The sequence below is a fragment of the Bordetella genomosp. 11 genome (assembly GCF_002261215.1).
Taxonomy (GTDB): domain Bacteria; phylum Pseudomonadota; class Gammaproteobacteria; order Burkholderiales; family Burkholderiaceae_B; genus Bordetella_C.
In genome coordinates this window covers 3,196,238-3,310,713 of sequence record NZ_NEVS01000004.1, presented here as the reverse complement: position 1 = coordinate 3,310,713, position 114,476 = coordinate 3,196,238, and the positions used below count along the sequence as shown (strand labels likewise).

Here is a 114,476-nt window from a genome sequence, read left to right as displayed (position 1 = left end):
TGGTTGGCCAAGGTCATGCGGTCGTCGATTTCCATGGCCGATACGGCCGAGCCGACGTACTCGATGGCCAGGTAGTTCAGGCCTTCGGCGCCGAAGCGGCCCAGCATGTGCAGGGTGATGTCCTTGGCCCAGACGCCCGGCTGCAGCCGGCCGGAAAGCTCGATGCGGGCGGATTCCGGCACGCGCAGCCACACCTTGCCCGTCTTCATCACCGCCGTGACGTCGCTGCCCTCGACACCGGTGCCGAAGGCGTTGAACGCGCCGTAGGTGACCGAGTGCGTATCCGTTCCCACGACGAGGTCGCCGCAGGTCAGGTGGCCGCCCTCGGGCAGTACCTGGTGGCAGATGCCGTCGCCGATGTCGTACAGCGGGCTGCCGTGCGTATCGGCGAAGTTGCGCATGGCGGTGTGGGTTTGCGCGGCCGCCAGATTAGGGGGCGGCGAATAGTGGTCCAGCACCCAGGCCGTGCGCGGCGCGAAGGGCAGCTTCTCGGCGCCCATCTTGTCCACCATGCGTATGGCATTGGGCGCGCGCGCATCGTGGACCATGGCGAAGTCCACGTCGGCGATGACGATATCGCCGGGTTGGACCGCGTCGACGCCGGCGTGCCGGGCGAGGATTTTCTCTGCGATGGTGAAAGGCATGATGTGGCTGCCAGATAGGAGTTTCAGACGGCGTTGATATTGATCTTTTTGACCAGGTCGCCCCACTTCCTGCTTTCGCTGCGGATATAGCGGTCGGTCTCGGCCGGCGTGGACGGCGCGGGGTCCAGGCCCAGCTTCTTCAGCTTGGCATCGACCTCGGGATCCTTCAATGTCGCCACGATGGCCCGGTTCAGGGTGTCGATAGTGGCCTTGGGCGTATGGGCCGGCGCGGTGAAGGCGTACCAGTTGTTGGCCTCGAAGCCGGGATAGCCCGATTCGGCGATGGTCGGGACGTCGGGCAGGACATCCAGGCGATGCAGGCCGGTGGTGGCGATCGGCCGCAGCTTGCCGGCGGCGATGAATTGCACCGCGTCGGTGGGGCTGGCGAAGATGGAGGCCAGCGTGCCGCCCAACAGGTCGTTCATGGCGGGCGCGCCGCCGCGATAGGCCACGTGCTGGTTCTGCAGCCCGGCCACGGACTTCAGCAGTTCGCCGGCCAGATGGCCGCTGCTGCCGATGCCGGACGAGCCGAAGGACATGTCGGAATGCTGGGCGCGCGCGGCTTTCACATAGTCGGCGAAGGTCTTGATCTTGCTGTTGGCGTTCACCACCAGGACATTGGAAAACGATACCGCCAGCGAAATCGGCTCCATGTCCTTGATCGGGTCATATGCCAGCTTGCTCAGGTGCTGGTTGACCGCCAGCGAGCCTATCGTGCCCAGCATGATGGTGTAGCCGTCGGGAGCGGCCTTGACCAGCGCGTCGGAGGCGATATTGCCGCCGGCCCCGGGGCGGTTGTCGATGATGATGTTCTGCTTCAGGTTTTTCGACAGCACCGGCGCCATGATGCGCGCGACCGTGTCGGAACTGCCGCCGGCCGCGAAGCCGACGAGCAGGCGGATCGGCCGGCTGGGGAAATCGTCGGCGGCCTGCGCGTTGCCGGTGGCCAGGGATGCGGCGCATAGGGCGGCGAGGGCGGCGGCCGCGCGTCGAAGGGAGGAAAGCCTCACGAGTTGTCTCCTGTTTTGTGTCGTCCTGGTCTGGATGCCAGAGGTAAACCATCAAAGCAAAACCGGTGCCAATTCGAGCGGAGGGCGCTTTCCCCGGGGAAATGGCCTGCGGGTAAGTGCGGAAGCGCGCGAGTGTTTCATAAGTGAAAATACGATGTTTCATGAAAGCATCGCCGTATTGCAACAATGCCCGCCTCGTCCGACACCGCCTTGCCTCCCGCCGCTTCCGCCCCCGTCCCGGCCGATACCGTGCTTCCCGTCATCCATGCGGTGACCGGCTACGGCCTGTTCGAGAGCCTGCGGCAGATCGCGCCGGAGTACGCCGGGCGCGCCCGCGTCGAGCTGCTGCGGGAAGCGTTCGAACCCGCGCTGGCCACCCTGACGCACGCGATCGCCCGCGGGCGCTGCGATGTGGTGGTGGCTTCCGGCAGCAACGGGACCTTCCTGCGCGCCCGCCTGCCCGTGCCGGTGGTGCTGGTGCAAGTGGGTGGCTATGACCTCATGACGGCGCTGGCGCGCGCGCGGGAGCTGTCCCAGCGCGTCGCCGTGGTCTTGCATCACGAGGTATCGGCCTCGCTGCGCCGCTTCATGCGGGTCTTCGACATGCAGGTCGAGTTGCGCGCGTATGACACGCCGGGGGATGCCGCCCGCTGTATCGGCGAACTGGCCGGGCAAGGCATCGAAGTGGTGGTGGGCGCCGGCATGGTGACCGACTACGCCGAAAAAGCCGGGCTGACGGCCGTGCTGCTGTATTCGCTGGATTCCGTGCGCGCCGCCATGGATACGGCTTTGGCCATCGCCCGCGCGCAGTACGAAGAGCGCGCGCGGCGCGACCGGCTCGACCTGGTGCTGCGCCACCTGAACGACGGCGTGGTCGCCGTCGACATGCAGGGGCATATCACGACGATGAACCCGGCCGCGGCGCGCATCCTCGGAGCGACCGCCTCGCGGGCGATGGGGCGGCCGCTGGCCGAGGCCGCGCCGGGCCTCGGCCTCGGTACCGCGCTGGCGCGCGGCGCGCCCGAGCTGGGACGGGTCGAGGATGTGCGCGGCCAGGCCGTCGTGGTGGACGCCGTTCCCCTGTACGAAGCCGGCGGGCAGGCCGGGGCGGTGTTGACGCTGCATCCCTCGCAGCCGCTGGAACACGCCGTGGGACGCCTGCGTGCGCACAGCCATCGGCGATCGCGCTCGGCCCGCTACACCTTGAACGGCCTGGTCGCGGTATCGGCACCGATGCGCGAACTGGTGCACCGCTGCGAGGTGCTGGCACGCAGCAGCGATGCGTCGGTGCTGATCCAGGGCGAGAGCGGGTCGGGCAAGGAGGTCGTGGCGCAAGGCATACACCGCGCCAGCCGTCGCCATGCGCGTCCCTTCGTGGCGATCAATTGCGGCGCCTTCCCCGAGCAGTTGCTGGAAAGCGAACTGTTCGGCTACGAGGAGGGCGCCTTCACCGGGGCGCGCAGGCAGGGCAAGGCGGGGCTGTTCGAGGCCGCGGACGGCGGCACGCTACTGCTGGACGAGGTAGGCGAAATGCCGCTGCCCTTGCAGACGCGCCTGTTGCGCGCGCTGCAGGAAAAAGAGATCACGCGCGTGGGCGGCATCGACGCGATACCGGTCGATGTCAGGATCATCGCGGCCACGCACCGCGATCTGGCGGCGATGGCGCGCCAGGGCCTGTTCCGGCACGACCTGTTCTACCGGCTGCATATCCTGCAGGTCCGCGTGCCGCCCTTGCGCGAGCGCCCCGAGGATATCGCGGCGCTCGCCGCCGGCCTGCTGCCCGCCGCGCTGGAACGCATCGGCGCGCGCGGACTCGCGCCGGACGTGCTGAGCGTCGCGCTGCCGATGCTGATGGACCACGATTGGCCGGGCAATGTGCGCGAACTGGAGAATGTCATCGAGCGGATCGCGCTGGAGTGCCTGCTGGCGGACGCGGTGCCGCCGTTGACGACACTGCGTGGCGTACTGGATCCGTCCGGCCCCGCCGTGTCCCGCCCGGCAGTGGCCGGCGAGCCGGCAGACCCTGCCGAGCCGGACGGCGACGGCCGCCTGGGCCCGCTGCAACGGGCCGCCGGGATCCGCCACATCCGCGAAACGCTGCGCGCGCACGGCGGCAATCAGACCGCCGCCGCGCGCGCGCTGGGCATCAGCCGGACCACCTTGTGGCGCAAGCTGCGCGCCGCCGGCGACGCGTAGGCCGGACGGGCATCCACCCCGGCTGCGCCTCACTTCACCGGCGGGAAATCCACATCGGTATCGTTGATGCGGTTGAAGGTGTTGGTGAAGGTGATCAAAGAGATGGCCAGGGCGATATCGGCCAGTTGCGCTTCGGTATAGCCGGCGGCGCGAATGGCATCGAATTCCGCGGCGGGCAGGGTGCCGCTGGTCTGCTTGATCAGTCGGACGAAACGCAGCAGCGCGTCGCGCTTGGCGTCGCCGGTGGGCTCACCCGCGCGGATCTGGCGCAGCGTCTCCGGTGCGAAACCGGCCAGCTTGCCCAGCATCGAGTGCGCCGCGACACAGTAATCGCAACCGGTCAGTTCGCTCATCAGCAGCTTGATGGTTTCCAGGTCCTTGCGGTTCAGGCTGCCGCCGCTCAACGCGCCTTCGGCGTTCAGGTAGGCCGACAGCGAACGCGGCGCCAGGTAGCCCAACGTCGCGAACAGGTTGGGGATGCTGCCGCCGGCGGCTTTCTTGACTTGGGCATAGACCTCGGCGGTGGCGCCGGTTGCGGACTCGATGGCGGGGATGGCGATGCGGCTCATGGTGTAACTCCTTGGGAAGACGTTGTGTGGTTAGGAGTCCTCACTTTAGGCGCATGCATTGATCTTGCCGAGTCTATGAATGCTCAATAAAATGCTCATTAGGATCACGATGACGATAACGGGGTTTCCATGTCCGGTTCGCTCGACTGGCTTAGCAGGTTGCTTGAAATGATCGAGGTCACCGGCCAGCTGGAGATCCGCTGTGCCTACGGCGAGCCCTGGCGCATCGCATTCGGGCATGCCGCCGCCCGCGAGATCCCGTATCACGTGGTGTTGCATGGCGTGGCCATCCTGGAGGATCCGGAAGACGAAACGGTGCGCGAGCTTGGCGCTGGCGACATCATCATGCTGCCTCACGGGTCGGCGCATATCCTGCACGACGGCAGCGGCCGCGCACCCATTGCGTCCTACCAGAAGCACGCCGGCAGCCTGACCCTCAGCGAAAATGGCCGCGACGCCGGCATGCTGGATATGCTGTGCGGCCGCTTTTTCATCGCGCCGCCTCACGATCGCCTGATCCAGGGCTACCTGCCGACCAAAGTGGTGGTGCGCGCCACCGATATGGATGGAACCGCCGGCGCGGACCAGCCCTCCGCGCAACTGGCGGCACTCGTTCGCCTGATGCGCGGGGAGACCGCCGGCGATACCCTGGGCGGGCGGGCCATGTTGAATGCCCTGTCCTCCGCCTTGTTCACGCTTACGCTGCGGGTGGCGAGCCATTCGGAGGAAGCGCCGAAAGGCTTGCTGGCGCTGGCCGGCCATCCCCGCCTCGCGCCCGCCTTATCGGCGATCTTCAACGACCCGGCCCGGCAGTGGACGCTGCCGGAACTGGCCGAAAAGTGCAGCATGTCACGCGCGACGTTCATGCGGCACTTCCAGGAGCGGCTGGGGCGTTCCGCCTACGATCTGTTGACCGACGTCCGCATGAGCCTGGCGTCCAATGAACTGAAGCGGCCATCGGCCACCACGGAATCGGTGGCGGAAGCCGTGGGGTATCAGTCCGTGGCGGCTTTCCGGCGCGGATTCACGCAGTGGATGGGGATGACGCCCGGCGAATGGCGCCGCCTGTCGCGCGCGCGCACGACCGCGGAAGAATCCGCCGCGCCGGAGGACTGAACCTCAGGCTTCGGCGGGCCCGAGCGACGCGACGGCGGCGCGGACCATGCCATGCAGCAGCGCGGGCTCCGGACGCGATCGCGCCAGCACGCGCAAGCCCAGTTGCACGCCCAGCAGCATGCGGGCCAGGTCTGCCGCGGGCTGCGCCCGCGTGATCGTGCCATCGTCCTGCCCGGCCCGCACGCAGTGGAGAAAAAACGCTTCTATGCGTCGCAGCACCGTCGCCACCAGCGTGCGCAATTCGGGGTCGCGCGGGGCCATCTCCAGCGCGGCGTTCACCAGCATGCAGCCCTTGTGGCCGGGGTCCTTCAGCGAGCGTTCGATCAGTTCGGCGAAAAAGCCGGAGATCGCCGCCAGCGGCTTGCGGGATTCCAGGCGGCCGATACGGTCGGCGATGCTGATTTCGACGTAGCGCTCCAGCGCGCGCCGGTACAGGGCGCGCTTGTCGCCGAAGGCGTTGTACAGGCTGGCACCGGTCAGGTTCATGTTTTCGGCGAGATCGCGCACCGATGTCGCCTCGTAGCCATGCTGCCAGAAGCACAGCAGCGCCTGGTCCAGCGCCTGCTGTTCGTCGAATTCCCGTGGGCGGCCCATGGATCGCATCCCCGCGCCGGCGTGGCGCTTTTATTGTCGTTGACGATTTTAGAACGATTGATTTAAAACACAAACCCGCCCCGTCGATACAGAAGGACCTTCGTCCCATGATCCGCTTCTATTTCCATCCCACGCCCAACCCGGCCAAGGTTGCCCTTATGCTCGAAGAAACCGGGCTGCGCTATGAGGTCGTCCCGGTCGATACGGCCAAAGGGCAGCAGCACGATGCGGCATTCCGCGCCATCAACCCGAACGGCAAGGTCCCGGCGATCGTCGACCCGGACGGACCGGCAGGCAAGCCGGCGACGGTATTCGATTCGAGCGCGATCCTGCTGTATCTCGCGGAAAAGACGGGAATGCTGCTCGGACAGCCCCAGGACCGGGCCGACATGCTGTCCTGGCTGTTCTTCATCGGCACAGGACTGGGGCCGTTTTCCGGGCAGGCCGTGCATTTCCAGCATGCCGCGCCCGCCGGCCTGGACTACGCGGTCAACCGCTACCGGCGCGAAGCCGAGCGGCACTATCGCGTGCTGGACGACAGGCTGGCGGGCAGGGACTTCATCGTCGGCGGCGAATACACGATCGTCGATATCTCTGCCTGGGGGTGGGTGGATCGCGCCTCTCGCGTGCTCAAGGGCGCGCAGGAGCCGCTGGCGGCCTATCCCAATATCGCGCGCTGGTTCCAGGCCATCGATGCGCGGCCCGCGGTGGCGCGGGCGCGCAAGGTGGGGGCCGAAGTGCCCTTCAAGATGGAGCGGGATGAAGAAGCCCAGCGCGCGCTGTTTCCCTCCAACTATCCCGCGCAGGCCTGACGGCCCGCCGCGCGGCCGCGTGCGGGACGGATGCGCTTTCGCGTGATCAAGTGTCCGGCGCGCCGCCAGCGCGTCGGCGCCGCGCGGCGGGGTCCATCCGCTTTACGGCCGGGCCGTCCAGGCTTGCGGCAGGCCCTCGGTCAGCGTCGCGACGAACTGGCGGGTGCGCGGGTCCGCCGCCCGGGTGAATACGCTTTCGGCGGAGGCGGCTTCGACCACGACGCCGTTCTCCAGGAAAACGACCTGCTGGGCGATGCTGGCGGCCAGGCGCAGGTCGTGCGTGGCCATCAGCATGGTCATGCCTTCGGCCGCCAGGCGGCGCAGCACGTCCACCACTTCCTTGGCCAGGCCGGGGTCCAGGGCGGATGTGGGCTCGTCGCACAGCAACACCCGTGGCGACGGCGCCAGGGCGCGGGCGATGGCGACGCGCTGTTGCTGGCCGCCGGACAGGGTAGCGGGCCAGGCATCGGCCTTGTCCCGCATCCCCACTTTTTCCAGCAGTTCGAGCGCGCGCGCGGCCGCGCGTTCGCGCGGCCAGCCTTGAACGGTGACCAGGCCTTCCATGACGTTTTCCAGCACATTGCGATGCGGGAACAGCTGGAAGTTCTGGAACACCATGCCGGTTTGCCGCCGCACCTTCTGTATCGCATCGAAGGGCGTGCGCACGCCGGGCCGGAAAGCAATATGGGCGTCGCCCAGTTCCAGTTCCCCCGATTCGGGGACTTCCAGCAGGTTCACGCAGCGCAGCAGCGTGCTCTTGCCGCTGCCCGAAGGCCCGATCAATGCCGTGACACTGCCTTCCGGCACTTCGATGCCGACGTCCTTCAGGACGTGCAGGCGGCCCAGGTGCTTGTGGATATGCGACAGGCGGATCACTGCGATGTCTCCGCGAAGACCGCGTGCCGGCCGAAACGCTTTTCCAGGCGCGCCTGGGCGGACGACAGCACGGTGCTGAAAACCAGGTAGATCAGCGCGGCTTCGGTATAGAGAATCAGCGGCTCGTATGTGACCGCGGCGATGCGCTGCGCGGCCTGGAAGATCTCCGGCACGGTCAGCACGGCAGCCAGCGAGGTGTCCTTGACCAGCGCGATGAACGAGTTGGACAAGGGCGGCACGGAGACACGCGCGGCCTGCGGCAGGATGGTCCGCCGGATCGCCTGCCAGCGCGTCATGCTGAGCGAATAGGCGGCTTCCCACTGCCCCTTGGGTATGGACTCGATCACCGCGCGGATGACCTCGGAGTTATAGGCGCCCACGTTCAGCGTGAAGCCGATCAGCGCGGCGGGCAGCGGGTCCAGCACGATGCCGACGCTGGGCAGTCCATAGAAAATGACGAACAGCTGGACCAGCAGCGGCGTGCCGCGGATCAGCCAGACATAGAAGCGCACCACCGCCACGGCGGGTGCCGGACCGAACAGGCGCACCAGCGCCACCGCGAAGGCCAGCAGCAGCCCCGCGAAAAACGAAATCAGGGTCAATGGGACCGTGAATTCCAGCCCTGCCTTGAGCAAGGGCCAGAACGAATCCGCCATCAACTGCAGCCAGGCCGGCACGATGCGTCCTTACTTTGCCGAGAGGTCCGTGCCGAAGTATTTGATGGATATCTTCTTGTAGGTGCCGTCCGCCTTGATGTCGGCCAGCGCCTTGTTGACGGCGGCGACCAGGTCGGGATTGCCCTTGCGCAGCAGCACGCCGGATTCGCTGAATTCCGCCGATTTGTCGCTGGCGACGATTTTCACCTTGGCATCGGGCCGGTGCTTCTTGAAGTCGAGGAAGGACAGGTTGTCGTTGATGGTGGCGTCCACCCGGCCCGACAGCAGCAGTTCGATGGATTCGTTGAAGCCCTGTACGGGGACCACCTCGGCGCCGTACTTCTGGGCCAGCTTGCCGAAGTTGCTGGTCAGCGTATTGGCCGACCGCTTGCCCTTCAGGTCGTCGAAGGACTTGATCGCGGTGTTGTTGTCGCGCACGATCAGCACCGCTTGCGACGCGATGTACGGGTCGGAGAAGTCGTACTTCTGCTTGCGCGCGTCGGTGATGCCGACCTGGTTGATGACCGCGTCATAGCGCTTGACGTCCAGGCCCGCGATCAGGCCGTCCCACTTGCCTTCGACGAAGTCCGCCTTCACGCCCAGGCGCTGGGCGATGGCGCGTCCGATCTCCACATCGAAGCCGGTCAGGCCCGAGGCGTCGTGATAGCTGAAAGGGGCGTAAGTGCCTTCGGTACCGATTTTGATGACGCCGGCCGATTTGATTCGTGCCAGGTCATCCTGGGCATGGGCGAGCGTCACCCCGGCAGCACTGAGCAGGCCGGCGAGCAGGACGGAAAAAATTCGCTTCATCTCGATCTCCATACACGAATCTGAAAGAGGGACGGTTAAGATTACGTCCGAGACTCTAACAGGCTGGCTATTTTTTCACAAAAAATTAAGGGACGTATCAATACGCGCCGTGGAAATGAGGCGGCGCTTCTCCGTGCATTCCACTTTGGCACGCATTCCTCGCGAGGGCCCATCATGCGCTTCCTGACTTCGTCACTGGCGGCGATCGCCGCCGTCCTGCTGCCGGTCGCCACTTTGGCCGAACCGGTGACCTACCAACTGGACCCGGATCATACGTATCCCAGCTTCGAGGCGGATCATTTCGGCGGCGCATCCATCTGGCGCGGCAAGTTCGATAAGACCGCCGGCACCGTGGTGCTGGATGCGAAGGCGGGGACCGGCACGGTGGAGGTGACCATCGACATGGCTTCCATCAACACCGGCAACGCCAAACTGGACGAACATCTGCGCGCGGAAGATTTCTTCGATGTCGCGCGCTTTCCCACCGCCACCTACAAAGGAAATCGCGTTCGCTTCGAGGCAGGCAAGCCGGTGGAAGTGGACGGGATCTTCACCCTGCATGGCGTGTCGCGGCCGCTCACGTTGAAATTGCTCTCGTTCAAGTGCTACCAGAACCCCATCCTGAAGAAGGAAGTGTGCGGGACGGAGGCGACGGCGGCGTTCGACCGTAGCGACTACGGCGTGTCGTCCGGCAAGGACTATGGCTTCTTCATGAAAACGACCTTGCATATCCAGGCCGAAGGCATCCGCCAATAGCGGCCAGGAACGCGCGGCGAACCGCCGCCGTCGCGGGGCGGCCGTCGCGTCACGCCTGCAGCGGCGCGACCCCGGCATCACGCCTGGAACTGCCGTCCGACGAATTCGATATGTTGGCGCATGGCCAGCGCGGCGTCGTCGGGCGCTTGCCGCAGGATCGCCTCGCAGATGGCTTCGTGCTGGCGCAGGCGCTCCAGCGCGCGGCGCGCGGCCAGCGCGGCATCGCGTCCGGCATCGTAGGTGTTGCGCGTGATGTGCTCGCGCAACGAGGCGATGGCGTTGGCGTAGAAGCGGCCCAGCATCATGTTGTGGGAGGCGCCGGCCAACTGGGCGTGGAAGGCGGTGTCCGCGGCTGCCTCGGCGGCCACATCGCCGTCGCGCACCGCCTTGCGCATGTTGCCGACGGTGCCGGCCAGTTCGCGGCGCTCGCGCGCGTCGGCCCGCTGCGCCGCGAAGCGCGCGGCAGCGCATTCGAACACCATGCGGAATTCCAGCGTATCGGCGCGCAGCGCGGGCTGCGCGTCCACCAGGCCCAGCCAGGGCGCGGGCGGCCAGGGTGCCGCGGCGGCGGCGGGCCTGTCGCTGGCGATGAAGACGCCGCTGCCCTGGCGGGTCTGCAGCATGCCGCGCGAGACCAGCCGCTGGATGGCCGCGCGGACGGTCGTGCGGGACACGCCGAAGCGTTGCGCCAGTTCGCGTTCCGGGGGCAGCCGTGGGCGTCCGTCCAGGCCATGTTCCAGGACGAGGCGTTCCAGCGATTGCATTGCGTGCTGCAGGGCGCTCGATGCGGGCGTGATGCGGGGCATGCCGGGATTCCTGGGGTTCGCGCGCGAGCTGAAGGCGCGTGGCGCGCCGCGGCGATTGGTCCGACCAATTTGCGCTGCTTGTGGCGATTATCCCATGATGGCTCGGCCCGCGGCGATCCGCGGCCGCTGACCAAATATCGAGGAGACCGCCTTGGATGCCCTGTCCCCCATCATTCTGCTGCATGAGCGCGACGACGTCGCGATCGCCCGCCGCGCCCTTTCGGCCGGCACCGAGCTGCCGCAGGCCGGCGGCGTGACGGTGCGCGCCGATGTGCCCCCCGCGCACAAGGTGGCGCTGCGGGCGGTGCGCGCCGGCGATCCGGTACACCGCTATGGGCAGATCATCGGCTTCGCGACGCGCGATATCGCGCCAGGCGACCACGTCCATACGCACAATGTCTCCATCGGCGAATTCGAGCGCGACTATGCCTTCGGCGAGGACGTCAGGCCCGTCGCCCCGGCCGACGCGCCGCTGACGTTCCAGGGCATACGCCGGGCCGATGGCCGCGTGGCCACCCGCAACTATATCGGCGTCATCAGTACCGTGAACTGCTCGGCGACCGTCAGCAAGCGCGTCGCGCAGCACTTCGCCGCGCCGGGCAGGCTGGATGCGTACCCGAACGTCGATGGCGTGGTGCCGCTGACGCACAGCTTCGGCTGTTGCATCGACCACAACGGCGAAGGCATACAGCAGCTGCGGCGCACCATCGGCGGTTTTGCCAAGCATGCCAATTTCGCCGGCGTGCTGGTGATCGGACTGGGCTGCGAGGCGAACCAGATGGGCGCCATGTTCATGACCGGCGGCATCGAGCCGGGCCCGATGATGGTCCCGCTGGTCATGCAGGAACTGGGCGGCACGCAGAAGACCGTGGACGCCGCCATCGCCGCCATCGAGGGCATGCTGCCCGCCGCCAACGCCGTCCGGCGCGAACCCTTGCCGCTGTCGCACCTGGTGGTGGCCTTGCAGTGCGGCGGCTCGGACGGCTATTCGGGCATCACCGCCAATCCCGCGCTGGGCGCCGCCGTGGATTTGCTGGTCCGGCATGGCGGCACGGCGATTCTTTCCGAGACACCGGAGATCTACGGCGCCGAACACCTGTTGACCCGCCGGGCGATTTCACCGGAGGTAGGGGAAAAGATCGTCGAGCGTATCCACTGGTGGGAGTCGTATGCCGAACGCGAGAAAGGCAGCATCGACAACAATCCGACCCCCGGCAACAAGGCGGGCGGCCTGACCACCATCCTGGAGAAGTCGCTGGGCGCGGTTGCCAAGAGCGGTTCGACCCCGCTGATGGGCGTATACCGCTATGCGGAACCCGTCGATACGCACGGATTGGTGTTCATGGACGCGCCCGGCTACGACCCCATGGGCGCGACCGGCCAGATCGCCAGCGGCGCGAACCTGGTGGTATTCACCACCGGCAGGGGATCCTGCTTCGGCGCCAAGCCGGCCCCGTCCATCAAGGTGGCGACCAACACCCAGATGTACCGCCGCATGATCGACGATATGGACATCAATTGCGGCGACATCATGGAAGGGGAGACCACCGTCGCGCGCAAGGGCGAGGAAATCCTCCGCGCCATCGTCGATGTGGCGTCGGGCACCCGCAGCAAAAGCGAGGCGCTGGGCGTGGGCGACGAGGAGTTCGTGCCGTGGATGATAGGCGCCCAGATGTGATCGGAATGGTCGCGGCGGGGCGCGGCGCCCGGCCTTGCCGGCTGGCGGGCGGCGCCGGACGGCCCGCCCGGTCCCGGGAGACGACGCGCCGGGTGTGAAATAATGCCGGCGCCCCATCCGCCGGGGCGCATTTCACGCCGATGACTCCGCGACTGCGCATTTCTCCCCATTCCTTTGCCTTCATCCTGTTCTGCGGCGTGCTGACGGCCTTCGCGTCGCTGTCCATCGACGTGGGGCTGCCCGCCTTCGGCGCGGTGGCCCGCGACCTGAACACGGACGCCGCCCGGGTCGCGATGAGCCTGAGCATTTTTTTCGTGGGTTTCGCCGCCGCGCCGCTGGTGTATGGGCCGCTCTCCGACCGGCTGGGCCGGCGTCCCCTGCTGCTGTTCGGCCTGGCGCTGTACGCGCTGGGTGCCGCCGGTTGCACCCTGTCCGGCTCGATCTCCACCTTCCTGGGGTGGCGGCTGGTGCAAGGCGCCGGGGCCGGCGCGGCGGGCGTCCTGGCGATCAGCCTGGTGCGCGACCACTTCGAGGGCACGCGGGTGCGCGAACTTCTCTCGCACATCGCCATCATCCGGGTCATCGCCCCCATGGTCGCGCCCTCGGTGGGCGCGGTGCTGCTGAATATCGGCAACTGGCGCTGGATCTACGCCATGATGACGATCGCCGGGTTTGCCATGCTGGCGGTGGTCTGGCTAAGCCTGGAAGAATCCGCCCCGCGCCTGCGCCATCCCAAGGCGCAGCGGCCGCCCGCCGCGCCTGTGGCCGGCGCCTATCTGGCGCTGCTGCGCAAGCCCGCGGCCCTGGGCTATATGATGATCTGCGCGCTGAAGTTCGGCAGCCATTTCGCCTATGTGACCGGCGCGTCCCTGGTACTGATGGAAGCGCTGGGCGTATCCCCGCAGGTATTCGGTCTGTTGTTCGCCATGACGGCCGCCGGCATCATGCTGGCCTCTTTCCTGAGCGGCCGCCTGGCGGGGCACGTCGCGGGCGACCGTCTTATCCGGATCGGGCTGTCGGTGGCCCTGTGTTCGGCGCTGATCATGCTCGCGATGACGCTGGCGCATGTGATCACGCCATGGAACCTGATGCCGTTCTTCATCGTGAATACCTTCTGCTATGGCCTGATCACGCCCAGCACGCAGCAAGGCGCGTTGCAGCCGCTGCGCGAAATCGCGGGCGCCGCGTCGGCCATGATGAACGCCCTCATGATGGGGATCGGTGCCTTCGCCAGCGCCATGGTCAGCCGCTTTTTCCCCAGCCTCGGGGTCGTGGCGGTGACCGGCAGCATGGCCGTCTTCTGCGCCTTGTCCCTGATGGTTTTCCTGGCGATGCGGCGCTGGGGCGCTACCTCGCTGCAACACTGACCGGCGGAGGCCCCATGCGTATCAAGCTGCGGCAGGTGGAAGGATTCCTGGCGGCGGCCGATTCACTGTCGTTTTCCCGCGCGGCGGAACGGATAGGCATGACCCAGCCGGCGTTTTCGCAGCTGATCCGCGATCTGGAGACCGCGCTGGACGTCAAGCTGTTCGATCGCAGCACCCGTCGCGTGCGCATTACCGACATCGGCATGCAGCTGCGCGAGCAGATGCGGCGCGGCCTGCTGGAAATCGACAATGCCTGCAACAATGCGCGCGCCATCACGCGCCTGAAGCAGGGGCAGCTCTCGCTGGCGGTGTTGCCGTCGCTGGCGCTGGGCCTGGTCAACCAGGCCTTGGCCCGTTTCCACGGCAGCTATCCGGAGGTCCGGCTGCGCCTGCGGGAGGCCCGCACGCCGCACATCGCCGATCTGCTGCTGAACTACGAGGTGGACCTGGCGGTCTGTTCGCGCCTGGATGCCCATGAATCGCTGGTGATGGAACACCTTTTCGACGACGAGCTGGTGGCGGTGCTGCCGCGCGGCCACGCGCTGTCGCGGCGCCGCGGGCTGCAATGGCGCGAGCTCGCCGACGAATCCCTGATCGGCCTGCAGGCGCAGGCCGACCTGATCCGCGGAGGCTTCGCGCACAACGGCATCGACAAACAGGCCGAGCACGAAGTCCTGAACACCGTGACCGCGCTAAGCATGGCGCGGGCAGGTTTCGGCGTCACCATCGTGCCTGAAATCGCCTTGCCGGAGCTGAACCTGCGCGGACTGGTGCATCGCCCCTTGCGAGGGCCACGCCCGACGCGGGAAATCTGCCTGTGCCGCCATGTGGACCATGCCTTGTCGCCAGCCGCGCAGCGCTTCCGCCAGATGCTGCGGGACACGGCGTGGCACGAGGTGCCGCCGCGCGATTCATAAGCTGTACCTATGAGTTCAAACGAAGTTGCCCGTTGCCCGGGCGGCCGGCCGCTGCTGTAATCCTTCGATCGACGCCTCGCCCAGGGGCGCGCGAGGAGACGCTTTCATGAATACCCGTATCGCCGCCCTGTTGCGCGCGGCATTGTGCATGGTCTTCCTGGCCTGCGGTGCCGCCGCGCAGGCCGCCGGCTATCCCGATCAGCCCATACACGTCATCGTGCCTTTCCCGCCCGGCGCCGGCGTGGATATCGTCACCCGGCTGGTCGCCGCCAGGCTCTCCACGTCCCTGGGACAGCAGCTGATCGTCGAAAACCGCTCCGGCGCGGGCGGCAACGTGGGGGCGGCCACGGTGGCGCGCGCCGCGCCGGACGGCTACACCCTGCTGGCCGCGCCATCGTCCATCGCCGTCAGCCAGTCGCTGTACACCAATCTGCCTTTCCGGGTGGAGAAGGATTTCCGCGCGATCGGGATGATGGCGTCCGTGCCCTTCCTGCTGGTCGTCAATACCAAGGTGCCCGTCACCACCGTGGCCCAGCTGACCGCGCTGGCCAAGAGCAAGCCCAACAGCCTGACCTTTGCATCCACGGGCAACGGCAGCTCGCCGCACCTGACCGCCGAGATGTATGCGCACGAAGCCGGGGTCGAGCTGCGTCACGTGCCTTACCGCGGCACCGCGCCGGCGATGACCGACCTGATGTCGGGCGAGGTGGACATGATGTTCGCCAATGCCCTCTCGGTGCTGCCGCAGGTCAAGACCGGCCGCCTGCGCGCGCTGGCGATCACCAGCGCGCGGCCCGACCCCGATCTGCCCGGCGTGCCGACGATGCAGGCGGCCGGCGTCGCGGGATTCGATACCGGGACGTGGTTCTCGCTGCTGGCGCCTGCCGGTACGCCCGACGACGTGGTCGTCAAGCTGAACGGCGCGCTTAACGCGGTGCTGGCATCGCCGGAGGTACGGCAGGCGCTGCGCCAGCAGGGGGCCGCCGTGCAGTCCGGCACGCCGGCGCAGGCGGATGCTTTCATTCACGCCGAGACCGGCAAGTTCGCCAAAATCATCCAGGCGGCGAACATCCACATCGATTGACCATGACCACTTCTCCGCTTTCTCCCAGCCAACAGGAAGTCACGCGCATCCTCGCCCGCTATCTGGCTGCCTCGCGCTACGAGGACCTGCCCGCCGAGGTGGTGCACGAGGCCTCGCGTGGCCTGCTCAACTGGTACGGCTGCGCGCTGGGCGCGGCGCGTCACGCCACCGTGCAGGCAGCGCTGGACGCGTATCGCCCGTTTTTCGGCGCGCCCCAGGCGCAGGTCGTGGGCCGGCCGGACCGCGCCGATATCCTGCATGCGGCGCTGCTGAACGGCATCAGCTCGCATGTGCTGGACTTCGACGATACGCACTATCGCGCGGTGCATCCCAGCGCGCCGGTGCTGCCGGCCGTGCTGGCGCTGTGCGAATGGCGAAAGTTCAGCGGCCGCGACCTGGTGCATGCCTATGCGCTGGGCGTGGAGGCGGAAATCCGCATCGGCCTGTCGGTGTTTCCTGAACACTACGACCGCGGCTGGCATATCACCGGCACGGCGGGCGTGTTCGGTGCGGCGGCGGCGGCAGGCAAGCTGCTGGATCTGGACGAGGAGCGCATGGCATGGGCGCTGGGCATTGCCGCCACGCAATCCGCCGGCCTGCGCGAGATGTTCGGCAGCATGTGCAAAAGCCTGCATCCGGGCAAGGCGGCGCAGAACGGACTGGGCGCGGCGCTGCTGGCCCGCCAGGGCTATACCAGCTCGACGCGCGCGCTGGAGGCCAGGCGCGGTTTCGGCCATGTCATGTCCGACCGCTTCGACCCCGACGTCATCACCGGCAACCTGGGCGGGCAGTACGAGTTGATGCGCAATATGTACAAGCCGTTCGCCTGCGGCCTGGTCCAGCATGCGGTCATCGATGCCTGCCTGCAACTGCGCAAGGAATATGCGCTGCAGCCGTCGCAGATCGAAGCCGTGCATGCCACCGTGGGGCCCCTGGTACTGGAGCTGACCGCCAAGACCGAGCCGGCCACCGGGCTGGAAGGCAAGTTCAGCGTGTACCACGCCCTGGCGGCAGCGCTGGTGTACGGCGCCGCCGGCGAAGCGCAGTTCAGTACGCAATCCGTGCTGGATCCGCGGGTAATCGCTTTGCGCAAGCGGGTGACGACGACGCTGGATCCCCATATGCGCAAGCTGGAAGGCCGCGTGCGCATCGTGCTGAAGGACGGGCGCGAGCTGGACCGGCACGTGCCCGAAGCGCTGGGCACGCTGGCGCGGCCCATGACCGACGCCGATCTCGAGGACAAGTTCCACGGCCTGGCCGCGGAGGTGATGCAACGCGAACAGGCGCAACGCCTGGCGGATGCGTGCTGGCAAGTGGCCGGGCTGGCCGATGCCGGCGAGCTCGCGCGCCTGGGCGCGACTGCCTGACCCGGCACGTGCCTTAGCCTGCTTTCAACTCCAGGGTATCGATCAGGGTGTCGATGCGGCGTTCCAGTTCGGGTGTCGCGGGGACCATGGGCAGGCGGTGCTCGTTGCGTTCCAGCAGGCCCAGCCGCTTCATCAGGTATTTCAGCGGGATCGGGTTAGTGTCCCAGAAGATCATTTTCATCAGCTCGAACAACTTGTAGTGCAGTTCGCGCGCGGCTTCCAGACGTCCGGCGCGGACCAGATCGCACAGCTGGGCGACCTCGCGTGGGGCCACGTTGGCCACGGCATTCATGGTGCCGCCCGCGCCCAGGCACATCATCGGAAAGGTAAATTCCTCCAGCCCGACAAAGACGCGGAACTCCGGGCCGAAGCGGTGCAGCATTTCCGTCACGAAGGAGTGATCGTCCACGGCGTGCTTGATACCGACGAAATGCGGCAGCGCCTGCGCGATGTCTTCCAGCGTCCGCAGGTCGGTCTTGAAGGCCGTGCGTCCGGGGATGTGATACATCATCAGCGGGATGTCGACGCGCTGGCCGATATCGATGAAATAGGCCGCCACGCCGCGTTGCGGCGGCCGCACATAGTAGGGCGTCACCAGCAATAGCGCGTCCGCGCCGGCCCTGGCGGCATGTTCGCTCAGGGCCACGCTTTCCGCATGCGACTGCGACCCGGTGGCGGCGACCACCTGCAGGCGTCCGCGCGCCGCTTCCACCGCGACGCTGACCGCCTGGTTGCGTTCCTGCACCGTCAGCGTCGAGGGCTCGGATGTCGTGCCGTTGATGAGGACGCCGTGCGTCCCGTTCCTGGCCTGGAAATCGATCAGGGCGGCCAGCCGGTCGTAATCCACCTTGCCATCCCGGAAAGGCGTCACGATGGGGGGAATGGACCCGCGCAGGGTGTCCTTCTGCAGATTGATCATTCGGTGCTCCGGGCGCGTCAGGCCGCCTTGCGGTTGGTCATGAATCCTTCCTGCTTGCCCAGTACCACGGCGGGGTGGTGCAGGTCTTCCTGCCACAGCAGGGATTCCATATAGATATTCAGCGGCTGGTCCTGCACCGTCAGTTCGTACACGTAGTCATCGTACGAAGCATGGTTGTGCACCGCCCAGCCGGGCGCCGACAGCATCAGGTCGCCGGCCTTCCATTCATAGCGGTTGCCGGCCACGCTGCTGTAGCCGCTGCCCGAGAAGTAGTAATTGATGGCGGCCGACACGTGACGATGCGGACGATCGATGATCTTGGGCGGACGGATCGTCATGGTGGCGAAGAAATTCGGTGTGATGCCGTTGAAGCGTCCGGTCGCCGGGTTGTAGTACATGTACAGGCGGCGTCCGATGTATTCCTTGCCCAGTGCTTCCAGCTTGTCCAGCTGCGGCTTCACCTTGTCCCAGGCAAAGTGCAGGGGGCGCGACTCCACGGCGGTAGGGTTGATCAGCGTTTCATAGGGCATCAGCAGGCCGCCGTCGTCCGTGATGGGGAACATGCCGTAGGGGTTGCGGCGGCGCGGGTCGTCCTCGGCCGCCCTGGCCGGCGTTGCCGTTGTGCCGGCGGGCTGGGGCGCCGCCGCATCGGCGACGTAGATATCCATGAACTGCAGCAGGGGCACGTTGGAGTACGTCAGCCGCACTTGCAGGTCCTTGCCATCGTTGTAATGGCTGTAGTGCGTGTAGCTGGGGTGGTTCCACACGTCGTACTGCCTGAAGGCGATGCGCTGGCCGCCCACCTCGGTCACGCCCTGGCCTCCGATGCAGAAGTTGACTTCGGTGGCGTTGTGCCGGAACGGTTCGGTGCGTTCGCCCGGCTTGAGCACCGACAGCCGCACCTGGATTCCGGGCGCCATGCCGGGCGCGAAATCCCGCGCCGAGGGATGCACGATCAGGGATTCGCGACGGCCCGACGGCGGCATCGGCAAGGACGCCAGGCGCTGGACCTCGGCGTCGATTTCCTCTTTGGTCACGACGATGGGCGCCCATTGCGTATTGCGCGAGGCCGGGGGTTGCCCGCCACAGTCGATGAAGCTGCCGTTGACGCGGGCAAAGTCGCGATGGTATTCGCTCATGATGCGGTCTCCGTGGATATCGGTATGCGTAAAAGGGGAAGGGAAGTCAGCTCGCCCGCGGGGCCGGCGCGGCCGCGAAGAACCTGGGCTTGCTCCGTACCGGGGCCGGCATGGGGCGGCCCATGCCCTGCTGCCGCGCGCGGCGCAGCACTTCCGCGCCGAGGGCGACATCGGAAATACCCATGCCCATGGCCTTGAATACGGTCGTGTCGGCGTCGCCGGGGCGGCGCTCGCCGCGCAGAATGCGGTCGGAGAGTGTCTGCACGCCGCTCCAGTTCTCGCCGTAGCGCGTGCGAAATTCACGCGACAGCGTGCGCGCGCTGGAGGGATCGTCCACCGCCACCACGGTGGCGCGGTCGAAGACATCCTGGTGGAATTCTTCGCGGTCCGGCGCGATGGCGCCGATGGCATTCAGGTGGCTTCCGGCCGCCAGCATGCCCGCCGCCAGGAACGGTTCGCGCGCGCGCGTGGCCAGCGTGACGATGTCGGCGCCGTCGCAGGCCGCGGCCATGCTGGCGCAAGCCCGCGCGCCTACCGCGCGATCGGCGAATTCCTTTTCGATGCGGGCGGCGAATTCCTCGCGTCTGGCGGGGGTGGGGCTGTAGACACGCACCTCGTGGATATCGCGCACCGCCAGCACCGCGGCCACTTGCGACAGCGCCTGCTTGCCGGTGCCGGCCATGGCCAGCACCCGCGCGCCGGGGCGCGCCAGCCAGTCGGTAGCCAGGCCGGTCGTGCCGCCGGTACGCAGATTGCCCAGCGCGAAGGCTTCGATCACGGCGGCCAATTGGCCGTCCGCCGCATGCCACAGCAACAGCAGCGGGCAAGTGCCGCCCTCGGTATGCGCCCACGTCTTGGTGCCGACATAGTCGCCCAGGCGGGCGCCCAGCGCATGCAGATTGTTGTGGCCGAACTGGAGCATGGTCTTCGGCATGCTGGCCGCCTCGCCGCGCGCGTGCAGGCACAGGCCGCCCTCGAGCGCGGGAATGGCTTCGGCCAGCGTCAGCAGCGAGGTAACCTGCGATTCGGTGATCCAGACGGGTTCTGCGTTCATCGTCGTTCCTGTTATTGCGAAAGCGTGCCGGGTATGGCGTCCTGCGCGGGCAGGCCGAAGCCATCCTCCCAGATGGACGGCACGGGCGGCATAAGGCCGAAGGTGTTCACGATCAGGGCATGCGTGACGTAGCGGCCGACCAGCATGGCTACCGCCACGGCCTGGGCGGGCGGCAGCAGCGCGGCCAGGCGGTCGAACTCGGCCTGTGCCCGCAGGCCGCGCGTGGCGAGCGCGGCCATGACGTAGGCCTGTACCGCGCGCTCGGCTTCCGACATATGGCCGGCGAGGGCCGGCTCCAGCCGTTCGACCTGGCCTATCCATTCCCGCCCGAAACCCAGGCGCACGCATAGCCGTTCGTGCTGGTTGCGCTCGTAGGTGTTTTCCATCAGCGTGGCCGTCGTCAGGACGGCGGTTTCCGCCAATCTGTCGGGCAAGGCGTTCTTCAGCGCCTCGGTGAATTGCATGAAGGTCAACAGCACGTCGGGCGCATGGGCGCCGACCTGGAACAGTTCGCCCAGGTAGCCCAGCCGGCGCACGCGCGGCGCCAGGTAGTCGGCCAGGTCCGGCGGCATATCGTCGAGTTGCAGGCGGGGGATCGATGCGCTCATCGATGTGCTCGATAGGGTTGGATACAGCATGGCAAGGGCCGGCCGCGCCGGTGTGCGGCCGTGGACCGGCCCGGTAACGTCAATCGATGGTGATGTGGTATTCGTCCGCGAGCTTCTTCCATTTCACCAGCTCCTGGGCGATCTGCTGCTTCAATTGCGGGCCGTCCATATCCATGGGCACGAACAGGCGCTGGGCCAGGGCATCGCGGGTTTCCTTGCCGCGCGCCAGCGCCAGGATCTCGGTGCGCAGCTTGTCGACGATGGGTTGAGGCGTCTTGGCGGTGACGAAGAAGCCCAGCCACACGGCGAAGTCGTAATCCTGGAAACCCGGCATTTCGGCGATGGCCGGTACGTCGGGATGGAAGGGAACGCGATTGCGCGTCGCCACGGCAAGCAGGCGGATCTTGCCGCTCTTGAGCTGCGGATCGATGTTCGAGATGGCGTTGAACATCACGGGCACCTGTCCGCCCAGGCCGTCGGTAAGCGCCGGCGCGCAGCCCTTGTAGGGGACGTGGACCATGTCGATGCCGGCGCGATGCGCGAATTCGACACCCGCGAAATGCTGCGCGGTGCCGGTGCCGCAGGATGAAAAGCTGAGTGTGCCGGGATGCGCCTTGCCGTAGGCGATCAGCTCCTGCACGCTATGGACCGGCAGTTTGCTATTGACCGCCAGGGCCACGGGCGTTTCGGCGATCGCGGCGATGGGGGTCAGGTCCTTCAGCAAGTCGAAGTTCTGCTTGACGCCCAGTGCCGCGTTGACGGTCATGGTGTTGTTGCCGATCAGGATGACCTCGCCGGTGGGCGCGGATCGCACGACATATTCGCTGGCGATGTTGCCGGACGCGCCGGCCCGGTTTTCGACGATGAAGGTCTGCTTGAAGATCTCGCCCAGCTTGGGCGACAGCATGCGACCGATCACGTCCGTGCTGCCGCCGGGGGGAAAGGCGGATACCAGCGTGACGGGATGCTCGGGATAAGCGGCGTGGCAGGTGCCGGCCAGGGCCACCATCAAGGCCAGCGCGGCGCTCCAGCGGCCGGGCTTCGACGCGAGGGCGTGGCGGTTGAACATGCTTGTCTCCAGGGGTTATTGATTTTCTGATACTGCGCCGTCATCGTAGAATTCAAATCAATGTATGTATAGATTGATTTACAATCAATCAACTTCAACCGGCAGCCTCTGCCTTCTCGTACATACCGGAGCCGCCGCATGGCAAAAACCCGCAGCAAGGCTGCCGCATCCGGCCCCCAGGACCACGCGCCCGGCCAGGCCGGTACGCTGGTCGACGCCCGTACGGCAATCGAACGCCTGGGCATCAAGATGCAGACCCTCTACGCCTACGTCAGCCGTGGCTGGATACGCGTCGTTCCGGCCGTGGGCGGCAGGGGCAACCTGTACTACGTGGAAGACCTGGACGCCCTGGGCGCGCGCGGCCGGGGAAGATCGACGGCGGGCGCCAGCGGCGAACGCATGATCCGCTGGGGCGGCAACGCCGTGATGCAGACATCGATCACCGCCATCGGCCCGGATGGCCCGCGCTATCGGGGCAAGTCGGCGGCCGACCTGGTGCATGGCCATCGTTCGTTCGAGGAATGCACCGAGCTGTTGTGGAATGGGGTGCTGCCCGATGCGCCGGTCGTGTGGCAGCCGGCGCGTCCGGGAGCGGGCTTCCAGGCCCTGGCCGACGGTATTGCGCAGGTCGCGGCGCGCAATCACTCGCGCCGCCTGCTGTCGGTCGCGGTGGAGGCCTACGCGGCCAGCCTGGGCCGCAATCCCGAGCTGACGCTGGGCGCGCCGACGCTGGCGGCACGCCAGCTGACGCAGGCCATGGCGGCGGCGACGGGGTTGCTGGCCGCGAAACCCGCTTATGTGCTGAACGACGCGCCGCAGTCCATTGCCGCGGTGCTGGCGGACAAGCTGGGCATCAAGACGGCGCCCGCGCATCTGCGCATCTTGGATGCGGCGCTGATCCTCAGCGCCGATAACGAACTGGCGCCGGCCACCTTCGCGGCCCGCATCGCGGCCTCCGCCGGGGCCGATTTATTCTCTTGCGTGACCACGGCGCTGGGGGCATTCGAGGGCATGCTGACGGGCTTGGGATGCGAGCAGGCGGAGGCGGCCTTGGCGCAATCGAAGACGCCGGAGGCTTACCTGGACCATCTGAAGGGGTTGCTGGCGCGCAAAAGCCCGGTGCCGGGCTACGGGCATCCGCTCTATCCCGATGGCGATCCCCGTGCCACGCTGCTGCTGGAACTCGCGCGCGAGATCAACCCGGTGGCGGCGCGCGGCAAGACGGCGCTCCGCTGCGTGGATCGGGCGCAGGAGGAACTCGGATTGAGAGCCAACTTGCCCATGGCCCTGGCGGTCCTGTGCGCCGTGCTGGCGGCGCCGCCGGGCGCGCCCGGGGCGCTGATGTCCGTCGGCCGCGCGGCAGGGTGGGTGGCGCATGCGCTGGAGCAGCGATTGGCGGGATTTCTTGTGCGGCCGCGGGCCCGTTATATCGGGCCTTCGTGATCACGCCGCGCGGCGGGAAAGGGCGCCATGCCTCGCTTTTCCCGGATGAAGGCGGCGCGTCCGCAAGCCGCGCCCCATCCTAATCGCCACGGGTCAACGCCTTCGCCATCGCCGGCGCATATTCGCGTCCGACCCGTACATCCAGGACGGCGACCTTGCCGGCCCGCACCGCCGCAATCGCTTCAGCCAGGGCCTGTTCGAGTTCGTCCCGGGTGCGCACGGCTCCCCGGGCCCAGGCGCCCTGCGCGCGCGCCATGGCCGCGATATCGATTTCCGGGGTTTCAAGCCGCTGTCCGACCGATTTGTTCTCTACCGGTCGTCCCCGAACCACGGCGACTTTCTCCTGGTGGACTTCGTCATTGAAGAAGGACCGGTTGTTCGCCACCACCACCAGCAAGGGGATGTCATAGCGCACCGCTGTCCAGAACGCCGTAACCCCCATCAGGAAATCGCCGTCACCCAGCACGGCGACCGGCAGGCGGGGGCCGCCCTTCAGCGCCAACGCCGCGCCGACGGACATGCCCGGACCCGAGCCGACGCCGGCACCGCCGTCATAGCCCAGATAATCCAGCGGATGGGAAAACGGATGCGCATCGCCCGGCCAGCCCAGGTTGGTGCGGATCAGGCACGCGGGCGCATGGCGTTCCAGATGCCGGCTGATGGTCCTGGCGAATACCGTCATGGGAATACTGTCGTTCGCGCCGTCATTCGAAGCGGCATCGTCCGCACCGCCGGGATCGCCGGCGCCGTCGCGCGGCATGGTATGCGGTGCCGTCGACGTCGGCGGCGCCATGCGCGGACGGCCCAGCGCCCGCATCGCATCCAGGAGCTGCCCGCTGAACTCGTCCGGATCGCACATCAGATAGGTATCGGTTCCGGCCAGCCCTTGATGTTCGCCGCCATAGCCGTTGTGCAATGTCTGGTCCAGCGATACCTGGATGACGTGCGCCGGTACGGCATCGGCGCCCCATGCCGAGCGCAGCGTGCCGGCCAGGTCGACCCAATCCAGGCTGAGGATGACGTCCGCTTCGCGCAGTGCCGCCAGGCCGGCCTCGGCCATGAAGTAGCCCGGCGCCGCGCGATGCAGCGGATGGCATGTCGGAAAGGCCGCGCCTACCTTGAAGTCCGTCAGGACCGCGGCGCCGCAGTGCTCCGCCAGCGCCACGCGGCGGTGCCAGTCCCCTTCGTCGCGCGATACGCGCCCGGCCAGGATCAGCGGCCGCCGCGCTTCGTACAACCGGGCGGCGACGGTCTTCGCCGCGCGGTCGGATACGCCGGGGCGTACCGGCGCCTCGTAGCGCCGCAGCGGTGGCAAGGGCGGCGTGTCGGCGCAGGCGGCTTCCTGCAAGGCGCTGTCGAAGCACACGTATGTCGGGCCTTGCGGCAGCGTGGTCGCTATCTGGCGCGCCCGCAGCACCGCGTCGCGCGCCGCCTCCAGCGATGCCGGCTCGGCATCCCATTTGACGAAGGAGCGCACCAGCGCCCCTTGGTCCTTGGAGGTGTGCAGCCAATCGATCCAGGGACGCCGCCGCGCCGTATCGATGGGCCCGGTGGCGCCGAAGACCAGTACCGGCACGCGGTCGCAATAGGCGTCGAAGATGGCCATGGAGCCATGCATCAGGCCGACATTCGCATGCAGGATGGCGCCCATGGGGCGGCCGGCGGCTTTCGCGTAGCCGTGCGCGATGGCCACCGCGTGCTCCTCGTGCAGCACTGTCAGCATGCGCGGCGCGTCATCGCCCAGGTAATTCACCAGGCTGTCGTGCAGGCCACGGAAGCTGGCGCCCGGGTTCAGGGCGACGTATTCCAGGCCGATGTGGCGCATCAGGACGGCCAGGTAGTCGCTGCCCCAGCGTGGGGTGGCGTGATCGTTTTTCGTGGGCATGGGCGGTGCGGACCTCAGTCCAGGGTGACGTTGACGTTCTTGATCTGCGTGAATTCCAGCAGTTCTTCCTTGCACTCCTCGCGGCCGATGCCGGATAGCTTGTAGCCGCCGAAAGGCGCGCCGATGAAATGGCTGGACGATCCGTTGATCCATACATAGCCGGCCTGCACGCGTGCCGCCGCGCGATGCGCCGTGGCCAGGTCGCGGGTCCAGATGGACGCGGTAAGTCCGTATTCGACACCGTTGACCGCATCGAGCAGGGCATCTTCATCCGACCACTTGAACACCGATAGGACCGGGCCGAAGATTTCCTCGCGTGCCACGCGCATTGCCGGCGTCACATCGGCCAGGATGGTGGGCTCGACGAAATATCCGGCGCGCAGGGCCGGGTCGTCGCAGCGGCGCCCGCCATGCGCGACGCGGGCGCCTTCCGTGGTGGCCGAGGCGATATAGGACAGGGTTTTGTCCATCTGTTCGCGCGAGACCAGCGCGCCCATGGTCGTGCGCGTATCGGTGGGCAGGCCGGGGCGATGCAGCTCGGCGGTCAACGCGACGATGCGGTCCAGTATGCGGTCATGCACCGAATCGTGCAGGAAGAGGCGGCTAGTGGATCCGCACGATTGGCCGCACCAGGTGAAGTTCATGCCGCGCACGGCGCCCTGGGCGGCTTTTTCGGGGTCGGCGTCGGGATAGACCGCCATGGCATTCTTGCCGCCCAGTTCCAATAGGACCTTCTTCAGGCCGTCGGCCGCGGTGCGCATCACGGCCTTGCCGGCATTCACGCTGCCGATCAGCGCAACGGCCGCGACGCCCTCGTGCGCGGCCAGCGCGGCGCCGGTTTCGCGGTCGCCCGTCAGGCAATTCAGTACACCGGGAGGGAAGACCGGCCCGATCAATTCGAACAGGCGCAGGCTGGAAAGCGGGGCCTGCTCCGGCGGCTTGACGATCACCGGGTTGCCGGCGGCCAGTGGCGCGGCGATCTTGCCCGCGGCGAACATGAAGGGATGGTTGAACGGAATGATGCGCGCCACGACGCCCAGCGGCTCGCGCAGCGTGTAGTCCAGCGAGCCGTTCAAGGTGGGGATGGTTTCGCCTTTCAGTTCCAGTACCAGGCCGGCGAAGTACTCCAGCTGGGTCGCGGCGATCACGGCATCGTCGCGCATCTGCCGTACCGGATTGCCGCAATCGGCGGCATCGATCAGCGCCAGCTCCCATGCATGTTCGCGCACGATGGCGGCGGCGCGGCGCAGCAGTGCGCCTCGCTCCAGCGGCGAGGTGGCGCGCCAGCCTGCCGCCGCCGCGGCAGCCGCGCGGACCGCCGCGTCGACGTCCTCCGCTCCCGCGACCGCGTAGGAGCCCAGGTCCTCCTGCGTGGCGGGATTCACGCTGCGCGCCTGACGCCCGGACATGGCCTCGTGCCATCCACCGCCGTAGTACAGGCCGCGCCGCCCGGGCAGGGCGGCCGCCACGCGATTCGATAGGTCGGGGGAGTCTTCGATGGCGTTCATGGTTGGCGCTCGGCGGCTGGTGGATCGGAACCGGCGTTACATGCCGCCGTGCACGCAGCCTATCGCCGTGGATATATGTGGGTCAATCTTGATTTCAAATCAATGTTAGAGGTGCATGCCAACGCGTGGCGCGCGCCGGCGCGATGCCAAGGCCGCTCCGTATCCCTGGGAACAGGCACGCGATCGGACGATGGCTGGCACGCGCGGCCATGAAAAAAGCCTTCGAAGGCGATGCCTTCGAAGGCTTGGCGGGGATGCCCGGTGTGCGGCGCCGGCGATGCCGCTCGCCGGCCGCGCCGTGTCTTACGGCGCCGGATTGGGGTGCCGGCGATGTATCGCCTCGATGGCCGCGAGCACGCCTTCATCGAGCGTGATATCCACGCTTTCGATGTTTTCCTTGAGTTGCTCCAGCGTCGTCGCGCCGATCAGGTTGCTGGTGACGAAAGGCTGCTGGTTGATGAAGGCCAGCGCGAGCTGGGTGGGGGGCAGGCCATGCTGCCTGGCCAGGGCCACGTATTCGCTGGTTGCCGCTTCCGCCTGCGGGCTGTTGTAGCGCGTGAAGCGCGTGAACAGCGCCAGGCGCGAACCCTGCGGCCGCACGCCGTTTTCGTACTTGCCCGTCAGCATGCCCATGGCCAGCGGCGAATAGGCCAGCAGGCCGACATCGTCATGGTGGCTGAATTCGGACAGGCCCTGCTCATAGATCCGATTGAGCAGGTTGTAGGGGTTCTGGATGGACGCGATGCGCGGCAGGCCGTCGACCTCGGCGTGGCGGATGAATTGCGCCACACCCCATGGGGTCTCGTTGGACACGCCGATATGGCGCACCTTGCCTTGCTTGACGAAGTCCTGCAGCACCGACAGCGTTTCCGCGATCGGTACGGTGTGTTCGTCCTTGAACCAGGGGTAGGCGTGCTGGCCGAAGGTCATGGTGGTGCGGTCGGGCCAATGCAGCTGGTACAGGTCCAGGTAGTCCGTCTGCAGGCGCTTCAGGCTGGCATCGAGGGCCGCCGTCAGGTTCTTGCGGTCGTGGAAGGTCTTGCCTTCGCGGATATGTCCGGGGCGCTTGGGATCGCGCACCGGACCGGCGATCTTGCTGGCCAGCACGATATCGTGGCGGCGGCGTGTTTTGGCGATCCAGGTGCCGATATAGGCCTCGGTACGCCCCTGGGTTTCCGCCTTTGGCGGCACGGGATACATCTCGGCGGTATCGACCAGGTTGATGCCGCGCTCCAATGCGTAGTCCAGTTGCTGATGGGCATCGGCTTCGGAATTCTGCTCGCCGAAGGTCATGGTGCCCAGCCCGATCAGGCTGACATCGAGGTCGGTACGGCCGAGTTTGCGGTATTTCAAGGCATTCGCTCCGGATAGAAGATGGGGGAGCCCCCAGCGCCGCGATGTTACACCCGGGCCCGGCGGCGCGATGTCATGCTGCTTCGCGCCGTAGGGATTTAAGGCATCCGACAGAAGCGGGCGCGACGGGCGGGCCGGCGGCCATCGATATGCCGGTGACTATCAAGAGGCTCGCCATTGCCGCGCCGATCGCCTATCGTGCCATGGCAAGGGCGGATATCGCGCCGAACATCCAGATTATGGAAGCCTTGTCGAATTTCAAACTAATGTCAGGGACCGGCGCTACAGTCCGCCCCACCGCCGTTTTTGCATTGCAGAGGTTCGGATGAAAGGTAGATCCATCGCGGCAGGTGTGCTCGCGATCGTGGTGCTGGGAGGCGTCGCCGCCTGTTCGCTCGCATACCGCGGCGCCATCGATCCGATCGACCCGCCCGCGGCCGCGTCGTTCGACGCCGGCTCGATCGGGCGCGGGGCGCAATTGGCGGCAGTGGGCGACTGTATATCCTGTCACACGTCGGCCACGGGCAAGTCCTATGCGGGCGGGGCGCCGCTGGAGACGCCTTTCGGCACGCTTTACAGCACCAACATCACGCCTGATCCGGACACCGGCATCGGCCGCTGGTCGCTGGCGGCTTTCACGCGAGCGATGCGCGAGGGCGTGTCGCGCGACGGGCATCTGTTGTACCCGGCCTTTCCCTATCCGCACTTCACGCGGATGTCGGACGCGGACATCAAGGACCTGTACGCCTATATGATGACGCGCACGCCGGTCAAGGCGGTCGCCCATGACAACGATCTGGCCTTCCCGCTGGGCTTCCGGCCGCTGATCGCGGGATGGAACCTGCTGTACCTGCATCCGGGTCCGCAGACGGACGACGCCTCGCACAGCGCCGAATGGCTGCGCGGGCGTTACCTGGTCGAAGGGCCGGGACACTGCGCGGCCTGCCACACGCCCATGACGACGCTGGGCGCCGAGGACAGCGGCAAGCCATTCGCCGGCGGCAGCATCGAAGGCTGGGATGTGCCGCCCCTGAACGCGCTGGGCCACAAGCAGCCGCCCTGGACCGTCGACCAGTTGACGGCCTATCTGCGCACCGGCCTGGCCAGCCAGCACGGCGCGGCCGCCGGCCCGATGGAGCCGGTGACCCGCCAGCTCGGCCTGGTCGCCGAAAGCGATGTGCGCGCCATGGCGGTCTATCTGCTGTCGCTGGATGGCCAGACGGCCGCTGCCGCCCCGGCGGGCACGCCGCCGGCCGCATCGGCCACGCCGGCGGTCGTGCCGGCCCGGGCGACGAACCAGGCCGAAGTGCAACGCCTGCAACGCGGCAGCGCGCTGTTCGCGTCCACCTGCGCCGCCTGCCACGCGGCCTCCGCGCCCATGACATTGATCGGCGACCGCCCCTCGCTGGCCGCCAGCTCGGTCGTCAATGCCGACAGCCCGCGCAATGCCATCAATCTGGTCCTGCAGGGCATACCGCTGCGGGGCTCGGCCGCTTCCCACTACATGCCTTCCTTCGCGCACACCTTGAACGATCAGCAGGTCGCCGACATCCTGGCCTACACGCGCGTGCACATTGCGCAGCGCCCGGCCTGGGCCGACCTGGACGATACGGTGGCGAAGATCCGCAAGGAGAACACGTCCAAATGATTACCCTCAACGTCAATGGCGTTGCGCACGAGCTGGATATCGATCCGTCGATGCCCCTGCTGTATGCGCTGCGCAACCATCTTGAACTCAACGGCGCCAAGTTCGGCTGCGGCATGGGCCAGTGCGGCGCGTGCACGGTCATCGTCGGCGGCGAACCGGTGTTTTCCTGTCAGTTTCCGGCCTCGTCGGTCCAGGGCAGGCCGGTCCGCACCATCGAAGGCCTGGGCACCGCCGAACATCCCGGCCCGCTGCAAAAGGCCTTTATCGACAAGCAGGCGGCGCAATGCGGCTATTGCATCGCCGGCATGGTGATGCGCGCGCAGGCGCTGCTGGACCGCAACAGCTCGCCGACCGACGCGGAGATCCGCGCGCATATGCAGCCCAATCTGTGCCGCTGCGGTACGCATATGCGTATCCTCGCCGCCATCTCGCAGGCGGCGGAATCCATGCGCGCCGCCGGTACCTCCGGTGGCCAGGCCGCCGCTGCCGCGGGAGCCGCCAAATGAACGCGCCGCGCGATCTTCCCCACGATCCCACGCGCCGCCGTTTTCTGGCGGCCGGTGCCATCACGGTGGGCTTTTCACTGCTGCCGCATATGCCCGTCATGGCGCAGGAGGTGGCCCGCAAGGGCCCCAAGCTGCCGGGCAACCTGAACACGACACCCATGCTGGACGCTTGGATCCGGCTGGACGAGACGGGCAAGCTGACCGTCTTCACCGGCAAGGCCGAATTGGGTACCGGCGTGCGCACGGCGTTCATCCAGATCGCCGCGGAGGAGCTGGACGTCGCGCCGGAGGCGGTGCACCTGATCACCGCGGATACCGCGCGCACGCCCAACGAAGGCTACACCGCGGGCAGCCATTCCCTGGCCGACAGCGGCACTGCCATCCTGAACGCGGCGGCGCAGGTGCGCGGGCTGCTGGTGCAGGCGGCGGCGACGCGGCTGCAGGCCAGCGCCGACACGCTGACGGTCGCCAACGGCGTCATCCAGGCCACGGACGGGCGGCGCCTGACCTACGGCGAGGCCGTGTCCGGCCTGGACCTGCATCGCGCGGCGCAACCGGATTCGCCGCTGAAGGATCCCCGCACCCATACCGTGCTGGGCCAGTCGATGCCGCGCGTCGATATCCCGGGCAAGGTTACCGGCGGCGCCAGCTACGTGCAGGACATGCGCCTGCCCGGCATGGTGCACGCGCGGGTGGTGCGGCAACCCTCCTACGGCGCGCGCCTGCTCAAGGCCGATATCGACGGGGTGCAAGCCATGCCCGGCGTCGTCAAGGTGGTGCGCGACGGCAATTACCTGGCCGTGGTCGCCCAGGACGAGTGGCAGGCGATTGTCGCCATGCGCGCGCTGGCGCAGTCCGCGCAATGGGAAGAGACCTACGTCCTGCCGGACGAGGCCGGCATCCACGATTACCTGAAGACGCTGCCGTCCCGCGAAATCGATGTCGCCGACCAGAAGGGGCCCGCCGCCCCGGCGGCCCAGACCTTGAAAGCACGCTTCTCCAAGCCTTACCTGACGCACGGATCCATCGGACCGTCCTGCGCGGTGGCGCAGTACGACAACGATTCGATGACGGTGTGGACGCATACGCAAGGGGTCTTTCCGCTGCGCAAGGGCCTGGCCGAGATGCTGTCGCTGCCGCAGGAAAAAGTACGCTGCGTGCACGTCGAAGGTTCGGGCTGCTACGGTCATAACGGCGCCGACGACGTGGCGGCCGATGCGGCGCTGATTGCCCGCGCGGTGCCCGGGCGCCCGGTGCGCGTGCAGTGGATGCGGGATCAGGAGCACACCTGGGAGCCGGCCGGTCCGGCCATGGTGACGGAAGTGCAGGCATCGCTGGATGCCAAGGGCAATATCGTCGACTGGCAGTACGAGATCTGGAGCAATGGCCACAACCAGCGCATCGACAATGCCGGCCGCATGATCCCGACGTGGGCCCTGGCCAAGCCCTTCACGCCGGCGCCGCCGGTGCCGATCCCCATGCCCGAAGGGGGCGGCGACCGCAACAGTATCCCGCTGTACGCCTTCCCCAACACCAAGGTGCTGCACCACTTCATTCCCGAGATGCCCCTGCGCGTATCGGCGATGCGGTCGCTGGGCGCCTATATGAATATCTTCGCCATCGAAAGCTTCATGGATGAACTCGCCACGGCGGCCAAGGCCGACCCGGTCGAGTTCCGCCTGCGACATTTGAAGGACCCTCGCGCCCGCGACGTGGTCCAGCTGGCGGCGCAACGCTTCGGCTGGGATCCCAAACGCAAGCGCGAACCGGGGCGCGGCTTCGGCTTTTCCTTCGCCATGTACAAGAACCTGATGGCCTACCTGGCCATCGGCATGGAGTTGACGGTGGACCGCGACTCGGGCGAGGTGCGCATCCATCGCGCCGTCGCCGCCATCGACACCGGGCAGATCGTCAACCCGGATGGCGTGCGCAACCAGGTGGAGGGCGGCATCATCCAGTCCACCAGCTGGACGCTGTACGAACAGCTGCATTTCGACAAGAGGCGTGTCACGACGTTCGACTGGAGCACCTATCCGATCCTGCGCTTCTCCAATGTGCCCGAGCATATCGAAGTGCATCTGATCGACCGTCCCGGCACGCCCTTCCTGGGCGCGGGCGAGGCGTCCCAGGGGCCGGCATCGGCCTGCGTGGCGAACGCGATCGCGGACGCCACGGGCTTGCGACTGCGCGATACGCCGCTGGCTCCGGGCGCGCGCGTGCGGAACCTGCCCGCGGCTTGAGCTCGCGAGCGGTATCGCGGCGCTTCGGGCCGTATGCCGCGGCCGGCGGGCGCGGCAGGTCGCCGCCGGCGCGGCTCCTGCCGCTTACTTCTTCGCCTTGCTGAAGTCCCCGGCCACCGCCGTGCTGAAGTCTTCCGGCTTCAGGTACTTGCGCAGGACGTCGTTGACCGCCGCCGGGGTCAGGGCGGCGATCTGCTTGTCCATGTCGGCCGACCAGGCGAAGGTGCGGCCACGGCGGATGTAGTCGATCCAGGTGCTGGCCAGCACGTCGTCCTGGGCGCGCGCCAGGCGCCGGTAGTTCAGCAGCGAGGCGATGCCGTCGCGGATTTCCGCTTCGGTGAAACCGTCCTTGCGGGCGCGCGCCAGTTCTTCCGTGATGGCCTGTTCCAGGCGCTGGCGGTTTTCCGGCGCGTAGATCGCGTAGACCGTCCAGCTGGCGCGCGGTTCGTAGGACGATACCGACAGGCTGCTGCGTACGTTGTACGACAAACCGTCTTTTTCCCGGACGCGGTTCCACAGCCGCGAGGTTTCCGAAGTGCCCAGCAGGTAGTTCGCCATGTAAAGGGCGGCGAAATCCGCCGACGTGTCCTGCAAGGGCAGGGGCAGGCGGCTGGCGTAAAAGGCGTTCGCCTTGTCGGGCGTGGGGATGTCGAAGGTCTGCGCCGGGATCGCGCGGTAGGGTTCGGGGACCCGGGTATACGGCGCGCCGCGCTTCCAGCCCGCCAGGCCTTTCTTCAGCGTGGCCTCGGCGGCCTCGGCATCGAAGTCGCCGACCGCGGAAAACGCGATGGTGCCGGCGCCGTAGAAGCGGCTGTGGAAGCGGGCCAGCACGTCATGCGACAGGGCGCGGACGCTGGCCAGGGATTCTTCGAAGGTCGGCACGTAGCGGATATCGTCCTTGGGCCACGGGTTGTCCTCGCGCGCCAGCGCGCGCAGCGCCAGGGCGGAGGGTTCGTTCATGGCATTCTGGATGGCGGTGACGGCCTGGGCCTTGTATTCGTCCACCTGTGCCTGCGGGAAATTGGCGTTGCGCAGGATGTCCAGCACCGCGGCCACGACGGCGGGCAGATTGTCGCGCGTGGTCGAAATCGACACCGACAGATTGGTGCCGGATCCGCTGAAGTTGACGTCCGCCTTCAACTGGTCGAAGCGGTCCTGGATGGCCTGGCGCGACAGCTTGGAGGTGCCGCGATCCAGCATGTCGGCCACTGCATCGGACACGGCGCGCTGGCCTTTCAGGGTGTCGACATTGCCGAATTGCAGCAGCAGCCTGGCCCGCACGCGGTGCCCGCGCGTGGGCTTGGGCAGCAGCGCGACGTCGACCTTGCCATTGGGCAGGGACAGGGTGCGCCGGATCGTCTGCTTGTCGATATTGGCGGGTGCCGGATCGAAGGCAGCGGCCTGGGTGTAGCCGGGATCCCCCTTGTAGTTCTTCAGCGTGTCGCTCAGGTCTACCCGCGTGTTGGCCGGCGCGCGCAGGGGTTTGGCGGTCGGGATATAGCGGCCCGCGGTGCGATTGCTGGCTACGAGATATTCCGTGGCCACGCGCTGCACGTCAGCCAGCTTGGCGTCGCGGATGCGGTCGCGCTGCAGGAAGAACAGGCGCCAGTCGCCGCTGGCGATGGCTTCGGACAGGGCGACCCCGATTTTCTGCGGATCGCTATAGGTCTGCTCCCAGTCGCGCAGCCATTTGCTGCGCGCGCGATCCAGTTCTTCCTGGGTGAAGGGCGTACGTGCCACGGATTCCAGGGCGCCGGTCAGCGCTTTCAGCGAGGCGTCCTGGTTCATGCCCGGCTCCAGCTGGGCGCCGAACAGCGCCACGCCGGGGTCGCGCTGTTCCATGGTGAAACCGAAGACGTCCGACGCCAGCTTGCGCTGCACCAGGTCGCGGTACAGCCGTCCGGAAGGCGTATCCGAAAGCATGGTCGTTGCCAGGTCCAGCGGCGCGAAATCCGGGCTGCCGGCGGCGGGGATGTGGTACATGGCAGCGACCAGCGGCGTGCCGCCGGCGCGGCGCAGCGTGACTTCGCGTTCGCCGTCCTGCACCGGCTCGACCGTGTATTCGCGGGGCAGGGTGCGGGTCGGCTTGGGCAGCTTGCCCAGCGTCTTGCTGATCGTGTCCAGGGTGTCCTGGGGATTGAACTTGCCGGCGACGATCAGCACGGCGTTATCCGGCTGGTAGTACTCGCGGTAGAACGCCTGCAACTGCGCGATGTCGACGTTTTCGACGTCCGACCGCGCGCCTATGGTGTCCTTGCCGTAGTTGTGCCACTGGTAGGCCGTCGCTTCCATTTTCTGCATGAGGATACGGAAGGGGCTGTTTTCGCCGCTTTCCATCTCGTTGCGCACGACGGTCATTTCCGAGTCCAGGTCTTCGCGCGAGATCAGCGAATTGACCATGGCGTCGGCCTGCCAGCCCAGGTACCAGTCCAGGGTCTCGGGGTTGGCGGCGAAGCTGGCGAAGTAGTTGGTGCGGTCGCCCGATGTGGACCCATTGGCGGCCAGCCCGCGGCGCGAGAATTCGCCCATCGCGTTGCGGGTGGTGGGTGTACCCTTGAACATCATGTGCTCGAGCAGGTGCGCCATGCCGGTCTGGCCGTAGTTCTCGTTGCGCGATCCCACCAGATACGTCATGTTGACGGTGGTGGTCGGCTTGGAGTCGTCCGGGGCCAGCAGCACGCGCAGCCCGTTGCTCAGGCGGAATTCCGTGATGCCCTCCACCGAGGCGACTTCCGTCGTGCCCTCCGGCAGCGTTGCAGCGCCGGCCTGGAACGCCAGGAAGGACGAGAAAATCAATGTCTTCAGATGGCGCGACAATGCGGGGGTGGATATGGGCATGGACCGGTTTCCCTGCAGATGAATGAATTTGTTGGAGTGTATACGGCGCGATAGGTTCCGGCCCGCCCGGGCGGGTTCCGTGGCGGATTTCACGTCGGCCGGGCGCGGGCCGGTTTGGGGCCGGCATACTGCCAAGGTATATTCCTACCCGCGCGCGGGTACGCATCACGCAGCGCACAACGAGGACTGAATTCGAGATGAAGCTTTTCCAGAAAATCCTTTTCCTGCTGGCCGCCTGGAGCCTGTGCGCCGCCGCCGCCGCGCGCTCGCCCGTGGTCGTCGATACCTTTCCCCCGGCCAAGGGCGCGAAAACGCCGCAATACACGGTGGACGCGGACGCGCGCCGGCTGGACAGCAAACAACTGGGCATGGCGCTGGCGGCCGTGGCGAAGGACAAGAAGCGCGGGCCCGCCACGCCGGTCGCGGTGCTGGTGGATCCGGCGCTCAGCCTGAACGACATCGACGCCCTGGCGCGCGCGGTACGCCTGTCGGGCATGAAGAACGCGCGCTATTTCGTCTACCAGCACGAGCGGGCCATGGTCGTGGAATTCGTCCCGGGCAATCCGGACAACGCCTTCCCGCGCTCGCGGCTGGATTCGGAAGTGATGGCCGCGCCCAAATAATCCAATCCGGTGCCGATGACTACGCCATGATCCTGGTCGATTGCAGCCACGAGCGCCATGCCGGCGCCATCCTGGAAATTTTCAACGACGCCATCCTGACGTCGACGGCCCTGTACGAATACCAGCCGCGTACCGCGGCAACGATGCAGGCGTGGTTCGAAACCAAGCGCAAGGGCGGTTTTCCGGTGATCGGCATGGAAAACGACGAGGGCGCGTTGATGGGCTTTGCCAGCTATGGCACCTTTCGCGCCTTTCCCGCCTTCAAGTACACCGTGGAACATTCCGTCTACGTGAACCGGGACTATCGCGGCCGCGGCCTGGGCGAGGCCTTGATGCGCGCCCTGGTCGAACGGGCCCGCTCGCAGCAGTTGCACGTGATGGTCGGGGCGGTCGATTCGTCCAATCAGGCCAGTTGCGCGCTGCACGAAAAACTGGGCTTCGTGCATGCCGGTACCGTGCGGCAGGCGGGATTCAAGTTCGGCCGCTGGCTGGACGTGGCGTTTTACCAGTTAATGCTGGACACGCCGAACCATCCGGTGGACGGCTAGCCGAGGCTTGCGGTGGACGGCGGGCTTCGCCCGCGGGACGGCGCCGGACATGCCGCGCCCGCCGCTTATTTGGACAGCAGATGCATGGCCTGCTCCAGTCCCGCCACGGTGACCGGATACATGCGGTCGTGCATGATTTCCCGCAGGATCGCAATGGATTGGCGATAGGGCCAGGAGGCGGTCGGCTCGGGATTCAGCCAGGCGGCCTTGGGCCAGGCGTCCAGCAGGCGCTGCATCCATACCGCGCCCGCTTCCTTGTTCATGTGCTCCACGGAACCCCCGGGCTGCAGGATTTCGTAGGGGCTCATGGTGGCATCGCCCACGATGATCAGGCGCCAGTCGGCGTTGTACTTGCGCAGGATGTCCCAGGTATCGAAGCCGTCGCTCTGGCGGCGCCGGTTGCTTTGCCACAACCGCTCGTAGGGGCAGTTGTGGAAGTAATAGACGTCCAGATGCCGGAATTCGCTGCGTGCCGCGGAGAACAGTTCCTCGACGCGGGCGATATGGTCGTCCATGCTGCCACCGACGTCCAGCAGCATCAGTACCTTCACGGCATTGCGCCGCTCCGGCACCAGGCGCAGGTCCAGATGGCCGGCGTTGCGCGCCGTGCTGGCGATGGTGTCGTCCAGGTCCAGCTCCAGGTCCGCGCCCTGCCTGGCGAAGCGGCGCAGCCGCCGCAACGCCACCTTGAAATTGCGGGTGCCGAGCTCCAGCGTGTCGTCGTAGTCGCGGAATTGGCGCATGTCCCACACCTTGACGGCGCTGCGGTTGCCGGCGGAATCGCCGCCCACGCGCATGCCTTCGGGGTGGTAGCCGCCATTGCCGAACGGCGAGGTGCCGCCGGTGCCTATCCACTTGCTGCCGCCGGCATGGCGTTCGGTCTGTTCCTGCAGCCGTTCCTTGAACAGCTGCATCAGCTTGTCCCATCCGTGGGTTTGGATGGCGGCTTTTTCTTCCGGCGTCAGCGTGCGCTCGAACTGCTTGATAAGCCAGTCCAGGGGTATCTGCTTGTCCGGGGGCAGGGTGGCCGCGACGCCGCGGTAATAGGCGGCGAAAGCCTGGTCGTAGCGATCGAACAGGGTTTCGTCCTTGACCAGCGCCATGCGCGACAAGTGGTAGAACTCGTCCAGCGTGGGCGGCATCAGGGGCTGGCGCAGCGCTTCCAGCAGGGTCAGGTATTCCTGCACCGACACGGGAAGCCGGTGCGCGCGCAGGTGATAGAAGAAGTCGATCAGCATGGCGGTACCCGAGGCCCGGCGGTGCCGCGCTACCGGCGCTGGCCCGAGCGGGTCATCGCGGCCAGGCGTTCCAGCAGGTGCATGTCCTGCTCGTTCTTCAGCAGCGCGCCCGCCATCAAGGGCACCGCGGTGGCGGCGTGGGCTTCGATCTGTCCGGCCGGGATGTCGCCGGCCAGCAGCAGGTGCAGCCAGTCCAGCAGTTCCGACGTCGACGGCTTTTTCTTCAGGCCCGGCGCGTCGCGCAAGGCAAAAAAGGTGTCCAGCGCGGCGCGCAGGACGTCCGCCCGCAGCTGCGGGAAATGCACGCCGACGATGTCGCGCATGGTGTCGCGGTCCGGGAAGCGGATGTAATGGAAGAAGCAGCGGCGCAGGAAGGCGTCCGGCAGGTCTTTTTCGTTATTCGACGTGATGATGACCAGGGGGCGGTGACGGGCCGCGATCGTCTGGCGGGTTTCGTACACATGGAATTCCATGCGGTCGAGCTCGCGCAGCAGATCGTTGGGGAATTCGATGTCGGCCTTGTCGATCTCGTCGATCAGCAGCACGACGGGCTCCGGCGCCTCGAACGCCTGCCACAGCACGCCTTGTACGATGTAGTTGCGGATGTCGCGGACTTTTTCGTCGCCCAGCTGCGAGTCGCGCAGGCGCGACACCGCATCGTATTCGTACAGGCCCTGGTGTGCCTTGGTGGTGGATTTGATATGCCACTGCAGCAGCGGCCGGCCCAGGGCCCTGGCCACTTCTTCCGCGAGCATGGTCTTGCCCGTGCCCGGTTCCCCCTTGATCAACAGCGGCCGCTGCAATGTCAGGGCGGCGTTCACCGCCAGTTTCAGGTCTTCGGTCGCGACGTAGCGGTCCGTGCCTTCGAAGCGCGGCGTGGCCGGGGAGGAAGCTGCGGGCATGAAGATAAGGCCTCGTGTTGTCCGGTAGGGGGCAATGGCGGGCCGACCCCGCCATTGGCAATGGAGTAATTATCGTACAATCGACCGGTTTGCGGCCCGGGGGAGGCCGGTCCGCGGGCAGTTCAGCAAGGCAGTTCCAGAAGTTCCAGCAACCAAAGTCGCCATATCAAGAGCCAATTCATGAAGTTGCGAACCCCTGTATTGCGTACGGCTTGCCTGCTTGCCGTCTGGATTTCCTGTGCGGGCGCCGGCGTGGCGCACGCCGCGGATGCCGCCAAGGGCGGCAACGCCCAGGCCGGTCGGGACAAAGTCTCGATGTGCATCGGCTGTCACGGCATCGCCGACTACAAGACCGCATTTCCCGAGGTCTATCGCGTACCGATGATCGCCGGGCAGAATGCCAAATACATAGAAAACGCGCTCAACGCATACAAGAAGGGCGAGCGCAGCCATCCCACCATGGATGCCGTCGCGGGCAGCCTGTCCGATCAGGACATCGCCGATATCGCCGCGTATTACGCCAATCTCAAATGACGGGGGCATCCATGAAACGCACGATCCTCACCCTCGCCGGGGTGCTTCTTGGCCTGTCCGCATCGGCATCGCACGGCGAAGACCTGGCCGCCGGCAAGGCGGTATTTGAAAAATTCAACTGCGCGTCCTGCCATGGCGCGGACGCCAAGTCGCCGACGGATCCGCAGTATCCGATCCTGGCCGGCCAGCACGAAGACTATCTCGCGCATGCGCTGAAGGCCTACCGGCGCGGGCAGTCCGGCGCGCCGGCCACGGCGAATATCCGCAAGAATCCCATCATGGGCGCGTTCGCCGTGCAGCTCAGCGATGCCGATATCGGCAACGTGGCGGCATGGTTGTCCAGCCTGCCCAGCGATCTGGGTACCCGCAAGTAAAGATGCGCCGGCGGTGGGGCGGTGGGCATGCCCGCCGCCATCCGCGACGCGCTCCGTTGCGCCGATGGCTCGCGCCACGCGTTTCAGCGTTCCGCGCGTTGCCGGATCAGGTCGATATACGTGTCGGTGTCCATCGGCGTGCCCAGCCGCTGGGCTTCCCAGACGACCTGGCCCAGGCATTCCATGATTTCATGTACCGCCTGGTGCGCGTCGCCCCGCGCGGCCAGCCGCTGGTAGGCGGCCCGGATTCCGGGGGGGTGGTCGATGGACAATTGTTCGGCGATCGCCAGGTGCATGGAAAGGTGCAGGAACGGATTCGTGCGGCCTTTTTCGACGGGGTACTCGGCGGTCATCGCGTCCGGGCTTTCGAGATCGCCGTGGTATTCGGGATGCTGCACCATCCAGTCCACCGCCATGGATTCCAGCGGGGTCTGGACCTCCGCCGCCTTGTGCTTGCGCCAGGCTTCGATGAAAAATTCGCGGACTTGGTCGCGTGACGGATTGAACATGGCGGTACCGGAACAGCAGCGGGAAACGGGGCGAGCGCCCCGCGATGGCCCATTTTACCTACTCCCGGGATAGTCATTGCCATGCGCGCCCCCGCGTGGATATAGAATGGCGGGCACATGCCAGCAGGCTTCGGAGCGTCCATGTCGTACCAGCATATCCAGCCTCCCGAAGGGGGCCAGAAAATCACCGTCAATGCGGATTTCACGCTGAAGGTGCCGGATCAGCCCATCGTCCCGTACATACAGGGCGATGGCGTGGGTGTGGACATTACGCCGGTCATGATGGCGGTGGTGGACGCGGCGGTCGCGAAGGCCTACGGCGAACGTCGCCGTATCCACTGGATGGAGGTCTACGCGGGCGAGAAGGCGACGCAGCTGTATGGGCCGGACGCATGGCTGCCGGAGGAAACCCTGCAGGCGGTGCGCGATTACGTCGTCTCCATCAAGGGGCCGCTGGCGGCGGCCCGTACCGACGGCAGCGTGAAGTCCCTCAATGTCGCGCTGCGGCAGGAGCTGGACCTGTACGTCTGCCTGCGGCCCGTGCGCTATTTCCGCGGTGTGCCCGCGCCCTTGCGCGAGCCCGAGAAGACGGACATGGTCATCTTCCGCGAGAACTCCGAAGATATCTACGCGGGCATCGAGTTTCCCGCGGGTTCGCCGCAGGCCCGCGAACTGGTGGACTTCCTGCAGAACCACGTGCATTGCCGCCACCTGCGCTTCCCGGACAGCTCCGCCATCGGCATCAAGCCGGTTTCGCGCGAGGGAACGCGCCGCCTGGTGCGCAAGGCCGCACAGTACGCGATCGACCATGACCGGGCGACGCTGACGCTGGTGCACAAGGGCAACATCATGACGTATACCGAAGGCGGTTTCCGCGATTGGGGATACGAGCTGTTGCGTGACGAGTTCGCGGCCGAACAGATCGATGGCGGTCCCTGGTGCCGCTTCAAGAACCCCAGGACGGGACGCGAGATCGTCGCCAAGGACATCATGGCCGACGCATTCCTCCAGCAGTCCATGCTGCGTCCGGGGGAATTCGACGTCATCGCCACGCTGAACCTGAACGGCGACTACATTTCGGCCGCCGTGGCCGCGCAGGTGGGCGGCATCGGGATCACGCCGGGCGCCAATATGTCGGATTCCGTCGCCATGTTCGAAGCCACGCACGGGACGGCGCCCAAGTACGCGGGCAAGGACTATGTCAATCCCGGTTCGGAAATCCTGGCTGCCGCCATGATGCTGCGCCACCTGGGCTGGGTGGAGGCCGCGGAGCTGATCATCGCCAGCATGGAAAAAGCCATTCTGGCCAAGAAGGTTACTTACGACTTCGCTCGTCTGATGCAGGGGGCCGAGCAGGTATCCTGTTCCGGTTTTGGCCGGGTGATGATCGAGAATATGTAGTCGAGTCGGGCGGGGTGTCCGCCGCGCGGTGGGCTTCGGCATCCGCCCGGGTGCCTTGCGGGCGGCCATCCGTGCCGCCGTCCTGTCCATTCGAGTCGCCGGCCGCCCCCGCGCCGTCCGATCCCGCGCCCGGAACCGGGCCATGCGCGGCGCGGTCCTGGGCCTGGCCTTGCTCGCCATCGGTCGCATCCGCTTCTTTCTTGTCCCTGCGTGCCAGGTCGCGCAGGTACGACAACGCCTCTTCCTTGAGTTCGGGCGACAAGTCGTTATAGGCGAGCAGCAGCTCGGCCATGTCGTCGTCCCGGGTGTAGAACCAGGGGGTCGGCATGCGCAGCGCCTGTGCCAGGCGCTCGATCAGGAAGAATCCAGGGGTGTGCTTGCCGCGCTCGTATTGGTTCATTCGCGAGCTGGCAGACATCTCATCCAGCCCCGCAAGCGTCCCCAGCCTTTCTTGGGAAAGGCCCGCGCGGAGCCGCGCCTCTTTGAGCCTGCTTGTAAGCATGGGTCGGAGTCCTGTCTGATGCGGCGATGGTCTTCGATTTTTACTGCCAGCTCCCTAAGAGTTTCATAGTGCCACGCCTGCCAGATATTTGTAATAATGTATCTGGGTGATACACAACGTCTCTATACACAGACATTTTGTGCCGTACGAGGACCCCGCAATGGGGGTGCTACCCACGTCCAGGCTGAAAAACGATCGTGAACGCGATTTCCCTTCCCAAGCGCGAGCTGCAAGCCACGCTGATCCAGCTCGAGGCCGACCTGCGCAGGCTGACGGCCACCGTGCAGGATCTGTCGGCTTGCCTCACGCACGCCCGCGACCCGGACCAAACCCCGCGCGATTTGCCCTCCGTGCATAACGGCGCATCCCGTCCCGTCGCCGATCATGCGGCGCCGTCCTGGCGACTGCGGGAAGGCGGCTGGACCCTGCTTTCGCCGCAGGGGCAACGGCTGGGGCTGACGACGCTGGAGCGGCTCTTCATGCTGGCCTTGTTCAATGCCCCGAACCACAGCCTGGCGCGCAACGAGTTGGGCGAGCTGGCGGCCGCGCGCGGAGAGCCCGGCGATAGGTCCGCGACTTCGCCGCGCGGCGTCGATGTCATGGTCAGCCGCCTGCGCCGCAAGGCGCAAGCCATGGGCATGCCGCTGCCGCTGCGTTCCGTGCGCCGCTGGGGTTATATGTTCACGGAAGAAGCGGCGTTGGAATAGCATTCCGGGTCGTTACGGCTTCGCCGGAATCGCCACATGCCGCCTGCGGGCGATGGACGTCCATGGCCGGCAGGCGGCCTATTGCACGCCGCAGGCGGGCGCCCAGTTCGCGGCTGGCGGGCATCAGCGGCATGCGCAGTTCATCGTTGATCAGGCCCTGCAGGGCCTGGGCTTTTTTCACGGGTGCCGGGTTGGGCTCGGCGAACAGCAGGCGGATCACCGGCAACAGGGCGCCGAACAGCGACCGCGCGGCCTCGACCTGCCCGTCGCGCGCCAACTGCATCATGGCGACGAAAAGGTCCGGGCGCACGTGCGCCGCCGCGGGGATGGCGCCACTGCCGCCGGCGCTGAAATGTGCCAGCAGCGCCCTGTCTTCTCCGCACAGGGCGGCGATGCTGCCCCGCTGCCGGAGTGCCTGCAGTACGTGGGGATCGCACTCTTTGACCGCGACGATGGTGGGGCAGCCGGCCAGTGTTTCCATGGTTTCCACGGTCAGCGATACGCCGGTGCGCTTGGGGATGTCGTAAAGCACCAGCGGCCGGTCCGTCGCCCAGGCGATCTGTCGATAATGCCAGATGATCCCGGCCTGCGAGGGGCACAGATAGTAGGGCGGAGGTACCAGGTAGCCGGCGGGACCGGTCGCGTCCAGGCGCCGGATGGCGGCAGCCACGCCGCCGGTGTCCACGCCACCCACGCCTAACATGATGGGCAGGGCGTGCGCATCGTCGCGGATAGCCTGGATCATTTCGATCTTCTCCGTCAACGTGAGCAGATTGCCCTCGCCCGTCGAGCCGAACAGGACCAGGCCGGAGACGCCGGCGTCGCGGTAATGGCGCGCCAGGCGCCGCGCGGCGGGCAGGTCCACGCGCCCTTGGCGCAGGGGCGTCACCATGGGAAGCCAAAGGCCGTCGAAGCGCGCGTCGCCAGGGCGCCGTGGGGCATCGGCCAACCGGCCGTCGACCGCGTTCAATGGACGGCGGCCAGGCCGGCCGGCAGGAGTGGCCCGAGTTCCGCGCCAGGGAGTTCGACCATGATCAGATGGAGCATGGCATCGACGGCGTGGCGCGGCGCGAGCAGCGCCAGGGTGGCCGTGCCGCGATGCTGGCTGACCGTCATGATGCGCAGCCCGGGAATACCGCGCAGCAACCGTTCAATGCAGGTGCGCGCCGGCGCATCGGCGCAATCGCGTACGCGCAGCGTCAGGCTGATGGGCGCGTCGGCCAGGGAGCGTGGCCGGCCGGTATTGCCGGCATGGCGCGCGCTGGCGCCGTGGGGTAAGGGGACCGGTTGTTCGGACATGATGTGGTCGGTGGTTGATAACGTCTTCACTATAGGGATGCCCGCATAAAACCCGTCAAAAAAACCGGCCCCGCCATATAAAGTTCGTGTCAACGAGACCGGTGCGTCGGCGCGTGCGTCAAAACGTCTTGGCGAGAGAAACCAGCACGGTGCCCCGCCCCATGAAACGTCCCTGCGAGTTTGTATAAACGTCGCGATCCGCATTGGTATCGATATAGGCAAGCGATACGGCCAGGCCCTGTCCCATGTCCTTGGTCAGGCCGAGCTTCCAGTCGTAGTAGGAAGCGTTGTCGACGTTGCGCACGTACTGATAGCCGACGTGCGTGTTCAGTGTCAGGCCCCACGTGCCCAGGTCGTAGTTGCCGCTCAGGTCGAAGTATTGGCTGCCTTTGCTTTTGGCGAAGCCGAACAGATTGGAGACGGCGTAGGAGTACTTGAACGTCGTGGTCTTGTAGCCGATGCTGCCGTAGAACTCGGTGGTATCGGGGTTGGTAAAGCCGCTGGGGTAGTCGCCGGGGTAGTAATACTTCAGCGCGCCGAGATCGAAGGGCACGTCGCGCGCGGCATTGCCGCGATAGCCGCCATAGAAATCCATCTCCACGGGCGCGGAGACGGCGGGATTGCTGTCCGACAGCCAGCTGATATTGGAATTCCAGTTGCCGAGGTAGAAACCGCTCTGGTGGGTGAAATCGAAGCCGCCCTGGATGGCGGGCTTGTTATCGGTTTGCATCAGGCCGCGATAGCGGTATTGGGATGCCAGCGCGATGTTGGCCGTCACGGTATAGGGCGGCGCGGCCGACGCGTCGGCCGGCGCGATGTCCGCCCGCGCGGCGGTCGTTATCGTTGCGCCGCCGCACAGCGCGGCGCCGGCCAGCAGCACGATGCAAGCGTGGCGCGCCGTGCCATGGGATGCCTGCCGGCCGCGAGCGATGACGCCGCTGGCGGACTGCCGGAAGAACGGTAGGGGACGAGCGTGGCGCATGCGGTTTCTCCTGTGTTGCGCGTGTTGCGGAAGAAGCGCAACGATAGGGAGAAACGCATAAACGGCAGATCAAAAGACGCTCCGCGCGCGTAAGCGGAATATAAAGACCGCCGGGCATCAACCCGCGAAGCGGTATCCCACCCCGACTTCGGTCAGCAGAAAGACCGGTTGCGCCGGATCCGCTTCCAGCTTCTGCCGCAGGTGTCCCATATAGATGCGCAGGTAGTGATTGCTTTCCACATGCGAGGGGCCCCATACCTCGCGCAACAGTTCGCGGTGGGTCATGACCTTGCCGCGATGGGCGATCAGCGCGGCAAGCAGGCGGTATTCCATGCCGGTCAGGTGGACGTGCTGGCCGCCGCGCTGGACGATACGCCGCGAGAAGTCCACGTGGACGTCGCCGAAGGCGATCTCCGCCTGGTTTCCGGCGCCGCCGCGCGCGTGCCGGCGCAGCAGGACGCGCAGGCGCGCCAGCAGCTCGCCCACGCCGAAGGGTTTGACGAGGTAATCGTCCGCGCCCGCATCCAGCGCGCCGATCTTGTCGGTTTCGGCGGTGCGCGCGGACAGCACCAGCACCGGCACTTCGGTCCAGGTGCGCAGTTCTCGCATCAGCGTCATGCCGTCGCCATCGGGCAGTCCCAGGTCCAGGATGACCAGGTCCGGTTGCCGCGTCCCGGCTTCGATCAGCCCGCGTTGCACGGTCTCGGCTTCGAAGACCGTGCATCCCTCGTCCTGCAGTGCGGTGCGCACGAAGCGGCGGATGTTGGAATCGTCTTCGATCAGCAGGATGGTGGGATGAAAGTCGAACATGCAAGTCCTGTTATCCGGTATGGACGTCCGGCGCCCGGCTGCCCGCGGCGTGGCCGGTGCATGCGTGCAGGGTGCCGGCGCTGCCGGTGTCTTCCGGGGCAGCGGCGGCGGCGCGCGCCGCGACAGGCGCGTCGGCACGATCGGGCGCGCTTTCCTCGGCGATCGCGGGCGCCTGGGCCAACGGCAGCAGTATGACGAAGCGCGCGCCGCCATAAGGGGGATCGCCGGCTTCCACCCAGATGCGGCCCTGGTGCGCCTGCATGATGGCGTGGCAGACGGCAAGGCCCAGCCCGGCGCCAGGGGTGGCGGATTCGCGTTCGCCGCGCACGAATTTCTCGAAGATGGCCGCTTCCTGGCCGGCGGGAACGCCCGGGCCGTCGTCGGCGACGCGGACGCGGATTTCGCTTTCCCGCGCGATTGCGTCGATATGCACGTGGCTGCCGGCGGGCGTGTACTTGCTGGCGTTTTCGAGCAGATTGCACAATACGCGCTGTATCAGTACGCCGTCGCATTCGACCAGGGGAAGGTCCGACAGCGGCGCCACCGTGACCTTGTGCTGGCGCAGCGGTTCGCGCATTTCGGCGATGGCGGCGCCGACCAGTTCTTCCACGGACTGCCATTCCTTGCGCAGCGCCACCTCGCGGTTCTGCAGCCGCGCCATGTCCAGCAGATTGACCACCATGGCGTGCATGCGGCGCGCCTGCTCCCGCATGGCCAATGCGATCTCGCGCTGCGCGGGTGCCAGCGCGGCCGGGTCCCGCATCAGCGTGTCGGTCATGCCGACCAGGCTGGTCAGCGGGGTGCGCAGGTCGTGCGAGATGGCCGATAGCAGCGAGCTGCGCAATTTTTCCGAGGCCATGTTGACCAGTGCCTGCTGCGCGACTTCCACGTAGTGCACCCGCTCGATGGCGATGGCGATAAGGGTGGCGTAGGCATCCAGATGGGGGCGGTCCTCCGACGTCATGAATGCCGCCCCGCCGGGGGGTTCGAGCACCAGCACGCCCCGGGTGCGCATGGGGGCCTTCAGCGGCAGGTAGAGCAGGGCGCTGCTGGACAAGGTGTTGGTGCCGCAGCCGGCCGGCTGCCCGTGGTCGGATACCCATTGCGCCAGGGCCATTTCGACTTGCAGCGGCGTTTCGCCGTTGGCCAGGCCCAGCCGGTCGTCGCCGCCGGGAAGAAGCAGCGCGCACGGTGTGCCGAAAGCGGCGTTGATGTAGGAGGATGCCGCCGAAACGATCTGTTCGGCCAGCAGCGCCGAAGAGAGCTCGCGCGCGAATTCGTACAGGCCACGCGCCACGCTTTCGCGCCGTGCCGAAGACAGCGCCAGCAGGCGCAGCCCCGCCGTCAGCTGGCCGATCAGCAGGCCCACGGACAGCAGCACGAAGAAGGTCACCAGGTACTGGACGTCGGACACCGCGAACGAGCGCGTCGGCTGCACGAAAAAGAAATCGAACGCGGCCACGCTGACGACCGAGGCCAGCGCGGCCGGGCCGCGGCCGTGGCGCAGTGCCACCGCCATGACGGCCAATAGGTAGAACATGGCGATATTGGTCTGGTGCAGGGCGGGAAAGGCCGCCAGCGATATCGCCGTGGCGATGGCACAGTACGCCAGCGACCAGGCATAGCCGCGCAGGCGCGCGCCAGGCGCCGCGGCTGCCGGCGCGAGCTGCGGTGTCCCGGGCTGCGGCGCGCCCAGGCGCATCGCCGTGGCCCGCGGCGCGGCGGGCTGCGAGGGCGCGGCCAGGCGGATGACGTCCAGTTCCGGGCAGCCGGCGGCCAGCAGGTCGGCGAAGCTGCGGCGCCGCCACAGGCCCGCCGGCGACAGCAGGACGGCGAGCCATTCGCCCCAGCGCGTGCCCAGGCCGCGGCCACGCGCGGCGCGCGTGCGGCCGATGACGGCTTTGGTGATGTTGTGCCGGCGAACGTAGGCAACCAGTGCCTGGACCATATCGGCGCCGCCCAGCGTTTCCACGCGCGCGTCCAGGTCGCGCGCGACCGTCAGCGCGCCCTGCAGGGCCAGCCGCTGCGACGCCGATGGGGCGATCAGGCCGGGTGCCTCCACGGTGACGACATGGAGTTCGCCATCCAGCTGCTGCGCCAGGCGATGCGCGGCGCGTACCACGTATTCCGCCTCGGCATCGGGCGCCAGGCAGGCCACGACGGCTTCGCGCGTGCGCCACACGGTTTCGACGGCGCGGTCGCGCCGGTACGCCTGGACGTCATCGTCCACCCGCTCGGCCATGCGCCGCAGCGCCAGTTCGCGCAGCGCGATCAGGTTGCCCTTGCGGAAGAAGTTGCGGGCCGCATGGCGCGCCTGTTCGGGCATGTAGACTTTGCCGTCGCGCAGGCGCCGCAGCAGTTCGTCGGGAGGCAGGTCCACCAGTACCACTTCGTCCGCCGCGTCGAACAGGCGGTCCGGCACGGTTTCCCAGACGGGAATGCCGGTGATGGTGCCCACGGCCTGGTTCAGGCTTTCCAGGTGTTGCGCGTTAAGGGTGCTCCAGACATCGATGCCGGCGGCCAGCAGTTCCTCGACGTCCTGCCAGCGCTTGGCATGGCGCGCGCCCGGCGCATTGGAATGCGCCAGCTCGTCGACCAGCACCAGCGCCGGCCGCCGCGCCAGCGCCCCATCCAGGTCGAATTCGCGCAACACGTGGCCGCGGTAGGCGTAGTCCACGCGCGGCAGTTGCGGAATACCGTCCAGCAAGGCGGCGGTTTCGCGCCGGCCGTGGGTTTCCACGATACCGGCCAGCACGTCGTGACCCAGCGCATGGCGGGCCGCCGCGGCCGCCAGCATGGCGTAGGTCTTGCCCACGCCGGCCGAGGCGCCGAAGTACAGGCGCAGCCGGCCGCGTGCGGCGCGCTGCGCCGCCCCGTCGATGTCCCGCAGCAATGCGTCGGGATCGGGGCGTTCCGGATTCGGGCTGGACATGATGTCGTCGTGGTGGGACAGCGCCACTATACGCCGGTGGCGATCCCCGTCCCGTATGGGCTGCCGCCTAGCGGCTGGCCTTGATCCCGTCCAGGTCCAGGTTCAGCGCCAGGACATTGACCACCGGTTCGCCCAGCAGTCCGAAGAAGGGTCGCCGCGTATGCGCCTCGACCCGCCTGGCGACCTCCAGCGTGCTCAGGTTCCGCGCCCTGGCGACGCGCTCGATCTGGTAGTCCGCCGCGGCGATACCGATGTCCGGATCCAGCCCGCTGCCCGAGGCGCTGACCAGGTCCACCGGGATCGGTTTGGTGTTGCCCGGATCGGCCGCGCGCAAGGCCTCGATGCGCGCCTTGGCGGCATCGGCCAGCGCCGGATTGCGCGGACCGAGGTTGGAACCGCCGGATGCCGATGCGTTGTACGGCATGGGGGCGGTGGCGGACAGGCGTCCCCAGAAGTATTTGGGCGAGGAGAACTGCTGGCCGATGAGGGACGAGCCCAGCACGCGCCCGTCCTGCTCGATCAGCGAGCCATTGGCTTCGCGCGGGAACAGCAACTGCGACACGCCGGTGGTGGCGTAGGGATAGGCCAGTCCCGTGACGATGGCGAGGATGGCGAAGACCACCAGCGCGGGCCGCAGCAGGCCGGCTTGTGGAACGGGTTTTTCTTGCATATTCATGATCGATTTCCTTGTGTATGCCGCGGGGGGTCAAACCCAGCCCAGCGCGGCCAGCACCATGTCGACCAGCTTGATGCCGACGAAGGGCACCAGCAGGCCGCCCAGGCCGTAGATGAACAGGTTGCGCCGCAGGAGGACGGCGGCGCCCAGGGCGCGGTACCTGACGCCCTTCAGGGCCAGCGGGATCAGCACCACGATGATCAGCGCGTTGAAGATGACCGCGGACAGGATCGCGGACGCCGGCGTGGCCAGGTGCATGACATTCAGCACGCCAAGCTGCGGATAGACCGTGGCGAAGGCCGCGGGGATGATGGCGAAGTACTTGGCCACATCGTTGGCCACGCTGAATGTGGTCAGGGCGCCCCGCGTCATCAGCATCTGTTTGCCGATTTCCACGATTTCGATCAGCTTGGTGGGATTGGAGTCCAGGTCCACCATGTTGCCCGCCTCCTTGGCCGCTTGCGTCCCGGAATTCATGGCCACGGCGACGTCGGCCTGGGCCAGCGCGGGCGCGTCGTTGGTGCCGTCGCCCGTCATCGCGACCAGCCGGCCCTCGCCCTGGTAGGCGCGGATCAGTTTCAGTTTCGCTTCGGGGGTGGCTTCGGCCAGGTAGTCGTCGACGCCGGCTTCCGCCGCGATGGAGGCCGCCGTCAGCTTGTTGTCGCCGGTGATCATGACGGTCTTGATGCCCATGCGGCGCAGTTCGGCGAAGCGTTCCTTGATGGCCGGCTTGACGATGTCCTTCAGTTCGACCACGCCCATGACGCGGTCGCCGTCGGCGACGGCCAGCGGCGTGCTGCCGCGCCGCGCGACATCGTCGGCGGCGCGGATCACGGCGGGGTCCATGGCCACGCCCCGCTCGGCCAGCCACTGACGGATGGCGTCGACCGCGCCTTTGCGGATCTGCCGCGCGCCCTCGTTGACGCCGCTCATGCGGGTATGCGCGCTGAAGGGCACGAACTCCAGGCCGGCCGCGGGGCGCGCCGGCGCATGCAGGGCCCTGTCCGCCAGCAGCACGATGCTGCGTCCTTCCGGCGTTTCGTCCGCCAGCGATGCCAGGCGCGCGGCATCGGCCAGTTCCCGCGGCGCGACGCCGGGGGCGGGCAGCAGCGCGGCGGCCTGGCGATTGCCGAAGGTGATGGTGCCGGTCTTGTCCAGCAGCAGTACATCGACATCGCCGGCCGCTTCCACCGCGCGGCCCGACATGGCCAGCACATTGGCCTGCATCATGCGGCTCATGCCGGCCACGCCGATGGCCGACAGCAGCCCGCCGATGGTGGTCGGAATCAGGCAGACCAGCAGGGCCACCAGCGCCGTTACGGTCACCACCTGGCCTGCCTTGGCAACCTCGACCGAGAACAGCGAGAACGGCAGCAGGGTCACGGTGACCAGCAGGAACACCACCGTCAGGCCGACCAGAAGGATGGTCAGCGCCAGCTCGTTGGGCGTCTTCTGGCGCTTGGCGCCTTCCACCATGGAGATCATGCGGTCGAGGAAGCTTTCGCCCGGGTTGGCCGCGATGCGTACGAACAGCCAGTCCGACAGCACGCGCGTCCCGCCCGTGACCGACGAGAAGTCACCCCCGGATTCGCGGATCACCGGCGCCGACTCCCCGGTGATGGCGCTTTCGTCGACCGAGGCCACGCCGGCGATGATGAGACCGTCGCCGGGAATGATTTCCCCGGCTTCCACCAGCACCACATCGCCCTTGCGCAGATCGCCGGAGTTGCGCGATACGCCGCGGTCGCGATAGGCGCCGGGCATGGCGCCGGCCGCATCCGCGTCGCGGAAATCGCGCAGGACGCGCGCCGTGATCGTCGTGCGCAGGCCGCGCAGCGCGGCGGCCTGCTGCTTGCCCCGGCCTTCGGCCAGCGCCTCGGCGAAGTTGGCGAACAGGACGGTGAACCACAGCCACACCGCCACGCCAAAGATAAATCCCGCGGGCGCTTCGGCCTGTCCGCGCAGCGCCATGATCCACAGGAAAGTGGTCAGGATGCTGCCGATGTAGACGACGAACATGACGGGGTTCTTCAATTGGGCGGACGGCGCGAGCTTGCGCAGGCTGTCCATCAGCGCCGGCCCTACCAGGGCAGGGGAGAAGAACTGGAAATTGCGCTGCGGCGCAACCGCCGCTTCGTGCGACGGGGAATGCGGCGCGACGGCCGCCAGGGCGTCGCCATTGGAATGCTTGGCCATGTTGAGTTTCCAGCCTGATCAGGGTTGCAGATGTTCCGCCACGGGGCCCAGAGCCAGCGCGGGGACATAGGTCAGCGCGCCGACCAGCAGGACGGAACCGATAAGAAGGATGACGAACAGCCCGCCGGTGGTCGGCATGGTGCCGGGGCCCACCGGTATGCGATGCTTTTTCGCCAGCGAACCGGCCATCGCCAGGATGGGAACGATCACCGCGAAGCGGCCGAACCACATCGCGATGCCGAGCATGCCGTTGTAGTACGGCGTGTTGGCGGACAGGCCGGCGAAGGCGCTGCCGTTGTTGTTCGCCGCCGATGTGAACGCGTACAGGATTTCCGAAAAGCCATGCGTGCCGGGGTTGAACACGCCCGCCTTGCCGGCCGCCATCGAGACAGCGAGCGCGGTGCCTGCCAGCACCAGCAGCGGCGCGGCCAGGATGACGATGGAAGTCATCTTCATCTCATAGGCCTCGATCTTCTTGCCCAGGTATTCCGGGGTCCGGCCTATCATCAGGCCGGCGATGAAGACCCCCAGGATGGCAAAGGCCAGCATGCTGTACAGACCCGCGCCGACGCCGCCGAAGACCACTTCGCTCAACTGCATCAGCAGCATGGGCGAGAACCCGCCCATCGCCGTGAAGGAGTCGTGCATGCCGTTCACCGCGCCGCACGATGCCGACGTGGTGGCCGTGGCGAACAGGGCGGTGGGACCGATGCCGAAGCGCGCTTCCTTGCCTTCCATATTGCCGCCCGGCGACGACGCGGTCGTGCTGCTGTCCACGCCCGCCTGCGCCAGCATGGGGTTGGGCTGGAACTCGTAATGGCCGGTGGTCAGCGCAAAGGCGATGAACAGCACCACCATGGACGCCAGGACCGCGATGCCTTGCCGCCGGTCGCCGACCATCCTGCCGAAGGTAAAGCACAGTGCGGCCGGAATGAGCAGCATCGCCAGCATTTGCAGGAAATTCGATAGCGGCGTGGGATTCTCGTAGGGATGCGCGGAGTTCGCATTGAAGAAGCCGCCGCCATTGGTGCCCAGCATCTTGATGGCTTCCTGCGAGGCCACGGGACCCATGGCGATGGTCTGGGTGCTGGCGGTGGCCGCTTGCGTTTCCGGCTGGCCTTTCGCGTCGAGCACCGGCTGGCCGCCGGCGTCCACAACGGGCGCCGAGTAGGCCACGGGCTCCAGCAGCCGGGCTTCCTGGTAGGGGCTGAACGTCTGGATGACGCCCTGGCCGACCAATACGATGGCCAGGATGAACGACATCGGCAGCAGCACGTAAAGCGTGCCGCGCACCATATCGACCCAGAAGTTGCCCACGGTATGCGCGCTATTGCGCGCGAAACCGCGTATCAACGCGAGCACCACGGCAATACCGGTGGCCGCGGACAGAAAGTTCTGCACCGTCAGCGCCAGCATCTGCGTCAGGTAGCTCATCGTGCCCTCGCCGGCATAGCCCTGCCAGTTCGTGTTGGTTACGAAACTGATGGCGGTGTTAAGCGAGGAATCCGGCGACACGGCGCCCATATTGGCGGGGTTCAGGGGCAGCCAGCCTTGCGCACGCTGCAGCGCATAGGCGGCGATAAAGCCCACCACGCTGAATACCAGCACCGCGACGGCATAGCGTTTCCATCCCATTTCGGCAGCGGGATCGATGCCAGCGGCCTTGTAGATAAGCCGCTCGAACGGCCGCCCCCAGGCGGACCATCGCGAGCTCCGGTTTTCCATGACGTCATGGATATAGCGCCCCACCCAGGGCGCCAGTAAAAGCAGCACTGCCAGGAAAAAAGCCAGCAGGCCCAGATAGCGGGCGTTCATCAGAATTTCTCCGGCTTGAACAGGGCGATAAGCAGATAGACGAATAGGAACAGCGCCAGCGCGCCGCTGATCAGGTAGAGCCAGCTCATGGCTTGTCTCCCTTTTGCAGGGCGTCGCAGAACTCGACCAGCGCCAGTGTCAGCGCGGCGATGACGGCAAACGAGGCGAGGAAAATGGTGTCCATGTTTTCTCCGGGATAAGGGCCCGTATGGGTATGGCCCGCGCGCCTGCGGGGCAGGGCGCGAGCGGACACCGGCAGGTTAGGGAGGACGCCGTAAAAACGGGATAAAGGTTCAGCCGCCGCGTGTAAACGAGATATAAAAACGGGTCAACGCACCATTGTGGTGCTAGCCTCAGATGGGTTTATGCGCCGTCCTAGGGCATACCCCTAGTGTTTCAATCCCGTAGATGGTGCAGAATCCCGTTCCATGCAGGTGAGGAGACAAATGCCCCTAGAGGGCAAGACCGGCGGCACCGGTACATAACCAAAAGCTGTATCTAGAAGAGCAAACGCACAACGGCTGGCACCAGGCAGTGCCAGCCGTTGTCGCATTCTGGGCCGGCAAACGCGCTTATCCACGCGGGCGGCGGCATCCGTGAAGGCCCTGCCATGGCGCATAAGCCTACTCCGCAAAGCTTCGACGCCGGCCGCGATATCGCCGCGGCGTCCGATCGCGCCCCATTGTGGGGACGCAACGTCAGGCTCATCCTTGTATTGCTGGTGCTTTGGGCCGCGCTGACCTTCCTTCCCGTCTATTTCGCCCGCGACCTGCTGTTTTCTTTCCTGGGCTGGCCTTTCGCGTATTGGATGGCCGCCTACGGCGCGCCCCTGGCCTACCTGCTGATCATCGTCGCCTATGCACGGATCATGAATGGCCCGGAAGACTGAGCCGCGGCGCGGCTGCCGGGGGCATTGATGCCGTTTTCCGGAAAATCCGCCAGCGAACTGAACCTGCGGCTGCGCCGCGTGTACGTGCTGTACGCGGCGGGTTTCGGCCTGCTCATCCTGGTGCTCGCGCTGCTGGAAGTCCTGGGCATGCCGCGCAACTGGATCGGCTATATCTTCCTTCTGGTGACGTTCAGCCTGTATGCCGGCATCGGCATCGTCTGCCGCACCTCGGATCCCGCCGAATACTATGTCGCCGGCCGGCGCGTGCCCGCGTTCTACAACGGCATGGCGACGGCCGCGGACTGGATGTCGGTGGCGTCTTTCATCGGCGTCGCGGGAACCCTGTACGCCAGCGGCTACGCGGGCCTGGCCTACGTGATGGGCTGGACGGGCGGCTACGTCCTGGTCGCGCTGCTGCTGGCGCCGTATCTGCGCAAGTTCGGCCAGTACACCCTGCCGGATTTCCTGGGCGCGCGATATGGCGGCAATCTTCCGCGCCTGGCCGGCGTGGCCTGCGCCGTACTGTGCTCCTTCACCTATCTGGTCGCGCAGATCTACGGCGTCGGGATCATTACGACCCGCATGACGGGGATTTCCTTCGAACTGGGTATTTTCCTGGCACTGGGCGGGATGCTGGTGTGCTCCTTCCTCGGCGGCATGCGGGCGGTAACCTGGACCCAGGTGGGCCAGTTCATCATCCTGATCATCGCCTACGTGGTGCCGGTGATCTGGCTGTCGATCAAGTTCACCGGCATGGCGGTTCCGCAGATCTCCGCCGGCGTCGCGCTGGAGCAGGTGGCGCGCCAGGAAAGCCGCCTGCTGGACGACGACGCCGAACGCGCGGTACGGCGCGAATGGCAGGCGCGGGCGGATCGGCTGGACGGATTGCTGCGTACCCTGCCGGGATCCTGGGTCGCCGAGAAAGCCCGCCTGCGCGACCGCCTGGCCCAGTTGAACGCCGCGGATGCCCCCATGCTGGAGATCCGCTCCGTGGAGCGCGAGCTCGACGCCTATCCGTCGACGGTGGAAGAGGCGCGCACGCGCTGGTATCGGGACCGGCAGGAATTCCGCGCCCGGGCCCAGCCGCCGGTGCCGGCGGCCACGCCATATCCCGCGGTTGCCGGCAACGGCAGCCCCTATGGCACGGCGGCGCCGGCCGATTCCCCTTCAGCGGCCGCCCCGGTCCCCATCGATGCGGGCCGGGAGGCGCAGGGCCAGGGATCCCAGCGGGCGAATTTCCTGGCGCTGGTGTTGTGCCTGATGCTGGGTACCGCCGGCCTGCCGCATATTCTGATGCGCTCGTACACCACCCCGTCGGTGGGCGCCGCGCGGCGCTCGGTGTGCTGGACCCTGTTGTTCATCCTGCTGCTTTACCTGTTGGCGCCCACGCTGGCGATACTGGTCAAATACGTGATCTATACGCATCTGGTCGGCGCGCGCTACAGCGCGCTGCCGGACTGGGTCGCGGCATGGAGCGCGATCAGTCCTTCGCTGGTCGATGTCGTCGACGTGAACGGCGACGGGATCGTGCAGCTGGGCGAAATCCATATGGGAGCGGACGTGGTGGTGCTGGCCCTACCGGAGATCGGCGGCCTGCCCTATGTCGTGTCCGGCCTGGTGGCGGCGGGCGGACTGGCGGCGGCCCTGTCCACGGCCGACGGCCTGCTGCTGACGCTGTCCAATGCCTTGTCGCACGACATGCTCTATCGCGTGGTGTCGCCGCGGATGCCGGCGGCGCGGCGCGTCATGGTGTCCAAGACGCTACTGCTGGTGGTGGCTTTCGCGGCGGCCTGGGTGGCGGCCCGGCGGCCGGCGGACATCCTGATCATGGTGTCCGCCGCGTTCTCGGTGGCGGCTTCGTCGTTCTTCCCGGCACTGGTCATGGGGATATTCTGGAAGCGCGCCAACAAATGGGGAGCGACGGCGGGCATGGCGGTGGGCCTGGCAGTGACCTTCGGCTACATGGCGCATAGCCATCCCTGGCTGCGCGAATTGGTGTTCGGTATACCGCCCACCCAGCCCCTGGCCCTGTGGTGGGGGATACAGCCCGTGGCGGCGGGAATATTCGGCGCGCCCGCCGCGTTCCTGACTATCCTGATCGTATCGTTGCTGACGCCGAGGCCGGATCCGGCCACCGAGGCGCTCGTCGACTACATACGCGATCCCAGGCCGGCCGCGGCGCTCGATGCGCCGGGCGCTTCGGGGCCATCGGCCCGGTGACGCATCGTCCGCCGCGCCGTCTGGGCGCGGGGGGGGGCGCTAGCGGCGCGCTTCTTCCTGCTGCCGCAGCAACACCAGCAGCGCGCCCGATCCGCCTTCGCGCTCGGGCGCTTCCGAAAACGCGATGACGTCGGGTTTCTGCACCAGCCAGGATCGCGCCTTATCCTTCAGCACGGGGTTGAGTCCTTCGGATCCATAGCCCTTGCCGTGTACGACCCGGACGCACCGTATGCCGTATTCCAGGCATTCGTCGATGAACGAGAGCACGGCGTGGCGCGCCTGCTCGACGCGCAGGCCATGCAGGTCCAGTTCGGCGCCGGCCTGCCATTCGCCGCGCCGCAGCCTGCGGGCGGTATCCGGCGCGGCATCCGCCCGCACGTAGGCGGTGCCGTTCTCGGACAGCAACTGCGCGACGCCACCGTCGGAGATGCCTGCGTCCGCGCGCCGGGCGGTTTCCCCCAGCGCGGCGGCCCGCCGCTGGGTCGGAATATCGTCGGGATCCCGCCGCTGGGTGTGGACGACGCGTTCGTCCGCGCGCAGGGGCGTGACAGCCCCCATGGCGCGCTGGAATGCCCGCAGGTCGTCCTCTGGATTGGAGGGTGGCGCGGGGCGCGCCGGGCCGGCGGCCGCCTTGCGGGCTTGCGCTTCGCGCGCGGCGGTCTCGGTGGCTTCCTGGTCGCGGCGTCGTGCCTGCGCCTGCTGGTGCAGGCGCTTCAGATCGCCGAAACCGGCCTTACTGCCCCGCATTCTCCAGCCACCGCTGCGCGTCCAGGGCCGCCATGCAGCCGGTGGCCGCGCTGGTGATCGCCTGGCGATATACGTGATCCTGGACGTCCCCGGCGGCGAAAACGCCAGGCACGGACGTCATCGTCGCCATGCCGGACAACCCGCTCTTGGTGATGATGTAACCGTCCTTCATGTCCAGCTTGCCCTGGAAGATGTCCGTGTTCGGATGATGGCCGATGGCGATGAAGGCGCCGGTGGCGGCCAGGTCCGAGGTCTGGCCGGTCTTCGTGTCGCGGATGCGCACGCCGGTCACGCCGCTGTCGTCGCCCAGCACCTCTTCCAGCTCGGAGAAGAGCTTCAGCTTCATGTTGCCGTTGTGGACCTTTTCCATCATGCGGTCGACCAGGATCGGTTCGGCGCGGAATTTGTCGCGGCGGTGGATCAGGGTGACGGTACGGCAGATATTCGACAGGTAGAGCGCTTCTTCGACGGCGGTATTGCCCCCGCCCACCACCACCACGTCCTGGTTCTTGTAGAAGAACCCGTCGCAGGTGGCGCAGCCGGATACGCCGCGGCCCATGAAGGCCTGCTCGGTGGGCAGCCCCAGATACTTGGCCGACGCGCCCGTGGCGATGATCAGCGCGTCGCAGGTGTAGACGTTGCCCGTGTCGCCGGTCAATGTAAACGGCCGTTGCGTCAAATCCACGTTCGCGATGTGGTCGAACACGATTTCGGTGTTAAAACGTTCGGCGTGCTGCTGGAAACGCTGCATCAGTTCCGGACCTTGCACGCCTTGCGCGTCGGCGGGCCAATTGTCGACTTCGGTCGTCGTCATCAGTTGCCCCCCCTGCGCCAGCCCGGTGACCAGCACCGGCTTCAGGTTGGCGCGCGCGGCATAGACCGCGGCGGTGTAGCCGGCCGGACCGGAGCCGAGGATCAGCAGTTGGGCATGTTTGGGAGTAGTCATCGGGCACGCTAGGCAAAGTGAATGCCCAATTATAATGAGGCCTATGCCGCGTATTTCAACCGCTTCCCCGCGCGCTTCGCGCAACACGCGCAATGGCCCGTCGCCGTTGCAGATCCGAATTTCCTCTTTGCTGCGCGAAGCCCGGTGGATACTTTTCGCCGCCATGGCCGCGTGGCTGACGCTGGTGCTGGCGACATGGAGTTCCGCCGATCCCGGCTGGTCGCATTCCGTGCCTGCAGGCGTGGTCCACAACAAGGGCGGCACCCTGGGTGCCTACCTGGCCGATATCCTGCTCTATTTGTTCGGATTTTCCGCATGGTGGTGGGTCGTCCTGCTGCTGCACCGCGTGCGGGCGGGCTACCGGCGGCTGGCCGGCCATCTGCGCGCCCCGGGCGGCAATCTCGAACCCCTGCCCCGGGTGCGCTGGGAGCAGGGCGTGGGCTTCGGCATGCTGCTGCTCGGCTCCATGGGCCTGGAAGCGCTGCGCCTGTATACCTTGGGGACGCATCTGCCGGGAAGCGCGGACGGCGGCAGCGGCGCGGGCGGCGTCATCGGGCATACGCTGGCGCAGCAGCTGTCCAGCGCCATCGGCTTTACCGGCGGCACGCTGGTGTTCCTGGTACTGGTTGCCACCGGGCTGAGCCTGTTCTTTTCCTTCTCCTGGCTGGCCATCGCCGAGCGCGTCGGGGGCTTCATCGAAGGCCTGATGCGGCGCGCGCGCGCCACCGTGGACGCGCGCCAGGACCGCAAGCTGGGCGAGGTGGCGCAGGCCGCGCGCACCGAACAGGTGGTCGCCAAGCAGGAAAAACTGGTGCACGAACAGCCCGTGCGCATCGAACCGGCGATTACCGTGGTGCCCAAGTCGGACCGGGTGCAACGTGAGAAACAGCAGACGCTGTTCTCGCCGCCGGACGGCGAGGGCGACCTGCCCACCATCAGCCTGCTCGACCCGCCGCCCGTGATGCAGGAAACCGTGTCGGCGGAAACCATCGAATTCACCTCGCGGCTGATCGAGAAAAAGCTTGCCGATTTCGGGGTCACCGTTACCGTCGTCGCGGCGCAGGCCGGGCCGGTGATCACGCGCTACGAAATCGAGCCCGCCACCGGCGTCAAGGGCAGCCAGGTGGTGAACCTGGCCAAGGACCTGGCGCGCGCGCTCAGCCTGGTCAGCATCCGCGTGGTCGAGACCATCCCCGGCAAGAACCTGATGGGGCTGGAATTGCCCAATCCGCGCCGCCAGATGGTCAAGCTGTCGGAAATCCTGGGCTCGCAGACCTACCACGCCAGCGCCTCCACCGTCACGATGGCCCTGGGCAAGGACATCGCCGGCAACCCGGTCGTCGCCGACCTGGCCAAGATGCCTCACTTGCTGGTGGCCGGTACCACCGGTTCGGGCAAGTCGGTGGGGATCAACGCGATGATCCTGTCGCTGCTGTACAAGGCCGACGCGGCCCAGACCCGGCTCATCCTGATCGACCCGAAGATGCTCGAAATGAGCGTCTACGAAGGCATTCCGCACCTGCTGGCCCCCGTGGTCACCGACATGCGACATGCGGCCAACGCGCTGAACTGGTGCGTGGCCGAAATGGAAAAGCGCTATCGCCTCATGAGCAAAATGGGCGTGCGCAACCTGGCCGGCTTCAATACCAAGATCCGCGACGCCATCAAGCGCGAAGAGCCCATCCCCAATCCGTTCTCGCTGACGCCGGACCAGCCTGAACCGCTGCAACCCTTGCCCACCATCGTCGTGGTGATCGACGAACTGGCCGACCTGATGATGGTCGTGGGCAAGAAGATCGAAGAGCTCATCGCCCGCCTGGCGCAGAAGGCGCGCGCGGCCGGCATCCACCTGATCCTGGCCACGCAGCGTCCCAGCGTGGACGTCATCACGGGCCTGATCAAGGCCAACATCCCGACCCGCATCGCCTTCCAGGTATCGTCCAAGATCGACTCGCGCACGATCCTGGATCAAATGGGCGCCGAGACACTGCTCGGGCAGGGCGATATGTTGTACATGCCGTCGGGCAGCGGGCTGCCGGTGCGCGTGCACGGCGCCTTCGTGTCCGACGACGAAGTCCATCGCGTGGTCGAACACCTGAAGGCGCAGGGCGAACCGAACTACGTCGAAGGCTTGCTGGAAGGCGGCGTCGAAGGCGAAACGGGCGACGGCGTGGGCAGTGTCACCGGGTTCACGGACAGCGAGTCCGACCCGATGTACGACCAGGCCTGCGAGGTGGTGCTCAAGCATCGCCGCGCCTCGATTTCCCTCGTGCAGCGGCATCTGCGCATCGGCTATAACCGCGCGGCGCGCCTGCTGGAACAAATGGAGCAGGCCGGCATGGTCTCCGCCATGCAGTCCAACGGCAACCGCGAAATCCTGGTCCCGGCGTCCGCGCGGGAGGAAGCATGATCCAACTATCACGTCGTCTGGCCGGCCTGGCGTCGGCCGCGGCCCTGTCCCTGTGTATCTGCCTGCCGGCCCATGCCGCGGCGACCGCGCAGGAACAACTGCACGCTTTCGTATCGTCCGTCACGGCGGCCACCGGGTCTTTTACCCAGGCGACCACGGGCGGGCAGCAGTCGCAGCCGCGTCCGCCGCAAAGCGGCACGTTCTCGTTCCAGCGGCCCGGCAAGTTCAAATGGTCCGTGCAGAAGCCCTACGAACAGCTGATCATCGCCGACGGCAAGCAGGTCTATCAGTACGATCCAGACCTGGCCCAGGTGACGGTGCGCAAGGTGGACCAGGCCATCGGCACATCGCCGGCGGCCATTCTGTTCGGGTCCGGGTCCTTGGAGCAGTCCTTCGATGTGTCGGCCCTGCCGGCCCGGGATGGACTGGAGTGGCTGCGCGCCAAGCCGCGCACGACGGACGCGGGTTTCTCCCGCGTCGATATCGGTTTCAAGGACAACCAGCCGGTACGTATCGAGCTGCTGGATGCCTTCGGCCAGACCACGCGCGTCGACCTCTCGAATATCGTGCCCAATCCCCACATCAGCGCGCAGGATTTCCAGTTCACGCCGCCCAAGGGCGTGGACGTGGTCAATATGTGATCAGTCCGGATCGAAGTCCGTGCCCGGCGTCAGCGGGGCATGGCGATAGCTGGCCGGCGTGCGGCTCAGTTTGACCGGCGCGCCCAGGCCCCGGTAATCGTCGCCGATGCCCACGACCATGCCGCGGTGCGCGGTATGCGGATGGTTAAGCGCGGCATCCATGTCCAGCACGGGCGCGGCCGGTACGTTGGCCGTCATCAGCCGGTCCACCAGGCTGGCGGCATCGAAGGCGGACAGCGCCGATTCCAGCAGCGTCTTCAGTTCGGCGCGATGCGTCGATCTTCCCCCCGGCGTGGCGAAGCGCTCGTCCGCGGCCAGCGCCGGGCAGCCCAGTACTTCGCACAGCGTGCCGAACTGCCGGTCGTTGCCGATGGCCAGGAACAGCGGCTCCGTGGCGGTCTGGAAGGTATCGTAGGGATAGATGTTCGGATGCGCGTTGCCGGTCCGGCGCGGCTTGCGCCCATCCATGAACCAGTTCGCCGCATGGGGATGCAGCAGCGACAGCCCGCTGTCGTACAGCGTTGCCTCGACGAACTGCCCCTTGCCGCTGCGGTGGCGTTCCTGCAGGGCCAGCAGCACGCCGATGACGGCGTTCAACCCGGTCACCATGTCGACCACCGGCAGGCCCACCCGCAACGGTTCGCCGCCGGCCTCGCCGTTCACGCTCATGATGCCGCTCATGGCCTGTACCGCCGCGTCGTAGCCCGCCAGGCCGCCGAGCGGCCCATCGGCGCCGAAGCCGGAAACGCGGCACCAGATCAGCCGCGGGAAGCGGCGCGATAGCACGTCATAGCCCATGCCCCAGCGTTCCATGGTGCCGGTCTTGAAGTTCTCTACCAGCACATCGGTATGTTCCAGCAGCTCCAGCAGGCGCTCGCGGCCGGCGGGGCGGGACAGGTCCAGGTGCTGCACGCGCTTGTTGCGGTTCAGCCCCATGTAGTAGGAAGCCACGCCGTCCTTGAACGGCGGTCCCCAGGTGCGCGTATCGTCGCCTTGCGGCGGCTCGATCTTCAGCACGTCGGCGCCATGGTCGCCGAGTATCTGGCCGCAGTACGGGCCGCCCAGGATGCGCGAGATATCGAGTACACGGATGCCGGCCAGCGCGCCGGTGTCGGGGGTAAAGGCCATGAGGCTGCTCCGGGTTGGCCGTATCAGTTCAGCGGGATGCCGGACGACTTGATGACCTTGGCCCACTTGGCTTTTTCTTCCGCGATGAACGCGCCCAATGCCTGCGGCGTATGGTCGGGCGCGGTTTCCAGGCCTTGCGAGGCGAACAGCGCCTTGACCTTGTCGGAATTCAAAGCCTGGACGAAGGCCTTGTTGAGGGTGGCGATGCGGTCCGGCGGCGTACCGGCGGGCGCGACGATGCCGAAGAAGACGCTGACGTCGTAGCCGGGATAGCCTTGTTCGGCGACGGTGGGCACATCGGGCAGCGCGCGCGAGCGCCTGGCCGTGGTGACGCCCAGGGCGCGCAGCTTGCCGGATTCGATGAAGGGCTTGGCGGTCAGCACATCGGTAAAGCTCATGGCCACGTGGTCGCCCAGCAGGTCGTTCAGCGCCGGGCCGGTGCCCTTGTAGGGAATGTGCAGGAAGTCCGTGCCGGCCAGGGCATTGAACATCACGCCCGCCAGATGGGAGGACGCGCCGGTGCCCGACGACGCGAATGCCAGCTTGCCGGGATGGGTCTTGGAATAGGCGACGAGTTCCGGCACGGTCTTGGCGGGGATGCTGGGATTCACCACCAGGATGTTGGGCAGGTAGCCCACGTAGATCACGGGCGCGTAGCTCTTGACGGGATCGTAGTTGATCTGGCTATACAGGCTGGAATTGATGGCCAGCGGTCCGGACGTGCCGAACATCAGCGTATAGCCGTCGGGCTGTGCGCGTGCCACGTATTCGGCCCCGATGTTGCCGTTGGCTCCGGCACGATTCTCCACGATCATGGGCTGCGGCAGGTAGTGGGAAATCTCGGTGGCCAGGGTGCGGCCCATGGCGTCGGTGGGGCCGCCGGGGGGATAGGGAATGACCAGCGTCAAGGGCTTGGACGGGAAGGTGTCGGCCTGGACAGGCGCGGCGCCAACGGTAGCCAGCGCGGCGCAGGCCGTGGACAGCAGGGTCAGGAAAGTGCGCTTGTGCACGGTTTGTCTCCGGTGTTGTTGTAGTCATGCCGTCATGCCATGACGGGGTACAGCAGGGGCCGCGGATACATCGGATGCGGCGGGTAGGGCGATAGAGCAATACAGCGATACAGCGATAGAGCGATACAGCGATGTGGCGGATGCTGCGGATACCCCGGGCGCGCTCAGCGCCATGACTCCGGCAGCTCCCCGGTGGCCAGCGGGTCCCTGGGCAGTACGCGATGCCGCAGGGCCAGTTGCGCCCAGCGCAGGCGGTCGGCCGATCCGGTCGACACCGCTTCCCAGCTCATCGCGATGGCGCTGGTGCAGTGATACAGCGCCGAGGCAGCCTGGCGCGCCAGCACTTCGCCGCCGTCGCGCGCGGCGGCTTGCGCCAGCATGCAGGCGCCCTCCAGCGCCAGGCGCAGCGCCTGGGCATAGTCCGGCGCCAGGTCCGTCCCGTCGAGCAGCGCAAGATTGTGCGCCTTCAATACGGGCAGCGAGTTTTCCCGCTTGATGGCGCGTATCACGTCCAGCGCAACGATATTGCTGGTGCCTTCCCAGATCGAGCCCAGGTGCGCATCGCGCAGCAGGCGCGGGTCGCTCCATTCCTCGATATAGCCGCAGCCGCCGCGCACCTCCATCGCGTCGCCCGTCACCTTGCGGGCATCGCGGCAGGCGCGGAACTTGATCAAGGGTGTCAGGATGCGCAGCAGGGCATAGGCATCCGGCTCTCCGGCATCCGAACTGGCCAAGGCCCGCGCCGTCTGGAACACCATGGTGCGCGCCTGTTCGGCCGGCACGCGCAGCTTGTCCAATTGGCGCCGCATCAAAGGCATATCTTGCAAGGGACGGCCGAAGGCGCGGCGTTCGCGCGCCACGAATTCCGCCTCGGCCACCGCGCGGCGCATCAGGCCCGCCGCCCGCACGCCGTTGGACAGCCGGGAGTTGTTCACCATGTCGGCCATCTGCACGAAGCCGCGTCCCGGCTCGCCGACCAGGTAGGCGACCGCGCCTTCCAGGCGGATTTCGCCGCTGGCCATCGAGCGCGTGCCCAGCTTGTCCTTCAGGCGGATGATGCGGTAGCGATTGGCGCTGCCGTCCGGCAGGCGGCGAGGCAACAGGAACAGCGAAACGCCCTTCAGGCCGTCCGGCGCGCCATCGGGGCGCGCCAATACCATCGCCAGGTCCGCATCGGGATTGGAGCAGAACCACTTGTCGCCATGTAGCCGCCAGTCGCCGTTCTCGTCGCGCCGCGCCGATGTGGCCGTGGCCGCGATATCGGAGCCGGCGGCCTGCTCCGTCATGAACATCGCGCCTTGCGCCAGTTCGTCGAAATCCAGCGAAGTCAGGCGGGGCAGGTAGCGCCGTACCAGTTCGGGATCGCCGAACTTGCGCAGCGTGCGCGTCAGCGAATCCGTCATGGAAACCGGGCAGCACAGGCCGAATTCGGATTGCACGAAGAGGTAGGTCAGCACGTATTTGACGATGGGCGGCATGGGGCCGTGCCAGCCCAGCGTTTCGGTCCGGTGCGACATCGCGCCCAGGCCGAACTCGCTCAGCGCCAGCCGCTCCATTTCGACATAGGCGGGGTGCTTCAGCACGCGCTGTTCATCCAGCCCGCTGCGGCTGCGCATTTGCAGGGTGGGAGGATTGCGGTCGGCGATCCCCGCCAGATCGTCCAGCCGTCCCCCGGCCAGTTCGCCCAGGCGGGTGAAGTGCGGCGTCATGTGTCCCAGCACGTCCGGCGCGAGGTACAGCGGCAGCAGGGCCTGGAGCTGGTCGTCGCAGGCGTAGAAATTCTCGCCGCGGCGGTCCGGTACGGGATGAGGGGCGGCTGCCTGCATGCCGGTGTCTCCTTGTATGGGTTTATGGCGCCGATTCTAGGTCTGCCGCCGATAGGTATCCAATATTGAATATGTCTTGTACGATCCGATCTGTATATCGTCGCACGGGCTCCCGTCGCCATGGAACTGCGTCACCTCCGCTACTTCTCCGTGCTGGCCGAAGAGCTGCACTTCGGCCGTGCCGCGGCACGGCTGGCGATTTCACAGCCGCCTTTGTCCGTGGCGATACGCCAGCTGGAGGACAGCGTCGGCGCGCGCCTGTTCGAACGCAATAGCAAGGAGGTCCGGTTGACGGCGGCGGGGCAGGCCATGCGCGTGTCGGCGCGCAAGATCCTGGCGCAGGCGGAAGAGGCGGCGCTGGAGGCGCGCGATGCGGCGGCGGGCCTGATCGGCAATCTGCGTATCGGCTTTGTCGGTGCCATGCTGTATCGCGGCCTGCCGCAGGCCCTGCGCGGATTCCAGGCGCGCTATCCGGGCGTGCGCATCAAGCTGACGGAAATGAACTCTGGCGAGCAGATCACCGAGCTGATGCACAACGGGCTGGACCTGGGTTTCGTGCATACCAGCCGCATGCCGGAGGAACTGGAAAGCCGCCTGCTGGTATCGGAGCCCTTCGTATGCTGCCTGCCGACGCGGCATCCGCTGGCGCGCAAGGCCAGCGTGCGCCCGGCCGATCTGCGTGACCAGCACCTGGTGCTGTTCAGCCAGGGCGTATCGCCGGATTACCACGACCGCATCCTGTCGATCTGCGCCGAGGCGGGATTCCGTCCGCAGGTCAGGCACGAGGCGCGCCACTGGCTGGCCGTGGTGTCGCTGGTGTCGCAGGGGCTGGGCGTGGCGCTGGTGCCGCAGGCGCTGCGGCACTCGGCCCTGCGGGGCGCGGTGTTCCGTCCGCTGGCGGGCGCGCGCGCCCGCTCCGACGCCTATGGCGTCAGCCGGCGCGACGCCCGCAACCCCCTGATCGGCCGGCTGCTGGACGAATTCGGCGAAACGCCCACCCAAGCCTGACCGCCGCCACCCGCGCCGCATGAAAGAGTTGCAGCCGATCCGGGACGCCGAGGATCCGGCTCCGCCGGTCCTCCACCGTCGCCCCCCTGGGGGAAGCGCGTAGCGCCTCGAGGGTGGCTCTACCCCACGCAAAAAACAGGTGCAGCCGACCCGGGACGCCGAGGATCCGGCTCCGCCGGTCCTCCAGCGTCGCCCCCCTGGGGGGGAAGCGCTCAGCGCTTCGGGGGGGTTCTATACGCCACGCAGTCGATCTCGACTTTCGCATCGACCACCAGGCGCGTTTCCACGCAGGCGCGGGCGGGCGGGTTCGCGCCGAAGTAGGACTTGAACACTTTGTTGAAGGACGCGAAGTCGCGTGCGTCGGCCAGCCATACGCCGCAGCGCACGATGTGTTCGGGGCCATAGCCGGCTTCGGCCAGGATGGCCAGGAGCTGCTGGATCGCCTTGTGCGCCTGCGGCACGATGCCGCCCTCGGTGACCTCGCCATCGTCCATGGGGACCTGGCCGGACACATACAGCCAGCCGTCGGCTGCCACGGCGCTGGAGAATGGCATATGGGTGCCGCCACCGCCGGTGCTGCCGGCCGCGCCGTAGCGGGTGATGCCGTTGGCGTCGGGTTTGGGGGTATCGCTCATGGAAGCTTCCTCGATGGTTCAGTGATTGAACAGGGTGTAGCCGCCGCGCAGGTCGCCCTGCCGCGGCAGCCAGCGGCCGGCGCGGTCGCCGGTCGCGGCGCCGTGCCAGTAGGACAGCGCGCCGTTGACCCATACCGCGTCGATGCCGGCGCAGGCCTGCATCGGCGCATCGAAGGTGGCGCGGTCCATGACCGTTTCCGGATCGAACAACACCAGGTCCGCCCAGTTGCCTTCGCGGATCAAACCGCGATCGCGCAGGCCGAAGCGCGCGGCCGACAGCCCGGTCATCTTGTGCACGGCCTCGGCCAGCGGAAACAGGCCGACGTCGCGGCTGTAATGGCCCAGCACGCGCGGGAATGCGCCCCACAGGCGGGGATGCGGATGCGGGTCGTTGGGCAGGCCATCCGAGCCGATCATCGTCAGCTTGTGGGCCAGCACGCGGCGCACGTCGTCCTCGCGCATGCCGTGATACACCGCGCCGGCGGGCTGTAGCCGGCGGGCGGCATCCATCAGCGGTACATCCCAGTCGCGCGCGATATCGGCCAGCTTGCGCCCGGCCTGTTCGGGATGCGGAGTGGACCAGGTGATATCGATGTCGAAGTCGTCGGTGACCTGCTTCAGGTCCAGTGTGGAAGAGCTGGCGGAATAGGGGTAGCAGTCGCAACCGACGTGCTGCATCCGGCCCGCGCCTTCCAGGCTGGCCAGGACTTCGGTGGTGCGCCCCCAGTTGCCGGCGCCGGCGCATTTCAGGTGCGAGATGACCAGCGGCACGCGAGCATGGCGCGCGACGTCGTAGGCCTCGTGCATGGCCTCGATGATCTCGGCGAATTCCGATCGCAGGTGCGTGGTGTACAGGGCGCCGAACTCGTCCAGCACTTCCGCCAGCGCCTTGACTTCGTCGGTGCTGGCGCTGAAGGCGGAGGCGTAGGCCAGCCCCGTGCTCAGTCCGATGGCGCCGTGGGCCAGGGCATCGCGCAGCTGCTCGCGCATCGCCTCGATCTCGGCCGGCGTGGCGACGCGGTCCAGGCGGTCCATGTGGTTGTTGCGCAGGGCGGTATGGCCGATCAGGGCGGCCACATTGACGGCGGGCCCGGCGCGGTCGACCGCGGCCGTATAGTCGGCGAACGTGGGGTATCGGAAGTCGTCCTCGCGGCCCAGCAGGTTCATCGGGTCCGGCACTTCGCCGCGCAGCCGCACCGGCGATGCGCTGATGCCGCAATTGCCCACCACCACGGTCGTCACGCCCTGCGAAAGCTTGGGCAGCATATCGGGGGTGCGGATGACGTTGGTGTCGTCGTGCGTGTGCACGTCGATGAAGCCGGGCGCCAGTACGCGGCGGCGTCCGTCGATCCGGGCCCGTGCCGGCACGTCGTCGGCTACGCCTATCGCCGCGATGCGGCCTTCGCGCAATGCCACATTGGCCTGGAATTCGGCCGCCCCGCTGCCGTCCAGCACGCGGACGGAGCCGATCAGGGTGTCGTACATCGTGTCAATCTCCAAGCGGCAGGCGGTTGGGCCCGCCGCGGTATTCGTCCAGCGCCAGCTTGATGCGGCGCAGGCGGTCGCGGGTTTCCTCTTGCCGCGCCATGGCCAGTTCGGTGGCCAGCAGGTCGATGGCCAGCATCATCGCGTAGCGCGACGACGATGGCTTGTAGATGAAGTCGGTTTCGTCGGTGCGCACGGGGATGACCACATCGGCCAGTTGCGCCAGCGGCGCGGTGGCGTCCGTCAGCGCCACGATGCGCGCGCGGTATTGCTTGACGATGCGCGCGCCGGACAGCATTTCCGGGGTCAACCCGGAGGCCGACAGCATGATCACCGCGTCGCGCTCGTCCAGGGTGGCGGCGACCATGCGCAGCAGTACGGCGTCGCTGTAGGCCGCCACGGGATAGCCCAGGCGGACCAGGCGCGACTGCATTTCCTGCGCCAGTACCGCGGACGCGCCCCCCATGCCGAATACATAGGTCATGCGCGCGCCGCGCACGATCTCCATCGCGTCCTCGAACAGGGTTTCCGTGTAAAGCGGCAGATGCGCGCGCAGCGTGCTTTCGATATCCGCGTAGATGCGCGCGTAGAAGGTGCTTTCCTCCGCCGGTACGCTGCGGTCGAGAAAGCGCGTGCCCACGGCGCTGGCCTGGGCCAGTTTCATCTTCAGGTCGCGCGTATCGTCGCAGCCCACCGAACGCGCGAAGCGGGAGATCGTGGCGATGCTGACGCCGGCCTTGCCGGCCAGCTGGTCCACCGTGGCGCCGGCCGCCATCGCGATGTCGTCCAGGATGGCGTCGGCGACTTTGCGTTCGGTCGCGCTGAGCGTATCGCGGCAGCTGCGGATCTGGTAGACGATGTCGCGGATCTGGGTCATGGCGGTTCTTCGTGGCAACGGGGGCTGGCCTTCAGGCCAGTTCGGCGGCGCGCAGGCAGGCCACCATCTGGCCGCCGCCCACCGCTTCGGGCTGCGGTACGGTTTGGGCGCAGGCGTCGATCGCGTGCGGGCAGCGCGTGCGGAACACGCAGCCCGAAGGCGGATCCACGGGGCTGGGGATATCGCCTTTCAACAGGATGCGGTTGCGCGGCGCGCGCGGGTCGGGCACCGGCGCCGCCGACAGCAGGGCGCGAGTATACGGGTGCCGCGGAGCCGCATACACCCGGCGCGTCGGTCCGCTTTCCATGACCCGGCCCAGGTACAGCACGACCACTTCGTCGCAGAGGTAGTTCACCACCGCCAGGTCGTGGGCAACGAACAGCATGGCCAGGCCAAGATCGCGCTGCAGGTCCTGCAGCAGGTTCAGCACCTGGGCTTGCACGGAGACGTCGAGGGCCGATACGGGTTCGTCCGCGACGATGAAGTCCGGCTCGACCGCCAGGGCGCGCGCGATGCCGATGCGCTGGCGCTGGCCGCCGGAAAACTCGTGCGGATAGCGCCTGGCGTGGTCGGCGTTCAGCCCGACGCGCGTCAGCAATTCGGCGATGCGTTCATGCCGGCGATCGCGCGCCAGTTTGTGCGTGTCCAGGGCCTCGCCCAGGATCTCGGACACGGTCATGCGCGGATTCAGGCTGGCATACGGGTCCTGGAATACGATCTGCATGCGGCGGCGCCAGGGCAGCATGGCGCCCTCGTCCAGGTGGCTCAGGTCGGCGCCGTCGAACAGCACGCGGCCGCCGGTGGCGGGTAGCAGGCGCAGCAGCGCGCGGCCGGTCGTGGTCTTGCCCGAACCGGATTCGCCGACCAGGCCGACGATCGAATTGCGCCCGACGTCGAAGCTGACGCCGTCGACCGCCTTGACGACGGGCGCGCCGCGGCGCGACGAGGTGGGGAAATGCACCCGCAGGTCCTGCACGCGCAGCAAGGGGCGGGCGTCGCCGGGCGGGCCGGCATCGGCCGCCGGGCCGTTTCCGGCGGTGCTGGCATGGGCGGAGGCGTCGGTCATGGCGTCCATCAGGCAGGAGTCACTTTGATGCAGCGTGCGCGGTGGCCTCCGCGCACGTCGGTCAGGTCGGGTACCGCCCGCGTGCAGGCGTCGGAAGCCAGCTCGCAACGCGGCGCGTAGGTACAGCCGGCCGGCAGGTCCAGCACGCTCGGCACGTTGCCCGGAATGGCCCGCAGCCGTTCGCCGCTGGCGAGCAGGGCGTCGGTGGGAATGCAGGAGAGCAAGCCGCGCGTGTAGGGGTGGCTGGGGCGTTCGAAGAGGTCGTAGACGTCGGCATCCTCGACGACGCGGCCGGCATACATGACGGCCACGCGGTGGGCGATTTCCGCCACCACGCCCAGGTTGTGCGTGATGAACAGGATGCTCATGCCCGATTCGGCCTGCAGGCGGCGCAGCAGGTCCAGGATCTGCGCCTGCACCGTCACGTCCAGTGCGGTCGTGGGTTCGTCCGCGATCAGCACGGAGGGGTTGCAGGCCAGCGCCAGGGCGATCATCACGCGTTGGCGCATGCCACCCGACATCTGGTGCGGATACTCGTGCACGCGCCGCGCGGCGGCGGGGATCTCGACGCGTTCAAGCATTTCCCGCGCGCGGTCCAGCGCGGCGGCGCGCGTACCGCCTTCATGCTGCAGCACCGCTTCGGCGATCTGGTCGCCCACGGTGTACAGCGGGTTCAGGCTGGTCATCGGTTCCTGGAAGATCATGGCGATCTCCTTGCCGCGGATGTCGCGCATGCGCGCCGCCGATGCCTTCGCCAGGTCGTGCTCCACGCCGTCGCGGCCGCGGAAGCGGATGCTGCCCGACTCGATGCGCCCGGCCGGCTTGGGCAGCAGGCCCATGATGGACAGGCTGGTCACCGATTTGCCGGAGCCGGATTCGCCGACGATGGCCAGCGTTTCGCCGCGCGCCAGGTCGAAGGTCACGCCGTCCACCGATCTGGCGATGCCGTCACGGCTATGAAACCACGTCTTGAGTCCTTCCACCGAAAGAACGACGTCGCGTGTGCTTGCCGTCATGGCTTACAACTCCTTGCGCAGGCGCGGGTCCAGCACGTCGCGCAACCCGTCGCCCACCAATTGCAGGGACAGCACCGACAACACGATGGCGATGCCCGGAAAAATCATGATCCAGTCCGCCGATCCCATGTATTGCTGCCCCGCGTTGATCATGGTGCCCCAGGTGGGGATATCAGGCGATACGCCCACGCCCAGGAAAGACAGGCCCGCTTCGGCCAGGATGGCGTAGGCGAAGATGAACGTGCCCTGCACCAGGATGGGGGAAACCAGGTTGCGCAGCACGTGCACGGCGACGATGCGGCGGGTCGGCACGCCCAGCGCGCGCGCGGCCTCCACGAACGGCAGTTCGCGGATCACCAGCGTGGACGCGCGCACGATGCGCGCCAGGCGCGGCGTATAGACGATGCCCAGCGCGATCACGACGTTCAGTACCGAAGGGCCCAGCGCGGCCACCAGCGAGATCGCCAGCAGAATGTCCGGAAAGGCCATCATGGCGTCGATCAGCCGCGACACGAATTTGTCGGCGCGGCGGAAGAAACCCGCAATCAGCCCCAGCACGATTCCCAGTATGCTGGACAGCACCACCACGGAAAAGCCCACCGTCAGCGACAGGCGCCCGCCGTAGATGACGCGGCTGAAGACGTCGCGGCCGAAATCGTCGGTGCCGAACCAGTGCGCGGCGCCGGGCGGCTTCAGGCGGTTCACGATGGACAGCTTGAAGGGATCGTAGGGGCTGATCAGCGGCGCCAGCAGGGCGGCGCCCACCAGCACGATCAGGACGATCAGGCTCAGCAGCACGGTCTTGCGCGCGACCAGCAGGCGCAGCACCTGCCAGCGTTCGCCGCCGGCTTGCGAGGAAATGGCCATGGACATCAGTAGCGCACCCGCGGGTCGACCGCCAGATAAAGCAGGTCGATGAGTAGGTTGATCAGTACGTAGATCGCCGCGACGACCAGCAGGGCGCCCTGGATCACCGGATAGTCCCGGCGCAGCACCGCGGACACCACCAGGCTGCCCACGCCGGGCAGGCCGAATACGGTTTCGGTAACCACCGCGCCGCTGACCAGCAGGGCCGTGGTCAGGCCCAGGACGGTCAGGATGGGGATCAGCGCGTTGCGCACGGCATGCTTGAGGATCACCTTGCGTTCCGGCAGCCCCTTGGCGCGCGCCGTGCGCACATAGTCGTCGCGCAGCACGTCCAGCATGCTGGCGCGGATAAAGCGCGTGATCAGCGCGGAATTGACCAGGCCCAGCACGACGGCCGGCAGGATCAGATGGCTGAGCCGCGTGCCGAACGAGGCATCCGGCCCGCCATAGCCCGACACCGGCAGCCAGCCGAGCTTTACCGCGAAGACCTGCATCAGCAGCAATCCCAGCCAGAAGCTGGGCACGCTGGAGGTGAACATGGAAAAACTCAGTACGGACTGGTCCAGCGCGGTGCCGCGCCTGACCGCCGACAGGATGCCTACCGGCAGCGCGATGGCGGTGGCGATCAGCAGCGACATCAGCGTCAGCCAGAAGGTCGGCTCGGCGCGATCGGCCAGCGCCGACAGCACCGGCTTGTTCAGAAAGATGGATTGGCCCAGGTCGCCGCGCGCCAGCTGGCCCAGCCACGTCACGTATTGCACGGGCAGTGGCCGGTCCAGTCCCAGGCGCGCGCGCAGGGCCGAAATATCCTGCTGGCTGGCCTCGGGACCGAGCATCACCGCGGCCGGGTCGCCGGGCGTGACCCGGATGATCACGAAGACGATCGTGGCCACCAGGAACATGACGGCGACCAGGCCGACCAGGCGGTTGAATAGATAGGACAACACAGGGAATCCTCGATGCGCCGCTTACTTCGACGCCTTCCACGCATTCCAGAAGTACGGCCAGGGCGCCGGCGTCACGCCTTCCAGCGCGGGCGACTTGGCCGCCACCGCGTTGAAGTCGCCCACCTTGATGAAGGGCACTTCATCGAATATGGCCTGCTGAACGTCGCTCCAGAGCTTGACGCGTTCTTCCTGCGACGTGGCGCGGTTGAAAGCGTCCAGGACCTGGTTGCGGCGCGGCGTGTCCCACCATCCCGGTGAGTTCTTGGACGGGAAGTCGATCAGCGCCGGTTCCGGCAGGAAGGGGCTGTGCGTAATGAAGATGTCCCACAGGGCGGGATCCTGGCGGCGCTGTGTCAGCGTGGCCCAGTCGACCACCTGCATGTCCACCTTGAAGCCGGCCTGCTTCAGGTACTCGGCGGCGACCAGGGCCATCTTGTAGTGGAATTCGTACTGCTGGCTGGTCAGGATGCGGATGGTGCGGTCGGGAATGCCGGAGGCGGCGATCAGCTTCTTGGCGCCCTCGGTATCGCCCTTGTTGTAGGCCTTGGTACCGCGATCGGTGTACCAGGGGTAGCCCTTGGGATACATGGCGCCGTCGACCGTGTAGTAATCCGTGCTGCCGAAGGCGGCGGCCAGCATGTCTTCTTCGTTCAGCGCCATTTGCACGGCCTGGCGCATCTTCAGGTTGGACATGATGCCCTGCTTGGTATTCAGGACCAGGCGGGGCCAGCCGAAAGGCTTGAGCAGGACGGCCTGCGACTTGCTCGACTTCAGCTTGCTGGCGGATTCCACGGCGATCGAATCGACGTAGTCGTACTGGCCCGCCACCGCGCTTTCCAGCCGCGTATTCGCGTTGGGCACCGGCACGAAGCGGATTTCGTCCAGGTTCTGCTCGCGCGCGCCACCGTAGCCGTCGGGCTGGCCGGCGCGGGACTTATAGCCCGGGAAGCGCACCAGTTGCAGGTATTGATCGGGCACGCGGGCCTTGACCATATAGGGACCGGTACCGATGTAGTCGGTGATTGTCGCCGCGATCTTGCTCTTGGGCATGATGACCGCCGCGGCGTTGTTCATGGCCAGCAGGGCCGTCAACGGCGCATAGGGCTGCGTCAGGCTGATGCGCACGGTGTGGTCGTCGGCCGCTTCGATGGCCTTGATCAGCGGGGCGGTCTGCTTGCCGCGCGTGGCCGTGGTGGTCCAGCGCTGCAGCGACGCGATAACGTCGTCCACGGTCATCTTGCTGCCGTCATGGAAGCTGACGTCGGTGCGCAGGGGGATGGTCACGGTCAGGCCGTCGGCACTGACGGTGGGCAGCGCCTGCGCCAGCAGCGGCGTCAGGTTCCACTTGGCGTCGAAGGTGTACAGCGTTTCGTAGATGTGCTGGCTGATCATGCCGACCAGGTCGGCGGTGCTGGCCATCGGGTCCAGCGTCGGCGGCTCGCCGATGGTGGCTACCGAGATCGTGCCGCCCTTGACGGGCGCCGCGTGTGCGGGACCGGCCAAAGCGGCCACGCCCAGCGCGGCCGCCAGCAGAAGGGTTTTCAGCCCGTCGCGGCGACGGGAGACCAATGCGTTCATCGGGTGTGCTCCAGAAGGTCAGGACGGACGGTGCCGCCGGGCGGAAGATTCCAGATCGGAAAGCGGTTGCGGCGACGGCGCCGACAGCGCGGTCAGAAAAAGGTTTGCGCGATATCCACCACGCGGTAGTCGTCGTCCACCAGCAGGACCTGCTTCCATTTGTCGAAAGTCAGGCAGGGATGGGAGATGTCGAAGCCGATCATGTCGCCGACCTGGATGTCGTCGCCATCGGCGATGCGCATGAAGGCGTGCTGGTCCATCATCGCGGTGACTTCCCAGCCGGACGGGGCCGGCGAGGGGGCCGGGCCGCCGCGCGGGGCGGCGCCCGGGCGGAAGTGCCGCGCGGGCACGGGCAGGCCCGCGTCGAAGGCGGCGTCGCGCTTGCCCATGCCGATGATGGCGCGGCCCGGTTCGGGCAGCGATTGCACATAGGCCCAGACCTGCAACGCCGGCATCAGGCCGGGTGCCATGCCGCGGGCCACGTCGTTGTCGCGGCCGATGCGTTCGGCGGCGCCGCGATAGATACCCACGTCGTGGCTGAGATAGCAGCCGGGCCGCAGCACGATGTCCAGCGGGCGGCCGATGTCCAGGCCGGAGAACTCCTGCGCCACGACGTCGAACCACGCCGACCCGGCACCGGTCAGGATCGCCGTGCCCGCCGCCAGCCGGCCCTGCGCCTGCAGGCCGCGCAGGGTGGACACCGCGCGGCGCAGGAAGTCGCGGATGCTGTTTTCGTCGGACAGCACGCCTTCGTACAGCTCCACGCCGGCCAGCGCCAGCGAGTCCGGCCAGCGTGCCACTTCGTCGGCCACGCGCTGGAGCGCGGCGTCGTCGCGCACACCGGTACGGCCGCCGGGCACGCCCAGTTCGACCAGCACCCGCAGCACGCGGCCCTGTCCGGCGAAGTATTCGCCCAACCGCGCGATATTGGCCGGGTCATCGACCAGGCAGCAGAATTCGAAGGACGGGTCCTCCAGCATCCGGGCGACCAGCGCCATGTTGGCGCGGCCCACCAGCTGGTTGGCCATCAGGATGCGCCGCACACCGTACCGGTAGGCCGCATGGACCTGCGGCGCGGTAGCCAGCGTGATGCCCCAGGCGCCGTGTTGCAGCTGGCGATGGAACAGGGCGGGGCTCATGGTCGTCTTGCCGTGCGGCGCCAACTGCACCTTGTAGGCGCGCATGAATTCCTGCATCCACGCCAGGTTGTGGCGGACACGGGACTCGTAAAGGACGGCCGCGGGCAGGCTGACATCTTCGGCCAGCAGGTTCCAGCCCAGGCTGGCGGCCTGGGCCGGCGTACAGCCGGCGGGAAGGGAACCGAGACCTTTTCCGACGGGGTCGAGGACGGGATAGGAAGGCTGGGAATCGGTCATGGCGCCACCGCTCGTGAAAACTTTTACCGGGAAATCCGTTTTTTGCGATTATCCTGAAAATTATTTACATGACGCCAGCCGGGGTTTACCCGAAGATGCGGGCTCTTCCGAGGATTGGCGGGCATTACCAACCCTACTCGCTGCTTTCGATCCCGCGCCGACGCCTAGAATGCGAGCCAAACGTTTTGTAACAACCGCGCGCAGTACAGAGGATGGCCCCTGGGCCGTGTGCCCGCGCTCCGAGTGCTCGCAGCGCCATGGACCACACCCAGATAACCCTCTATCCGCGCCGTCCTTCTTCGTTCCTTCGGCATCTCGTCCTGCTCGTCGCTTCCCTGGCCCTGGCCGGTTGCGGTACGGTGGCCCTGCATCCTTTGACGCCGGATGAACTGGCGCGCGGCACCGCCGAAGACAAGGCTGCCGCGCGGCAGGACGTGGAGCCCATCCAGGGGCCGCTATCGCTGGACGAGGCCATCGCGCGCGCCTTGAAGTACAACCTGGACCGCCGCGTCAAGATGATGGAAGAGGCGCTCGCGCTGGACCAGCTGGACGCCGCGAGCTGGGACATGTTGCCCAAGCTGATGGCCCAGGCCGGCTACAGCCATCGCAACAATGACCTGATCACCCGCAGCGTCGATTCGGTCACGGGCGAACCGTCGCTCAGCCATCCCTACATTTCCAGCGCCCGCACGCACAAGACCTACGACCTGGGCCTGACGTGGAACCTGCTCGATTTCGGTCTCGGCTACATCGAGGCCAAACAGCAGGCGGACCGCGTGCTGATCGCGGCGGAGCGCCGCCGCAAGGCCATGCACGTATTGGTGCAGGACGTCCAGGTCGCCTTTTGGCGCACGGTCAGCGCGCAGATGCTGCACGACCGGGTAGGGCAGGCCATCGCCGTGGCCGAACAGGCATTGCAGGATGCCCAGAAGGCGGAGGCCGAGCGCCTGAGGTCGCCGATCGATGCGTTGCGCTATCAGCGCCAGCTGCTGGAAAACCTCAATCTGCTGGAAAGCATCCAGATGGAGCTGGACGCCGGCCATATCGAACTCGCGCAACTCATCAACGCACCCTTCGATCAGGACTTCCGCGTGCTGGAACCGCGCGAGCCGGTCGACACCGCGCTGCGCGATATGCCGGTGAAGCGCATGGAGGAACTGGCCCTGAGCCAGAATGCCGACATCCGCGAACAGCACTACGCCAGCCGCATCGCGGCCGAGGAGACCTGGCGCACCCTGTTGAAGCTGTTCCCGAACCTTTCCTTCAACTTCGGCGTGCGGCACGATACGGACAGCTATCTGATCAACAAGACCTGGAACGAGACCGGTCTGCAACTGTCCTGGAATGTCTTCAATCTGCTGTCCGCGCCCTCGCAGAAGAAGCTGGCCGATGCGGGTGTGAAGCTGGCCGACCAGCGGCGCATCGCCACGCAGATGGCGGTGCTGGCCAAGGTTTACCTGTCGCGCTTGCAGTACGAGTCGGCGCTGCAGCAGTACACGCGCGCCGATGAGATCTGGCGGGCGGACGCGCAGATCGCGGAGTATGTGAAAAACCGCGCCGCCGCCCAGGCGCAGAGCAAGCTGGAGCAGGTCTCCAATGACACCGTTGCCATCGTCAGCCTGCTGCGCCGCTACCAGTCGCTGTCGCAGTTGCAGAGTGCCAGCGGCAGGCTGCAATCGACACTGGGCATGGAGCCCGCGATCGGCAGCGTCGGCGATCTGTCGCTGGAAGCGCTGACGAAACAGGTGTCCGCGGCGGGCGCCTGGGCGACATCCGCCGCCGCGCGCTGACGGAGACATGGCATGCGCCAAACGATCTTCTTCCGTCGCGTGGGCCGCCCGCGCGCGGCGCTGCTGATCGCCTTCCTGCTGGGGCCTGGCGGCGCGACGGCCCAGGGCGCGATGCCGGCCGCGGCGACGTCGACGGCGATAGAAAGGCAGGACATCCGCGCGGAGCTCGTGCCACGCCGCTATACCACCATCTCCGCCGAGATCGGCGCCAAGATCAACCGTATCGACGTCCCGGAAGGCGGCCGTTTCAAGGCGGGTCAAACGCTGGTCTCGCTGGACTGTGCCTTGCAGCAGGCACAATCCCGCAAGGCCCGGGCATCGCTGGCGGCCGCCGAACATACGTATGCCGCGAACAAGCGACTTGCGCAACTCAATTCGGTGGGCAAGGTCGAGCTGGAGGTTTCGGAAGCCGAGGCCGGCAAGGCGCGCGCCGAGGTCTCGCTGGCGGACATCGTGCTGGACAAGTGCCGCATCGTCGCGCCCTTCGACGGCCGTGTCGCGGAACAGCGGGTGCGCCCCCAGCAGTACGTGCAGCCCGGCCAGCCCATGCTGGAGATACTCGACGATTCCGCGCTCGAACTGGACTTCATCGTGCCGAGCAAATGGCTGGTCTGGCTCAAGCCCGACCAGCGCTTCCAGGTGGCGATCGATGAAACGGGCAAGACCTATCCGGCCAAGGTGCAGCGCATCGGCGCCCGGGTGGACCCGGTAAGCCAGTCCATCAAGCTGACCGCGGTTATAGACGGCACTTTCGGCGAACTCATGGCGGGTATGAGCGGCAAAGTACTGATGGCCCCGCCCAACGGATCGTAATCGACCATGAACGACCTTCACCTTCCCTTTCGCCTGATCCGTCAGTTGCGCGCGCCGGAAGCTTCCGTTCCCTCGCGGCACATCTTGCGGCGCGCCTCGCGCCTGCTGTCGCTGGAGCAGCGCTTCATGTTCGACGGCGCGGCCGTGGCGACGGCCGAGCATGCCGCGCAGGCGAAACCCGACGCTCATGCCGCGGCGGTGGCGGCGGAAGCCGCGGCGCCCGCGCACCAGGTGCGCGAAGCCGATGCCAGCCGCAATGGCGGCAGGAAGGAAGTCGCTTTCGTCGACACCTCGGTGGCGGATTACCGCACGCTGGAGGCTGGCGTGCGTGACGGCGTTGCCATCGTCGAATACGACGGCAACCAGGGCGGCCTGGCGCAGATCGCCGGCTGGGCGCAAAGCCACGGCGGCTACGATGCCATCCATATCCTGTCGCACGGTTCGGCAGGCACGCTGAATCTGGGCACGGACGCGTTGACCGATGCGTCGCTGTCTTCTTCCACGGTACAGGCGGAACTGGCGGATATCGGCCGCGCGCTCAATGCCGGCGGAGATCTGCTGCTGTATGGCTGCGACGTGGCGGCAGGCAGCGATGGCCAGCACTTCATCGAGGATATGGCGCGCATCACCGGCGTCGATGTCGCGGCGTCGACGGACGCGACCGGCGCGGCGGACAAGGGTGGCGATTGGTCGCTCGAATCGCATGCGGGAAAGATCGATACGCGTGCCCTGGATATCGCGGGCTATCAGGGCCTGCTTACCGTCGTGAATTTCACCGACGCCGACGCGGATTACTCGTCGCCCACGGTTACCAGGACGATCGACGGCAGGACCGTCACCTTCAGCGGTAGCACCGATCCGGGGAACGGCCTGGGTATAGACGACTTGACCTATGGCAGCGCCGGCCTCTACGCCTATTCAGGAACGGTCACGGGCAGCGATATCAAACTGACCATCTCGATCCAGCCGGGCTACGAGTTCGATATCGGCTCCTTCCAGGCCGGCACCGCTTCCGGCAGCCTGACGATCGGGGTGACGTACGCGAACGGCGCCACGGCCAGCTTTACCTTGAATTCCCTCAGTGATTCCTGGCAGACGCTATCCGGTTTCGGCACGCAGCTCGAACATGTCACGCAGGTTGTCCTGACTTCGAATGACTTCGGCCTGTTCCAGAATTTCGATATCCTGAACGTCAAGGCCATCCCGGCTTTTCCGGGGGCCACTGATGCGAATATCTCCATCACTTCGACCGGTTCCGGGACGGGCGGCGCCTATCGGATCGGCGACACCGTCACCGCGGTCTGGGACAACACCGCCACCGGCGACAACAATGCCGAATTGAACGGCGTGACGATGGACTTCTCGCAGTTCGGCGGTCCCTCCGCTGTCGCGGCGACCAATTCGGGCGGGATCTGGACGGCCAGCTATACGCTCGTGGCCGGCTCCGTGGATGCCAGCAACCGCAATGTCCGGGTCAGCCCGTTCAACGATGCCGGTACCGCTGTCGGCGCCGATACCACCAACTTGTCCGTGGACATCGTCGCCCCGATAGTGACCGATGCACGGATCAGCATCAGCGGCGGCAGTGGTCCCGGCGGGACCTATCGCATCGGCGATACCGTCACGGCCAGCTGGAACAATACCGCCGGCGGCGACAACAATGCCGACACCCTCAGCGGCGTCACGTTCGATTTCAGCCAGTTCGGCGGCGGCTCGGCCGTCACGGCCACCAATACCGGGGGGGTGTGGTCCGCCACGTACACGATCACCAACGGCGCTGTCGACGCCACATCGCGCAACGTCTCGGTCACGGTCACCGATAACGCCGGCAATTCCCGCACCACGGCCGATACCAGCAACGCCACCGTGGACAGCATCGCGCCGACGGTCACCGACGGCCGCATCGCCATCAGTGGCGGCAGCGGCCCCGGCGGCAGCTACAAGATCGGCGATACCGTAACGGCGACCTGGAACAATACCGGCAGCGGCGATAACAATGCCGACACCCTTAGCGCCGTTACCGTCGATTTCAGTCAATTCGGCGGCGGTTCGGCCGTCGCGGCCACCAACTCCGGCGGCGTCTGGACCGCGACGTACACCATCGTCAGCGGCACAATCGACGGGCTGTCCAACCGCAATGTCGTGGTTACGGTCACCGATAACGCGGGCAACGCGGTTACGACGGCGGATACGACCAATGCCACGGTGGACAACGTCCGCCCGGCGGTCACGTTCAGTGGCCTGTCGCTATCCGCCGATACCGGCGCCAGCAACAGCGACTTCCTGACCAGGGCCGCCGCCCAGACCATCAGCGCCACCTTGAGCGCTGCGCTGGGCGCGGGCGATGTCGTCTACGGTTCGCTGGACAACGGCGGCACCTGGACCGACATCACCAGCAAGGTGTCCGGTACGTCGCTGGCGTGGGATGGCGTGGTCCTGTCGGGAAGCAACGCGATCCGCCTCAAGGTGACGGATGCGGCCGGCAATGACGGCACCGTCGCCGCCCAGGCGTATACGCTGGATACCGTGGCGCCCGCCACGCCGTCGACGCCCGATATGACGCTCGGTAGCGACAGCGGCGCATCGTCCTCTGACAACATCACCAACGATGCGACCCCCACCTTCACCGGGGCGGCGGAATCCGGCAGCACCGTGACGCTGTACGACACGGACGGCGTGACCGTGCTAGGCACCACGACGGCGGCCGGCGGCGCCTGGTCGATCACTGCCTCCCCGCTCGCGCCGGGAAACCATGTCGTCACGGCCAAGGCCGTCGATGCAGCCGGCAATACCTCGACAGCCTCGTCGGGGCTGACCGTTATCATCGATGCCACGCCGCCCGCCGGGCCCAACCTGAGCGCGACGACGTTTGCCAGCCTGAACACGACCAGCGGTTCGGACGTCGCCACGCTGTCGGCCACCGATGGGCTCGCGGTGACCTACAGCCTGGAGGTGGGCAACGGCACCAACGATGCCGACAACGGCAGCTTCGCCATCGTCGGCAATGCCTTGCGCGTAGGGGGCGCTTCCCTGTCCGCGGGCACCTACAAGATATTCGTCGCCGCCACCGATGCCGCGGGCAATATCGCCTTGAGCGGCTTCACGATCACCGTGGTGGATGCACCCGCCGTCAGCGCCGTCGTGCGCACGGGAGGCGCTGCGGCCACGGTCGGCGCGTCGGACACTTCCATCAGCTACACCGTCACGTTCACGGATGCGGTAACCGGGGTCGACGCGAGCGACTTTGCCCTGTCGTCCACCGGCACGGCGTCAGGCCAGATCCTGGGCGTGACGGGCAGCGGCGATACCTATACCGTCGTCGTGGGGATGCTGTCCGGCGACGGCACGATCCGGCTCGACGTGAATGGCGGCGGAACCGGCATCCAGAACGGCGGCGGGACGGATATCCTGGGCGGCTATAACTCGGGACAGGCCTATACGTTGGACCACACCGCGCCCAACGCGCCCTCGGCGCCAGACATGACCGGCGGCAGCGACAGCGGCACCTCCAGCTCCGACAACATCACCAACACCACCACGCCGACGTTCACCGGCACGGCGGAATCCGGCTCGACGGTAACGCTGTACGACACCGACGGGACGACCGTGCTCGGGACGGCCGTCGCGACAGGCGGCAACTGGTCCATCACGACCTCCACGCTGAGCGCGGGCGCGCATACGCTCACGGCCAAGGCCAGCGATGCGGCCGGCAACGTCAGCAGTGCATCGACCGGACTGTCTGTCGTCATCGACACCGCCGCACCCGCCGTCGCCATTAGCAGCAATGTCGCGTCGCTTAAGGTGGGCGAAACGGCGACCATCACCTTCACCTTCAGCGAAGATCCGGGCGCGACCTTCACCGCCGCCGATATCGTGGTCAGCGGCGGTACGTTGAGCGCGTTTTCCGGTTCGGGCCTGACCCGCACGGCGATCTTCACGCCCACGGCGGGGGTCGACGGCGGCAGTGCCAGCATCAGCGTATCGGCGGGCAGCTATGCCGATGCCGCGGGCAATATCGGCGGCGGCGGTGTCTTGCCCTCGCTGGCATTCGACACGCGGGCGCCGGCCGCCCCCTCGACGCCGGACATGGCCAGCGCCAGCGATAACGGCGCCTCCAGCTCCGACAACATCACCAACACGTCCACGCCGATGTTCACCGGCACGGCGGAATCCGGCTCGACGGTGACGCTGTACGACACCGACGGAACGACCGTGCTCGGGACGGCGACCGCGACAGGCGGCGTTTGGTCCATTACCACGACGGCCCTGGGCCAAGGCTCGCACACGATCACGGCCAGGGCGACCGATGCGGCGGGCAATACGGGTACCGCATCTTCCGGCCTGACGGTCCAAATCGATACCACGGCGCCGACCACGACAGTCGCGACCGCCGCGTTCTCCGACGACACCGGCACCGCCGGAGACTTCGTCGTTTCCCAGGCCGCGCAAACCGTCTCCGGCACCTTGAGCGCCAACCTCGCCAGCGACGAAACCGTGCAGGTCTCGCTGGACAACGGCGCTACCTGGCATGCCGCCGTCGCCGCCACCGGCGGCAGCGCCTGGTCGTACGGCGCGACGCTGGCCGGCAGCGACACGCTGCAGGTCCGGGTCGTCGATGCCGCGGGAAATGCCGGAGCGGCTTATATACAGGCCTACGTGCTCGATACCGGCACGCCGACGGTCACCTCGGTCAGCGTGCCGGCCGACGGTACTTACTACGTCAACCAGAGCCTCGACTTCACGGTCAATTTTTCCGAGTCGGTAAGGGTGGACACCAGCGGAGGCACGCCGCGTGTCGCGCTGGTCATTGGGTCCACCACCGTCTATGCGACCTATCTGTCGGGTTCGGGAACCAGCCATCTGGTATTTCGCTATACGGTGGCGAGCGGCAACCAGGACGCCAATGGCATCACCGTGGGCGCCCTCAGCGCCGATGGCGGCGCGCTTACGGATGTCGCCGGCAACGATGCCACGCTCATCCTGAACAACGTGGGCAGCACGGCGACGGTCAATGTGGACGGCGTGCGGGCCGTCGTAACCGATGTCACGGCCACGGCACCCGATGGCCTGTACAAGGTGGGCGATACGGTGGCCATCACGGTCACCTTCAGCAGGGCCGTTACGGTGGATACGGCAGGCGGCACGCCCACGTTGTCCTTGAACAACGGCGGCATCGCCAGCTACGCCAGCGGTTCGGGCGGCACCACGCTCGTCTTCACCTATACCATCGGCGCGGGGCAGGATACCGCCGATCTGGACTACGCCGCCATTGGCGCGCTGCTATTGAACGGCGGCGCGATACAGCAGTCGGCCGGGATGCAGAACGCGACCCTGGACCTGGCCGCGCCGGGCGCCGCCGGCTCCCTGGGCGCGAACAAGGCCATCGTTATCGACGCGACGGCGCCATCGGCGGTCTTCGGCGGCCTGGCACTGTCCGCCGATACCGGCGCATCGCATAGCGATTTCATCACCGCCGTGGCCGGCCAGACCATCACGGCCACGCTGAGCCATCCGCTGGACAGCGGGGATCGGGCCTACGGTTCCCTGGACGGTGGCGCGACCTGGATCGACATCACCGGCAAGGTAAGCGGTACGGCGTTGGTTTGGGATGGCGTTACGCTGGCGGCCAGCGGCACGCTGCAATTGCGTGTCGTGGATGCCGCGGGCAATACCGGGCCGGTCCATGGCCAGGCGTACGAGGTCGACGCCACGCCTCCGACCGCGCCCACGGTGGTTTCCGTGCAAGGAGCCGGCGGGGCGCCGGTCCTTGTGGGCGATGCCTCCTTGGGTGCCGGGGAATCGCTTACGGTCACTGTGGCCGGCGCGGTTTACCACGTCGTGCCGGCCGGTGGGCACTGGAGCCTGGACCTGGCGTCGGCCACGCCGGCCAGTGGCAGCATCGCGCTGGCAGCCGGTGCCAGCTATGGCGTGACGGCCACGGTTATCGACGCCGCGGGCAATACCAGCAGCGCGAGCGGCGTACTGAGCCTGGCAGCGCCGCCGCAGCCGCCGCAGCCACCGGACCCCGCACCACCGACGACACCGGCGCAGGCCGTCCCGCCACCGCCGCCGCTCCGGCCGCCACTGCCCATGTTTTCCGCCGCGTCACCCACGCCGTTCGACAACGATCGCGCGGCGGATCGGCCATTGGCCGGTGCCATAACGCTGCAGGAGTCCGCAATCGAATTCCTGCCGCCGCGCCTGCAATCGTCGCTGCTGGCCGCGGGGCTGGCCGGGGATGTGAGCGCCGCCGTCTTCCCCTCGTTTGCGGGCACGGGCATCGCCTATCCCGGCGATGGCCTGCGCGACCTGGGTCGTCCGGACGGGGAATCCCTTACCCACGGCAGCAGTTTCCGGGTTGTCGTGATGCCGTCATCGGCCGCAAACCAAGGCCTGATGCTGAACCGCGGCATGGGCGATCTGATCGTGGCGCCGGCCGGCCGCATCGAAGTCAGTATTCCGTCCGATGCCTTCGCCCATACCGATCCCAATGCCGCGATACAGCTTGCCGCCCGCCTGCAGGATGGCAGGCCCTTGCCGGCCTGGGTGCGGTTCGACAGCCGTGCCGGCAAGTTCGTCGTCGACGCGCCCAGCGGTATGTCCGGGGACATCGCCATCCGCGTGATTGCGCGGGATGGAGCGGGGAACGAAGCAGCGACGGTGTTCCACGTCCGGGTGGGCGCGCGGCAAGCATCCGTGCCGTCCGGGCACGAGGGCCGCGCGGGCCTGAGCGAGCAGCTACACCAGGCCGCGCAGCAGCGCGGCGGTGCGGGTGTGATCGATCGCCTGGCTGCATTGGCCAGGTCCCTGCCGGGGACAGGCGCGTGACCATCGCGACGCCCATCCCGTCCTCCTTGCGGAGGCCAGGGACGTGAACGCCGCCGCGCAGGCATCTGCGGCCACGCATCCCCTGCTGGTGCTGCTCGACTTGTGTCGGCGCGCCCGCGTGGCGGACAGCGCGGCGGAGCTCGCCTTCCTGGTCGTCAATGACACCCATGCCCTGGCGCCTTACCGGCAAGGCGCGCTGTGGCTGGCCGACAAGGGCCTGGAATCGCTGTCCGGCGTCGTGGAGCCGGAAGCCAATGCCCCATACGCGCAATGGCTGGCCAAGGTCTGTCGCGTCCTGCACGACAGGTCCGCGTCCGCGATGCCTGTAACAGCCTCCGATCTGCCCGCTGTCCTGGCCGCCGAATGGACGGAATGGCTGCCGCCTTACGGCCTGTGGCTGCCCTTCAGCGGTCGTGCGCGCGAAGGCGCGGGCGGCGGCGTATTCCTCGCGGCGGACGTTCCATGGTCCGGCGACGCCCTTGCCTTGCTGGTGGAGTGGGTCGATGCCTGGCATCACGCCTGGCGCGGGCAGGGCGGCACCGCGGGATGGTCCTGGCAGCGCGCCAGACTCGCCGCGCAGGCCATGATCGGGCGCAAGCCCGGCATGCCCTGGTGGAGACAGCGCCGCACCCTGGTCGCCGCGCTGGTGCTGGCGATACTGTCCTGCCCGGTGCGGTTGTCCGTGCTGGCGCCGGGCGAGCTGGTGCCGGCGGATCCAGCCGTTATCCGCGCCCCCGTGGACGGGGTGGTCGCGCAATTCCAGGTCCAGCCCAATCAGGCCGTGAAGACGGGCCAGGCGCTGTTCAACTTCGATGAAGCGCCCATCGCCACCCGATTGGAAGTCGCCAGGCAGACGCTGGCCACGGCGCAGGCCGAATACCGGCAATACGCCCAGCAAGCTTTGTCCGATCCCAAATCCAAGGCGCAGCTGGCCATCCTGAGCGGAAAGATCGAAGAAAAACAGGCCGAAGCCGCCTACGCGCGCGGCCAGTTCGAGCGATCCCGCGTCACCGCGCCCCGCGACGGTATCGCGCTCTTCGACGACCCCAGCGAATGGATAGGCAAACCCGTCCAGACGGGCGAACGCATCATGCGCATCGCCGCGCCGGACGACGTGGAAGTCGAGGCGTGGCTACCCATCGGCGACGCGATCCCGCTGGAGAGCGGGGCCATGGTCGAACTCTATCTTGCTTCCGCGCCGTTGGACTCCGTGTCGGCGCGCGTGCGCTACGTCGCCCACGACGCCGTGCCTCGTCCCGACGGCAGCTACGCCTACCGCGTGCGGGCCCGCATCGACGGCGGCGCCGGCCAACGCGTGGGGCTGAAAGGCACCGCCAAGCTGATCGGCGACCGGGTGCCGCTGGTCTATTGGATGCTGCGTCGGCCATTGGCCACGATCCGGCAGCACGTCGGGCTATGAGCCGGCGCCCATGAAGGAAGTCCTGCCACCGCTGCGCGAGGAGCTCGCATTGATGCCGGGGCCGGTGCTGGCCGACGGCCAGCCCAGCCATACGCTGCACGATCCCGTGCGCAACCGGTTTTTCCAGATCGATTGGCCCACGTTCGAGATCCTCAGCCGCTGGCACCTGGGCGAGCCGTCCGCGATCGCGGCAGTCGCCAGCCGCGAGACGACCTTGCAGATCGAGCATGCCGACGTCGCGGACGTCGTTGCCTTCCTGCGCGACAACGAACTGCTCCGGCCCCAGCCCGGCGCCGCCGCGGACTACGCCAGTCGGCTGCGCCGGCATCGTGGGGGACTCGGCACCTGGCTGCTGCATAACTATCTGTTCTTTCGCATACCCCTCGTCAGGCCGGATGCCTGGCTGACCCGATGGGCGCCGCGCCTGTCTTTTTTGTATTCCCGCGCGTTTCTCTGCCTCACGCTGGCGGCGCTGGGCTGGGGCCTGGTCGAGGTCTATCGCCAGTGGGACCGTTTCACCGCTACGCTGGTGGATACGATCTCGTGGTCCGGGCTGGCCAGCTACGCCGTCACGCTGGCGGCGGTCAAAACGCTGCACGAACTGGGCCATGCCGTGACTGCCAAGAGACTGGGCTGCAAGGTGCCCGCCATGGGCATTGCCTTTCTCGTCATGTGGCCCGTCGCGTATACCGATACCAACGACGTCTGGCGGCTGACGCGGCGGCGGCAGCGTCTGGCCGTGGTCGGCGCAGGCGTGGCGACCGAGCTGATCGTCGCCGCCTGGGCGACCTGGGCCTGGGCGGTGCTGCCCGACGGCACGCTCAAATCGCTGGCTTTCCTGCTCGCCACCACGACCTGGTTCGCGACCGTCGCCATCAACATGAGTCCCTTCATGCGCTTCGACGGCTACTTCCTGCTGTCGGATTGGCTGGAAATGCCCAACCTGCATACCCGCGCGTTCGCGCTGGCGCGCTGGGACCTGCGCGAACGGCTGTTCGCCCTGGGCGAGCCGCCGCCGGAACATTTTCCCCGCCATCGGCAGGCCGGCCTGATCCTCTTCGCCTACGCAACCTGGATCTATCGCCTTGTGGTTTTCCTGGGCATCGCGGCCCTGGTGTATGCCTTCTTCATCAAGGCCGTGGGCATCCTGCTTTTCGCCGTGGAAATCGGCTGGTTCCTGCTGCTGCCGCTGTTTTGCGAATTGCAGGCCTGGCGCAGGCTATGGCCGGCGATCCGGACGCGACGCCGGGCCCGCCATAGCGCCATCGTCGCGCTGGCGCTCGTGCTCCTGCTGGGCATGCCCTGGCCCAGCCGGGTCGCCGTCAGCGCGCTGCTGCGTCCCGCCGATCAACTGGTGATCTATGCACCCGCCCATGCGCGGGTCCAGGCCATGCCGGTCGCGGACGGCCAGCGCGTGGAGCCAGGCGCGGTTCTGCTGCAGCTGTCGTCTCCCGATCTTGCCGCCCGCAGGCAGAGCGCCCTGGCCCGTATCGAAAGCCTGCGCTGGCAAACCGCCGCCGCGTCCTTCGACAAGGAACAGCGTACCCAATTGCAGGTATCGCGCGAACAACTGGGTGCGGCCGAGGCCGAGATCGCGGCGGTCGACGCGGATGCCGCCCGCTACGCGCCGGTGGCGCCTTTCGCGGGGGTGCTCACCGATGTGAATCCGGAGGCGCGGCCGGGGGTATGGATGGCCAAGCAGGAACCGCTGGCCCGCCTGGTCTCCGATCAGGGGCAGGTGGCGATCGCCTACCTGGATGAGGATGAGCTGAACCTGATTTCGGTCGGCGACACCGGAAAGTTTTATTCCGACACGCCCGAGGGGCCCGTCGCCCGCGTCGAGATCACCGGCATCGATCGCGATACCAGCCGGACCCTGTCCGAGCCGGAGCTGTCCAACCTGTTCGGCGGCAGCGTGGTGGCGCGGGAAAAGAACGGCCAGTTCTATCCGGAACGCCCCATCTACCGCGTCAGCCTGAAAGTGCTGTCGACCGACGCGACCGCGGCCCAGCATGCCTGGCGCGGCAAGGTCGTGGTGTTCGGCAAATGGGCCGTACCGAGCTGGCGCTATCTGCGCAGCGCAATGGCGGTGCTGCACCGGGAAATCGGCTTCTGAGGGATCCCTCCGGGGCCGGCCGGGGCTTGGCCAAAGGCATCGGCGCCCCCATATCTGGTGTAATACCTTCTCGATTCGGTCTCTTTCCATCCCATGAGCAACGATCTGTTCGCCGCGGACCCGACGCAGCGGGCCCACGTGCCGCTGGCGGAACGCCTGCGTCCGCGCACCCTGGACGATGTCGTCGGGCAATCCCATCTGCTGGGCGAAGGCAAGCCCCTGCGCGTGGCCTTCCAGTCCGGGCGTCCGCATTCCATGATCTTCTGGGGGCCGCCGGGCGTGGGCAAAACCACGCTGGCGCGCCTGATGGCCGATGGCTTCGACTCCCAGTTCATCGCCATTTCGGCCGTGCTGGGCGGCGTCAAGGACATCCGCGACGCGGTCGCGGTGGCCCAGGTCGCCCAAGGCCAGGGACGCCGCACCATCCTCTTCGTCGACGAAGTCCACCGCTTCAACAAGGCTCAGCAGGACGCCTTCCTGCCCTATGTGGAAAGCGGCCTGTTCACCTTCATCGGCGCCACCACGGAAAATCCCTCTTTCGAGGTCAATTCCGCGCTGTTGTCGCGCGCCCGCGTGTATGTCCTGCAATCGCTGACCGCGCAGGAACTGATGCAGCTGATCGACCGCGCCCTGGTAGAGCTGAATGCCACTTTTCCGGACGACGCGGCCATGCGCTTTGACGACAGCGCGCGCGAACAGCTGGCCGGCTGGGCCGACGGCGATGCGCGCCGGCTGATCAACGCCGTCGAAGTCGTCGCGGAGTCGGCGCGTACGGCGCATCGCGACATCGTCGATGCTGAATGGCTGGAAACGTCGCTATCGCAAAACCTGCGCCGCTTCGACAAGGGCGGCGATGCCTTCTACGACCAGATCAGCGCGTTGCACAAGTCGGTGCGTGGCTCGGACCCCGACGCCGCGCTGTACTGGTTCGCGCGCATGATCGATGGCGGCGCGGACCCCCGTTATCTCTCGCGCCGCCTCGTGCGCATGGCCATCGAGGATATCGGCCTGGCCGATCCGCGCGCGACCGAGATCGCCCTGAACGGCGCGGACATCTACGAACGCCTGGGCTCGCCCGAAGGAGAACTGGCCCTGGCCCAGGCCGTCGTATACCTGGCCTGCGCGGCCAAGTCCAACGCGGTCTACAACGCCTACAACGCCGCGCGCCGCTATGCGGAGGAACACGGCAGCGCGCCGGTGCCCATACACCTGCGCAACGCGCCCACCAAGCTGATGAAGCAGTTGGGGCACGGCCACGCCTATCGCTACGCCCACGACGAACCGCACGGTTATGCCGCGGGAGAAGATTACTTTCCCGATGGCCTGCATCCCACCTTCTACCAGCCGACCGATCGCGGTCTGGAAGCTAAAATCCAGCAGAAGCTGGCCTTCCTGCGCGATTTGGACGCCCAGGCCAAGTCCGGCAAGCGGTAGGGCCCCGCGGCCCCGCCCCCCTGTAACCCGCCCCCCCAGAGAACCATGCTTGACCCCACCCTGCTGCGCAAAGACCTGCAAACCGTCGTCGACCGGCTCAAGACCCGCGGCGTCCAGTTCGATATGGAACGCTTCAATGCGCTGGAATCTCGCCGCAAGTCCGTGCAGACAGAGACAGAGTCCTTGCAGGCGCGGCGCAATGCCCTGGCCAAGCAGATCGGCCAGCTCAAGGCCAAAGGGGAAGACGCCAGCGCCGTGATGGCCGAATCGCAGGCCCTGCCCGCGCGCCTGAAGCAGTTGGAAGAAGACCTGGCCGAGGTGCAGGAATCGCTCACGGAGCTGCTGCGCGTGGTACCCAACCTGCCGCATCCCAGCGTGCCGGTCGGTGCGTCCAGCGACGATAACGTGGAAGTCCGCCGCTGGCTTCCCGCCGAGGCCGGCCCGGACGGCAATCCCCCGCCTTTGCCTTTCGAACCGAAGGACCACGTCGCCGTCGGCGAGCCCCTGGGCCTGGATTTCGATACGGCGGCCAAACTGTCAGGGGCGCGCTTTTCCTTCATGCGCGGCCAGATCGCGCGCCTGCATCGGGCGCTGGCGCAATTCATGCTGGATCTGCACACCGGCCAGCATGGTTATACGGAATGCTATACGCCCTACATCGTCAACAGTTCCACGCTGTACGGCGTGGGCCAGTTGCCGAAGTTCAAGGACGATATGTTCTGGGTGACCAAGGGTGGCGCCGACGACGACCCCCGCGTGGATGACGCAGGCAAACCGTACGTCCGCGAAGACCAATACCTGATTTCCACGTCGGAAGTCACGCTGACCAGCGTCGCCCGCGACGCCATCCTGGCCGATGGCGACCTGCCCCTGAAGCTGACGGCCCATACGCCCTGCTTCCGTTCGGAAGCGGGCAGCGGCGGCCGCGACACCCGCGGCATGATCCGCCAGCACCAGTTCGATAAAGTTGAAATGGTGCAGATTGTGCAGCCGGAGAAGTCCTATGCGGCCCTGGACGAGATGGTCGGCCACGCCGAACGTGTCCTGCAACTGCTGGGGCTGCCGTATCGCGTCATGCTGCTGTGCACGGGCGACATGGGCTTCAATTCCGCGAAGACTTTCGATCTGGAAGTCTGGCTGCCGGCCCAGAATACCTGGCGCGAGATCTCATCCGTATCGAATTGCGAGAACTTCCAGGCGCGTCGGATGCAGGGGCGTTTCCGCAATGCGCAGGGCAAGCCGGAGTTCGTCCATACTTTGAATGGCTCCGGCCTGGCGGTGGGCCGTACGATGGTCGCCGTCCTGGAGAACTACCAGCAGGCCGACGGTTCGGTGCTCGTCCCCCAGGCCTTGCAGCCCTATATGGGGGGCGTATCGGTGCTGCGTCCCTGAGTCCGCGCAAGCCGGCCCGGCCGGCGCCGTCGCCCCGTTCGGGGCCCCTGGCCGCAACCCCCAAAAACAAACCCGCCGAGGCGGGTTTGTTTTTGGGCCGGACGGCGCGGCACCGTCATGGGCGGGAGTTACCCCCGCCAGGGGATCAGTGGCGATGGCCCTTGCCGTGATGGCCGTCCCAGCGCTCGTGATAGTAGCGCGGGCCGCCGTGGTAACGGGGACCATAGTAAGGGCCGGGGTAATAGTAGGGCCGCGGCGCGACATAGACCGGGCGCGGGGCCACCACGATGGGAGGCGGCGCCACGTAGACCGGGGGCGGCGGGGCGACATAGACCGGGGCGGGCGCGGCATAGACCGGGGCGCCGACGATCAGCGGCGGAACGCCGATGGAAATCCCTACATCCACACGAGCCATCGCGACACCCGAGGCCAGCAGGGCGGCGGCGCCAAGACCAGAGACTATCCAACGTTTGATCATGATGTTCCTGCGCTTTGCTGCCAGGCAGCTGTGGAAAATGACGGCCCCATTGTCGGGGAAAACGCGAAGCCGCGCCCGCCGTGCAAGTCATCAAAAGGCGACAATCCGCTACATCGGCCGGCGCGTTCTGTGTGATTTTAGGGTTTTGTGGTTTTTCGTGTGGCAAATTACCGAGGGCATCCCCAGTGGCGAAATGGGGTGAAACAGGTCTGCTCATCCGTAGTCGACGCCCTCGTATTCACACGCCGTTACAAAGAGCGGCCCAGCCGCAGTGCCGCGCCGACGTTTTTTCGCCCGAATGGCTTTCGTACTCAGAAAATCTTTATCGCTTTTAGTTTCCAGGCCGCAATAAAGGCGTCCTGGTTGGCGCGGCAAAATGCCGCTCACTGGCCGCCATCCCGGCGAGCTGCTCACTCAAGGGAGTTCACATGGAGACTCGTACGGTCAATGGATTTCGTGTGCGTTGCGCGGTGGCCGCCGACGAGGACCGCAAATACCGGGTGCAGGTGTGGACTCGCAAGATCGGCGTCAACGCGCCGGAGAAGTGCTGGACCCTCGCAGGCGGCCGAGCCTTCGCGTCGCAGGACGAAGCGGAACGCAATTGCCGCCAGCTGTTCCAGGGCATACGCGGCGTTCGCTACAACGGTGAGCCCGAGTATTCGCGCAACGGGTAATTTGGCCGTTACACTGCCGCTTTTCGTCCGAAGGCGGCCATGCGATGGCGTATGAAAGTCTGTTCTGGGGAATGGCCACGGTAGTGGCCATCGCCATTTTGGGCGGCGCATTATGCGCGCGCGCCAGTCGTCTTGGGGCCACCCTTACCGGATGCGCGGCGCTGGCGGTCTTGAATGGCGGCGGCGTATTGTTCGCGACGCTGACCGGCGACTTCATGGACCAGGCGCCCATCCTGGCGGTGGCCGCCTTCATGTTCACGCTGGTCATAGGCGTCGCCGCGGCCCTGGCCATGCGACGCCTTTTGCACAGATAGTTCAGACCACGAAACCGGCCTGCCTGCGCAGCGCCAGGGAGTCCGCGCCGCCCAGCGCGTCGACGAAGGCCCTGGCGCCCGCCGGATCGGCCGCCTTGCTGCAGCATGCCGCCGTGTATACGGTGCTCAGGCCATATTCCTTCGGCAGTTCCCCCACCAGCGTAACGCCCGGCGTGTACAGGATCTCGGTAACCTGCGTGCAGCCGATCATGCCGTCGCCTGTCGTCCGGGCCAATTCGCCCATCGCCACGGCGCCGTTGGGATACTCGTGTATGCGGCCCGCCAGGGCCCCGTCCAGCCCCAGCCTGCGCAGCACGTTGGCGATGTGCTGCCCGGCGGTCGACTGCTGCAGATGGGGCACGTACAGCCCACGCGCCGCGGCCAGCGTGGCCTTCAGCGCGGCGCCGTCGTCAACGGCGACGGCCGGCTCGCCGGTGCGCACGGCCACGCCGGTTTCGACCCGTCCCAGGGGACGGGCGCTGCCGGCGACCACGTGCCCCTGCTTTTCCAGGTCCTTGATCAGCGCATCGGAAAGAATGATCACATCGCAGGGCGCGCCGGCCAGCAACTGGTCGCGCATCGTGCCCACCGCGCCGAAGCTGGCTTGCAGCGTGGCGCCGTGGCGTTGTTCGAACTCGGCCTGCAGGCCGGTGACGACGGCTTTCGCGGCTCCGCCGCTGAAGAGGTTCAGTTTCATCCGTATCCTTGGTTGATTCCGGGTTTTCTTCCGCGCGGTATCGCGCGCGGATCTTGGTTTCAGGGCTCGTCTTCCATGGCGGCGGCGATGCGTTCGAAGGTCAGCGGCAGGTCGCGCACCCGCACGCCCAGGGCGTCGAAGACGGCGTTGCCGATCGCGGCCGCCGTGGGGCCGAGCGATCCTTCCCCCGCACCGACCGGGTCGTCGCCGGGATGCTGCACGATGGCCACTTCCACTTCGGGCACCTGCGAGAATCGCAGCATGGGGTAATCCTGCCAGTTATCGCCCAGCATACGGGTGCGGTCGAAGCGTGCCGCCTCCATCAGCGTCCAACTGACCGCCTGCAGCGCGCCGCCTTCGATCTGCTGCCGTACGCCATCGGGGTTGATGACCAGGCCGACGTCCACGGCGATCCACAGGCGACGCACGCGTACCTGCTCCTGCACGTCGACATCGGCGACCACGGCGCAGTAGGCGCCGGTATTCTTGTAGCGCGCGAAACCGATACCCATGCCCTGGCCTTCGCCGCGCGGCTCGATACGGGTTTCCCAGTTCGCCATCGCGGCGGCCTGTCGCAGGACGGCGATGCCTCGCGCATCGGCCAGGTGTGCCAGGCGGTAGGCCAGGGGGTCGGCGTGCGCCGCGCGTGCCAGTTCGTCCATGAAGGACTCGATGGCGAAGACGTTGCCATAGGCGCCGAGCGCGCGCAGGGACGATGTCCGCAGGGGGACATCCAGCACCCGGTGGCACAGCACATCCGTGGTTTCGAATCGATAGATCGGTTCGGCGTTGCGATCGGCGCCGCCGCCCGCCGCGCGTGGCGCATCCACCGAATGCAGCCGCTCGAAAGGCCGCTCCAGGTACCAGGAACCCAGCAGCGTCGGCGTGGACGAACGGCCGGGCCGCAGGCCGTGGCCGGGACTCCATAGCTCATGCCGCCATGCCACGATGCGGCCGTCTTCGTCCACGTCGGCCCGCAGTTCGATCGACATCGCCGGGCCATGCGGCGACCAGTTCAGTTCGTCGGCGCGAGACCATTGCACGCGCACCGGCCGCCCTGGACAGCGCCGCGCCAGCCAGGCAGCGTCGTAGGCGACGTCGTCCGCGCCGTTGTGCCCATAGCAGCCGGCGCCCTGGACGTGGCGGACGACGATGGCCGTCTCCGGCAATGCGAACGCCAGGCTCAGGTCCTTGCGCAGATTGAAAATGCCTTGCGTATGGCTCCACACCTGAAGCGTGCCCTCGCCAGCCAGCGCCAGCGCGCAGGACGGGCCGATGGAGCCATGCTTGATGAATGGCTTGCTGTACGCGGCGCGGAATGTCCTGCGCGCGGCCCCGGCCGCAGTGTGGCCAGCGGGGCTCGTGTCGCTGTTGGGATCGGGCGCGGCGTCTCCCGCGTTGCCCAACCGCATGTCCACCGTGCGCAGCGTCTTGAGCCATGCGGGTAGCGCATCGACGTCGGGCAGCGTGGCCCGCTCGCGCCAGCGGGCGGACTTGGCCAGCGCGGCGGCGGCCCGCTCGGCCAGCGCCTCGGTTTCGGCCACGACACCGGCCAGCGAGCCATCGCGGCACACCGCCAGGATGCCGTCCCACGCCGAGACGCCATCCGCGTCCCAATCCAGCAGCTCCGCGTCGGGCGATGGCGGGCGCACCATGCGTCCGTGGACCATGCCGGGCAGCGCCAGGTCATGGATAAAGCGAAACTGTCCGAAGACTTTCTCGGCGATGTCGGCCCGCGCTTGCGCGTTGCCGACGATGCGATAGGCGTCGCGCCGCTTGGGCGCGACCTGCGGGCTCGCGGCACGGTCCAGCAGCGCCTCGTCGGCCAGCTCCCAATACGCCGCCAGCCGCACGCCGCCGCGATGAATGGCGCCGTCGATCACGGTCAAGGTATCGACGGCGACGCCGTGCCGCGCCGCGGCCGTCTCCAGCAGAAGGGCGCGCGCCTGCGCGCAGGCGTGCCGCAAGGCCGAGCCGGAGTGCTGGATGGACAGGCTGCCCGAAGTCACGGCTTCGTCGGGGCTGTTCGCCGTGTCCGCGGGCACCATGCGGATGCGGTCGAACGCGACGTCCAGCTCCTCGGCGGCGATCTGCGCCAACGCCGTCAATATGCCCTGGCCGATTTCTACTTTGCCGGAACGGACTTCGATATAGCCTGACGGATCCACGCGCAGCCAGGTCGACAGTCTGGCGTTGGCCTGCAGGCTGGGGGGCAGGGAAGGGGGCGTTGTCATCGGGAGTCGTCCCCCTGGCCGCGATTCGCGGCGTCCGCATCGCTCCCGTCAGGCCCGCCGGCGCTGACCTTGGCCGCGCGTCGTATCGCCTTGATGACGCGCAGCTGCGTACCGCAGCGGCACAGGTTGCGTTCCATGCCCTCGCGGATCTGGACATCCGAGGGCCGCGGACAACGCTGCAGCAGCGCGGCACCCGCGATCAGCATGCCCGATGTGCAGTAGCCGCATTGCGCGGCCTGTTCCGCGATGAACGCGGCCTGCAGCGGGTGAGGGTCGCGCGGCGTGCCCAGGCCTTCGGACGTCACCACGCGTTTGCCCGCGACCGCCCACATCGGCGTATCGCAGGCGGGAACCGCGCGGTCGTCCAGCAGCACGAAGCAGGCACCGCATTCGCCGGAACCGCAGCCGTAATGGCTGCTTTTCAGGTCCAGGTCATTGCGCAGCACATCGAGCAGCCGCCGTTCGCCATCCACGCTCAGCTGCGCGGGCCGGCCGTTCAAGGTGAAAGCGATCGCGGCGTGCTCTGCCATGACGCTCAATCCACCTTGATGTTCGCCGACTTGACGATCGCGCCCCACTTGTCGATGTCGCCCTTCAGGAAGTCGGTGAACTGCGCGGGCGTCATTTTCATCGGCGTCACGCCGCTCTTGGCCCATACCGCCACGATCTGCGGATCGCTGACGATCTTGCCGATCTTCTCGTTCAGGAAGTCGACCACCTCCTTGGGCGTATTCTTCGGCGCCAGCAGGCCCAGCCACAGGGTAGCCGTGTAGCCCTGCACGCCGGCCTCGGCCATGGTGGGCACGTCCGGCAGCACGCTGGAGCGCGTATTGCCCGTGGTGGCCAGCGCCCGCACCTTCTTGGTCTGGATCAGGTCGGTCATCGTGCTGACGGCGTCGAACATCATATCGACCTGGCCGCCGAGTACGTCGGTGCGCGCGCCGCCGCTGCTCTTGTAGGGGATGTGGACGATATTCACGCCGGTCAGGCTTTTGAAGAGCTCGCCGGCCATGTGGTACGGCGTACCGGTGCCGGACGATGCGTAGTTGAGCTGGCCCGGCTTGGCCTTGGCCGCCTTGATCAACTCCTGCACGCTGTGGATCGGCAAGCCATCGCGCACCACCAGTACCAGCGGCGCTTCGTTCACCGGCGCGACCGCCGTGAAGTCGCGCATGAGTTCATACGGCTTATTGTGCAGCAGCGTTTCGTTGACCGTCTGCGTATTGGACATCATCAGCAGCGTATAGCCGTCGGGTGCCGCTTTCGCGACGTACTGCGTACCGATGACGGCGCCGGCGCCGGGACGGTTCTCCACCACGAAGGATTGACCGGTTTCCTGGCCCAGGTGCTGCGCCAGCACCCGGGCGTAGACGTCGGCCGATCCCCCCGCGCCGAACGGCACGATGATTGTCACGGGGTGATTGGGGTAGGGCGCGGCCGCCGCCGGCGCGCTTATGCCGACGGCCGCGCACGCGGCAAGGCTCGCGGCCGCCAGGCCGCGCAGGAAGGTCTTCATCGATGTCTCCTCGGAGGGTATAGCGTCTTGCTGTGTTTTGCGCCGTGTCCGTGCGCGATTAGGCGACCGCGTTCTGCAGCACGCCGATGCCCTGGATCTCCATGCGCATCACGTCGCCCGACTTGACGAACTTGGGCGGATTGAAGCCGATGCCCACGCCGGCCGGCGTGCCGGTGGCGATCACGTCGCCGGGTTGCAATTCGATGCCCGCCGAGATCGTTTCGATCAGGGTGGGGATATCGAAAATCAGCAACGAGGTATTGGAGTTCTGGCGCAGCTCGCCGTTGACCCAGCACTTCACGTCCAGATTGGTGGCGTCCAGCGCGTCATTGGTGACGACGTAGGGTCCCATCGGGCAGAAACCGTCCAGGGCCTTGCCCAGGAACCACTGCCGATGCAGCTTCTGCAAGTCGCGCGCGGTGAAGTCGTTGACGATGGTGTAGCCGAAGATGTGCTTGAAAGCGTCGGCCTTCTTGATGCCGCGGCCCGGCTTGCCGATCACGATGGCCAGCTCGACCTCGTAGTCCAGCTGCTTGGCGACTTCCGCATGCGGGGGGATCTTGTCGTCGGGACCGATCACCGTGCTGGCAGGCTTGGTGAACACGACCGGCGCTTCCGGCGCGTGCTCGCCTTCCTTGGCGCTGCTGTCGAATCCCGACTTGCTGAATTCGGCCGCATGTTCGTGGTAGTTCTTGCCGACGCAGAAAATATTGCGGCGCGGCTTGTCGATCGGGGCCAGCACCTTGGCGTCCTTCAGGGGCTTGCCGGCGCCGGTTGGCGTCAGTTTGGGCTTCAGTGCCTCGTATTCTTGTACCAATTGGACCATATCGCCGGAAAACCCGGGCGCCAGTTCGGAAACTGGCCAAAATTGGCCTTTTTCGGTGTCGACGACGGCGATCGTGCGTTGGCCCTGATAGGAAAGCTGGGCGAATTTCATGGCAACTCCATAGTCCAATTGGTCAAAACAGCGCGTAATGTAGAACCAATTTGGCCCTGATGCAAGCCAATATCCAAAATTATTGACCAATTGGTCCTCTTTCTTTAAGCTCGCCGTATGGATACGAAGACCAAGGTAGAAGCGCCCGACGCCGGCGCATCCCTGCGTGCGCCGGGAGCGAAGGCGCTATCGCGCTATCTGCGCGATGAAATCCTCGGCGGCAGGCTGCGCCCCGGGGTGAAGCTGCCGCCGGAACGCGAGCTGAGCGTACGCTTCGGGGCCTCGCGCGGCTCCGTGCGCCGCGTGCTCTCGGACCTGCGAGAGCGCGGCTTGATCGTCCAGTCCGTGGGCAGCGGGACCTTTGTCTCGGAGCAGGCGGACGCCATGGCGCAAGAGCCCGCCTTGCCGCGCTTCGACGGCAACGTCAGCCCCGCCGAACTGATGGAGGCGCGCCGCCTGATCGAACCGCTGTTGCCGGGGATGATCGCGCGCAACGCGACGGCCGCCGATTTCTCCGCGATGGCCAACTGCCTGGAGCAATCGGAGGCCGCCACCTCGATCGAAGCGTTCGAATACTGGGATGGCGCCTTGCACAAGGCTTTCGCGGTAGCCACGCACAACGCGTTTTTCATGCAGATCCTGGAGCTGATGAACCAGGTTCGCGAGCAGGGTGAATGGGGCAGGCTCAAGCGCAATTCCCTGACGCCCGCGCGCCGGGCGCAGTACGAGCGCCAGCATCGTGCCATGGTCAACGCCCTGCGCGATCGCGACGCCGCGCAGGCCGCCAGCCTGATGGTGGAGCATCTGGACCAGATCCAGCGCAATCTGTTTGGCGAATAGAGGGAGGGGGCGGGTCGTTCAGCGCGGCGGCGGCGCTGCCGGCTCTGGCTCCGGCAGCGTGCGCAGGACGCGTTCGCGCAGCCCGCCCGCCATGCGGCAATAGACCTGTGGGTCGTTCCAGGCGCGTGCCAGGACCAGCGCCCCTTGGATGCCGCCCACGATTTCTTCGGCCAGGTCGCGCGCCGGCGCGGGCGGCACACCGCCCTTTTCGAGCACAGCCGTCACGGCAGCCGCCCACGCGCGGAAATAGGACGAGACCGCCTGCGCGAACCGATCCCGCTCGTTGCCCAACGCGAATACGCCCACCAGGCAGGCCTTGCGCCCGGAAAGGAAATACGCGGACACCTTGTCGAACATGGCGGCGATACCGTCGCGCGGGGATGGCGCTTCCCTTAATGGCGCGTAGATATTGCGCTGGAACCAGTCATCGATATGCGCCAGCACCGCCGCGGCCATTTCGTCCTTGCCGCCGGGAAAGAAGTGATAAAGGCTGCCCTTGCCAAGGCCGGTGCCTTCGGTAATGCGGCTCAGGCTGGTGCCTTCGTATCCATAGCGCCGGAATACCTCGACCAGGACCGGAATCACGTCCTGCCGCTCCGCGACGGTTCTTGGCATATCTGCTCGCGTTACGGGCGCATCCTTGCGGGCGCCCTGGTTGAATCTTCGTCTACAGCCCGAGGTCGCTCAGTCCGGGGTGATCCGCCGGGCGCGGCCCCAGGGGCCAGTGGAACTTGCGCTCCGTTTCCTTGATGGGCACATCGTTGATCGACGCGTGGCGATGCCGCATCAACCCCGCGTCGTCGAATTCCCAATTTTCGTTGCCATAGGAGCGGAACCAGTTGCCCGAATCGTCGTGCCACTCGTAAGCGTAGCGCACGGCGATACGGTTGCCGTCGTGGGCCCACAATTCCTTGATCAGCCGGTAATCCAGTTCCTTGCGCCACTTCCGGGTCAGGAATTCCACCACCTGGGCGCGCCCGTGGGCGAATTCCGCACGGTTACGCCATGCGGTGTCCTCCGTGTATGCCAGGGAAACCTTCTCCGGGTCGCGGCTATTCCAGCCGTCCTCGGCAAGGCGGACTTTCTGGATGGCGGATTCGCGGGAGAAGGGGGGAAGCGGCGGGCGCGTGCTCATGGGAAACCTCGGAGGCGTAGTGAAGGAGGGAGCAAAGACGGTCGGCTGTACCGATCAGACATGACTGTACTGTACGGTACAAGAAAGTGCAAGCATATCCGCCGTCAATCCCGTGCTTATTCCTTGTAAAGGTATTCCTCAATTAACCCTAAACCACCAGGGCGAACTGTTCCGATTGCGTGGTGAAAATACAGCCGTTGGAGCACTGAACTGGAATATTGTTTTCTTTTCCGTAGAGCACCGGAATGAGAAAAGTCTCCCGGCCGGGGCCCTCGTACTGGCGATGCGGGACGGAAATATGCAAATCGCTGGACCAGCGAGCCATGGTATCCGCGATACGGAAGCTGAACCGTGCGTCCTCCGGCATGGATTGCGCGATGCGGGGCGGGTGGTCGTATACGCGGATGGCATCCACCTCATCCGCCCATAGTATGGTTATGGCGTCGTGCGCCTGGTCCACGGCGGCGGGATGACCGGCCGGTGCCGCCGCGGGGGCGCGATTTTGAATCAGCTTCCCGTGCAGCAGCGGATGACGCCATAGGCAGTGGAAGAAGTCCGCCGGGTCGCCCAGGGCCATCGAACAGCCTTCCAGCAGCGGTCGGCATAAATCAAAAATGCGGCCATAATAGCGCTCCATCACGGCAGGCAAGTCGCCGTCCGCGCGATTCTCGTATTGCGCCCCGTCAAAAATCGACCGCCTGTCCACAATGTAGCGATTTACTCCTTCCCCTGTGAGCGAGGCAATTTTGAATTCTGGCGAGAATTCGAACTGGCTTAATGAGCACAGGTAGACTCGGCGTAGCAGGGCATGAGGTATGCGGTGTCCCGCCAGGTAGAAAAGGCCCGTATTGCGGGCCGCCGCGCGGATGTTGGATACCGTCCTCTGCATTGCCCTTAGATTGTCTCGCCGCAATAAGCAGGAAATGTCGACAATCGGGATGCCGCCACGCGCCATGCTCGATTTGGCGAGTTTTCCAATAGCTCGCAATCCTGGGCTTGGCTTTGTGCGGCGCGTCGAGTATTTTTGCGGCATCTTGTTGTACCGAACGTTATAAACTAAATACAAATGTCGACGCACACTTTATCTGCCGGGGTACCGATCTATCATCAGATCGCGCAGGTCCTGCGACGCAGGATCGAGGCAGGCGAATGGGGCCAGGGTAATCATTTGGCGACTGAGCAAGCGCTGTGCCGGGAGTTCGGCGTAAGCCGGACCACCGTCCGCCATGCCCTCAGCCAGCTCAAGCGCGAAGGGCTGCTCAGCAGTCAGCGCGGGGTGGGGACGCGCCGCGTCGGGGAATCCGCCCGCTCAAAATACGTTAGTAATCTGTCAGATCCGCTGCATGCCACCCTGGACAGCGATCCGCGCATCATTTCCTCTGAGATGGTATCAGCGCGGGGCGCCATTGCGACTTTTCTCGGCCTGGAAGAAGGTGCGCCGCTATTCAAGCTGATACGGGTCCATTTTCTCGATGACGAGCCGCTTTCGGTCGTCGAGAGCTATTTGCCGGCCATTATGGAGGGCGCGATCGCTCAATTTCCGCATCGCAGCCTGCACGACATCATGTGGAACGACTTCGACCTGAAGGTCGCGAAAAGCGTCCACACCATCAGCGTCTCGCGCGCCGAACCCCACATTGCCGACCTGTTGCGCATCGGCCTGGGCGACCCGGTGATGCACGTCCAGGCGTCCACGTATCTCCAGGACGGACGTCCCATCCGCTGGACGGACAATTTCTTTCGCGAAGACCGTTACCAGTACTCCGCAGAATTTTTCTGGGAGCCGCCCGCGCCCTCGGCGGGATCTTCCGGCAGTTAACAGGAGAAGTGATGAAAGTGCGTCATCTTGTCGTCGGCCTCTGCCTGGCGGTATGCAGTGCCGCGGCCAGCGCATACCCGGACCGGCCCATCAGGATAGTGCTTGGCTTCCCGGCGGGCGGCGGTGCCGATGTCGTCCTGCGCACGGTCACCCCCGGGCTGGCCGAGGAGCTGGGCCAGCCGGTATTCGTCGATAACCGGCCCGGCGCGGGCGGCAACCTGGGCATGGATGCCGTGGCCAAGGCGGCGCCCGACGGTTATACGCTGTTGATGGCGGCCCCCGGGCTGGCGACCAATGCCAGCCTCTATGAAAACCTGCCCTTCGACCCCGCCAAGGACTTCACCGCCGTAGGCATGGTCAGCAGCGTGCCGAACGTACTCGTCGTGAATCCGTCGCTGCCGGTCCATTCCGTCGCCGACCTGATCGCGTACGCAAAAAGCCATCCCGGCGAACTGAACTATGCGTCCTCCGGAATCGGCACCTCTTTGCATCTGGCGGGGGCGTTGTTCGAACGTGACGCGGGCGTCAAGATGACCCATGTGCCGTACCGCGGCGGACCGGCCGCCATCAACGACCTGATCGGCGGCCAGGTGCAACTGATGTTCAGCGTGCTGCCTTTGGCGACGCCGCAAATCAAGGCCGGCAAGCTGCGCGCCCTGGCGGTGACCGGCCAGACGCGCTCGGCGGCGCTGCCCGATGTACCCACGATGATAGAAGCGGGCCTGAAGGGCTATACCGCGACCACCTGGAATGGCCTGGTAGCGCCGGCCGGTACGCCGGCCCCGATCGTCGACAAGATCAACGCGGCCTTGCAGAAGGTGCTGGATCGGCCGGATGTGCAAAAGACCTTCGCCGGCATGGGCCAGGACGTCGTCAAGGACACACCGGAACAGTTCGCCGCCATGCTGAAGGCCGAGACCGAGAAGTGGCAGCAGGTCATCAAGGCCGCCGGCATCAAGGCCGAGTAGTTTGCGCGGCAACATGGGGCCTGCCGGAAGGCCATGCCCGCCGGCCCCGTGAGCAGTAACGTTTCAATCACGCCAAGGAAAGTCCATGCAGCCCCGCCGTTATGGCCCGTTCCCGTATATTCCCTTGCCCGCGCGTCCACGCTTCGTCCTGCCGAACAACGCGCGGGTGGCGTTATGGGTGAATCCCAATGTCGAATTCTTCGGCCTGGACGACATCATGCCGGGACGGCTTAACGAGCGCGTGCCGCGCGACACCGCGAAAGTGCCCAATGTGCGCAACTGGTCCCTGCGCGACTATGGCAACCGTGTCGGCGTCTGGCGCCTGATGGATACCCTCAGCCGCTACGGTATCCGCGCCAGCGCCGCGTTGAACAGCGAGATGTGCGACCAGCATCCGGAAGTCATTGCCGAGGCGGTGCGCCGGGGCTGGGAATTCCTGGGCCATGGCATCACCAACGCCGTGCGGCTGGACGAGATCCCTCCCGACCAGGAACGCCAGCTGATTTTCGACATGATCGATCGCATCGAAAAGGCCTCCGGTACGCGCCCCGTGGGGTGGCTGGCACCGGGGTTGTCCGAAACCTGGAACACGCTGGAATACCTGTCCGAGGCCGGCATTCGCTACGTCTGCGACTGGGTGAACGACGACCAGCCTTACACCATGGAAGTCGGCTCGCCCCGCATGGTGTCCGTTCCGTACAGTGTGCAGACCAACGATGTGCCGGCCTACTACGACATGAAGGTCTCGGTGCCCGAATTCGAAGCCATGATCAAGCGTCAATTCGATGTGCTGTATCGCGAGGGTGCGACGTCGGGTCGCGTGATGGCGATCGCGGTGCATCCCTTCGTCACTGGCCTGCCGCACCGTATCGGCGCGCTGGATGCGGCGCTGGAATACATCTGCCGGCATGAAGGCGTGTGGCTGGCCACCGGGCGCGAAATCATGGAGCACTACGTGCAGAGCGATTTCGCCAAGGCGATGTCGCCTTCCTGAGGCTGCCCGGCGTCTGCGCCGCGCGATGCGCGGTGGGCGGCGAGCGCGCGCCGCCCGGACGCATACGCTAATGCAGCGTCAGCCCGGCGACCGACATGAGCCAGCGCACGACGAGCGCGACGCCGCCCATCACTGCAACGCTGGCCGTCCAGATCATCACCAACCAGGCAAGTTTTTTCCACATTCGCATGCGTCGCGCGGCGTAGCCGCCTCAGTGATAGCCTTCGCCTTGCCGGACCTTGCCCCGGAACACGTAATAGCCCCAGGCCGTGTACATCAGGATGATGGGCACGATCAGCAATGCGCCGACCAGCGCGAAGCCCATGCTTTGGGGCGGCGCGGCCGCATCCCATATCGACACGCCGGGCGGTATGACGTTGGGCCATACGCTGATGCCCAGGCCCGTATAGCCCAGGAATACCAGCCCCAGGGCACAAACGAAAGGCGCGGCGTGCGCGTCGCGCCGTACGGTCCGGATCAGCATTGCCAGGAACAGCAGCACGAGCAGCGGCACCGGCGCGAAATAGAAAATGTTGGGCACGCTGAACCAGCGCCGCGCGATGTTCGCGCCCAGCAGCGGCGTCCAGATGCTGATGGCGACGATCGCCGCCAGGACCGCCCACGCCGAGCCTATCGCGACGGCGCGGGCGCGGCCCAGCAGCTCGCCTTCCGTTTTCATGACCAGCCAGGTGCTGCCGAGCAGCGCATAAGCGCCCAGCAACGCGAAGCCGGTGAACAGGCTGAATGGCTTGAGCCAGTCGAAGGGCTGCCCGGCATAGACGCCGTCGACCACGCGCAAGCCGCCGATATACGCCCCCAGCGTCACGCCCTGGAAGAATGTCGCCAGTATGGATCCGCAGATGAAAGCCTTATCCCACCAGTGGCGGCGCGCATCGCTGGCCTTGAAGCGAAACTCGAAGGCCACCCCGCGGAATACCAGGCCCACCAGCATCAGGATGATGGGCAGGTAAAGGGCGCTCAATACCACGCCGTATGCCAGCGGGAACGCGGCAAGCAGGCCCGCCCCGCCCAACACCAGCCATGTTTCGTTGCCGTCCCAGACCGGCGCCACGGTATTCATCATGGTGTCGCGGTCTTCCTTGGCAGGGAAGAATGGGAACAGGATCCCTATGCCCAGGTCGAAGCCGTCCATGATGACGTACATCATGACCGCGAACAGGATAATGATGGCCCAGATCAGCGGAAGATCGATACCCATGGTCAGCTCCCCGACACCGGCGTGGCGGCCGGCAACCGGTTTTCGTCAGGCGCCGCGGACAGCGGGCGCATCGCATGGTGCTCCAGGCCGGGCCCGCCCTCCGGGGGCGAGGTAGCGGCCTCGCCGGGCGTCGGGCCTTGCCGGATCAGTTTCAGGATGTAGGCCACCCCGGCCCCGAACACCAGGAAATACACCACGACGAACAGCGCCAGCGTGAAGCCCAACTGGCCGGCGCCGTGGGGCGATACGGCGTCCGCGGTACGCATCACGCCATAGACGATCCAGGGTTGGCGGCCGATCTCCGTCGTCATCCAGCCTGCCAGTATGGCGACCAGGCCCGCCGGCCCCATGGCCAGCGCGAAGCGCAGGAATCCGCGATGCGCGTACAGGCGTCGGCCCCGGCGCAGCCACAGTCCCCACAGGCCCAGCAGGATCATCAGCAAGCCCAGTCCGACCATGGCGCGGAAGGTCCAGAACACAATGGCCGCATTGGGCCTGTCCCGCGCCGCGAACTCGTCCAGGCTGGGCACCTTGCCGTCCCAAGTGTGGGTCAGGATCAGGCTGCCCAGGTGCGGGACCTCCAGCTTGTAGCGGGTCTCGCCGGCCGCCATGTCGGGGATGCCGAACAGCAGCAGCGGCGCGCCGGCACCGGGGGCGGGCTGTTCCCAATGTCCCTCGATCGCGGCGATCTTGGCGGGCTGGTGCTGCAGCGTGTTCAGGCCATGCATATCGCCGATGAAGGCCTGGACGGGCGCGACCAGCAGGGCCATCCACATGGCCATGGACAGCATTTTGCGCGTGGCGGGCGTGTCCTTTCCGCGCAGCAGGTGCCAGGCGGCGGCCGCGCCCACCATCAGGGCGGTACTCAGGTAGGCCGCGACGACCATATGCCCCAACCGGTAGGGGAAGGACGGGTTGAAGATGACCTGTATCCAGTCCACGGGCACTGCGCGGCCGCCGATGATTTCGTAGCCCTGAGGCGTCTGCATCCAGCTGTTGGACGCCAGTATCCAGGTCGCCGAAATCAGCGTGCCGATGGCCACCATGACGGTGGACAGCATATGCAGGCCCGGACCCACACGGGTCCAGCCGAACAGCATGACGCCCAGGAAGCCCGCTTCCAGGAAGAATGCCGTCAGTACCTCATAGGCCAGAAGGGGACCGGTAATGCCGCCCGCGAAGGTGGAGAAGTGGCTCCAGTTGGTGCCGAACTGATAGGCCATGACCAGTCCGGATACCACGCCCATGCCGAAGTTGACGGCGAAGATCTTCAGCCAGAAGTGATACAGATCGCGGTATAGGGTCTTGCGCGTGGCCAGCCACAGGCCTTCCAGTACCGCCAGGTAGCTGGCGAGGCCGATCGTGATGGCGGGGAAGATAATGTGGAAGGAGATCGTGAACCCGAACTGTATCCGGGCAAGAGTCAAGGCATCCAGGCCTAACATGTTCGCTTCCCCCCGTGCGTGTGGCCGGGCTGCTGCTGTGATGACTGCGGCAGGTTACCGGCATCGGCAGCGTGTGTACAGGATCAGTAAGGGGGCAGCTATTGCAGTGCAGTTGGCCGCCATGCCGTCGTCGCGGCGGTCGTGCGCCGCGACGACGCCGCGGCGGCTTAGTAATGCCGCCGCGAGCCGGGACCCTGCTGGCGGCTGCTGTGCTGATCGGAGCCGGTACCGATCTGGCTGGTGTGGCCGTCTTTCTTGGTACGGTGCTGTGCGTCGCCGTGACTGCGCTGGTTTTCACGCGCCCGGTCGTCGGCCTGCTTGTCGGACGGTTCGTTTTGCGGATGGGCCATATTCGCGCTCCTGTAAATGGCAAGACAGGGCTCGGCGCAGCACGTGGCATGCCTATGGCAAGCTTATGGCAGGGTCATGCCGCGCATCAGGGCACGGCAATGCCGCGCCATCTGGCGCTCTTCCTCGGTAGGTACGACCATGACGCCCGGTCCGGGCACCGCGGGGCCGAGTCCCAGGAAATCCAGTCCCGCAACGATGCGCCGGCGTAGCTCGGCGCTATGCTCGCCGATGCCGCCGGTGAACACCAGCAGATCGATTCCGCCCATCAATGCCGCATAGGCGCCGATCTGCTTGCGCACCGACGTCGCGAAGATGTCGACCGCCAGCGCGGCATGCGCATCGCCCGCGGCGCTGCGCGCAAGCAGCGCCTGCATATCGCTTTCGCCGTCGGCGATGCCGGCCAGCCCGCTCTCGCGGTTGATCAGGGTTTCCAGGTCATCCGCGCGCAGCGCTTCGGTGCGCATCAGGTACAGGACGACGCCCGGGTCCAGGTCGCCGCTGCGCGACCCCATGGGGATGCCGCCCGCCGGGGTCATGCCCATCGACGTATCGATCGATTTGCCTTCCCGAACCGCGCACAGGCTGGCGCCGTTGCCCAGGTGCGCGAAAACGGCCCGCGGCGGCAGGTCCGCGCCGAGGCGGCGCACCAGCGATTCATACGACAGGCCGTGGAAGCCGTAGCGCGCGACGCCGGCGTCCGCGTAGCGCGCCGGCAGGGGCAGGCGCTCGGCACGGGGCGGCATGGTTCGATGGAAGGCCGTGTCCAGGCAGGCGAACTGCGCCGCATCGGGCCATCGCGCTCTTGCGCCCTCCAGAAGCTGCAACGCGACGGGAATGTGCAGCGGCGCGAAATGTATCGCGCGGCGCAACTGCTCCTCCACCTCGGGCGTGAGCGCCTGGTGCGTGCGCAGCTGTGGGCCGCCGTGCACGATGCGATGGCCGACGGCCGATGGGGCACCCAGGCCTGCGTCGGCCAGCGTGCGCGCCAGGATATCCAGCGCATGCGTTTGCGTGGGCATGTCGTGGTCCCGTTCGGCCAGTATCCCGCCCCGCGCGTCGCGGATACGCAGATGGCCATCGGGCCGCCCGATGTTGCTCGCGGCACCTTCGGCCACGGCCGCTTCGTCATCGCCGCCAGGGAGGAACAGCGCGAACTTCAGCGACGATGATCCGCTGTTCAATACCAGGATGGAGGGCGCGTCGACGGCCATGGCGGCATGCTCGCAGCAAGGATGGAAAAGGATTCAGGCCCAGGTCCAGTTGCGGATTTCGTCCCGGTCTATGCCCTCGGTGTGCGCGTAGTCCGTGTGGATGATGATCTGGTCGCGCAGCCATTCCTTGACGTGCGCGCCGCGGCCTTGCAGCGCCGGGACGCGATCGATGGCATTGATGGCCAGATGGAAGCGATCGATCTGGTTCACGATGGCCAGTTCGAACGGGGTATTGATACTGCCTTGCTCCTGGTAGCCATGCACATGAAGATTGGCGTGGTTGCGGCGGCGGTACGTCAGCTTGTGCACCAGCGCCGGGTAGGAGTGGAAGTTGAAAATGACCGGCTTGTCCGCGGTGAACAGCGAATCGAAGTCGGGATCCGAGAGACCGTGCGGATGGTCGGTATCCGGCATCAGCCGGAAGAGGTCGACGACATTGACGAAGCGGATCTTCAGGCCCAGGAACTTCTCTTTCAGAATTTGCACGGCGGCCAGGGCTTCCATCGTCGCGACGTCGCCGGCGCAGGCGACCACCACATCGGGATCGCTGCCATGGTCCGTCGAGGCCCAATCCCAGATCCCGATGCCCTTGGTGCAATGCCGGATCGCGGCATCGCGGTCCAGGTATTGCAGGTGGGGCTGCTTGTCCGCGACGATGACGTTTACGTAGTCGCGCGTGCGCAGGCAGTGGTCCGCCACGCTCAGCAGGCAATTGGCGTCGGGCGGCAGGTAGACGCGCACGATGTCCGGGCTCTTGTTGCAGACGACGTCCAGGAAGCCGGGATCCTGGTGCGTGAAGCCATTGTGGTCCTGCCGCCAGACGAGCGACGTGATCAGCAGATTGATCGAAGGAATGGGGGCGCGCCAGGACAGCTCCAGCTTGGCTTTCTCCAGCCATTTGGCGTGCTGGTTGAACATCGAATCGATGACGTGGACGAAGGCCTCGTAGGTCGCGAAGAAGCCATGGCGGCCGGTCAGCACATAGCCTTCCAGCCAGCCTTCCAGCGTATGCTCGCTAAGCATTTCCATCACCCGGCCGTCCGTGGCCAGCTCGCCGCCGTCCTCGTCCACCGGCAGCATCTCCGCCATCCAGGTCTTGCGTGACGCTTCATATACGGCTGTCAGCTTGTTGCTGGCGGTCTCGTCGGGCCCGAACAAACGGAAGGTCGTCATGTTGCGTGCCATGACGTCGCGCAGGAATTTACCCAATACCTCGGTCGGCGACAGATAGGACGATGCCGGCGCGGCCACGTCGATGGCGTATTCGCGGAAGTCCGGCAGGTCCAGTGCCTTGCACAGCAGCCCGCCGTTGGCGTGCGGGTTGGCGCTGATGCGGCGATCGCCTTCGGGTGCCAGCGCCCGCAGAAAGGCCATCGGGGCGCCGTGCTCGTCAAAGAGTTCTTCCGGTCGATAGCTGCGCATCCAGTCCTCGACCACCTTCAGGTTGGCGGGATTCGTGACCGGGTCGGCCACCGGTACCTGATGCGCGCGCCAGTAACCCGCGACACGATGGCCATCGACGGTTTCCGGCCCGGTCCACCCCTTGGGCGTGCGCAGCACGATCATGGGCCAGCGCGGACGCTCCATCCGGCCTTCTTCGCGCGCGCGGCGCTGGATGGCCTCGATCTCGTCGAAACAATGGTCCATCGCGATCGCCATGGCATGGTGCATCGCTTGCGGATCGTCGCCTTCGACGAAGTAGGGGCGATGGCCGTAGCCTGTCAGCAGGGCCTCCAGTTCAGGCCGCGGGATGCGCGCCAGGATGGTGGGATTGGCGATCTTGTAGCCGTTCAGGTGCAGGATGGGGAGGACGGCACCGTCGCGCGCGGGATTCAGGAATTTGTTGGAATGCCAGGATGTCGCCAGCGGCCCGGTCTCCGCCTCGCCGTCGCCGACCATGACGGCGGCGACCAGGTCCGGGTTGTCGAACACCGCGCCGTAGCCGTGCGACAGGCTGTAGCCCAGTTCGCCGCCCTCGTGGATCGATCCCGGCGTTTCCGGCGTGCAGTGCGAGCCTATGCCGCCAGGGAAGGAAAACAGCCGGAAAAAACGCTGCATGCCGGCTTCGTCCTGGCTGCGGTCCGGATAGATCTCGCTGTAGCGGCCTTCCAGGTAAGCGTGGGCCAGCGTGGCGGGCGCGCCGTGCCCGGGGCCGGAAATGAACATGACATTCATGTCGCGCTGGCGGATGACCCGATTCAGATGCACCAGCGTGAACGATTGCCCGGGGTCCGACCCCCAATGGCCCAATAGCCGGCGCTTGATGTGTTCCGCCTTCAGAGGTTCGCGCAGCAATGGATTGGCGCGCAGATAAATCATGCCGACGGCAAGATAATTGCAGGCGCGCCAATAGGCTTGCATGCCCTGCAATTCTTCGTCGGACAGGGCCCTGTCAGGCGGAACTTGCAACGGGGGTTGGGATAGGGTCATCGTACCGGCTCCTCTGCAAGGTGGATGCCGCGACGGGCTTTTACCAAATGCGCGGGCGGCGCTAACATCGTGCCGCCCGCGCGCGGTCCTGGCAAGCCCTGTTACCGAGCGCCCCCAGCCATCGGCGTGGCTGTTTCGATTGGAATGTGGATGACTACCTCAGGCAGACAGATAGAGATTCCCGCGTTGTACATGCGAGGCGGCACCAGCAAGGGCGTGTTTTTCCTGCCGCAGGACCTGCCGGCCGACGCGGCGCGTCGCGACGCGGTGCTATTGCGCGTGGCGGGCAGCCCCGATCCCTACGGCAAGCAGATCGACGGCATGGGCGGGGCGACTTCCAGCACCAGCAAGGTGGTGATCGTCGGCAAAAGCACGCGACCCGATTGCGATGTCGATTATTGGTTCGGCCAGGTCGCCATCGGGCAGGCTTTGGTGGACTGGAGCGGCAACTGCGGCAACCTGACCGCCGCGGTCGGCCCTTTCGCCATTCATCGCGGACTCGTGCGGGCTCCCGCGGATGGCGTGGCAACCATACGCATCTGGCAGGCCAACATCCAGCGCCGGATCATCGCGCAGGTGCCGATGCGTGACGGCCAGGTCCAGGAACTGGGCGACTTCGAACTGGACGGCGTGACCTTCCCGGCGGCGGAGATACCGCTGACCTTCCTCGATCCCGGTGCCGGTGGCGACGAGCAGGGTGGCGGCATGTTCCCCACCGGACGGCCCCGCGACATGCTGTCGGTGCCGGGCGTGGGTACCATCGAAGCGACGCTGATCGATGCCGGCAATCCCGCCGTACTGGTGGAAGCGGCGGCACTGGGCCTGACCGGCACCGAAAGCCAGGCGCGCATCAACGGCGACGCGCCGTTGCTGGCGCGCCTGGAACTGATACGCGCGCATGCGGCCGTGGCGATGGGCGCGGCACGCACGGCGGACGAAGCCACCGCGACGCGCCAGCACACGCCCAAGCTGGCCTTCTTCGGCCCGCCGGCCAGCTACGTCGCCTCCAGCGGCAACGCGGTGGAGGCTTCCGACATCGACATCGCCGCGCGCATCATGTCGATGGGCCAGCTGCATCACGCGATGACGGGGACGGGCGCGGTGGCCATTGCCGCCGCGGCGGCCGTGCCGGATACCATCGTCAGCCGCATTCTGGGGGGCGCCCGGGATGCCTTGTGCTTCGGGCATGCATCCGGCCGCCTGCGGGTCGGCGCGGAGGCGCGCCAGGCGGAAGGCCGTTGGGAGGTCACCAAGGTGACGCTGAGCCGCAGCGCGCGTCGCCTGATGGCGGGTACCGTGTTCGTGCCGGCGGCGGTGCTGGGCGATCAGGCCTGAAGGGCAAGCTGCCCTTGCGCGGGGGCATCCCGCCCGGTCTGCGCCCACGCGCGCACCGATCGCATCAGCAGCGCCAGTTCTTCCTGGGCGGCATGGCAGGCGCTGCGTGCCGCGGCAAACCCGTCGCGCTCGAGCGCCTTTTGCGCCGTCACGCATGCGGCCGCCAACGCCGTGGCGCCGACCATGCGCGCCACGCCGTTTACCGCGTGCAGCACGTCGCCGGCCGCCGCGGCGTCGGCAGCGGCCAATGCATTGCCCAGCGTGACGGCGTCCTGTTCGCCGGTTTCCCAAAGCGCGGCCAGGAACCGATCCGCGATGGCGCTATCGCCAGCGGCCAGGGATTCGATCGCGCCTGGATCGAAACGCAGGCCATGCCGCCACGCGCCTTCGATGCGTACCCGCGCATGCCGCAGGCCGGACAGCCGATGGCGCAGCGCGTCCAGGCTCAGCGGCTTGAACAGACAGGCGTCCATGCCGGCTTCCAGGCAGCGCTCGGTCTCGTTCCGCCGCGCGCTGGCCGTGTAGGCCCATATCGTGCACGAGCCGCCACCCTGGGCCGCCTCGGCATCGCGTATGCGGCGTGCCAGCGCGTAGCCGCTGCCATCGGCCATATTGCAGTCCGTGATGACCAGGTGGTATGCGCCGGCGCGCCATAGCCGCCATGCCGCCCTGCCGCCGCGGGCCAGCACGACGCGATGTCCCAGATGTTCCAGTTGCTTGCACAGCAGCAGGCGGCTGGGGCCATTGTCGTCGACCGCCAATATCTGCAACGCCGGGCCGGCGTCGGCACAGGCTCGCGCAGGCTCGCCCGCGTGCGCCGGCGAGGACAGGATTTCCGCGTCGAAATCGAAACGTATCGTGCAACCCTCGCCACGCGCGCTTTCCAGCTGCAGGGTGCCGCCCATCAGCGACGCCAGCCGCCGGGCGATGCTCAAGCCCAGACCGCTACCGCCATGGACGCGCGCGCCCTCGCGCGTCTGGCTGTAGGGGGCGAACAGCTTGTCCTGGTCCGCCCGGTCTATGCCGATACCCGTGTCGGCCACGACCACCGTTGCGGACAGCCGGGCGTTGTCCTGCCGGCGTGTGCTGACGCGGACCTCCACACGGCCCGTCTCGGTGAACTTGACCGCATTGCCAAGGAGGTTCGACACGATTTGCCGGAAGCGTACCGCGTCCACCATGATGTCCGTATCGGCGCCGCGATCGGCCTCGAAGCGCAGTGCCAAGCCCTTGTCGCGCGCCATTCCATTGAAGACCTCGACAACCGATTCCACCAGCGCGCGCAGATTGGCCCGCCGTGGCAGGAGCTCGAGCTTGCCCCGATCCAGTTTTTCGAGGTCGAGAATGTCTCGCACCAGATCCAGCAATCCTTGCGCCGCGCCATGCGCCACACGCAGGTGGTCCTGTACATCCTGGCCGGCGGCCGCTTCTTTCAGGCCGAGCTCCAGCATGCCGGCCATGGCGTGCAGGGGGGTGCGGATCTCGTGGCTGGCGACGGCGAGGAAATCGCTTTTCGCGCGCGATGCGGATTCGGCGGATTGCGCCGCGGCCTGCAAAAGATGTTCCCTGCGCCGGCGCTTGCTGATCTGGCGGCGCAGATGGCTGTTCCATCCCGCCAGCATGGTGCCCGCCAGCATGGCGGCGCCCAGCATCGGGTCGACCAGCAGCCATTGTTCTTCCAGCAGCCCCGCGATCCACGCGGGGCCTTCTTCGTCGTCATACGGTACCTGCGCCGCATCGGCGCTGCAGGTCAGCAGCAGGAACGCCGAGATCCATGCCGCGCGTCTAAGCATGGCGCCGGGCATGTCGCTACACCAGGCCGTTGCGTCTTGCGATATCGGTAAGCTCGAGCAGCGTGGCGGCGTTCAACTTTTCCTGCAGCCTGCTTTTGTATGTGC

At 66.8% G+C, this 114,476-nt stretch carries 99 protein-coding genes (2 of these 99 running past the window's edge); 38 read left to right on the top strand and 61 right to left on the bottom strand.

Annotated features, from left to right (window positions below; all coding sequences use genetic code 11):
* Together CAL28_RS22520 and CAL28_RS22515 are read right to left on the bottom strand one after the other, a co-directional pair.
* A protein-coding gene (locus CAL28_RS22520; protein WP_094843410.1) for a 3-isopropylmalate dehydratase large subunit crosses the window boundary here: on the bottom strand, nt 1-644 show its 5' portion. The gene continues 643 nt to the left of window position 1, outside the view; only the first 644 of its 1,287 coding nucleotides appear in the window; its start codon is at nt 642-644; its stop codon lies off the left edge, out of view.
* A gap of 23 nt (nt 645-667) precedes the next feature.
* Nucleotides 668-1,654, bottom strand: a complete 987-nt coding sequence (locus CAL28_RS22515) for a Bug family tripartite tricarboxylate transporter substrate binding protein (RefSeq protein ID WP_094843409.1) — start codon at nt 1,652-1,654, stop codon at nt 668-670.
* A 186-nt stretch (nt 1,655-1,840) separates the two neighbouring features.
* On the opposite strand from CAL28_RS22515, the gene prpR reads away from it, so the two are divergent.
* On the top strand, nt 1,841-3,850 hold the full coding sequence (prpR, locus tag CAL28_RS22510) for a propionate catabolism operon regulatory protein PrpR (RefSeq protein WP_094843408.1): 2,010 nt from the start codon (nt 1,841-1,843) through the stop codon (nt 3,848-3,850).
* A gap of 29 nt (nt 3,851-3,879) precedes the next feature.
* Here the strand turns inward: prpR and CAL28_RS22505 are convergent, their stop codons facing one another.
* Nucleotides 3,880-4,419 (bottom strand): carboxymuconolactone decarboxylase family protein, encoded by a 540-nt coding sequence (locus CAL28_RS22505; protein WP_094843407.1) that lies wholly within the window; start codon nt 4,417-4,419, stop codon nt 3,880-3,882.
* A 129-nt stretch (nt 4,420-4,548) separates the two neighbouring features.
* Here CAL28_RS22505 and CAL28_RS22500 point away from each other — a divergent pair, with 129 nt between their 5' ends.
* A complete protein-coding gene (locus CAL28_RS22500) occupies nt 4,549-5,535 on the top strand; it encodes an AraC family transcriptional regulator (RefSeq protein ID WP_094843406.1) in 987 nt (328 codons plus the stop codon).
* A 3-nt stretch (nt 5,536-5,538) separates the two neighbouring features.
* Here the strand turns inward: CAL28_RS22500 and CAL28_RS22495 are convergent, their stop codons facing one another.
* Complete coding sequence (locus tag CAL28_RS22495) at nt 5,539-6,129, bottom strand: TetR/AcrR family transcriptional regulator (RefSeq protein ID WP_094843405.1); 591 nt, start codon at nt 6,127-6,129, stop codon at nt 5,539-5,541.
* Nucleotides 6,130-6,236: 107 nt separating this feature from the next.
* On the opposite strand from CAL28_RS22495, the gene CAL28_RS22490 reads away from it, so the two are divergent.
* The gene (locus CAL28_RS22490) at nt 6,237-6,941 is read left to right on the top strand and encodes a glutathione S-transferase family protein (RefSeq protein WP_094843404.1); all 705 of its coding nucleotides are present in this window, start codon (nt 6,237-6,239) and stop codon (nt 6,939-6,941) included.
* 102 nt (nt 6,942-7,043) lie between these two features.
* Here the strand turns inward: CAL28_RS22490 and CAL28_RS22485 are convergent, their stop codons facing one another.
* Genes CAL28_RS22485 through CAL28_RS22475 form a run of 3 tightly spaced genes read right to left on the bottom strand, consistent with a single transcriptional unit; the run spans nt 7,044 to nt 9,283 of the window.
* Nucleotides 7,044-7,817 (bottom strand): amino acid ABC transporter ATP-binding protein, encoded by a 774-nt coding sequence (locus tag CAL28_RS22485; RefSeq protein WP_094843403.1) that lies wholly within the window; start codon nt 7,815-7,817, stop codon nt 7,044-7,046.
* Complete coding sequence (locus tag CAL28_RS22480; RefSeq protein WP_094843402.1) at nt 7,814-8,494, bottom strand: ABC transporter permease subunit; 681 nt, start codon at nt 8,492-8,494, stop codon at nt 7,814-7,816. Before CAL28_RS22480 ends, CAL28_RS22485 begins: the two co-directional genes overlap by 4 nt.
* 9 nt (nt 8,495-8,503) lie before the next feature.
* Complete coding sequence (locus CAL28_RS22475) at nt 8,504-9,283, bottom strand: amino acid ABC transporter substrate-binding protein (RefSeq protein ID WP_176464070.1); 780 nt, start codon at nt 9,281-9,283, stop codon at nt 8,504-8,506.
* Nucleotides 9,284-9,457: 174 nt separating this feature from the next.
* On the opposite strand from CAL28_RS22475, the gene CAL28_RS22470 reads away from it, so the two are divergent.
* Nucleotides 9,458-10,039 (top strand): YceI family protein, encoded by a 582-nt coding sequence (locus tag CAL28_RS22470; RefSeq protein ID WP_094843400.1) that lies wholly within the window; start codon nt 9,458-9,460, stop codon nt 10,037-10,039.
* 77 nt (nt 10,040-10,116) lie between these two features.
* Here the strand turns inward: CAL28_RS22470 and CAL28_RS22465 are convergent, their stop codons facing one another.
* Nucleotides 10,117-10,845: a FadR/GntR family transcriptional regulator gene (locus CAL28_RS22465; RefSeq protein WP_094843399.1), complete on the bottom strand. Its 729-nt coding sequence runs from the start codon at nt 10,843-10,845 to the stop codon at nt 10,117-10,119.
* Between the two features lie 151 nt (nt 10,846-10,996).
* Between CAL28_RS22465 and CAL28_RS22460 the strand changes: the two genes are divergently transcribed.
* From CAL28_RS22460 to CAL28_RS22440, 5 genes are all read left to right on the top strand, one after another.
* Nucleotides 10,997-12,523, top strand: a complete 1,527-nt coding sequence (locus tag CAL28_RS22460) for a UxaA family hydrolase (RefSeq protein WP_094843398.1) — start codon at nt 10,997-10,999, stop codon at nt 12,521-12,523.
* A gap of 140 nt (nt 12,524-12,663) precedes the next feature.
* Nucleotides 12,664-13,890 carry a multidrug effflux MFS transporter gene (locus tag CAL28_RS22455; RefSeq protein ID WP_094843397.1) on the top strand — a complete coding sequence of 409 codons (1,227 nt, stop codon included), beginning with the start codon at nt 12,664-12,666 and terminating at the stop codon, nt 13,888-13,890.
* A gap of 14 nt (nt 13,891-13,904) precedes the next feature.
* Entirely contained in the window at nt 13,905-14,807 is a 903-nt protein-coding gene (locus CAL28_RS22450) for a LysR family transcriptional regulator (RefSeq protein ID WP_094843396.1), read from the top strand.
* A gap of 106 nt (nt 14,808-14,913) precedes the next feature.
* Complete coding sequence (locus tag CAL28_RS22445) at nt 14,914-15,891, top strand: tripartite tricarboxylate transporter substrate binding protein (protein ID WP_094843395.1); 978 nt, start codon at nt 14,914-14,916, stop codon at nt 15,889-15,891.
* Nucleotides 15,892-15,893: 2 nt separating this feature from the next.
* Nucleotides 15,894-17,258, top strand: a complete 1,365-nt coding sequence (locus tag CAL28_RS22440; RefSeq protein WP_094843394.1) for an MmgE/PrpD family protein — start codon at nt 15,894-15,896, stop codon at nt 17,256-17,258.
* A gap of 13 nt (nt 17,259-17,271) precedes the next feature.
* On the opposite strand, the gene dapA (CAL28_RS22435) is transcribed toward CAL28_RS22440, so the two are convergent.
* The 5 genes from dapA (CAL28_RS22435) to CAL28_RS22415 form a co-directional block, all read right to left on the bottom strand.
* Nucleotides 17,272-18,177: a 4-hydroxy-tetrahydrodipicolinate synthase gene (gene dapA / locus CAL28_RS22435; RefSeq protein WP_094843393.1), complete on the bottom strand. Its 906-nt coding sequence runs from the start codon at nt 18,175-18,177 to the stop codon at nt 17,272-17,274.
* 17 nt (nt 18,178-18,194) lie between these two features.
* The gene (locus tag CAL28_RS22430; protein ID WP_094843392.1) at nt 18,195-19,316 is read right to left on the bottom strand and encodes a cupin domain-containing protein; all 1,122 of its coding nucleotides are present in this window, start codon (nt 19,314-19,316) and stop codon (nt 18,195-18,197) included.
* A 46-nt stretch (nt 19,317-19,362) separates the two neighbouring features.
* Nucleotides 19,363-20,370, bottom strand: a complete 1,008-nt coding sequence (locus CAL28_RS22425; protein WP_094843391.1) for an ornithine cyclodeaminase family protein — start codon at nt 20,368-20,370, stop codon at nt 19,363-19,365.
* Nucleotides 20,371-20,381: 11 nt separating this feature from the next.
* The gene (locus CAL28_RS22420; protein ID WP_094843390.1) at nt 20,382-20,978 is read right to left on the bottom strand and encodes a hypothetical protein; all 597 of its coding nucleotides are present in this window, start codon (nt 20,976-20,978) and stop codon (nt 20,382-20,384) included.
* Nucleotides 20,979-21,057: 79 nt separating this feature from the next.
* Complete coding sequence (locus tag CAL28_RS22415) at nt 21,058-22,047, bottom strand: Bug family tripartite tricarboxylate transporter substrate binding protein (RefSeq protein WP_094843389.1); 990 nt, start codon at nt 22,045-22,047, stop codon at nt 21,058-21,060.
* Nucleotides 22,048-22,185: 138 nt separating this feature from the next.
* Here CAL28_RS22415 and CAL28_RS22410 point away from each other — a divergent pair, with 138 nt between their 5' ends.
* Nucleotides 22,186-23,490, top strand: a complete 1,305-nt coding sequence (locus CAL28_RS22410; protein WP_094843388.1) for a citrate/2-methylcitrate synthase — start codon at nt 22,186-22,188, stop codon at nt 23,488-23,490.
* 79 nt (nt 23,491-23,569) lie between these two features.
* On the opposite strand, the gene CAL28_RS22405 is transcribed toward CAL28_RS22410, so the two are convergent.
* From CAL28_RS22405 to CAL28_RS22395, 3 genes are all read right to left on the bottom strand, one after another.
* The gene (locus CAL28_RS22405; RefSeq protein ID WP_094843387.1) at nt 23,570-25,375 is read right to left on the bottom strand and encodes a thiamine pyrophosphate-binding protein; all 1,806 of its coding nucleotides are present in this window, start codon (nt 25,373-25,375) and stop codon (nt 23,570-23,572) included.
* A 14-nt stretch (nt 25,376-25,389) separates the two neighbouring features.
* Nucleotides 25,390-26,883: an aldehyde dehydrogenase family protein gene (locus tag CAL28_RS22400; RefSeq protein WP_094843386.1), complete on the bottom strand. Its 1,494-nt coding sequence runs from the start codon at nt 26,881-26,883 to the stop codon at nt 25,390-25,392.
* A gap of 303 nt (nt 26,884-27,186) precedes the next feature.
* Nucleotides 27,187-28,236: an NADP(H)-dependent aldo-keto reductase gene (locus CAL28_RS22395; protein WP_094843385.1), complete on the bottom strand. Its 1,050-nt coding sequence runs from the start codon at nt 28,234-28,236 to the stop codon at nt 27,187-27,189.
* Nucleotides 28,237-28,561: 325 nt separating this feature from the next.
* On the opposite strand from CAL28_RS22395, the gene CAL28_RS22385 reads away from it, so the two are divergent.
* Genes CAL28_RS22385 through CAL28_RS22375 form a run of 3 tightly spaced genes read left to right on the top strand, consistent with a single transcriptional unit; the run spans nt 28,562 to nt 32,630 of the window.
* Nucleotides 28,562-29,884 (top strand): cytochrome c, encoded by a 1,323-nt coding sequence (locus tag CAL28_RS22385; RefSeq protein WP_094843383.1) that lies wholly within the window; start codon nt 28,562-28,564, stop codon nt 29,882-29,884.
* A complete protein-coding gene (locus CAL28_RS22380) occupies nt 29,881-30,390 on the top strand; it encodes a (2Fe-2S)-binding protein (protein WP_094843382.1) in 510 nt (169 codons plus the stop codon). The genes CAL28_RS22385 and CAL28_RS22380 overlap by 4 nt, the downstream gene beginning before the upstream one ends.
* Nucleotides 30,387-32,630: a xanthine dehydrogenase family protein molybdopterin-binding subunit gene (locus CAL28_RS22375; protein WP_094843381.1), complete on the top strand. Its 2,244-nt coding sequence runs from the start codon at nt 30,387-30,389 to the stop codon at nt 32,628-32,630. Before CAL28_RS22380 ends, CAL28_RS22375 begins: the two co-directional genes overlap by 4 nt.
* Nucleotides 32,631-32,714: 84 nt before the next feature.
* On the opposite strand, the gene CAL28_RS22370 is transcribed toward CAL28_RS22375, so the two are convergent.
* Nucleotides 32,715-35,462, bottom strand: a complete 2,748-nt coding sequence (locus CAL28_RS22370; protein ID WP_094844792.1) for a M16 family metallopeptidase — start codon at nt 35,460-35,462, stop codon at nt 32,715-32,717.
* Nucleotides 35,463-35,665: 203 nt separating this feature from the next.
* Between CAL28_RS22370 and CAL28_RS22365 the strand changes: the two genes are divergently transcribed.
* Both CAL28_RS22365 and CAL28_RS22360 read left to right on the top strand, forming a co-directional pair.
* Complete coding sequence (locus tag CAL28_RS22365; RefSeq protein ID WP_094843380.1) at nt 35,666-36,091, top strand: hypothetical protein; 426 nt, start codon at nt 35,666-35,668, stop codon at nt 36,089-36,091.
* Nucleotides 36,092-36,117: 26 nt separating this feature from the next.
* The gene (locus CAL28_RS22360) at nt 36,118-36,639 is read left to right on the top strand and encodes a GNAT family N-acetyltransferase (protein WP_094843379.1); all 522 of its coding nucleotides are present in this window, start codon (nt 36,118-36,120) and stop codon (nt 36,637-36,639) included.
* Nucleotides 36,640-36,704: 65 nt separating this feature from the next.
* Here CAL28_RS22360 and CAL28_RS22355 read toward each other — a convergent pair whose 3' ends face one another.
* Entirely contained in the window at nt 36,705-37,877 is a 1,173-nt protein-coding gene (locus CAL28_RS22355; protein WP_094843378.1) for a vWA domain-containing protein, read from the bottom strand.
* 29 nt (nt 37,878-37,906) lie between these two features.
* Complete coding sequence (locus CAL28_RS22350) at nt 37,907-38,779, bottom strand: AAA family ATPase (protein ID WP_094843377.1); 873 nt, start codon at nt 38,777-38,779, stop codon at nt 37,907-37,909.
* Between the two features lie 180 nt (nt 38,780-38,959).
* On the opposite strand from CAL28_RS22350, the gene CAL28_RS22345 reads away from it, so the two are divergent.
* Entirely contained in the window at nt 38,960-39,313 is a 354-nt protein-coding gene (locus tag CAL28_RS22345; protein ID WP_094843376.1) for a c-type cytochrome, read from the top strand.
* A gap of 11 nt (nt 39,314-39,324) precedes the next feature.
* Nucleotides 39,325-39,687, top strand: coding sequence for a c-type cytochrome (locus CAL28_RS22340; protein ID WP_176464069.1), 363 nt, complete (start codon nt 39,325-39,327; stop codon nt 39,685-39,687).
* An 83-nt stretch (nt 39,688-39,770) separates the two neighbouring features.
* On the opposite strand, the gene CAL28_RS22335 is transcribed toward CAL28_RS22340, so the two are convergent.
* Nucleotides 39,771-40,196, bottom strand: a complete 426-nt coding sequence (locus CAL28_RS22335) for a DUF1841 family protein (RefSeq protein ID WP_094843375.1) — start codon at nt 40,194-40,196, stop codon at nt 39,771-39,773.
* A gap of 141 nt (nt 40,197-40,337) precedes the next feature.
* Between CAL28_RS22335 and icd the strand changes: the two genes are divergently transcribed.
* Nucleotides 40,338-41,597, top strand: a complete 1,260-nt coding sequence (gene icd, locus CAL28_RS22330; protein ID WP_094843374.1) for an NADP-dependent isocitrate dehydrogenase — start codon at nt 40,338-40,340, stop codon at nt 41,595-41,597.
* Here icd and CAL28_RS22325 read toward each other — a convergent pair.
* Nucleotides 41,512-42,099, bottom strand: coding sequence for a helix-turn-helix domain-containing protein (locus CAL28_RS22325; protein ID WP_094843373.1), 588 nt, complete (start codon nt 42,097-42,099; stop codon nt 41,512-41,514). The two genes, icd and CAL28_RS22325, sit on opposite strands and share 86 nt — an antisense overlap.
* A 197-nt stretch (nt 42,100-42,296) precedes the next feature.
* On the opposite strand from CAL28_RS22325, the gene CAL28_RS22320 reads away from it, so the two are divergent.
* Nucleotides 42,297-42,806 carry a helix-turn-helix domain-containing protein gene (locus CAL28_RS22320; protein ID WP_094843372.1) on the top strand — a complete coding sequence of 170 codons (510 nt, stop codon included), beginning with the start codon at nt 42,297-42,299 and terminating at the stop codon, nt 42,804-42,806.
* Here CAL28_RS22320 and dapA (CAL28_RS22315) read toward each other — a convergent pair.
* The 9 genes from dapA (CAL28_RS22315) to kdpF all read right to left on the bottom strand — a co-directional run bounded on the left by dapA (CAL28_RS22315) (nt 42,781) and on the right by kdpF (nt 53,605).
* The gene (gene dapA, locus CAL28_RS22315; protein ID WP_254926316.1) at nt 42,781-43,755 is read right to left on the bottom strand and encodes a 4-hydroxy-tetrahydrodipicolinate synthase; all 975 of its coding nucleotides are present in this window, start codon (nt 43,753-43,755) and stop codon (nt 42,781-42,783) included. The two genes, CAL28_RS22320 and dapA (CAL28_RS22315), sit on opposite strands and share 26 nt — an antisense overlap.
* 17 nt (nt 43,756-43,772) lie before the next feature.
* Entirely contained in the window at nt 43,773-44,105 is a 333-nt protein-coding gene (locus CAL28_RS22310; protein WP_094843370.1) for a hypothetical protein, read from the bottom strand.
* A 118-nt stretch (nt 44,106-44,223) separates the two neighbouring features.
* Nucleotides 44,224-45,087 (bottom strand): TorF family putative porin, encoded by an 864-nt coding sequence (locus CAL28_RS22305; RefSeq protein ID WP_094843369.1) that lies wholly within the window; start codon nt 45,085-45,087, stop codon nt 44,224-44,226.
* Nucleotides 45,088-45,204: 117 nt separating this feature from the next.
* On the bottom strand, nt 45,205-45,897 hold the full coding sequence (gene kdpE, locus CAL28_RS22300) for a two-component system response regulator KdpE (RefSeq protein ID WP_094843368.1): 693 nt from the start codon (nt 45,895-45,897) through the stop codon (nt 45,205-45,207).
* Between the two features lie 10 nt (nt 45,898-45,907).
* Entirely contained in the window at nt 45,908-48,829 is a 2,922-nt protein-coding gene (locus CAL28_RS22295; RefSeq protein ID WP_094844790.1) for a sensor histidine kinase, read from the bottom strand.
* Between the two features lie 67 nt (nt 48,830-48,896).
* A complete protein-coding gene (gene kdpC / locus CAL28_RS22290) occupies nt 48,897-49,499 on the bottom strand; it encodes a potassium-transporting ATPase subunit KdpC (RefSeq protein ID WP_176464163.1) in 603 nt (200 codons plus the stop codon).
* Between the two features lie 36 nt (nt 49,500-49,535).
* Entirely contained in the window at nt 49,536-51,701 is a 2,166-nt protein-coding gene (kdpB, locus tag CAL28_RS22285; protein WP_094843366.1) for a potassium-transporting ATPase subunit KdpB, read from the bottom strand.
* Nucleotides 51,702-51,719: 18 nt separating this feature from the next.
* Complete coding sequence (kdpA, locus tag CAL28_RS22280; RefSeq protein ID WP_094843365.1) at nt 51,720-53,516, bottom strand: potassium-transporting ATPase subunit KdpA; 1,797 nt, start codon at nt 53,514-53,516, stop codon at nt 51,720-51,722.
* Nucleotides 53,516-53,605: a K(+)-transporting ATPase subunit F gene (gene kdpF, locus CAL28_RS22275; RefSeq protein ID WP_066353881.1), complete on the bottom strand. Its 90-nt coding sequence runs from the start codon at nt 53,603-53,605 to the stop codon at nt 53,516-53,518. The genes kdpA and kdpF overlap by 1 nt, the downstream gene beginning before the upstream one ends.
* A 521-nt stretch (nt 53,606-54,126) precedes the next feature.
* Between kdpF and CAL28_RS22270 the strand changes: the two genes are divergently transcribed.
* Entirely contained in the window at nt 54,127-54,405 is a 279-nt protein-coding gene (locus CAL28_RS22270; RefSeq protein WP_094843364.1) for a DUF4212 domain-containing protein, read from the top strand.
* Nucleotides 54,406-54,432: 27 nt separating this feature from the next.
* The gene (locus CAL28_RS22265; RefSeq protein WP_094843363.1) at nt 54,433-56,625 is read left to right on the top strand and encodes a sodium:solute symporter family protein; all 2,193 of its coding nucleotides are present in this window, start codon (nt 54,433-54,435) and stop codon (nt 56,623-56,625) included.
* Nucleotides 56,626-56,664: 39 nt separating this feature from the next.
* Here CAL28_RS22265 and CAL28_RS22260 read toward each other — a convergent pair whose 3' ends face one another.
* On the bottom strand, nt 56,665-57,372 hold the full coding sequence (locus CAL28_RS22260; protein ID WP_094843362.1) for a Smr/MutS family protein: 708 nt from the start codon (nt 57,370-57,372) through the stop codon (nt 56,665-56,667).
* Nucleotides 57,359-58,318 carry a thioredoxin-disulfide reductase gene (trxB, locus tag CAL28_RS22255; protein WP_094843361.1) on the bottom strand — a complete coding sequence of 320 codons (960 nt, stop codon included), beginning with the start codon at nt 58,316-58,318 and terminating at the stop codon, nt 57,359-57,361. Before trxB ends, CAL28_RS22260 begins: the two co-directional genes overlap by 14 nt.
* A 43-nt stretch (nt 58,319-58,361) precedes the next feature.
* Here trxB and CAL28_RS22250 point away from each other — a divergent pair, with 43 nt between their 5' ends.
* Together CAL28_RS22250 and lolA are read left to right on the top strand one after the other, a co-directional pair.
* Nucleotides 58,362-60,728, top strand: a complete 2,367-nt coding sequence (locus tag CAL28_RS22250) for a DNA translocase FtsK (protein ID WP_094843360.1) — start codon at nt 58,362-58,364, stop codon at nt 60,726-60,728.
* Complete coding sequence (gene lolA, locus CAL28_RS22245) at nt 60,728-61,369, top strand: outer membrane lipoprotein chaperone LolA (RefSeq protein WP_440588445.1); 642 nt, start codon at nt 60,728-60,730, stop codon at nt 61,367-61,369. Before CAL28_RS22250 ends, lolA begins: the two co-directional genes overlap by 1 nt.
* Here the strand turns inward: lolA and CAL28_RS22240 are convergent, their stop codons facing one another.
* The 3 genes from CAL28_RS22240 to CAL28_RS22230 all read right to left on the bottom strand — a co-directional run bounded on the left by CAL28_RS22240 (nt 61,370) and on the right by CAL28_RS22230 (nt 65,333).
* Nucleotides 61,370-62,497, bottom strand: coding sequence for a CaiB/BaiF CoA transferase family protein (locus CAL28_RS22240; protein ID WP_094843358.1), 1,128 nt, complete (start codon nt 62,495-62,497; stop codon nt 61,370-61,372).
* Between the two features lie 23 nt (nt 62,498-62,520).
* Nucleotides 62,521-63,507, bottom strand: coding sequence for a Bug family tripartite tricarboxylate transporter substrate binding protein (locus CAL28_RS22235; RefSeq protein ID WP_440588412.1), 987 nt, complete (start codon nt 63,505-63,507; stop codon nt 62,521-62,523).
* 164 nt (nt 63,508-63,671) lie between these two features.
* Nucleotides 63,672-65,333, bottom strand: coding sequence for an acyl-CoA dehydrogenase family protein (locus tag CAL28_RS22230; RefSeq protein ID WP_094843357.1), 1,662 nt, complete (start codon nt 65,331-65,333; stop codon nt 63,672-63,674).
* Nucleotides 65,334-65,453: 120 nt separating this feature from the next.
* Between CAL28_RS22230 and CAL28_RS22225 the strand changes: the two genes are divergently transcribed.
* The gene (locus CAL28_RS22225) at nt 65,454-66,341 is read left to right on the top strand and encodes a LysR family transcriptional regulator (RefSeq protein ID WP_094843356.1); all 888 of its coding nucleotides are present in this window, start codon (nt 65,454-65,456) and stop codon (nt 66,339-66,341) included.
* A gap of 212 nt (nt 66,342-66,553) precedes the next feature.
* Here CAL28_RS22225 and CAL28_RS22220 read toward each other — a convergent pair whose 3' ends face one another.
* The 9 genes from CAL28_RS22220 to CAL28_RS22180 form a co-directional block, all read right to left on the bottom strand.
* Nucleotides 66,554-66,976, bottom strand: a complete 423-nt coding sequence (locus tag CAL28_RS22220) for a RidA family protein (RefSeq protein ID WP_094843355.1) — start codon at nt 66,974-66,976, stop codon at nt 66,554-66,556.
* 18 nt (nt 66,977-66,994) lie between these two features.
* The gene (locus tag CAL28_RS22215) at nt 66,995-68,461 is read right to left on the bottom strand and encodes an N-acyl-D-amino-acid deacylase family protein (RefSeq protein WP_094843354.1); all 1,467 of its coding nucleotides are present in this window, start codon (nt 68,459-68,461) and stop codon (nt 66,995-66,997) included.
* 4 nt (nt 68,462-68,465) lie between these two features.
* Nucleotides 68,466-69,338 (bottom strand): MurR/RpiR family transcriptional regulator, encoded by an 873-nt coding sequence (locus CAL28_RS22210; RefSeq protein ID WP_094843353.1) that lies wholly within the window; start codon nt 69,336-69,338, stop codon nt 68,466-68,468.
* 31 nt (nt 69,339-69,369) lie between these two features.
* On the bottom strand, nt 69,370-70,413 hold the full coding sequence (locus tag CAL28_RS22205; RefSeq protein ID WP_440588411.1) for an ABC transporter ATP-binding protein: 1,044 nt from the start codon (nt 70,411-70,413) through the stop codon (nt 69,370-69,372).
* On the bottom strand, nt 70,413-71,420 hold the full coding sequence (locus tag CAL28_RS22200) for an ABC transporter ATP-binding protein (RefSeq protein ID WP_094843352.1): 1,008 nt from the start codon (nt 71,418-71,420) through the stop codon (nt 70,413-70,415). Before CAL28_RS22200 ends, CAL28_RS22205 begins: the two co-directional genes overlap by 1 nt.
* 3 nt (nt 71,421-71,423) lie before the next feature.
* Nucleotides 71,424-72,293 (bottom strand): ABC transporter permease, encoded by an 870-nt coding sequence (locus CAL28_RS22195; protein ID WP_094843351.1) that lies wholly within the window; start codon nt 72,291-72,293, stop codon nt 71,424-71,426.
* Complete coding sequence (locus CAL28_RS22190; RefSeq protein ID WP_094843350.1) at nt 72,293-73,234, bottom strand: ABC transporter permease; 942 nt, start codon at nt 73,232-73,234, stop codon at nt 72,293-72,295. The genes CAL28_RS22195 and CAL28_RS22190 overlap by 1 nt, the downstream gene beginning before the upstream one ends.
* 21 nt (nt 73,235-73,255) lie before the next feature.
* Nucleotides 73,256-74,812: an ABC transporter substrate-binding protein gene (locus CAL28_RS22185; protein ID WP_094843349.1), complete on the bottom strand. Its 1,557-nt coding sequence runs from the start codon at nt 74,810-74,812 to the stop codon at nt 73,256-73,258.
* A 92-nt stretch (nt 74,813-74,904) separates the two neighbouring features.
* On the bottom strand, nt 74,905-76,188 hold the full coding sequence (locus CAL28_RS22180; RefSeq protein ID WP_094843348.1) for an amino acid deaminase: 1,284 nt from the start codon (nt 76,186-76,188) through the stop codon (nt 74,905-74,907).
* A gap of 257 nt (nt 76,189-76,445) precedes the next feature.
* On the opposite strand from CAL28_RS22180, the gene CAL28_RS22175 reads away from it, so the two are divergent.
* The 7 genes from CAL28_RS22175 to serS all read left to right on the top strand — a co-directional run bounded on the left by CAL28_RS22175 (nt 76,446) and on the right by serS (nt 91,981).
* The gene (locus tag CAL28_RS22175) at nt 76,446-77,978 is read left to right on the top strand and encodes a TolC family protein (protein ID WP_094843347.1); all 1,533 of its coding nucleotides are present in this window, start codon (nt 76,446-76,448) and stop codon (nt 77,976-77,978) included.
* 12 nt (nt 77,979-77,990) lie between these two features.
* Entirely contained in the window at nt 77,991-78,791 is an 801-nt protein-coding gene (locus tag CAL28_RS22170) for an efflux RND transporter periplasmic adaptor subunit (protein ID WP_094843346.1), read from the top strand.
* Nucleotides 78,792-78,797: 6 nt separating this feature from the next.
* Nucleotides 78,798-85,619 (top strand): Ig-like domain-containing protein, encoded by a 6,822-nt coding sequence (locus tag CAL28_RS22165; protein WP_094843345.1) that lies wholly within the window; start codon nt 78,798-78,800, stop codon nt 85,617-85,619.
* Nucleotides 85,620-85,662: 43 nt separating this feature from the next.
* Nucleotides 85,663-87,039, top strand: a complete 1,377-nt coding sequence (locus CAL28_RS22160; protein ID WP_254926200.1) for an efflux RND transporter periplasmic adaptor subunit — start codon at nt 85,663-85,665, stop codon at nt 87,037-87,039.
* 10 nt (nt 87,040-87,049) lie between these two features.
* Nucleotides 87,050-89,155 carry an HlyD family efflux transporter periplasmic adaptor subunit gene (locus tag CAL28_RS22155; protein ID WP_094843344.1) on the top strand — a complete coding sequence of 702 codons (2,106 nt, stop codon included), beginning with the start codon at nt 87,050-87,052 and terminating at the stop codon, nt 89,153-89,155.
* 93 nt (nt 89,156-89,248) lie between these two features.
* Nucleotides 89,249-90,589: a replication-associated recombination protein A gene (locus CAL28_RS22150; RefSeq protein WP_094843343.1), complete on the top strand. Its 1,341-nt coding sequence runs from the start codon at nt 89,249-89,251 to the stop codon at nt 90,587-90,589.
* Between the two features lie 45 nt (nt 90,590-90,634).
* Complete coding sequence (gene serS / locus CAL28_RS22145) at nt 90,635-91,981, top strand: serine--tRNA ligase (protein ID WP_094843342.1); 1,347 nt, start codon at nt 90,635-90,637, stop codon at nt 91,979-91,981.
* A 145-nt stretch (nt 91,982-92,126) separates the two neighbouring features.
* On the opposite strand, the gene CAL28_RS22140 is transcribed toward serS, so the two are convergent.
* Nucleotides 92,127-92,456, bottom strand: a complete 330-nt coding sequence (locus CAL28_RS22140; protein ID WP_094844786.1) for a virulence factor — start codon at nt 92,454-92,456, stop codon at nt 92,127-92,129.
* A 431-nt stretch (nt 92,457-92,887) separates the two neighbouring features.
* Between CAL28_RS22140 and CAL28_RS22135 the strand changes: the two genes are divergently transcribed.
* Both CAL28_RS22135 and CAL28_RS22130 read left to right on the top strand, forming a co-directional pair.
* Entirely contained in the window at nt 92,888-93,133 is a 246-nt protein-coding gene (locus tag CAL28_RS22135; protein ID WP_094843341.1) for a hypothetical protein, read from the top strand.
* A gap of 44 nt (nt 93,134-93,177) precedes the next feature.
* Complete coding sequence (locus CAL28_RS22130; protein WP_094843340.1) at nt 93,178-93,447, top strand: hypothetical protein; 270 nt, start codon at nt 93,178-93,180, stop codon at nt 93,445-93,447.
* A 1-nt stretch (nt 93,448) separates the two neighbouring features.
* Here the strand turns inward: CAL28_RS22130 and CAL28_RS22125 are convergent, their stop codons facing one another.
* The 5 genes from CAL28_RS22125 to CAL28_RS22105 are packed head-to-tail and all read right to left on the bottom strand — an operon-like array spanning nt 93,449 to nt 98,831.
* The gene (locus CAL28_RS22125; RefSeq protein ID WP_094843339.1) at nt 93,449-94,144 is read right to left on the bottom strand and encodes a molybdate ABC transporter substrate-binding protein; all 696 of its coding nucleotides are present in this window, start codon (nt 94,142-94,144) and stop codon (nt 93,449-93,451) included.
* A 59-nt stretch (nt 94,145-94,203) separates the two neighbouring features.
* Nucleotides 94,204-96,378, bottom strand: coding sequence for a xanthine dehydrogenase family protein molybdopterin-binding subunit (locus CAL28_RS22120; RefSeq protein ID WP_094843338.1), 2,175 nt, complete (start codon nt 96,376-96,378; stop codon nt 94,204-94,206).
* The gene (locus CAL28_RS22115) at nt 96,375-96,908 is read right to left on the bottom strand and encodes a (2Fe-2S)-binding protein (RefSeq protein ID WP_094843337.1); all 534 of its coding nucleotides are present in this window, start codon (nt 96,906-96,908) and stop codon (nt 96,375-96,377) included. The genes CAL28_RS22120 and CAL28_RS22115 overlap by 4 nt, the downstream gene beginning before the upstream one ends.
* A gap of 5 nt (nt 96,909-96,913) precedes the next feature.
* Entirely contained in the window at nt 96,914-97,894 is a 981-nt protein-coding gene (locus tag CAL28_RS22110) for a Bug family tripartite tricarboxylate transporter substrate binding protein (RefSeq protein WP_094843336.1), read from the bottom strand.
* Between the two features lie 58 nt (nt 97,895-97,952).
* Nucleotides 97,953-98,831, bottom strand: a complete 879-nt coding sequence (locus CAL28_RS22105; protein WP_094843335.1) for a fumarylacetoacetate hydrolase family protein — start codon at nt 98,829-98,831, stop codon at nt 97,953-97,955.
* A gap of 117 nt (nt 98,832-98,948) precedes the next feature.
* Between CAL28_RS22105 and CAL28_RS22100 the strand changes: the two genes are divergently transcribed.
* Nucleotides 98,949-99,671 carry a FadR/GntR family transcriptional regulator gene (locus tag CAL28_RS22100; RefSeq protein ID WP_094843334.1) on the top strand — a complete coding sequence of 241 codons (723 nt, stop codon included), beginning with the start codon at nt 98,949-98,951 and terminating at the stop codon, nt 99,669-99,671.
* 18 nt (nt 99,672-99,689) lie between these two features.
* Here the strand turns inward: CAL28_RS22100 and CAL28_RS22095 are convergent, their stop codons facing one another.
* The 3 genes from CAL28_RS22095 to CAL28_RS22085 form a co-directional block, all read right to left on the bottom strand.
* Nucleotides 99,690-100,286: a TetR/AcrR family transcriptional regulator gene (locus CAL28_RS22095; protein ID WP_094843333.1), complete on the bottom strand. Its 597-nt coding sequence runs from the start codon at nt 100,284-100,286 to the stop codon at nt 99,690-99,692.
* Between the two features lie 52 nt (nt 100,287-100,338).
* Nucleotides 100,339-100,806 (bottom strand): nuclear transport factor 2 family protein, encoded by a 468-nt coding sequence (locus CAL28_RS22090; protein WP_094843332.1) that lies wholly within the window; start codon nt 100,804-100,806, stop codon nt 100,339-100,341.
* Nucleotides 100,807-100,954: 148 nt separating this feature from the next.
* Nucleotides 100,955-101,839, bottom strand: a complete 885-nt coding sequence (locus CAL28_RS22085; protein ID WP_094843331.1) for a 2-oxoglutarate and iron-dependent oxygenase domain-containing protein — start codon at nt 101,837-101,839, stop codon at nt 100,955-100,957.
* Nucleotides 101,840-101,872: 33 nt separating this feature from the next.
* Here CAL28_RS22085 and CAL28_RS22080 point away from each other — a divergent pair, with 33 nt between their 5' ends.
* The 3 genes from CAL28_RS22080 to CAL28_RS22070 all read left to right on the top strand — a co-directional run bounded on the left by CAL28_RS22080 (nt 101,873) and on the right by CAL28_RS22070 (nt 104,587).
* Nucleotides 101,873-102,625, top strand: coding sequence for a GntR family transcriptional regulator (locus CAL28_RS22080; protein WP_094843330.1), 753 nt, complete (start codon nt 101,873-101,875; stop codon nt 102,623-102,625).
* An 11-nt stretch (nt 102,626-102,636) separates the two neighbouring features.
* Nucleotides 102,637-103,593, top strand: a complete 957-nt coding sequence (locus tag CAL28_RS22075) for a Bug family tripartite tricarboxylate transporter substrate binding protein (protein WP_094843329.1) — start codon at nt 102,637-102,639, stop codon at nt 103,591-103,593.
* An 85-nt stretch (nt 103,594-103,678) separates the two neighbouring features.
* A complete protein-coding gene (locus tag CAL28_RS22070) occupies nt 103,679-104,587 on the top strand; it encodes a polysaccharide deacetylase family protein (protein ID WP_094843328.1) in 909 nt (302 codons plus the stop codon).
* A gap of 67 nt (nt 104,588-104,654) precedes the next feature.
* On the opposite strand, the gene CAL28_RS22065 is transcribed toward CAL28_RS22070, so the two are convergent.
* The 6 genes from CAL28_RS22065 to CAL28_RS22040 form a co-directional block, all read right to left on the bottom strand.
* Nucleotides 104,655-104,744, bottom strand: coding sequence for a DUF2474 family protein (locus CAL28_RS22065; protein WP_369597696.1), 90 nt, complete (start codon nt 104,742-104,744; stop codon nt 104,655-104,657).
* 54 nt (nt 104,745-104,798) lie between these two features.
* Nucleotides 104,799-105,806 carry a cytochrome d ubiquinol oxidase subunit II gene (gene cydB / locus CAL28_RS22060; protein ID WP_094843326.1) on the bottom strand — a complete coding sequence of 336 codons (1,008 nt, stop codon included), beginning with the start codon at nt 105,804-105,806 and terminating at the stop codon, nt 104,799-104,801.
* Nucleotides 105,807-105,808: 2 nt separating this feature from the next.
* Complete coding sequence (locus CAL28_RS22055; protein ID WP_094843325.1) at nt 105,809-107,251, bottom strand: cytochrome ubiquinol oxidase subunit I; 1,443 nt, start codon at nt 107,249-107,251, stop codon at nt 105,809-105,811.
* 167 nt (nt 107,252-107,418) lie between these two features.
* On the bottom strand, nt 107,419-107,601 hold the full coding sequence (locus CAL28_RS22050) for a hypothetical protein (RefSeq protein WP_094843324.1): 183 nt from the start codon (nt 107,599-107,601) through the stop codon (nt 107,419-107,421).
* A gap of 63 nt (nt 107,602-107,664) precedes the next feature.
* A complete protein-coding gene (locus CAL28_RS22045) occupies nt 107,665-108,813 on the bottom strand; it encodes an acetate/propionate family kinase (protein WP_094843323.1) in 1,149 nt (382 codons plus the stop codon).
* Nucleotides 108,814-108,846: 33 nt separating this feature from the next.
* Nucleotides 108,847-111,243, bottom strand: coding sequence for a phosphoketolase family protein (locus tag CAL28_RS22040; protein WP_094843322.1), 2,397 nt, complete (start codon nt 111,241-111,243; stop codon nt 108,847-108,849).
* 150 nt (nt 111,244-111,393) lie between these two features.
* Between CAL28_RS22040 and prpF the strand changes: the two genes are divergently transcribed.
* The gene (gene prpF / locus CAL28_RS22035) at nt 111,394-112,578 is read left to right on the top strand and encodes a 2-methylaconitate cis-trans isomerase PrpF (protein WP_094843321.1); all 1,185 of its coding nucleotides are present in this window, start codon (nt 111,394-111,396) and stop codon (nt 112,576-112,578) included.
* On the opposite strand, the gene CAL28_RS22030 is transcribed toward prpF, so the two are convergent.
* Together CAL28_RS22030 and CAL28_RS22025 are read right to left on the bottom strand one after the other, a co-directional pair.
* Entirely contained in the window at nt 112,569-114,383 is a 1,815-nt protein-coding gene (locus CAL28_RS22030) for an ATP-binding protein (RefSeq protein WP_094843320.1), read from the bottom strand. The two genes, prpF and CAL28_RS22030, sit on opposite strands and share 10 nt — an antisense overlap.
* A gap of 4 nt (nt 114,384-114,387) precedes the next feature.
* On the bottom strand, nt 114,388-114,476 hold the 3' end of the coding sequence (locus CAL28_RS22025; RefSeq protein ID WP_254926199.1) for a response regulator transcription factor. Its footprint extends 532 nt past the window's final position; the window shows 89 of its 621 coding nt (coding positions 533-621); its start codon lies off the right edge, out of view — the gene reads right to left on this strand; the stop codon is at nt 114,388-114,390.

Excerpts from the sequence above, each read along its gene's own strand:
- prpR (WP_094843408.1), top strand. The coding sequence starts at position 1,841 with ATGCCCGCCTCGTCCGACACCGCCTTGCCTCCCGCCGCTTCCGCCCCC.
- CAL28_RS22505 (WP_094843407.1), bottom strand. The coding sequence starts at position 4,419 with ATGAGCCGCATCGCCATCCCCGCCATCGAGTCCGCAACCGGCGCCACC.
- CAL28_RS22500 (WP_094843406.1), top strand. The coding sequence starts at position 4,549 with ATGTCCGGTTCGCTCGACTGGCTTAGCAGGTTGCTTGAAATGATCGAG.
- CAL28_RS22495 (WP_094843405.1), bottom strand. The coding sequence starts at position 6,129 with ATGGGCCGCCCACGGGAATTCGACGAACAGCAGGCGCTGGACCAGGCG.
- CAL28_RS22490 (WP_094843404.1), top strand. The coding sequence starts at position 6,237 with ATGATCCGCTTCTATTTCCATCCCACGCCCAACCCGGCCAAGGTTGCC.
- CAL28_RS22475 (WP_176464070.1), bottom strand. The coding sequence starts at position 9,283 with ATGAAGCGAATTTTTTCCGTCCTGCTCGCCGGCCTGCTCAGTGCTGCC.
- CAL28_RS22470 (WP_094843400.1), top strand. The coding sequence starts at position 9,458 with ATGCGCTTCCTGACTTCGTCACTGGCGGCGATCGCCGCCGTCCTGCTG.
- CAL28_RS22465 (WP_094843399.1), bottom strand. The coding sequence starts at position 10,845 with ATGCCCCGCATCACGCCCGCATCGAGCGCCCTGCAGCACGCAATGCAA.
- CAL28_RS22455 (WP_094843397.1), top strand. The coding sequence starts at position 12,664 with ATGACTCCGCGACTGCGCATTTCTCCCCATTCCTTTGCCTTCATCCTG.
- CAL28_RS22450 (WP_094843396.1), top strand. The coding sequence starts at position 13,905 with ATGCGTATCAAGCTGCGGCAGGTGGAAGGATTCCTGGCGGCGGCCGAT.
- CAL28_RS22445 (WP_094843395.1), top strand. The coding sequence starts at position 14,914 with ATGAATACCCGTATCGCCGCCCTGTTGCGCGCGGCATTGTGCATGGTC.
- CAL28_RS22440 (WP_094843394.1), top strand. The coding sequence starts at position 15,894 with ATGACCACTTCTCCGCTTTCTCCCAGCCAACAGGAAGTCACGCGCATC.
- dapA (WP_094843393.1), bottom strand. The coding sequence starts at position 18,177 with ATGATCAATCTGCAGAAGGACACCCTGCGCGGGTCCATTCCCCCCATC.
- CAL28_RS22430 (WP_094843392.1), bottom strand. The coding sequence starts at position 19,316 with ATGAGCGAATACCATCGCGACTTTGCCCGCGTCAACGGCAGCTTCATC.
- CAL28_RS22425 (WP_094843391.1), bottom strand. The coding sequence starts at position 20,370 with ATGAACGCAGAACCCGTCTGGATCACCGAATCGCAGGTTACCTCGCTG.
- CAL28_RS22420 (WP_094843390.1), bottom strand. The coding sequence starts at position 20,978 with ATGAGCGCATCGATCCCCCGCCTGCAACTCGACGATATGCCGCCGGAC.
- CAL28_RS22415 (WP_094843389.1), bottom strand. The coding sequence starts at position 22,047 with ATGTTCAACCGCCACGCCCTCGCGTCGAAGCCCGGCCGCTGGAGCGCC.
- CAL28_RS22410 (WP_094843388.1), top strand. The coding sequence starts at position 22,186 with ATGGCAAAAACCCGCAGCAAGGCTGCCGCATCCGGCCCCCAGGACCAC.
- CAL28_RS22405 (WP_094843387.1), bottom strand. The coding sequence starts at position 25,375 with ATGCCCACGAAAAACGATCACGCCACCCCACGCTGGGGCAGCGACTAC.
- CAL28_RS22400 (WP_094843386.1), bottom strand. The coding sequence starts at position 26,883 with ATGAACGCCATCGAAGACTCCCCCGACCTATCGAATCGCGTGGCGGCC.
- CAL28_RS22385 (WP_094843383.1), top strand. The coding sequence starts at position 28,562 with ATGAAAGGTAGATCCATCGCGGCAGGTGTGCTCGCGATCGTGGTGCTG.
- CAL28_RS22380 (WP_094843382.1), top strand. The coding sequence starts at position 29,881 with ATGATTACCCTCAACGTCAATGGCGTTGCGCACGAGCTGGATATCGAT.
- CAL28_RS22375 (WP_094843381.1), top strand. The coding sequence starts at position 30,387 with ATGAACGCGCCGCGCGATCTTCCCCACGATCCCACGCGCCGCCGTTTT.
- CAL28_RS22365 (WP_094843380.1), top strand. The coding sequence starts at position 35,666 with ATGAAGCTTTTCCAGAAAATCCTTTTCCTGCTGGCCGCCTGGAGCCTG.
- CAL28_RS22360 (WP_094843379.1), top strand. The coding sequence starts at position 36,118 with ATGATCCTGGTCGATTGCAGCCACGAGCGCCATGCCGGCGCCATCCTG.
- CAL28_RS22355 (WP_094843378.1), bottom strand. The coding sequence starts at position 37,877 with ATGCTGATCGACTTCTTCTATCACCTGCGCGCGCACCGGCTTCCCGTG.
- CAL28_RS22350 (WP_094843377.1), bottom strand. The coding sequence starts at position 38,779 with ATGCCCGCAGCTTCCTCCCCGGCCACGCCGCGCTTCGAAGGCACGGAC.
- CAL28_RS22345 (WP_094843376.1), top strand. The coding sequence starts at position 38,960 with ATGAAGTTGCGAACCCCTGTATTGCGTACGGCTTGCCTGCTTGCCGTC.
- CAL28_RS22340 (WP_176464069.1), top strand. The coding sequence starts at position 39,325 with ATGAAACGCACGATCCTCACCCTCGCCGGGGTGCTTCTTGGCCTGTCC.
- CAL28_RS22335 (WP_094843375.1), bottom strand. The coding sequence starts at position 40,196 with ATGTTCAATCCGTCACGCGACCAAGTCCGCGAATTTTTCATCGAAGCC.
- icd (WP_094843374.1), top strand. The coding sequence starts at position 40,338 with ATGTCGTACCAGCATATCCAGCCTCCCGAAGGGGGCCAGAAAATCACC.
- CAL28_RS22325 (WP_094843373.1), bottom strand. The coding sequence starts at position 42,099 with ATGCTTACAAGCAGGCTCAAAGAGGCGCGGCTCCGCGCGGGCCTTTCC.
- CAL28_RS22310 (WP_094843370.1), bottom strand. The coding sequence starts at position 44,105 with ATGTCCGAACAACCGGTCCCCTTACCCCACGGCGCCAGCGCGCGCCAT.
- CAL28_RS22305 (WP_094843369.1), bottom strand. The coding sequence starts at position 45,087 with ATGCGCCACGCTCGTCCCCTACCGTTCTTCCGGCAGTCCGCCAGCGGC.
- kdpE (WP_094843368.1), bottom strand. The coding sequence starts at position 45,897 with ATGTTCGACTTTCATCCCACCATCCTGCTGATCGAAGACGATTCCAAC.
- CAL28_RS22295 (WP_094844790.1), bottom strand. The coding sequence starts at position 48,829 with ATGTCCAGCCCGAATCCGGAACGCCCCGATCCCGACGCATTGCTGCGG.
- kdpC (WP_176464163.1), bottom strand. The coding sequence starts at position 49,499 with ATGCAAGAAAAACCCGTTCCACAAGCCGGCCTGCTGCGGCCCGCGCTG.
- kdpB (WP_094843366.1), bottom strand. The coding sequence starts at position 51,701 with ATGGCCAAGCATTCCAATGGCGACGCCCTGGCGGCCGTCGCGCCGCAT.
- kdpA (WP_094843365.1), bottom strand. The coding sequence starts at position 53,516 with ATGAACGCCCGCTATCTGGGCCTGCTGGCTTTTTTCCTGGCAGTGCTG.
- kdpF (WP_066353881.1), bottom strand. The coding sequence starts at position 53,605 with ATGAGCTGGCTCTACCTGATCAGCGGCGCGCTGGCGCTGTTCCTATTC.
- CAL28_RS22270 (WP_094843364.1), top strand. The coding sequence starts at position 54,127 with ATGGCGCATAAGCCTACTCCGCAAAGCTTCGACGCCGGCCGCGATATC.
- CAL28_RS22265 (WP_094843363.1), top strand. The coding sequence starts at position 54,433 with ATGCCGTTTTCCGGAAAATCCGCCAGCGAACTGAACCTGCGGCTGCGC.
- CAL28_RS22260 (WP_094843362.1), bottom strand. The coding sequence starts at position 57,372 with ATGCGGGGCAGTAAGGCCGGTTTCGGCGATCTGAAGCGCCTGCACCAG.
- trxB (WP_094843361.1), bottom strand. The coding sequence starts at position 58,318 with ATGACTACTCCCAAACATGCCCAACTGCTGATCCTCGGCTCCGGTCCG.
- CAL28_RS22250 (WP_094843360.1), top strand. The coding sequence starts at position 58,362 with ATGCCGCGTATTTCAACCGCTTCCCCGCGCGCTTCGCGCAACACGCGC.
- CAL28_RS22240 (WP_094843358.1), bottom strand. The coding sequence starts at position 62,497 with ATGGCCTTTACCCCCGACACCGGCGCGCTGGCCGGCATCCGTGTACTC.
- CAL28_RS22230 (WP_094843357.1), bottom strand. The coding sequence starts at position 65,333 with ATGCAGGCAGCCGCCCCTCATCCCGTACCGGACCGCCGCGGCGAGAAT.
- CAL28_RS22225 (WP_094843356.1), top strand. The coding sequence starts at position 65,454 with ATGGAACTGCGTCACCTCCGCTACTTCTCCGTGCTGGCCGAAGAGCTG.
- CAL28_RS22220 (WP_094843355.1), bottom strand. The coding sequence starts at position 66,976 with ATGAGCGATACCCCCAAACCCGACGCCAACGGCATCACCCGCTACGGC.
- CAL28_RS22215 (WP_094843354.1), bottom strand. The coding sequence starts at position 68,461 with ATGTACGACACCCTGATCGGCTCCGTCCGCGTGCTGGACGGCAGCGGG.
- CAL28_RS22210 (WP_094843353.1), bottom strand. The coding sequence starts at position 69,338 with ATGACCCAGATCCGCGACATCGTCTACCAGATCCGCAGCTGCCGCGAT.
- CAL28_RS22205 (WP_440588411.1), bottom strand. The coding sequence starts at position 70,413 with ATGGACGCCATGACCGACGCCTCCGCCCATGCCAGCACCGCCGGAAAC.
- CAL28_RS22200 (WP_094843352.1), bottom strand. The coding sequence starts at position 71,420 with ATGACGGCAAGCACACGCGACGTCGTTCTTTCGGTGGAAGGACTCAAG.
- CAL28_RS22195 (WP_094843351.1), bottom strand. The coding sequence starts at position 72,293 with ATGTCCATGGCCATTTCCTCGCAAGCCGGCGGCGAACGCTGGCAGGTG.
- CAL28_RS22185 (WP_094843349.1), bottom strand. The coding sequence starts at position 74,812 with ATGAACGCATTGGTCTCCCGTCGCCGCGACGGGCTGAAAACCCTTCTG.
- CAL28_RS22180 (WP_094843348.1), bottom strand. The coding sequence starts at position 76,188 with ATGACCGATTCCCAGCCTTCCTATCCCGTCCTCGACCCCGTCGGAAAA.
- CAL28_RS22175 (WP_094843347.1), top strand. The coding sequence starts at position 76,446 with ATGGACCACACCCAGATAACCCTCTATCCGCGCCGTCCTTCTTCGTTC.
- CAL28_RS22170 (WP_094843346.1), top strand. The coding sequence starts at position 77,991 with ATGCGCCAAACGATCTTCTTCCGTCGCGTGGGCCGCCCGCGCGCGGCG.
- CAL28_RS22165 (WP_094843345.1), top strand. The coding sequence starts at position 78,798 with ATGAACGACCTTCACCTTCCCTTTCGCCTGATCCGTCAGTTGCGCGCG.
- CAL28_RS22155 (WP_094843344.1), top strand. The coding sequence starts at position 87,050 with ATGAAGGAAGTCCTGCCACCGCTGCGCGAGGAGCTCGCATTGATGCCG.
- CAL28_RS22150 (WP_094843343.1), top strand. The coding sequence starts at position 89,249 with ATGAGCAACGATCTGTTCGCCGCGGACCCGACGCAGCGGGCCCACGTG.
- serS (WP_094843342.1), top strand. The coding sequence starts at position 90,635 with ATGCTTGACCCCACCCTGCTGCGCAAAGACCTGCAAACCGTCGTCGAC.
- CAL28_RS22135 (WP_094843341.1), top strand. The coding sequence starts at position 92,888 with ATGGAGACTCGTACGGTCAATGGATTTCGTGTGCGTTGCGCGGTGGCC.
- CAL28_RS22130 (WP_094843340.1), top strand. The coding sequence starts at position 93,178 with ATGGCGTATGAAAGTCTGTTCTGGGGAATGGCCACGGTAGTGGCCATC.
- CAL28_RS22125 (WP_094843339.1), bottom strand. The coding sequence starts at position 94,144 with ATGAAACTGAACCTCTTCAGCGGCGGAGCCGCGAAAGCCGTCGTCACC.
- CAL28_RS22120 (WP_094843338.1), bottom strand. The coding sequence starts at position 96,378 with ATGACAACGCCCCCTTCCCTGCCCCCCAGCCTGCAGGCCAACGCCAGA.
- CAL28_RS22115 (WP_094843337.1), bottom strand. The coding sequence starts at position 96,908 with ATGGCAGAGCACGCCGCGATCGCTTTCACCTTGAACGGCCGGCCCGCG.
- CAL28_RS22110 (WP_094843336.1), bottom strand. The coding sequence starts at position 97,894 with ATGAAGACCTTCCTGCGCGGCCTGGCGGCCGCGAGCCTTGCCGCGTGC.
- CAL28_RS22105 (WP_094843335.1), bottom strand. The coding sequence starts at position 98,831 with ATGAAATTCGCCCAGCTTTCCTATCAGGGCCAACGCACGATCGCCGTC.
- CAL28_RS22100 (WP_094843334.1), top strand. The coding sequence starts at position 98,949 with ATGGATACGAAGACCAAGGTAGAAGCGCCCGACGCCGGCGCATCCCTG.
- CAL28_RS22095 (WP_094843333.1), bottom strand. The coding sequence starts at position 100,286 with ATGCCAAGAACCGTCGCGGAGCGGCAGGACGTGATTCCGGTCCTGGTC.
- CAL28_RS22090 (WP_094843332.1), bottom strand. The coding sequence starts at position 100,806 with ATGAGCACGCGCCCGCCGCTTCCCCCCTTCTCCCGCGAATCCGCCATC.
- CAL28_RS22085 (WP_094843331.1), bottom strand. The coding sequence starts at position 101,839 with ATGCCGCAAAAATACTCGACGCGCCGCACAAAGCCAAGCCCAGGATTG.
- CAL28_RS22080 (WP_094843330.1), top strand. The coding sequence starts at position 101,873 with ATGTCGACGCACACTTTATCTGCCGGGGTACCGATCTATCATCAGATC.
- CAL28_RS22075 (WP_094843329.1), top strand. The coding sequence starts at position 102,637 with ATGAAAGTGCGTCATCTTGTCGTCGGCCTCTGCCTGGCGGTATGCAGT.
- CAL28_RS22070 (WP_094843328.1), top strand. The coding sequence starts at position 103,679 with ATGCAGCCCCGCCGTTATGGCCCGTTCCCGTATATTCCCTTGCCCGCG.
- CAL28_RS22065 (WP_369597696.1), bottom strand. The coding sequence starts at position 104,744 with ATGATCTGGACGGCCAGCGTTGCAGTGATGGGCGGCGTCGCGCTCGTC.
- cydB (WP_094843326.1), bottom strand. The coding sequence starts at position 105,806 with ATGGGTATCGATCTTCCGCTGATCTGGGCCATCATTATCCTGTTCGCG.
- CAL28_RS22055 (WP_094843325.1), bottom strand. The coding sequence starts at position 107,251 with ATGTTAGGCCTGGATGCCTTGACTCTTGCCCGGATACAGTTCGGGTTC.
- CAL28_RS22050 (WP_094843324.1), bottom strand. The coding sequence starts at position 107,601 with ATGGCCCATCCGCAAAACGAACCGTCCGACAAGCAGGCCGACGACCGG.
- CAL28_RS22045 (WP_094843323.1), bottom strand. The coding sequence starts at position 108,813 with ATGGCCGTCGACGCGCCCTCCATCCTGGTATTGAACAGCGGATCATCG.
- CAL28_RS22040 (WP_094843322.1), bottom strand. The coding sequence starts at position 111,243 with ATGACCCTATCCCAACCCCCGTTGCAAGTTCCGCCTGACAGGGCCCTG.
- prpF (WP_094843321.1), top strand. The coding sequence starts at position 111,394 with ATGACTACCTCAGGCAGACAGATAGAGATTCCCGCGTTGTACATGCGA.
- CAL28_RS22030 (WP_094843320.1), bottom strand. The coding sequence starts at position 114,383 with ATGCCCGGCGCCATGCTTAGACGCGCGGCATGGATCTCGGCGTTCCTG.